The following is a 112265-nucleotide window of genomic DNA, read 5'->3' as shown; positions in this document are numbered from 1 at the left end:
CAGCCGCGTGCGCCGCTGTCGCCAAGCCCGTGGTCAGAAGCACACCGGCCGTGGCCAGGAAGGTCAATACGGTCCGTCTGGCGCACGCAGCGCTCGTTTTTTGCATCGTTGTCTCCGTTATGGTGGAACGCAGCCGGTCACTACCCCCCGGGCTGCGCACGTCGTCTATGCAACGCGATACACGAGTCGAATCCGGCATGCGGCGCCCGTCTTCCTGTGCCGGTGATCCGTGGTGAGCCATGGTATGGACAGCCTGACATGACCGTCTAATGTTTTTTTGGGGGCTGACTGATATCGGTTTTGATATCAGACACAGCGTTTGCGCATCGTGCAGCGCACCAACATCGCGCAAGGCGATGCCAGCTGTGCAGACCGCTCAGCCAGAGCTGTGGCGGCGGCGTGTGCCAAAAACCGAGCATGCATATCGAAAAAGCTTCGTTCCGCTGCATACGTCAGCTTTTTACACTGGGCGAACTTGTTATGACGAGTTGCGCCCATCGATGACCACCTCAAATTTGCACCGCCAACCTGCCCCGCCGCTCTATGAGCGCATCAAGGGCACGCTGCGCGAGGGCATTCTCAGCGGCCACTATGCGCCCGCCTCGCTGCTGCCTTCGGAAGCGGCGCTGGGCGAGCAGTTCAACGCCAGCCGCATCACCGTGCGTCAGGCACTGGCCGATTTGCAGAACGAAGGGCTGATCTTCCGCCGCCACGGCAAAGGCACCTTTGTGAGCCAGCCGAAGGCCTTCCAGAACGTGACCGCGCTGCAGGGCTTTGCTGAGGCGATGTCGGCACAAGGTCACGCCATCCGCAACCGCGTGCTGAAGCTGCGCACGCTGCCCGCGCCGATCGACGTGGCACAGGCGCTGCAACTGGCACCCGGCACGGCCGTCACGGAATTGCATCGCGTGCGGTTGCTCGATCAGGTGCCGGTTTCCCTTGAGGTGACGTGGCTGCCGGAGCCGCTGGGCAGCAGCGTCGCGCGGGCGGACCTCGTCACGCGCGATGTTTTCCTCGTGCTGGAGCAGGACGCAGGGGTGGCGCTCGGTCATGCGACGCTGGCCATCGATGCGGTGCTGGCCGACCACGCCACCGCAACCGCACTCGAGACGGGCGCAGGCGCGGCACTGTTGCGCGTGGAGCGTCTGACGCACGACGCACAGGGCACGCCCATCGATTTTGAACGCCTGTATTTTCGCGGCGACGCCTTCCAGTACCGGCTTCGGCTGGATCGGCAGGTGGCGGCGCATGCGCAATCCATCCTTCCTTTGCAAGGCACCAAATGAACACGTTGGAACTGGAGTACGACCTCGTCGTCGTGGGCGGCGGCACGGCCGGCCCGATGGCGGCCATCAAGGCAAAAGAACGCAACCCTGCGCTGCGTGTGCTGCTGATCGACAAGGCGCACGTGAAGCGCAGCGGCGCCATCTCGATGGGTATGGACGGGCTGAACAACGCGGTCATTCCGGGGCATGCCACGCCTGAGCAATACACGCGCGAAATCACCTTGGCCAACGATGGCATCGTCGATCAATCGGGCGTGTATGCCTATGCGCAGCACAGCTTTGCCACCATCGAGCAGCTTGACCGCTGGGGCGTGAAGTTCGAGAAGGACGAAACCGGCGACTATGCCGTCAAGAAGGTCCACCACATGGGCAGCTACGTGCTGCCGATGCCGGAGGGGCACGACATCAAGAAGGTGCTGTATCGCCAGCTCAAGCGTGCGCGGGTGGAGATCACGAACCGCATTGTCGTCACGCGCGTGCTGACGGATGCCGATGGCGCCGCTTGCGGCGTGCTCGGCTTCGATTGCCGCACGGCGGATTTCCTCGTGGTGCGCGCAAAGGCCGTGGTGCTGAGTTGCGGTGCGGCGGGGCGCCTTGGCCTGCCGGCCTCCGGCTACCTGATGGGCACATACGAAAACCCCACCAACGCAGGCGATGGCTACGCGATGGCGTATCACGCCGGCGCAGAGCTTTCCAACCTGGAATGCTTCCAGATCAACCCGCTCATCAAGGATTACAACGGCCCCGCCTGCGCGTATGTGACCGGCCCGTTGGGCGGCTACACAGCCAACGCGCGCGGCGAGCGCTTCATCCAGTGCGACTACTGGAGCGGCCAGATGATGTGGGAGTTCTACCAGGAACTGCAGGGCGGCAAGGGCCCGGTGTTTCTCAAGCTCGACCACCTTGCCGAAGAAACCATCCAGACCATCGAGACCATCCTGCACACCAACGAGCGCCCGAGCCGCGGCCGCTTCCACGCGGGGCGCGGCACCGATTACCGCACGCAGATGGTGGAGATGCACATCTCGGAAATCGGCTTCTGCAGCGGGCACAGCGCGTCTGGCGTGTATGTGAATGCACGCGCGGAAACCACCGTGCCGGGCCTTTACGCGGCGGGCGACATGGCGGCCGTGCCGCACAACTACATGCTCGGCGCGTTTACGTATGGCTGGTTTGCGGGGCAGAACGCGGCGGACCACATCGCCGGCCGGCAAGGCGACGCCCGCGTCGACGACGCGCAGATCGAACGCGAGCGCGCGCGCATCTTTGCGCCGCTGCAACGCGACCACGGACTGCCCCCCGCACAAGTGGAATACAAGCTGCGCCGCATGGTGAACGATTACCTGCAGCCGCCCAAGGTCACACGCAAGATGGAAATCGGCCTGCGGAGGTTCGACGAGATTGCCGAAGACATCACCCACCTGCACGCCCGCAACCCGCACGAGCTGATGCGCGCGATGGAAGTCAGCTTCATCCGCGATTGCGCCGAGATGGCCGCGCGCGCCTCGCTCTTCCGTACCGAGAGCCGCTGGGGCCTGTACCACCACCGCGTGGATTACCCCGAACGCGACGACGCCAACTGGTTCTGCCACACGCGCTTGTACAAGGACGCACACGGTGCCATGGCCAGCCGCAAGCAGGCCATCGAGCCGTACGTCATCCCTGTCGATGTGCTCGGCACCGATTCCTACGCGCACATGCGCATTCCGAAGGCTGCATGACCATGCAACAGACGACCGTTCATTCCACCCACACGCCGCACGACATCACCTCGCGCAGCAGCGCGCCCGTCACCATCGACGAAGCCAAGTGCATTGCCGACAAGGGCTGCACCGTGTGCGTCGACGTCTGCCCGCTCGACCTGCTCGCCATCGACCTGACCAAAGGCAAGGCCTTCATGCAGTTCGACGAATGCTGGTACTGCATGCCCTGCGAGCAGGACTGCCCGACCGGCGCGGTGAAGGTCGACATCCCGTACCTGTTGCGTTGAGGCGGCGATGACGACAACACCCCTGGCGCGTCTGCACGACGCGGATGCCGCCACCCGCCGCGTTGCCCTGCTGCAGATCGCCGATGAAGAAAACGCCGATGCGCTGCCAAACGTGATTGCGCTGCTTGAGCAAGACCCTGCCCCCGAAGTTCGGCTGGAAGCTGCGCGCATCCTGGCAACGTGGGAACAGCCGGATACCGTGGCCGCGCTCGCCCGTGCGCTGGAAGACGCCGATGGCACCGTGCGTGACGCAGCCGCAATCGGCCTGGCGGATTTGAAGTCGCCCGAGTCTGCGCCCGCGCTGTTGCCTTACGTCGACCATGCCAATGCCTTTGTGCGCGCCGCCGCATTGCGTGGGCTGCGTGAACTGCGCGTGCCCGAGAGCGAAGCACCCGCGCTGCACGCCTTGCAAGACGCCGACGCCGCCGTGCGTCGCGAGGCCGTTGCGGTGCTCGGCTGGCGCAAGCATGTGGGCGCATTGCCGGCGCTGGCGGAACGCGCGCGTCATGACGCAGATGTCGACGTGCGCCGCGCCGCAGTGGGCGCGCTCGGCCTTGCCACCGCGGCCGCCGTGCTGCCCGCGTTGCTCGATGCGCTGCAAGACACCGCCTGGCGCGTGCGTGAGGAAAGCGCAAGCACGCTCGGCAAACTGCGGGCGTTGGCTCCGGACCCACATGTCACGCAGGCGTTGGTGAATGCGCTGGCCGATGCGTATTGGCAGGTCAGTCTACAGGCGGCCCGCGCGCTTGGCCGGTGGCGCGCCGCGCATGCCGTCGATGCACTCGCCGCGTTGCTCACCCACCCAATCAGCAACCTGCGCAAGGAGGCGGCACTCGCACTGGGAGAGATCGGCGAAGCCTCTGCCCTGCCCGCCCTGCGCAGCGCACAAACCGATGGCGACCCGGAAGTCGTCAAGGCCGTGCGGATCGCCTTGGCACAAATCGAGCGCGCCCGTGCATCCGCCTGAGCGTATCGAAAACGACGTCGCCCAAGGCCGGCTGCGGTTGCACTGGGCAGACGCCGTTGTCGTACTTGACCACGCGGCATTGCGCGAGGCGTGCCGCTGTGCGGAGTGCCAGTTCAAGCGCCATCACGGCACGCCGATCAACGTGCCGGCCGCCGTGCGCGTCACCACCATCGCGCCTGCGGGTTACGGTGTGCAACTGGTTTTCAGTGATGGACATGCGCGCGGCATCTATCCGTGGGCGTACCTGGCGGAGCTTGCCGCCACTGCAGCGGCGGGCTGACGTTGGCGGCGTCTATCCACATGCAATCTTGTTCGTTCCTTCGTGCGTGCGCTGTCCGTAGCATCAGTTGCACAACACAGACGACGCAGGAGGAACCATGCAAAGCCATTCGCCCCACACCGCCCCATCTGGCCGCCGACGCTGGCTGGCCGCATTGCTTGGCGCCGGCATGACGCTGTGCGCAGGCCTGACGCAGGCCGCCGAGCCAACCACGGTGCGCATCGGCTTTCAAAAAGCGGGGCTGCTTGCCGTGCTCAAAGCGCAAGGCGCACTCGACAAACCGCTGGGCGACCTCGGCTACAAGGTCGAGTGGAAGGAATTCCCTGCCGGGCCGCAACTGCTCGAGGCGCTCAACACGGGCAGCATTGACTTTGGCTACACCGGCGCGCCGCCGGCCGTGTTTGCGCAGGCCGCAGGCGCGCGCCTTGTCTATGTGGGGGCCGAGCCGGGCGGCAAGACCAACGAGGCGCTGTTCGTGCTCGACAGCTCACCCGCGCACAGCGTGGCCGACCTGAAAGGCAAGCGCATCGCGCTGCAGAAGGGCTCCAGCTCCAACTACCTGCTGGTGCAGCTGCTCCGTCGCGCCAACCTCACGGTGCAGGACATTCAGCCGATCTACCTGCCACCGGCTGAAGCGCGCGCAGCCTTCGAGAGCGGCGCGGTCGATGCGTGGGTCGTGTGGGATCCGTATCACGCGCTGGCACAAAAGGCGTTGAAGACACGCACGCTGGGCGATTTCAGCGAGCTGCCGGTGTTCAACTTCTACGAAGCCACCCCGGGATTCGTGAACACGCATCCGCGCGCGGTCAACGCCATCCTGGCCCAGCTGCGCACGGCGGGGCTGTGGGTGAATCAGCATCCGCAGGAAACCGCCGCCCTGCTTGCGCCCAAGCTCGGCATCGAGCAGCCCGTTGTGGAGACCTGGTTGCGGCGCGTGCCCTACGGCGTCACGCCGGTCACGCCGCAGATCGTGGCCTCGCAGCAGCAGATTGCAGACCTGTTCCTGCAGCAGAAGCTGATTCCGAAACCGGTCAACGTGCAAAGCGCTGTCTGGCAGGCGAATTTTCCGGTAGCGGGATTGTGAGCCGCCGCCGGCCGCGCGCAGCGCGGACCCGTGAACGGCCTCGCATCCGTCAAAAGTTGCCGAATCGGCCGATCCAGGCTGCGGCGCCTTTGCTATGCCCTTTGATGGCCGCATCCAGTTCAGCGCGGGTCAGCCCATTGGGCAGCGCATCCGGCGCCAGATCCGTGGCGATCAACAAAAATACGTAGTGATGCATGCCCGTGCCCTTGGGCGGACACGGCCCGAGATACGCCGGCTTGCCGATGGAGTTTTGGCCCATGCGCAGCGCCGGTCCGGTGCCGGCGCCTTCCGGCAGGCTCGTCTGCGTGGCCGGGATACCGTAGGCCATCCAGTGGTTCACGCCCAGGCCGCCCGCGCCCTGCGGGTCGGAGACGATCAGCACAAGGCTGTTGGTGCCCGCGGGCACGTTCGACCAGTGCAGCGGCGGCGAGACGTTGTCGCCCGTGCAATTGGCGTTGGCGGGGTTCTTGCCGGCGTACTTGCGGTCCATGACCCCGTTGTCGGCAAAGGCACTTGATTCGACGGTGAACGTGGTATCGGCCTGCGCATGCACTTGCGGCACAGCAGACAGGCACGCCAACGACAACAACGCGCGGAACAGGATTGGTTTCAAGGCAGGTCTCCTGGCAGGAAAGGCGGCGAACGGGCACCACAATACGCGAATGTGCTCCCCCTTGTGCAGGGGCATCACCGCACAGATCGTCGTCAGATTGCCGTGCGACAATACCCCGCCTCAGCGCGCCGTGTTTGCCGCGCGCTTCTGCCCGACCTGACCATAGGAGAACCGGACGCATGTTCGGCGATATCACGCGTTTTCTGCTCGACACGATCTTCTCGCTCTTCGGCGCGGCGCTGCTGCTGCGCGCCTGGACGCAAGCGGTGCGGCTGTCACCGCGCAATCCGCTGTCGCAGGCCATCTTCCAGCTGACCGGCTGGCTGGTGCACCCGCTGCGCCGGGTGATTCCGGCCACGGGCTATATCGACTGGTCGTCGCTGGTGGCCGCCTATGTCACGGCGCTTGTCTATCTGTTCCTGCTGGTGGCGTCGGTGGGCGTGAGCCCGATGGCACTCGTGCCCATGGGCTTTGTGGCTGCGCTCTTCACCGTGCTCAAGTGGGCGTTCAACGTGCTGGTATGGGTGACCATTGCGTCAGCTGTCCTGTCGTGGATGGGGCCGGCATCGCCCATGGGCGCAGTGCTCAACACGCTGGTCGACCCGCTGTTGCGCCCGATCCGCCGCGTGGTGCCCCCGCTGGGCGGGCGGCTCGATCTGTCACCGCTGATCCTGCTGGTGATTGCACAGGTGATCGTGATCGCGCTGTCGCATCTGTCGCTGTCGCCATTGTTCATGTGAGCGCGGCACGCGCTTTGCTCGACTGAGAGACATGCTGGCCGCTGCATCTGGCCGGCCACTCAGGAGGACATCATGAATGCATGGAAAACAGCGCTGGTATGCGCGCTTGCCGTGTTGGCTCCCACCCTCACGGCGTGTACGGCGGGCGGTGCTGTGGCGGGCGGTGTGGCCGGCCACGAAATCACGCATAGCACAGCCGGGACGATCGGGGGTGCCGCAACAGGCGCCGTCATCGGCCACGAGCTGAGCAAGTAAACAACACACCACAGCGGCTGACCAGCCGCTTTTTTCTTTTCAGGCTTGCGCAAACAAGGCGCGGTAAGCGCTGGGCGACGTGTGATACGTCCGGCTGAAATGCTGGCGCAGCGATACGGCGCTGCCGAATCCCGCCAGTTGCGCAATCGCTTCGACCGGCTGACGCGTGGTTTCCAGCATGCGTTGCGCATAGGCCAGACGCTGCCCGAGCAACCATTGGCTGACAGTGGTTCCTGTCAGTTCACGAAAGCGCCGCGTGAAATTGCGCCGGCTCATGGCCGCGCGTTCGGCCAGCGAGTCGAGTGAATGCGGCTCCGCCAAGTTGGCCACTGCCCAGTTCAGCAAATCGGACAGTCGATCACCGCCCGGCGCATCGTGCAGCGGTTGCTCGATGTATTGCGCCTGGCCGCCCTGCCTGTGCGGCGCAACCACCAGCCGCCGTGCAATGCGGTTGGCCACCTCAGCGCCATGCCAACGGCGCACGAGGTGCAGGCAGCAGTCCAACCCGGCGGCCGTGCCTGCGGATGTCACCAGACGGCCGCCGCCAGCGTCCAGATAGAGCACATCGGGCACAAGCTTCACACGCGGGTAGCGCTGCGAGAACGCATCGGCGGCGCTCCAATGCGTCGTCGCCTCATGGCCGTCGAGCACGCCTGCTTCGGCCAGCACAAACGCGCCCAGGCACAGGCCGACCACCGTTGCGCCGCGTTCGTAAGCATCCCGTACCGCATTCACCATGGCCGCCGGCGGGCGCTCCTGTGTATCCCGCCAGGACGGCACGATCAGTACGTCGGCGCGGGCGGCATCTTCGAGTGTGAGATCGGTCTGCACGGCAAACCCGGCCGTGGTGCGCAGACCGCCCTTCCTGGCGGGCTCCCCGGCACAGATCCGCAGATTGTAGGACGGCAGCCCGGCCCAGACGCGATCTTCAAACACAAGACACGGCACGGACAGGTGAAATGGGCTGATGTCGTTGAAGGCCAGAACGGCGATTTCCTGGGGATGCTGAGGTTGCTGGGGATGCTGAGGTTGCATACGGGCTCCGCGCTTTGGCCCGATTCTTTCGATAAACGTCTTTCGGGCCACTGTCGGGAAGGATAGTCATCGGCGAAGATGCTGTCCACGGGCCCACGCAAATGCCCGATCCAACCCACCTTGAGGAGTCAGCCATGACCACGAACAATGCCCCGAAGCGCGCCCTGATCGTCATTGATGTGCAGAACGAATACTTCACGGGCGGCCTGCCGATCGAGTATCCGGACCCGCAGCAGACGGTCGCAAACATCGGTGCCGCCATGGATGCGGCACGCGAGGCGGGCATTCCGGTGATCGTCGTGCAGCAGACCTCGCCGGCCAGCTCGCCGCTGTTTGCCATCGACACCGACGGCTGGCAACTGCACCCCGTGGTGGCGTCGCGTCCGCATGACCACTATCTGCGCAAGCTGCTGCCCAGCGCCTATCCCGAGACGGACCTGGCGCAATGGTTGGCTGCTCGCGGCATCGATACGCTGACCGTGGTCGGCTACATGACGCACAACTGCGATGCGTCCACCATCAATCACGCCCTGCACAACGGCACGGCGGTGGAGTTTCTGCATGACGCGTCGGGCGCGGTGCCGTATCAAAACCAGGCCGGCTTTGCGAGTGCGGAAGAGATCCACCGCGTGTTCAGCGTGGTGCTGCAATCGCGCTTCGCGGCGGTGATGTCGACCCAGGAATGGGTGCACAGCGTGAAGACCGGCGCGGTGCCGGTGCGTGACAACATCTACAAGTCGAATCAGCGGGCGCGCGGGCTGCTCCAGGACGAGGTGGCGCAGCAGGCTGCCTGATCGGTCAGCCGGCCACGCTGTCTTCGGCCGGCAGAAACCCGCGGAAGGACACTTCTACCTGCTCCACCATCGACGCCGATGTGGCTTCGCGCAGGGCCGCCAGCAATGCATCGAACGCGCCCTCCACCGAGGCGCGGTCGGTGGCCTCGACAAGGCGCTGGCGGATCGGGTGCTCGGCCGAGCTGAATGTGCGCGCCGCAATATCCATGAGGTACATGCGCGCCGCCGCCAGCGAACGCTTGCGCGCCGGTGCGGCAGGTGCAGCGGGCTTGGGCGCCTCGGGTTGCGGCTCGGCCACCTGAACGAAGACGGGCTCGCTGGCAACATCGGTTGCGCGTTGGATGAAACCGGCCTGCACCAGATCGAATACGGCCTGCGCTTCCAGTCCGAGCTGGCCGGCACGCACGGCAAGGTCCTCGCCCGTGACTTGCCCATCCACCATGATGAGAAGCGCGCGGCTTGAGCGACTGAGCGCGCCGCCGCGCGTAGCGATTTCACGTCGCCCCGCGTCGGTTTTTTCGAATCGTGCAGATAACCCTAACCCCTGCATGGCAGCCCCCTATCCTCCCCCGAAGATCGGTCCAACATAGGGCGGGTTGTTTGCAGAATCGTGAAATCGCAACCCTCCCCCACCAGCCGGGGGGCGGCAAACGCTTGCGCTCTGGCAGGTGTCGGCAAATCCAAACACCCTCCCCCGAAGTGGGGCTGACAACACGCGCTATTGCCTGCGCCTTGTTCCGGCTCTACCATGCGTTGTTACCGGTACCAAAATTGCGTCACAGGCTTCCGGAAAGCGCCACGCCAATTCCCCGCAGAGGGAATCCCAGTTGCATATAACGACCGAGACACCATGCCCGCCCAACCTCCCCGCAGACTGCGCAGCCAGCTTTGGTTCGACGACCCAAGCCACGCCGACATGACTGCCCTCTATGTAGAACGCTTCATGAATTACGGCCTGACGCGCGAAGAGCTGCAGTCGGGGCGGCCTATCATCGGCATTGCGCAAACGGGTAACGATTTGGCGCCGTGCAATCGGCACCATCTTGAATTGGCGCAGCGTGTGAAGGCCGGCATACGCGACGCGGGTGGCATTCCGATGGAGTTTCCGGTTCATCCGCTGGCCGAGCAGAGCCGCCGCCCGACCGCGGCGCTCGATCGCAATCTGGCCTATCTCGGCCTGGTCGAGATCCTCCACGGCTTCCCGCTCGACGGCGTTGTGCTGACGACCGGGTGCGACAAGACCACGCCCGCCTGCCTGATGGCCGCCGCCACGGTGGACCTGCCGGCCATCGTTCTCTCTGGCGGGCCGATGCTGGACGGCTGGCACGATGGCAAACGGGTCGGCTCCGGCACCGTCATCTGGCATGCGCGCAACCGGCTGGCTGCAGGCGACATCGACTACGAAGGCTTCATGGAGCTGACCACCGCGTCGTCGCCGTCGATCGGCCACTGCAACACGATGGGCACGGCGCTGTCGATGAACAGCCTGGCCGAAGCACTGGGCATGTCGCTGCCCGGGTGCGCCAGCATTCCGGCGGCGTATCGGGAGCGTGGGCAGATGGCCTATGCCACCGGCAAGCGCATCGTCGACCTCGTGCGTGAAGACGTCCGCCCTTCGACGATCATGACGCGCTTGGCGTTCGAGAACGCCATCATGGTGGCTTCCGCGCTTGGCGCGTCGACCAACTGCCCGCCGCACCTCATCGCGATCGCGCGCCACATGGGCGTGGAATTGAGCCTCGAAGACTGGCAGCGCCACGGAGAGTCGGTTCCACTGCTCGTGAACTGCATGCCGGCCGGGGAATACCTGGGTGAGAGCTTCCATCGCTCGGGCGGCGTGCCCGCCGTATTACGCCAGCTTGACGCGGGCGGCTTGCTGCGCCGCGATTGCCCCACCGTATCGGGCCGGACGATCGGTGCAATTGCCGACGCCGCCCCCGCCGCCGACCGCGAGGTGATCTTTCCTGTGGACGCACCGCTCAAGCACCGCGCCGGCTTCATCGTGCTGTCTGGCAATTTCTTTGACAGCGCGATCATGAAGATGTCGGTGGTGGGCGAGGCATTCCGGCAGACCTACCTGAGCGAACCCGGCGCGGAAAACGTCTTCGAGACGCGCGCGATTGTCTTTGATGGCCCCGAGGACTATCACGCCCGCATCAACGATCCGGCGCTGGCGATTGACGAGCGCTGCATCCTCGTCATCCGTGGCTGCGGCACGGTCGGCTATCCGGGCAGTGCCGAGGTCGTCAACATGGCGCCGCCGGCGGCACTGGTCAAGCAAGGGATCGAATCGCTGCCGTGCATGGGCGATGGCCGGCAAAGCGGCACCTCGGCGAGCCCGTCCATTTTGAACATGTCGCCCGAGGCGGCGGCGGGTGGCGGCCTGGCGCTGCTGCGCACGGGCGATCGCATCCGCGTGGACCTCAATGCACGCAGGGTCGATGTCTTGGTCGATGCGGAAGAGCTGGAACGCCGCCGTGAAAGCGCGACCTTCAGCGTGCCGCAGTCGCAAACGCCCTGGCAGGAAATCTATCGGCAGTTTGTCGGGCAGCTTTCGACGGGCGGATGCCTGGAGCCGGCAACGCTGTACCTGAACGTCATCGAGACGCGCGGCAATCCACGGCACTCGCATTGACGCTGCGCATGAAGCCGCCGGCTATGCGCTCTCGCGCTCGACAACGCTGAAGTCGATGCGTGAGAGCTTGCGCGTGCTCGTGGCCTCGCCAACGCCGAGCGCATCGAGCAAGACCTCGCCCGTGCGCAGGCCGATGCCATACGCGTCGACGGAAATCGTCGTGATGGTCGGATGGCAGCACCACGCGACCTCAAAATTGCCGAAGCCCGCAACAGCAATGTCACCGGGCACGGACAAGCCGCGCCGGTGGCATTCCATGATGGCGCCAAATGCGGACATGTCGCTCACGCACATCACGGCATCAGTGTCGGGCCAGGCATCGAGCAGCGCGGCCATCGCCGGGCCGCCGTGGCTCATGGTGATGGGCGATTCGCCCAGGCGGATCACACGCGGCTCGCCCAGGCCAAGCGCCTTGATCCCGCTCATGTACCCGCGCATGCGGTCGGTGCCGCGCCGGTCCAGTTCGCTTGCCCCGCACAGGAAACCAATGCGCCGGTAGCCCCGCTGATGCAGGTGATGCAGCATCGCGAGCGAGGCCTTGGCGTTCGAGAACCCGACCGCCCTGTCGATCGGGCGTTCAGGCAGATCCCACATCTCGACGATGGGGATGCCGGCGCGCTCCAGCAACGCACGCGTGCCTGGACTGTGATGGCGCCCGGTCAAGGCAATACCACGCGGCTGATGGCGCAGCAGCGACCGCACCAGCGCCTCCTCCTGATCGAGGTGGTAGTCGGTATCCCCCAGCAGCAGTTGCAGACCATGCGGCGCCAGCGCATCGCTCAGCCCGCGTACAGTATCGGCAAAGTTGGAACTGGCCAGCGAAGGCACCAGCGCGGCGACGAATTCCGATCGGCCGCTGGACAGCATCCCAGCCGCAGCCGTAGCAACGTAGCCGAGTGCATCGATGGCCTCTTGCACGCGCGCCCGGGTCTCGGGCGACACGCTGCCGCCTGCCAGCACCCGAGACACGGTCATCTTCGACACGCCGGCAACGCGCGCAACATCGGCCATGCGAGGAGGAGTGGTGCCGGTGGTCATGAGAAACGCCTACGCGCCAAGGGGAGAAAAAAGGAAAGAAAAAAGAGGTGTGGCGATCATAGCGGAACCGGCCACGAAGCAGCCCGCCACTATGCCTGCGCGAGCGCGCGGCCGATGCGGTCCGCCATCCCCGCAACACCGACGACGAGGCGCTTCTCCCGGCGGGCGTCCAGTCGGCTGACCGGCACGCTGGAACTCACCGCAACGCGCTTGCCGAGCGGCGTGATGCCCACAAACGCCGCGAAGCAGGCGAGCCCCGCCACCACCTCCTCACGCTCTGTCGCAAGGCCCCGCACGCGAATGCGCTCAAGCTCGTCGAGCAAATCGGCACGGCGCGTGGTGGTGTGCTCCGTCATGGCGGCAAGACGCGCCGGCAGCAGCGCACACACCGCTTCGTCATCGAGGCTCGCCAGCAGCGCCTTGCCCAGCGCGCAGCAATGTGCCGGCAGGCGCAGGCCGACATCCGAGACCAGGCGCACCGGCCGCGGCGCATCTTCCCGCGCGATGTAGACGACTTCCGTGCCGTCGAGCACAGCAAGCTGCACGACTTCGTTGTGCATGGCCACGAAGGCGGCGGATTCGCGCCGGAACGCTGTCAGCAAGCTGTCGTGGCGGAAATAGGCGTTGCCCAGCTCGAACAACGTCAAGCCGATCAGGTAGCCGTCGGCCCGCTTTTCAATCCAGCGGCGCTTTTCGAGCGACTCCAGCAGCAGGTACAACGTGCTTCTGGACATGCCCGTCGCCTGCGCCAACGCAGCCGGCCGCACAGGAGACGTCGCCGCGCAAAGTATCTCCAGCACGTCATGAATGCGCTTGAGCGCTGGCACCTCATAGTCTGTCTTCACTGGAAACCTGCCCTCTTCATGATTGATTCGATTGTCCAACAGGTTGGAAATTGCGTCACGCTGTTGGACACCCTGCATCGCCGTCTCTACGATCACGCGGGTTCCCCGGCAACAGGGTGTCTACTCACGGAGCGCACATGACCGACATCGCCAACTACTTGCCGCACGATCTTGAGCATGCAGCGCTCGTCGGTCGGGTGTGGCGTACAACGGCCAACGGCGAGGGGCCATCCGTCGTGGTGGTACGCAACGGTGTCGTTTTCGATATCACGGAAGCCGTGCCGACGGTGGCGGACCTGTTCGAGCATCCTGACGTACTGGCCGTCGCCCGGCAGGCACGCGGGGAAGACCTCGGTCGCGTCGAAGCGCTTGTCGAGCGTTCCATGGCCACCGGTCGCGCAAGCAATGCGCCCACCCTGCTCGCTCCGAATGATCTGCAGGCGATCAAGGCCTGCGGCGTGACGTTCGCCGTCAGCCTGATCGAGCGGGTGATTGAAGAACAGGCGGGCGGCGACCCAGCCAAGGCGCGCGACGTGCGCGCGTCCATTGTCGGCGTGGTGGGCTCGGACCTCTCCAAGATCAAGCCCGGCTCCGACGCAGCCATGCGGCTCAAGGAAGAACTGCAGCGCCGGGGCGCGTGGTCGCAATACATGGAAGTCGGCATCGGCCCCGATGCGGAAGTGTTTTCCAAATCGCAGCCGATGTCGGCAGTCGGGTTCGGCGCCGATGTGGGCCTGCATCCGGCCTCGCGGTGGAACAACCCCGAGCCGGAAATCGTGCTCGCGGTCAGCAGCGCCGGGCATGTCGTGGGAGCGGCGCTGGGCAACGACGTGAACCTGCGCGACATCGAGGGGCGCTCCGCGCTGCTGCTGGGCAAATGCAAGGACAACAACGGCTCCTGCGCCATCGGCCCGTTCGTGCGCTTGTTTGACGAGCGCTTCACGATCGACACGATCCGCGCGACGCAGGTCTCGCTCCGTGTTGAAGGCGCCGACGACGGCTTCGTGCTCGACGGCGTGAGCCACATGAGCGAGATTAGCCGCGACCCGCTCGACCTCGTGGCTCAGACCTGCGGGCCGCACCATCAATACCCGGACGGCTTCATGCTGTTTCTCGGCACGATGTTCTCGCCGATCAAGGACCGTGACGCACCTGGCGCCGGCTTTACGCACCACCTGGGAGACCGCGTGACGATCAGCGCCCCGCCCCTCGGCGCGCTGGTCAACACAGTCCGCCTGTCGACGGAGATCGCGCCGTGGACGTTCGGTGTCCGCGCCCTGTATCGCAACCTCGCGGCACGCGGGCTCGTCCGTCAGGATTGATCGATCATCGCGGCTGAAAAATTCACGGCACATTCCGCGGAAGGCAGACCCTTGACCGGCGCGCGAAACGCAAACAATCCGCCGGCAAGCGGCTCCCTCAGCAACGCCTCGTCCGTCAGGCCCTTTCGGGCGGTGGTTGCATAGACCGTCTGCAGGTCATCGCCGCCGAACGCAAGCTTGGTGATGTTGGAACACGGAAAGTCGACACGCCCGATGCATCGGCCGTCGGGCGAGAACCGTTCGATCCGCCCTCCGCCGAACAGCGCGACCCACACGCATCCTTCCTCGTCGACAGCCATGCCGTCTGGGCAGCCGGAGCCGTCGATGTTGGCGAAGACGCGCTTGCGTTCCAGGCTGCCGTCGTCGCCAAGGTCGAGGGCATAGACCACTCGCTGCAAGGTATCGGTGTGATAGAGCGTGCGGCCGTCCGGGCTCGCGGTCGGGCCATTCGTGATGACGTAGCCAGAATCGCGCACGTTGAGCCGGCCATCCCGACCGACGCGGTAGAGCTGCCCGCTCGCCTCGCGCTCCGCATCGTCCATCGAGCCGAACCACAGCGCGCCGGTGCGGTCGACATAACCATCGTTCAGACGGTTTCCCGGCCGACCGGTCTCGACGGGCAGCGTGCGGCTGAAGATACCGCTTGCGAAATCGAACCGGTAGAGACCGCCCTGCACGCCGCAGACCCAGCTGCCGTCAACATTGGGCAGCGCAAAGCCGATCTGGCCGGGTGCGGCCCAACTGCGGCGCACATCGGTATGCGGGTCATAGCGGTAGAGCCGCCTGCCCTTGATATCGACAAAGACGACGCAGCGCGATGCAGCGTGCCACACCGCGCCTTCCCCGAGCGTGGCCCCGACGCGCCAGACGCATTCCGGATGGATGGGCGCCATCATCCGCCGTACCACCCGGCATCGACAAAGTACTCGCGCGCTGTGCAACGCGCGGCGTCGTCTGACGCAAGAAACAGCGCCATGCGCGCCACGTGTTCCGGCTCGACGCGTTCATGCAGGCATTGCTCGCCCAGCAGCTTGGCTTCGCTCTCGGGCGATTGCCAGAGCGCCATCTGCCGCGGCGTGCGCACCGCGCCGGGCACGATGCAATTGACGCGAATGCCGAATCCGCCAAGGTCACGCGCAAGGCCGCGCGTCAGGCCCTCGATGCCGGCCTTGGCCGTCATGTAGATGGCGAGGTCCGCCTGGGCAAGGTGCCACGAGATGGACCCAAGGTTCAGGATCACGCCGCGCCCCAGCTTCTTCATGCTGGGCAGCACGGCCTGCGCGCAGAAGAACTGATGGCGCAGGTTCACCTCGATGCGGTTGTCCCAATAGGCCTGGGTCACGGTTCCGATCTGATGGCGGTCATCATTCGCGGCGTTGTTGACCAGCACTTCGATGGGGCCGGCGTCGGCCTCAATGTCCGAGAACGTGGCGTTCAGCGCATCGATATCCCGCAAGTCGCAGTGGCGGAAGACCGGCGGATGCACGCACTCGCCAAGCGACGCCGCCAGCGCTTCTGACTCCGCACGCGCAATATCCAAAAACGTGACACGCGCGCCCTGTTTGGCAAAGCCTTCGACGATGGCAGCGCCAATGCCGCTACCGCCGCCGGTAATCACAACGTTCTTGTTAACAAGGCTCGGATAAATCGCATAAGACATAAGAGATTCCAGTGACAGCAAAAGAGATAAAGCCTGTAGCGCAGCCTCAGCGGCGGCCCGAGCGCGAGATGACATCCACCCAGACGGCCAGCACGAGGATGCTGCCCTTGACGATCATCTGCCAGTACGCGTCCACGTCGAGCATGGACATGCCGTTGTCGAGGCTCGCCATGACCAGCGCACCGGCCAGCGCTCCGTAGACCGTACCCGCACCGCCGCGCATGGACGTGCCGCCGATGAAGCAGGCCGCAATGGCATCCAGTTCGCCCATGGTTCCGGCGGAGGGCGAACCGGCAGCAAGACGCGCCGTATTGACGATGCCGGCAAACGCGCACATCAGGCCCATGAGCCCGAAGATGGCAAGCTTCACGCGATCGGTGTTGATGCCGGACAGGCGCGTGGCCTCGAGGTTTGAACCCACGGAATAGATACGGCGGCCGAAAACCGTCTGGCTGGCGATCCAAGAAAAAATACCGAGCAGCGCCAGCACGAGCAGCACGGGCACCGGGATGCCGCCATAGCTGTTGAGCGTGGCGACAAACGCGACGATGACCGCACCCGCCACGACAAGCTTGGCGACGTCTTGCCAGAGCGGCGCAACGTCGAGCTCATAACGGCGATGCTCACGCCGCTGCCGGATCACCACGAAGATCAACAGACAGAAGATCAGCACCGCCATCAGGTCGCCCACGTGGCGCGGCAGGTAACCCTGGCCGATCAGCACGAAACTGTCCGATACCGGCGCAATCGTCGACCCATGCGTGAGACCCAGCAGAATGCCGCGATACGCCAGCATGCCGCCCAGGCCGACGATGAAGGACGGCACGCCCCGGTAGGTCGACCACCATCCGTTGAACAGGCCCATGGCCACCCCGAGCAGCAGCACCACGGGCACCGTCGCCGTGATCGGCCAGCCCAGCCCTTGGTCCAGGATGGCAGCCACGCCACCAAGCAAACCAAGCAGCGAACCGACCGACAGATCGATCTCGCCCGCGATGATCACGAAGACCATGCCGCAGGCCAGCATCCCCGTGATCGACATCTGGCGCAGCAGGTTGGACAGATTGCGCGGCGAGGTAAAGGCGCCGTTGGTCAGCATCGAAAAGAACAGCCAGATCGCGGCCACGGCGATCAGCAACGCCAGGATCTTGTAGCGTGCGAACAGTTGCCTCAGGCGCTGGCTTGCCTTGAACGTATTGCGCGAATCGGCGACCCCGCCGGCGGCTTGTGGGCTGGTTTGAGAAGTCATGCGTGACCTGCCTGATGGAAAGTGGCTGCGTGCCTGGGTGGGTTCCGGACTGGCTGAATGGCGGCGGTCAGAATGTGTTCCTGCGTCAGTCCGTCGTTCACGAAGTCGCCACGCAGTTGGCCCTCCCCGATCACAAGCACGCGATCCGAGATGCCAAGCACTTCGGGCAACTCCGACGAGATCACGATGATGGCCATGCCGCGCTTGGCGAGATCACCGATCAGCTTGTAGATCTCGTACTTGGCGCCGACGTCCACGCCGCGGGTCGGCTCATCCAGAATCAGGACGCGCGGCTCCGTGAGCAACATTCGGGTGAGGACCGCCTTCTGCTGATTGCCGCCCGACAGGCTGGCAATGGGTAGCATCGGATGCGCCGCACGCACGGCAAGCCGCCGCATCTCTTTGCGGATCGTGTCGAGTTCGGCCGCGCCGTCAATGCGCCCAAGACGCGCGAAACGCTGCAGGACGGCCAACGTGATGTTGTGCCCCACGCTCATCAGCGAGACGATACCGTGACGCTTGCGGTCTTCCGGCACCATCGCAATGCCCGCACGAATGGCGTCTAGCGGCGCGCGGACCTTCAACGGTTTTCCGTCCAGTACCAGCTCCACCTCGCTGGCACCTTCGTACGCGCCAAACACCGCCTGCATCAGCTCGGTGCGCCCTGCCCCGACCAATCCCGCCACGCCGAGAATTTCGCCACGCCGCACCGAAAAGGACACATCGTCGACCCGCTTGCGAGTCGGGTTGTTGGCGTCGTAGCAAGTCACATTGCGAGCTTCGAATACAACTTCCCCGATGGGATGGGGCTCGCGCGGAAACAGTTGCGTGATCTCGCGCCCGACCATTTGCGCGATGATGCGGTCGGTGGTGAGGGCATCCATCGGCGCGGTGGCCACATGGCGGCCATCGCGGATGACGGTGACCGTGTCGCACACCGCCTCCACCTCATCGAGCTTGTGCGAGATGTAGACGCACGCAATGCCGCGCGCTTTCAGGTCGCGCACGATGTCGAGCAGGATGCGCGTCTCCGCCGCCGTGAGCGATGACGACGGCTCATCCAGGATCAGCAGCTTGGCGCGCTTGTTCAGCGCCTTGGCAATTTCAATCAGCTGCTGATGGCCGCCGCCGTAGTGCATCACGGGCAACGCGACGTTGATACCCTGGATGTTCAGGTCGCGCAGCAGCTTGTCTGCGCCCTGGTACATGGCCGCATAGTTCATCCGGCCGCCCGGCAGCGTGATTTCGTTGCCCAGGTAGATGTTTTCGGCCACTGACAATTCCGGCACCAGCATCAGCTCCTGATGGATGATGACAATGCCCGCGCGCTCGGTGTCGCGAATACCGCCGGCGCGCAGTGGCTGCCCCTCCCAGAGGATTTCGCCATCCCAGGTGCCGCTCGGGTACACACCGGAAAGCACCTTCATGAGCGTGGACTTTCCGGCGCCGTTCTCGCCGCACAGGCCAACACACTCGCCTGGCCTCACGACCAGGTTGATACCATCTAGCGCCTTCACACCGTCGAACGTCTTGACGATGCCGCGCATCTGCAACAGAGGTTCAGACATGCCCCGTCCCTGGGTTACGAACGCGGCCGGCGACGAACAGTGGCCTCATCGCCGGCACAAAGCGACCCTGACTGTGCGACCTTACTGGCCGCCGATCTGAGCCTGCGTGTAGAAGCCGTCTTTCACCACCAGATTGACGTTGTCCTTCGTGAGTTGGGTGGGTTGCAGCAGCACCGTGTCGACCTTCTTCTTGCCGTTGTCGTACTGGGCGTTGTATTTGGGCTTGTCACCCTTGGCGAGGGCCACCGAAAGCTGCGCAGCCTCCGTTGCAATCAGCTTGAGCGGCTTGTAGACCGTCATCGTCTGCGTGCCGGCAATCACGCGCTTGACGGCAGCAAGGTCGGCATCCTGGCCCGACACCGGCACCTTGCCGGCCAGCTTCTGCGCAGCCAGCGCCTGGATCGCGCCACCGGCCGTGCCGTCGTTGGATGCGACCACGGCATCGATCTTGTTGTTGTTCGCGGTCAGCGCGTTTTCAACGATACCCAGCGCCGCAGAGGCGCTCCACTCGGGCACCCATTGCGAGCCAACAACTTTGATGTCGCCGCGGTCGATGGCCGGCTGCAGCACCTTCAACTGGCCCTGCCGCAGCATCTTCGCGTTGTTGTCCGTCGGCGCGCCGCCCAGCAGGAAGTAGTTGCCCTTCGGGCGCACGTTGAAGACGCCCTGCGCTTGCAGTTCACCCACCTTCTCGTTATCGAACGAAATGTAGGCATCAACGTCGGCGTCGAGAATCAGGCGGTCATACGACACCACCTTGATGCCCGCCTTCTTGGCTTCGGCCACCACGTTGGTCAGCGCCTTGGAGTTGAACGGCACGATGACGATCACGTCGACACCGCGCGAGATCAGGTTCTCGATCTGCGAGATCTGGCGTTGCTCGCTGGCGTCCGCCGATTGCACCGACACCTTGGCACCCAGTTTTTCTGCAGCGGCGACAAAGTAATCGCGGTCGCGCGACCAGCGCTCTACGCGCAGATCGTCGATACAGAAGCCGATTTCCGGATGCGCCTTGCTCGCGTGTGCCAGCGGCGCGGTCATCGACAGGCTGGCGAGCACTGCACCGCAAAAGGCGGCCCTCAGAACACAACGGCGTTGGTTCGATTTCATGTCTCACTCCATCTTCTTTTGTTGGTGGATACCCTAGGCCGACGGAACGCGTGGTGCGCCGCAATAGTGATCTCGCCCGGCTCGACGGCCATCGCATGGTGATGCGGCCGCCCAGCACGGGCAATTACGAAATTGCCCAACCGAACTAACATTTCTTGCCACCCGGCACCGATCGTCTGACAGCGCTCCATGTAGCCAATAGAATGTGCGGGCGAGCGGCACGCCCCTGCGCTGCAGCCGTTTGGCAACCCCTGCCACCGCGAGCGGCCCGAGCCACCATGCACCGTCAATCGTCCGATCCATCGCAGCACGCGCGCATTCATCGCATTGCGCTGCTGTTCAATGCCAACAAGGTGTATGACCGCGAAATCATCGCGGGCATTGGCGACTACATGCGCTCCACCCGCGTGACGTGGGACTTGTTTCTCGAAGAAGATTTCCGCTGCCGCCTGCCCGGCATCGAGCGCTTTGACGGCGACGGCATCATTGCGGATTTCGACGACCCAGCAGTCGCCGAAGCGCTGCGCGGTTGCCCGTTGCCCGTGGTAGCCGTCGGCTCATCGTATGAAGATGCGGCGCACTACCCGGCAAAGGAGCCGTATGTGGCGACCGACAACGGCAAGCTGGTAGCGCTCGCCTACCGGCACCTGATCGAAGCCGGACTTCAGCACTTTGCGCTGTACAGCCTGCCCCAGGCACCTGAGAACCGCTGGGCACAGGAGCGCGAACTGGCCTTTACGCGTTTGCGCCGGCAAGACAATCCCGCCGCCCCCGTAGAGCAGGAGATTTATCGAGGCCTTTCGACCAGCGCGCCGACCTGGCATCAGGCGATCAGCCGGTTGATCGAATGGCTGCGCGGCTTGCCCAAGCCCATCGGCATCATTGCCGTGACGGATGCGCGGGCGCGCCATCTGCTGCAGGCCTGCATGACGGCGGGGTTCGCCGTACCGGAAGAAATCGCCATCATCGGTATCGACAACGATCCGCTCACGCGCACGCTGAGCCGCATCCCGTTGTCGTCGGTCATTCAGGGCACCGTGGAGATGGGTCGCACCGCCGCACATCTGCTGCATCAGATGCTGGGCGGCGCCCGCCTGGCAGGCCGGCAGATTCTCGTGCCACCCGTGGGCATCAATGTGCTGGCGTCGTCCCGGCACCAGCCGCTTGCCAGCCCGTACGTCATGCGGGCGCGGCACTTCATTCGGCAATACGCCTGCCAAGGGATCAAGACCGAGCAGGTCGCGGACTACGTCGGTATCTCGCGGTCATCGCTCGAAGAACACTTTCGTCGTGAATTGAATTGCACCGTGCATCAGGAAATCCTTCGCCATAAGCTCGACGCCGCCAAGCACATGCTGGCCAGCCGTGATGTCGCAACCGCCGAGGTGGCGGTGCGCTGCGGCTTTACCTCCCCGCAATACATGCATGCCGTATTCCGCCGTGAGCTGGATTGCACGCCGCGCGAATACCAGGAACGCGCCACCACGGAGAGCCAATCATGAGCATCGCGCCCGCGCTCTCCGCACATGCGCCGCTCGACGGCGCCATCTCGTCAGCAACGTGGGGGCACTTGCCGGACGGTGAACCGGTTCGGCTGTTCACGCTGCGCAATGCCTTGGGCATGCGCGTTTCGATCAGCGACCTCGGGGCGACGCTCGTCTCCTGGCAGGCGCCGGACCGCGGCGGGCGTCTGGGCGAAATTCTTCTGAACCACGCGGCGCCTGCGGCCTATCTTCAATCGGGGGGCTACCTTGGGGGCTTGATCGGTCGCTGGGCCAACCGGATTGCCGGCGCGCGCTTTACGCTCGACGGCATCGACTACGCGCTTGACCGCAATGAGGGCAGCAATCTGCTGCACGGGGGAGCGAGCGGGTTTCATCGGGCACGATGGGACGCCGACGATCAGGACGGCGCTTTGGTCCTGCGGCTCACGTCTGCGGAAGGCGATGCGGGATTCCCGGGCAATGTCGCCGTGCAGGTTCGCTATGCGCTTGCCGACGATGGCACGCTGTCGATCGACTACGAAGCGCGGACCGATGCGCCCACGCCGATCAACCTGACCAGCCACGGGTATTTCAACCTGAGCGGCAAACCCGGCACCGACATCAGGGGCCACATCCTCTCGATCGATGCCGATGCCTATCTGGAAGTCGATGCCAAGCTGATCCCGACACGGGCAGTGAGTGTCGCCGGCACGGCATTCGATTTTCGGCAGGCGGCGCCCATCGGGGCACGGCTGGACTGGCCTAACGCACAGTTGGCGCAGGCCGGCGGATTCGACCACTGCTTCGTGCTGCGCAATTCGGCCTCGGACGGTCGTCCGCATGTGCGTCCGGTCGCGCGTTTGTATGAACCCGGCAGCGGCCGCGAGCTGACGGTGCTCACAGACCAACGCGGGCTTCAGTTCTACTCGGGCCACAAGCTGGCGGGCACGCACGCGCAGCGCAGCGGCTTATGCCTGGAAGCGAGTGCGTTCCCGAACCAGGTCAACATGCCCGATGCCGAAACAGTCATGCTGCGCCCGGGCCAGGTCTATCGGCAGCACACCGCATACCGCGTCTCCGTTGCCGGAGAAACCTGAGCCGCGTTGCAGCACGGGCGTTGGATGATCAATGCGCGGCTGCGGCTGCACCGTGCATCACTTCGTGCGAGCCGCGGATGCCGTTGAACCAGGCGTTCAACACCACGGCCACCAGCGTGCCCATCACGATGCCGCTGTGGGTGATCGGGCGCGTCCAGTCCGGGAAGTGATGGAAGAAGGCCGGCGCCAGCGTGGGCATCATGCCAAAGCCCACCGATACCGCGATGATCAGCAGGTTGTGGCGCTGCTGTTGGAAATCGACCATGCCCAGCATGCGGATGCCGGCAGCGGCCACCATGCCGAACATCACGATGCCTGCGCCACCCAGCACGTATTGCGGCACCGATGCCACCACGTACGACAGCTTCGGAAACAGCCCCAGCACGATCAGCAACACCCCGCCGGCGGCCGCCACATAGCGCGAACGCACGCCCGTGATCGACACCAGCCCGATGTTCTGCGAGAACGACGTATGCGGGAACGTGTTGAACACCCCGGCCACCACCGTCGCCAGGCCGTCAGCGCGCAGGCCGTTGGTCAGTTCATTGCGCGAAATCGGCTTGCCGACCACGTGCGCCAGCGCGAGGAACATGCCAGTCGATTCCACCAGCGTGATCACGATCACGATGCACATCGAGATGATGGCCGACAGCTCGAACTTCGGCATGCCGAAGTAGAACGGCGTCACCAGCGTCACCAGGGGTGCGGCGCTCGCGTCGGCGAGCGACACCTTGCCGAACGCCGCCGCCACCAGCGTGCCCGTCACGATACCCAGCAGCACCGCGATATTGCACAGCAGCGCGTTACCGAACTTGGTCAGCAGCAGGATCGTCACCAGCACGAGCGCCGCAATGGCGAGGCCGAACGGATCGCCAAACGCCGGGTTCGGCACCATGTGGCGCACGCCGTCCACCACCTGCGGAATCATCTGCTGGCCGCCCGCAGCCCAGTTGATCCCCACGCTCAGCAGCGAAAAACCGATCAGCATGATGACCGTGCCCGTCACCACGCGCGGGAAGAGGCCGAGCAGCCGCCCCATCAGCGGTGCAACGGCAATGCCGAACACGCCGGAAACGATCGACGCCCCGAAGATGCCGGGCAGCCCCATGCCGGGCTCCACACCGATGGCGATCATCGGGGCAACCGCGGCAAACGTGACGCCCATCATGACCGGCAGGCGGATCCCGAACATCAGGAAACCGAGCGATTGGATCAGCGTGCCGATCCCAGCCGCAAACAGGTCGCAATTGACGAGATAGGAGAGATCGCTCTTTGACAGGCCGAGCGCATTGCCGACAATCAGCGGCACGGCGATCGCCCCGGCGTACATCACCAGCAGGTGTTGCAGCCCCAGCGCGAACAGGCGCGGCAGCGGCAGAAATTCGTTGACGGGATCGGCAGCGGCGCCGGTGATCGTCGACGAAGAGGGCGAGGGTTGCCCGGGGGATTGGCGCATTGTCTGTCTCCTGGGGCCGCCCCCGTGTCAATGCCGGGAGCGTGCTTTAGGCGGATGGGGCGGGTTCCATCCGCCGGCATTCATGCGGCGTGATGCCGCGTATTTGCCGGAATCTTGGAGGGGCGCCATTTTTCTGTCAACAATTACATACGTTTTTTGTGTACATATTTTGCGTTCTGAAACGCATGTGCGCCGTGATCTACCTGTTTCACGCCTCCAAGCGCGCCTCGTGACCGAGGCCCCAAAGAAAAAACGCGGCCGCGACATGAGTCGCTGACCGCGCAGTAGAAATACCTGGCAGGTAAAGCTGGGACCAAGAGCCGCCATCCAACCCAGTGAAGCAGAGGGTTTTGTTAGCAGCTCTCAGCCGACCTCATATCAGGTCGGCGTCGGCAGCCATGCGCGATCGCGCAGGCGCGAACGGATGCGGGCAATCGCCTGGCTGTGGATCTGGCACACGCGCGATTCCGACACGCCCATCACGGCGCCGATTTCACGCAGGTTCAGATCCTGCTCGTAGTAGAGGCTCATCATGAGCTTTTCGCGCTCGGGCAGTCCCTCGATGGCAGCGACCACCGATTCGCGCAGGTCGTGGTCCAGCAGCTGGTCCAGCGGCGTGGCGTCGTTCTCGGGTGCGCGGTTCTCGATGAAGGCGTCGGCGTCTTCACGGTCGAAATCTTCGTAATACAGCAACTGGCTGCCTTGCAGGTCGACCAGTTGCTTCTGGTATTCGGCCAGCGACATGCCCAGCGCTACGGCAATCTCGGTTTCGGTGGGCGCGCGGCCCTTCTGCTGCTGCAGCTTCTGGATTGCCTGCTCGATCGTGCGCGCGTTGCGGCGCAGGCCGCGCGGCAGCCAATCCGAGCCGCGCAGTTCGTCCAGGATCGCGCCGCGGATACGCTGGGCCGCGTAGAACTCGAACTGCACACCCTGCGTTTCCTCATAGCGCGACAGCGCATCGAGCAAACCCATCATGCCGGCCTGGATCAGGTCGTCCAGCTCAACGCTGGCCGGCAGCTTGACCATCATCTGGTTGGCAATGCGACGCACGAGCGGTGCGTACGTGGCCATCTCGTCGGACTTGGTCTTGCGACCGGTTGCGGTGTACATATCCATGCCTGCCTTTGACGCTTCGTTCATGCTGCGCCTCAATAAACCAATTCGGCCGCGCGTGCGGTGGCGCCGGGTGTCGCTGTCGATGCCGACATTGACGTTGCCTGCGCCGATTCATCTGCCGGCTGTGCCGGTGCCCGCGCCGACATGACCACCCGCGACGGCGCACTGCCATCACCGGCTTGGGCCTCGGCGCTGGCCCAGCTCAACATTTCTTCGGCAAGCTGGCGGAAGGCCATGGCCGAAGGCGATGCGGGAAACGCACTCGCCACGGGCTTGCCGAGCGAGAGCGCGAGTTCTACGTGCCGGTCCTCGGGGAGGTAGCCGGCGAAATCGATCCGGGTGTTCAAGTACTGGCCCACGGTGTTGGCCAGGTTGCCGAACACGCGCACGGCGGAATCCACCGAATGCGCGCCGCACACCACGGTGCGGATGCCGGCGCCGCCTTGCAGCACGGCGGTTTTCTTGAGCAGCGTGTAAGCGCTCTTGATGCCTTCCGGACCATCCGAGAAGGTCAGCAGCACGTCGTCGCACGCTTCGGCCACGGTGCCGAGCGCCCGCGTGCCGAAATGCGCGGCCACCAGCGTCACATCCGCCGTCTCGTCGTGCTGCTCGAGCACACCGGCCATGGCCAGCACGGTCTGCGCGCTCACCACAGCGGTATCGCGGCCCATGCCGGACAGCGCGATGCGCAGGTTGTCGACAAAGTCATCGACCTGCTCTTCCGCGCCGATCACGAGCACGCGGCGGGCAGCGGCATGACCCAGCATGCGCCGCAGCCCTGCGGCTTGATCCTTGGCGAATGGCGTCGTCATGGTCGCCCCCTTGTCAGGCGAAATCGAAAGCGGCCAGGCCGGGTTCGCGGTTGCCTGCGTTGCGTGACACCGCACCCTGGGCCACGAGCAGCGATTCGTCCGAATCCAGCGTGAACGACGACTGCTCCGCACCGGCCCGGAACGAGCGGTGGATCAGCAGCTTCTTGTTCGGCACCGCAATGTCTTCCGGCACTCGCTGGCCGTACGAGACGTAGTGCAGCGGCAGGCGGCGGCGGATCATCACGTCCATCGCGTGGCCCACGGAGGCAGCCTCGTCGATCTTGGTGAGGATGCAGCCGGCCAGGTTGGCGTCGCGGTAGGCACCCACGACTTCATCGAGCGTCTTGCCGTTGCTGGCAGCGTTGAGCAGCAGCAGGCGCTTGATCGACGGGCCCACGGCATGCAGCATCGCCATCTGTTCGGACACGGCGCGGTCGCGCTGGCTCATGCCGATGGTGTCGATCAGCACCACGTGCTTCTCGCGCAGGTCGTTCAGCGCCAGGCTCAGGTCCTGCGCGTCTTTCACGGCATGCACCGAGACGCCCAGAATCTTGCCGTAGATGCGCAGCTGTTCGTGGCCGCCGATCCGGTAGCTGTCGGTTGAGAGCAGTGCCACACGCGATGCGCCATGGCGCAGCACGAAGCGTGCGGCCAGCTTGGCGGTCGTGGTGGTCTTGCCCACGCCGGTCGGGCCCATCAGGGCAAACACGCCGCCCTGGTCGAGCAGGCTGTTCTCGTCCGACACGGTGCTCAGGTTCTTTTCAATCGCACGCTGCACAAAATCCAGCGCGCCTTCGTACGTGTCGTGCTGCGGCATGTTCTCCAGCACGTAGCGCGTGAGCTGTGCCGAGAACCCTGCGTTGAGCATGGTCTGGAACAGGCGCGTACGCACCGGGTCGCCCAGCTTCACGCCCAGCGAGGCCAGGCTCGACATGGCGTCGTTCAGCGTGCTCTTGAGCGTTTCGATCTCGCCGACCATGCGGCGGGTCATCACGTCGGTCTCGGCACGGATGCTTTCCTTCACGTCGGCCTGGAAGGCCGAACGCTGCAGGCTCACGTCATCACGCGGGGCTTCGGGCTTGGCCATCGTGTCCTCCACGCGGACGAAAATGTCGGACGCCTTGCCTGCGTCGGCTTGCGCGTCGATGCGGGCCTTTACAGGCGCTTCGGCCTTCTGCTGTTCTGCACGGAGGTTGCGGGCCTGGGCTTCCACGCGCTCGGCAAAGCTGCGCAGCGAAACCGGGCGCTCTTCCTGTTCATGTGCCTGCTCGCGTGGCTGCTCACGGCGTGCGGCAAAGCGGGCGGTCGATTCCATCTCCGGCTCGTCGTCTTCCACCGCTGTGCGGCGGGCGATGAACTGGGCGGTGCTGGCCAGGGCCTGCGCCGCGGACTGGGCAACCTCGGCATTGGCGCGGTCGAGCGACAGGCCCGCCAGCATGCGGGTGGACGCGGCCAGCGCATCTTCTTCGCCAAACGCCACGTCGTCGTCCACGCGCGTTTGCAGCGTGCGGCCGGCCGGCTTGGCGGCCTGAGTGACCGGGGCAACCGACGCTGCCGGTGCGTCTTCCTGTGCCGGCGTGCGGCGCGAAGCAATAAAGCGGTTGCGCAGACGGGCCAGCGCGTTGGGTGCAGGGGTCTCGGTTTGCGAGGCTTCTTCAGCAGGTGCCTGAGCGGCCGCCACGGCTGCGGTTGCAGCGGCAATCGGTGCGGGCTCGGGAATCGGAGCCGGAGCCATCGGGCGGCGCTGTGCCGTCTTGGGTGCCGACGACTGCGTATCGACCAGCGCATCCACGTGCGAATCGGATGCCGCGATGATCTCGATGCCGCCGGGAATGGCGCGGTTCGACAGGATCAGAGCGCCATCGCCCAGTTGGTCGCGGACCTTGCGCAACACGTCACGCGACGTCAGTCCGGTAAATCGATGCATTTTCATGCGCGGCCTCCAAGCATGGCGACAACCTTAATCGTTCGGTGATCCGGAATTTCTGCGTGCGACAGCACGCGCAGGCTCGGTGCGGCACGCTTGAACAGGCGGGCGAGCATCGGGCGCAGTGCGGGCGGCACGAGCAGGACGCCGGTCTGACCCATCTGTTCGTGCTGCCGCGACGAGTCCGCTGCCGCCTGCATGAGCGAGTCAGCCAGTTGCGGTTCGATCGGGCCGGCGTTAGAGCCAACGACGCTTTGCAGCAAGATGTTCTCCAGATTCGGGTCAAGCGTGACGACCTGCATTTCGGTCTTGTTCGGGAAGAGCTGCTGGGCAATCGCCCGGCCCAGCGCCACACGCACGGCGGCGGTGAGTTCGGCGGGGTCTTGCGTCCTGCCTCCGTGCTCCGCCAGCGTCTCGACGATGGTCCGGATATCGCGGATGTGCAGGCCTTCGTCCAGCAGGTTCTGCAGCACCTTCTGCACGGTCGCGACGGGCAACAGCTTCGGCACAACGTCTTCGACCAGCTTCGGTGCTTCCTTGCCCAAATGATCGAGCAATTGCTGGACTTCCAAACGGCCGAGAAGCTCGGTGCTATGGGTGTAAATCAACTGATTGACGTGCGTGGCGATGACCGTGCTGCAGTCGACCACGGTGTAGCCCTCGGCCTGCGCGCGATCGCGCACATCGGCGGTGATCCACATGGCAGGCAGACCAAAGGTCGGGTCCACGGTCGGGGTGCCGGGCAGTTGCGTGCCCAGTCGACCACCGAGGCCACCCATGCCGCCATGACCACCCATGCCGTCCTGGCCGCCCGGGTTGATGGCGAGGAACTTGCCCTGCTGCACCTCGCCGTGGCCGATTTCCACGCCCTTGAGCGTGATGCGGTACGACGACGGGCCCAGTTCTAGGTTGTCGCGGATGTGTACCACCGGCGCCAGGAAACCCATGTCCTGCGTGAACTTCTTGCGGATGCCCTTGATGCGGCGCAGCAGCTCGCCGTCCTGGCTCTTGTCGACCAGCGGGATCAGGCGGTAGCCGATTTCCAGGCCCAGCACGTCGACCCACGCAACGTCGTCCCAGCTCGCTTCGGGCGTATCCACCGGGGCAATGGCCTGCAGCACGGGCTCGATCTCGGGCACTTCGCGCTTCTTCTTCAGGTACCAGCCCAGATAGCCCAGGCCGCCCCCAAACAGGATGAACGGGAAGTGCGGCATGCCCGGCACCAGGCCCAGCAGGCCCAGCACGCCGGCGGTGGTCATCAGCACCGTCGGCATGGCAAACAGCTCGCTCGACAGTTGCTGGCCGACGTCCTTGTCGGTGGAGACGCGGCTGACCATGATGCCCGCCGCGGTGGAGATCACCAGCGCGGGAATCTGCGCGACCAGGCCATCGCCGATGGTCAGCAGCGTGTAGTTGGTGGCCGCGTGGCCCACGTCCATGCCGTGCTGGAGCACGCCCACCGCCAGGCCGCCGACGATGTTGATCAGCAGGATGGCGATACCCGCCACCGAATCGCCGCGCACGAACTTGCTGGCACCGTCCATGGAGCCGAAGAATTCGGCTTCCTGGGCGATCTCCGTGCGGCGCTTGCGGGCTTCGTCTTCACGGATGAGGCCGGCGTTCAGGTCGGCGTCGATCGCCATCTGCTTGCCGGGCATCGCATCGAGCGTGAAGCGCGCGCTGACCTCGGCGATGCGGCCCGCGCCCTTGCTGATCACCATGAAGTTGATGATCACCAGGATGACGAACAGCACGATGCCGACGGTGTAGTTGCCGCCCACGAGGAAGTGGCCGAACGCCTCGATCACCTTGCCGGCGGCGTCGGGGCCGGTGTGGCCTTCCATCAGCACCACGCGCGTGGACGCCACGTTCAGCGACAGCCGCATCAGCGTGGTGATCAGCAGGATGCTCGGGAACGACGAGAAATCCAGCGGCTTGAGCGTGTGCATGCTGATCAGCAGCACGATGATCGACAGCGCGATGTTGAAGGTGAACAGCAGGTCCAGGATGAACGGCGGCAATGGCAGCACCATCATCGCCAGGATCAGGATGATGAGCACCGGGCCCGCGGCGGAGCGGTAGTCGCCCTTGCGCAGGATGTCGGTGACTCGGAGCAGTGCGGCGTTCATTGGAGGGCGTGCAGCGGGGGGGCATTTCGATGGATGCCATCTTGCAGGCGGCATCGCCAAATCGAAGAAGCGAGAAAGCCGCCCAAAAGGCGGCTTTTCGTTGAAATACCCTCCCACCGGGGGGTGCGGAAGCGGCCAGTGGCGCCGTTGGGGCGAAATTGCACGCCAAGCGAGACATGCGCGAGCCTCAAACAGCCGTTCGCCGTGCAAAAAGTGTCGAGGGCGAGGCTTTTTGCTCGGCGATCCGAGCTCGGAGCTCGGCGCGTGGAGCTCCTTACTCGGCGGGCGGCACTTTATGCGTCTTCGGGCTCGTCGTCCGGGCCGGGCTGTGGCCCCGGGTCCAACTCGGCAGGCACCGGCAGGTCGGTCGGGCGCACCGGCACTCGGCCGCCTACCTGATGCAGGCGGCGCAACTGGTAGACATAGGCGAGCACTTCGGCCACGGCGGCGTAAAGCGCCTCGGGAATCTGGTGGCCGATCTCGGTGTGGCGGTACAGCGCCCGGGCCAGCGGGGGCGCTTCCAGAATGGGAATCTTGTGCTCCGTGCCCAGCTCGCGGATCTTGGCCGCCACCATGTCGGCGCCCTTGGCCAGCACGCGCGGCGCGCCGCCTTCCTTCTCGGAATAGCGCAGCGCGACGGCGTAGTGCGTCGGGTTGGTGACGATCACGTCGGCTTTAGGCACGTCGGCCATCATCCGGCGCTGGGCCGCCTGGCGCTGCAGGTTGCGGATGCGGCCCTTGACGTGCGGATCGCCTTCGGACTCGCGGTGCTCCTTGCGCACTTCTTCCTTGGTCATGCGGTGCTTGCGCGCGTATTGCCACAACGACAGCGGCACATCCACGGCCGCCACCAGCATCATCACCGCTGCCATGCAGAGGAAGGCCACGCCGGCCACGTGCAGGGTGTCGCGCATGGCAACGCCCAGGTCCTGCTGCGGGAGTTCGATCAGATCACCGCGGTAATACCGGACCAGCAGCCAGCCCACACCGGCAATCAGGAACAGCTTGATCAGCAGGCGGGGCAGCTCCATCAGCCCCTCCAGCGAGAACATGCGCGTCAGCCCCTGCAGCTTGAACAGGCGCGAAATGTCGGGGGACAGCGGCTTGAACGAGATGGCCCCGCGCGTGAGCGCCAACGGCGACAGCGCGGCAATCACCAGCATCAGCATCAGCCCGCCCAGGGCCATGGCCAGCGGCATGAACTGGCCGGTCACGTAGTTCCACTGGTCCTGCCCGCTGGTGTAGTTGTAGCGGTGGAACTCCAGGCAGCGCGCCAGAAACGCCGATGCGGCGCGCACGATCGAGTCGCCCATCACCCACAAACCGCCCGCGGACACTGCCGTGAGGGCGAACGAAGCCAGTTCCCGTGATCTGGGAACGTCGCCTTCCTCGCGCGCCTGCTCGAGGCGCCTCGGAGAGGCTGGTTCGGTTTTTTCGAGATCGCTTTCTTCGGACATGCCGGCAGGTTGGCCGGCCGTCGCATTATCCAAGGCCGCACCTCCTGTCGAAGCGCAGAAAAACCAGCTTCCGGGCCGGCTTATCGACAGATGGCCGCCAAGCACCACGCCAGCATGGCCCGCACGGTGCAATCTGCGTCGCCCCACAACCAGACGGGAACGCGCTAGGTGTGCCGACCTGCCGGATGGGGCTGCGAGGGTTCCAACGCCCGGAGGCGTTCTGCGGTAATGCCGGCGGAGCCCGTGACTGATCCGCCGTGGCGCGTAATGAAATCGCGCGCATCCGTGTGATTCCGGAAGGCAGGGAGATTGCCCCTGCGCATTGGCCCCGGCACGTCAGACCCCCACACGTAGACGGCCTGCAGCGCGGCAATCCAGCGCCCGTCGCCAACTGCACGCACGTAGGCGGCGGCAATGTCGGCCGATTTCCGGCCGGCGGCGTAGCGCGGCAGGTTGCGCAAGTAAATGAACAGGCTCAATGGCGAGTCGAAGAAGTACGCGTCGCCGTCGGCAAAGATGACCTGGGCTGCCCAATCCGGCGCGCGCGACGGAAACGCGCCGCAGACCGGGCAGCGTGCGTTGGGCGGGATGGCGCGCGGCGCATCGGGCGCCGTGCCCGAGCGCGGGTCATAGGGCGTTGGCGCCGCAACGAAGCAGATTTCGGTGGGAATCTCGGGCTCCACCCGGCGGCTCGCATACACGCCATACCACCAGAGCGAGGCCGCCAGCAAAGCGACTGTCATCCAGCCCGATCGACGCAGCCGCATGGCTACATCCGCCCGTCGTGCAGCGCGCCACCGCTGAGATCCACCATGTCTGGCGTCACTTCGGCGTAGCGCAGCAGCTTGCCACCGTCGCGGGCAATGAACGCGCGGGCATCGGCTTCCAGCCGGAAGCTCGCGACCGTCGGCCCCATCGAGCCGCGGCGCCGGCTGCCGAACACGTAATAGCCGGTCTTGGCGTCAAACCAGTGGCCACGAGGATGCTCCCAGTCGGCCTGGCCCATGTCCTGCACGAGCGCCGCCCGGATTTCCCGCGCCTGCTCCGGCTTGAGCAGTGTGTTGAACATTTCCACCGTATCGCAGCACCAGTGCGGCGTCGCGTCGCCCTGGTAATAGAGCTGCGCCTTGGGCCCTGGATAATCCGCCACCAGCATGCCGTCCAGATCGCAGGTGGTCGCCGCGTCGGCTTCAGCGGGGACAAGGGTGGCTTCGGCCTGCCGGCCACAGGCAGCCAGACCAATCAGGGCGGCCGATCCGGCCAGGGCAGCCGCCAGCAGGCGGCGACGATCCGGGTTCATGCGCGGAATCTCCAGGCGGCCAGTGCCAGCGGCGCGGCAATCCAAGCCAGCATCGCCGCGCCCATCGCCCACGGGTTGCCCAGGGCAGGCGGCACGATGCTGACGAGGCCATGCAAGCCCCGCAGCTGGTCCAGCGAAAACACGTTGAGGATGCGAAAAATATCGGTGGGATTGAGCAGCAGCAGATACGCCAGCGCCTGGCCGCCAAAGCTGCCGCCGGTGGCGACGAGTAGGCCGAGCAGCAACAGGTCGAATATCAGCACGAAGCCAAACCACAGCGCGATGGCGGCGCCCGAAGCACGCGTGCGCTCACGGCTGACGACAGAGACGAACAGCGCCAGGCTCAGAAAGACCAGCCCCAGCAGCACCGAACTCAGCACGAAGCCAGCCGCCTGATACAGCCCCGCCGAGCCGAACTGGTGCCACAGGAGCACGGCCATCAGCGCGAAGCCACCCAACGTCGACAGGGTGAGCGCTGCGGCGAGCCCGAGGTATTTGCCCAGCAGCAGTTCCACGCGCGTCAGCGGGAGGGCCAGCAGCAGATCGAGCGAGCCGCGCTCGCGCTCGCCGACAACGGCGTCGAACCCAAGCAACAGCGCAATCAGCGGGATCAGGTAGATGACGAGGCCGACCAAGCTGGTAATGACGAACTCGATGGAACGCGGCCCGAGCGTGCCCTGCTCTGCGCCGCCAAAGTAGCTGATCACGAGCGAGAACACGGCGAAGACGACGGCCACCGCGAGCACCCATCGGTTGCGCAGGCGATCACGCAGTTCTTTGGCCGCGACGGCGGCCACTTGCCGATATTCGATGCCGATCATGCGGCCTCCGTTTGCCTGAGGCCAAAGAACACGTCTTCGAGCGACGGTTCGTGGATCTGCAGATCGAGCAGGCGCCCGCCCAGCGGCTGCAGTGCCTGAAGTGCGTCCATCTTGAGCGAGCGGCTGCAGCGCAGCATCACCTCGTGCTCGGCCTGCCCGTCGACGATCTCTGCGCCGTGTGCGCGCAAGGGCGCGAGTTGCGCCCACAGTGCGCCGCGCGCGCCGGCCTCGACCCGCAAGGCCAGCGTCAGGGGCAGATCGGCCTGTGCGCGAAGTGCAGCGACACTGCCAAGCGCAAGGACACGGCCGTCGGCCAGGATGGCAAGGCGGTCGATGCGCTGCTGCAGCTCGGCCAGGATGTGCGACGTGATCAGGATCGTGACGCCCTGCTCGCGCAGTGCCTGCAGCGTGGCGTAGAAGTCGTGGATTGCCGCCGGATCGAGGCCGTTGGTCGGCTCATCCAGAAAAAGCACGCGTGGCGCACCCAACAGCGCCTGCGCAAACCCGAGGCGCTGCCGCATCCCCTTTGAATACGCCCGCACGGGTTGGTCGACCGCACCCGCCAGCCCGACGCGGGCAAGCAGCGACGCGCAATCGGCTGCCGGTGCGCCCTTGAGCTTGGCGAAAAACCGCAAGGTCTCCAACCCGCTCAGGTTGTCGTACAGAACGAGGTTCTCGGGCAGGTAGCCGATCTGCCTGCGCGCGGCGCGGAATGCAGCCCCACGCACCGATGCCCCGGCCACGCGGATGCTGCCGGCGGTTGCCGGAATCAGCCCAAGCATCATCTTGAACAGCGTGCTCTTGCCGGCACCGTTGTGCCCGATCAGGCCGAACAGTTCGCCGTAGCCGACGTCCAGGTCAACGCCGTCGACGGCGCGCACGGCACCATAGTGTTTGCAGACGCCGCGCAGCGAAATGGCGGCAGTCTCGTCAACGTGAAGGGGATCTGTCACGCCAGGTGCTCCAATGTGGGTTCGCGGGTTGCATGCGCGGATACGCGTCCACCACGCTCGGCACACGCAGGATCGGAAACTGCCGGCTGACGAATCTAAGTGCCTGCACTGCCGGGCTCGCCAACAGCAGTTGCACGCCAGGGTGGCGCCAGATCAGCCGGTCGACAACGTCGTTGGCCTCGTAGGGCACATCGCCGATGCCATCGCCATCGCGGTCCCAGCCCAGGTAGTCGCTCCAGAAGTTGCCCTGCGCGCGCTCGGCAGCCGTGCGTGCCCCCCATGCCTCGTCACGCGCGCCCACGTAGCGGACTTGCTCTCGGTTGCCGATGAAGTCGTTGCCTTGCACGACGTTGCGTGTCGAACCTGCCGACAGGTGCACGCCCACCTGGTTGCCGACGATGAGGTTGCCGCGCAGTTGCGTGTATTCCACGTCGTAGATGAAGAAGCCGCGGTCGTTGTCGGCCACCACGTTGTTCTCCACCACCGAGTCCTGCAACGTGCGCAGCATGATCCCGTGGTCGGCATTGCCCCAGGTGCGGTTGTTGCGCACGATCTGGTCGCGCACCTCCATCAAGGCCAGGCCGCCCCGGTTGGCATAGCTGTCGTTGTCCTCCCACAGGTTGTAGTAGGAGTTCATGTAGTGCGTGCCATAGCGGCTGTGGTGGAGCCGATTGCCTTTGAAAACGGCGTGGTGCGACACGTCCACGTAAAGCGCATCCCGTACGAAGCTGATGTTGTTGCCGATGATGCGCGCGCCTTGTGTGTTGTACAGCTCCACGCCATTGCCGCGCTGCGCCGAGTTGTAGTCACGCTTGCCGGTGATGGTGTTGGCCTCGATGCGCACGTCGTTGGCTTTCTCGATCCACAGGCCGAACAGGTTGTAGGTCAGCTCACACTGGCGCACTACGGCGCGATGCGCGCCGGGCAGGATGTTGATGCCTGCGTTCTGCTCTTTCAGGCTGTCGCCCGAATCGCGAACGATCAGGCCCTCGATCACGACGTCCGGTGCGCCGATGCGGATCGTGTCGCCGCGCTGGCCGCCGCTGAGCGTGGGACGATCGAGTCCGCGCAGCGTCAGAGGCTTGTTGACGATGAGGTTGCCGGTATACATGCCGCGCTCGATCTCAAGCACATCGCCCGGATGTGCTGCGTCGATGGCTGCTTGCAGCGACTGCCCCGCCGCAACGCGCACCGTGGTGGCCGCCGATGCGTGAGCGCCCTGCACAGCCGCAAGCGAGCCGCAGACAACGAGCAACACCGGCAGCCACCTCATACCTGCAGCCACCCCAGCGCTTTCAGGGTCAGGAACAGCATGGCGCCAATCAGCAGATTCTTGAAGCCGACGTAGCTCAGCATGTCCATGACGGTTGCGCGCCGATAATTGGCTTGCCACCACGGGCCATCCTTGACGTAGCGACGGCAGGCAAGGCGGATCAGCACTTCATACAGGCTCCAGCCGAACCACCATGCGATGACCGCGCCCGACGACAGGTGGCCCGTCGCCGCCAGGATCCATGCCACGCTCGCTGCCAGCGCAAGCGAAGCCCCCGCGATCTGCAGGCCGCGCGCCGACCTCCACCCGTTGCTGCTCCACGGCCAGAGGTGATCGCGCAATTCCAACATCAGCCAGCGCAGGCCACGCGCACCTTCGCGTCCGGTCGGCACCACGCGGTCGGTCGGCATGCGCGGGTCGGGGCCTTGCGCCACCCGCGGGTTCATGGGCACCGGCACCGGCTGGATGGGAATGAAGTAGCCGTCCTTGCCGATGGGCGTGATCTCCAGCCCATCGCGCTCGCGCCGCTTGCGCTCCTTGGCCAGCGGCGGGCAGCCCTTGACGTCGGTGTACAGCACCATGCAATCGAGGCAGTGCAGGCATTCGCGATGGTCGATACGGCCGTCCGCGTCGATCGCCAAAGACCCGCAACCGACGGCGCAGGCCTTGCAACTGTTGCAGTCTTGCTTGCGGCGCAGGCCAAACCAGCGGAACGTGCTCGGCATGGCAAGCGCGGCACCCAACGGGCAGATGTACTTGCAGTACGGGCGCTCGACAAACAGCGAGATCCCGAGCAGCGTGCAGACGAACAGCCCGTAGGGCCACGCGCGGTGGCTGATGCCGACCAGGAATGTCGTCTTGAACGGTTCCACCTCGGCAAGCTTTTCTGCCAGCCCCATCGAGAACACCGACACCGTCAACAACCCGAAGAAGATCGCGTACTTGAGCCACTTCAGCTTGTCGTGCCAGGCACGCGGCAGATGACGCTGCCAGCGTTTGAGGCCGAGCCGTCCGCCAATCTTGTAGAGCGCTTCCGACAGCGAGCCGAACGGGCACAGCCATCCGCAGAACAGCCCTCGCCCAAAGAGGAACACCGTCAGGATGATGAAGATCCAGAAGCAGAAGATGAACGGATCCGTCAGGAACAGGGACCACGTCCACTGGAACAGCAGCGAGTGGAACCATGTCAGCACTTGCGTGATCGACGGCTGCGCCATCGCACCAAAACCAACGAAGCCGATGCTCAGTGCCCAGGCGGTGTACTTGAAGGCGTTCACCGGCCACTTGTTCTTGTGCGTCGAACGGCGCGTCAGACGCTCACGCAGCGCATACACCACGCCCACCGAAACGAGCAGCACGATGAAGAGCGCGATCTGCGGCGCGCGCGTACGCCAGACCCGCCGCCAAGGGGCCTCCGGCTCGTCGATATGCGGGTGCCCGCCCTGCAGCAGCGTTTCGGGCAACCAGTACGGGGCATCGAACGTAACGAAGCTGCGCGTGCCGGTCGCCCGATCGACGCGGTTGCCCAGGAAGGACAGCTTCCACGGATACGCCGCCGAAAACGCTGGCGAGCGCACCACGAAGATGGCCGATTCCGTGTAGGCCGGCGCGCTAGGGGCTGCCAGGCCATAGAGGTTCAGGTAGTCCGAATCGCGGAAGGTAAAGGACTCCGCGCCTTGCTTGATCTGGATGCGGTCATAGATGCCGCCGCGCACGAAGCCCGACCCCTTGAACGACGCCGCGCCCGCGGTGCGGATGACGAAGATCGCATGCTCGTTCTGCTTGAGTTGAGCGTGCAGGTCGTTCCAGACGGATTGGCCGAGCAGGCTCGCACCCAGGTCGGGATGATTGAGATCACCGAACCACAGTTCAATGAACGGTTCCGGCGCGCGTTCGAGCCCAAGCTGTTCGGGGCGGATCAGCAAGCGCTGCACGCTGCCCTGCTTGACGAGTTCTGCCCAGCTTGCACGCTGCCCGGTCTGCGCATAGCGCGCAGGCTCATGGCGCGTTGGCGCCAGAATGCCGACCTGACGCGCCACGGAAGATGTGGCTGTGGCCAGCACCTGGTTCTGCGCAATCACGGTCACGGTGGCGCCCGAGATCGCATCGACGCCAAGCACGCCCTCGTCCGGCCGTGACTGACCGACTTCGATCTTGTCCTTGACCGACTTGCCGATGTACTGCTTGTTGAAGTTCAGCAGCGCAGATTCGGGAATCCCCAGCAGCAGGATCGGCTCGGAATGCTTCAGGACCTTGATGCCGACATAGCGACCTTGCCGGTCCATGCCGATCAGCGTGACCACGGGCTTGCCCGAATAGGCCGGGATGTCCGTGATGTCGGTGGACAGCATCACGTAGCCCAGCAGCGCCGCCTTACCGCCTTGCGCTGCGCCATAGGCTTCCACATAAGGCGGTTGCCCCATGCGTTCGGAAAAACGCACCGCGCCGGGAAACACGTCGGCGCAGGGTACGAGCGCACACAGGTCCTTGGCCTCGGCCAGATTGGCGGGCAACTCGGCTTCGTAAGCGCCGCGACCGGCCTGCGCCGGTTGCACGCCCACCAACAGCATCAGGAGGAACGCGGCGACCCACGCCGCGAACCCTTGTTTTCGGGATGGCATCTTGGAGTTCATCGGCACGCGCGGGCCCGCACGGGGCACGCGCGCTTCTCCTCGGAATCAGGCCTCAACGATCATGCGACTGCGCATTTCAAGGTGCAGTGCATGACAGAAATGCGTGCAGTAGCACCAGAACACGCCGGGCTTATCGGCAATGAACGTGACCGACGCGGTTTCCTGCGGATTGACGATGAAGTTGATGTTGTATTTCGGAATCGCGAAGCCGTGCGTCAGATCCTCGACCTTGTCCAGATTGGTGAGGATCAGCGTGACCTCGTCGCCCTTCTTCAGCTTGAACTCGCGCAGGCTGTACGCCGGGGCCTGCGAGGTGAGCCGCACCGTCACCTTCTTGCCATTGCGCACCACGCCGGACTGCTTCGGGTCCTTGGTGGCCAGCGGGAAATCGTCCAGCGAATAGACCTGCTTCGGGTGCAGCAGCTCGCGCTTGAAGATGATGAAGTCGTGCGGCTCGCTGCGGATCGGGTGGTCCTGCAGCAGCACCATCTTGTCGCCGGAGATGTCGATGAACTGTTCGTTTTCGGGGTGCAGCGGGCCAACGGGCAGGAAGCGGTCCTTGGAGAACTTGCAGCCCACGGCGAGGAACTTGCCGTCGGCGGCCATGGTTTCGGATTGCGATGCGCTCAGGTGGCCCGGCTGGTAATGCACGTCAAGGCGGTCGACCACGTACTTCGCGTTCTTGTCACCGTTGTGGAACTTGATGGCGGCATCAATGTTCCACTTCACGATCTGGCTGTCGAGGAACAGCGTCGTGTATGCGTTGCCGCGCCCGTCGAACGCAGTGTGCAGTGGCCCCAGGCCAAGTTCGACCTCCGCCACGATGGCGTCGTCGATCTTGGCGAGCTTGCCGTCGAACCAGTCGAGCACGCGAGACAGCTCGATGACCGTACCGGTGGGCGAGAGCTTGCCAGCACAGATGAAGTACTTCTGGTCGGGGCTCGCATTGACGCCGTGCGGATTCTTCGGCACCGACACATAAGCGGTCAGTGCTGTCTTCGGATCTTGGTTGGCCGCGTGCGTGCCGTCCACCACCGGCACCTTGGAGTCGCCGATGGTCTTGAACTTGCCGGCCTTGACCGCCGCCTCGATGCGCGCAACGTTGAAGAACAGACAGGCATCGCGCTCCGCAGACATCATGTCTTCGTAGTGCACGCCCATCTCGGTGTTGTACTGGTTGGTCGCGGCCAGCTTGCCGTCGTACGACGTTGCGACGAGGTCGCAATTGCCGTCGATCAGCACCTGCCAGCGCACCTCCATGGTTTCGGCGTCCACGCACATGAACAGCGAACGGTACTTGGACGGATCATCGATGCCGGCGGTGTTGGGCAGCGGGATGGCAAACTCGCCGCCGCAGAACACGCGCGTCGTGTAGTTGATCTTCGGTTCGAGCGGATCGCGCTTGTCCGGGAAGATGCCGTGGAAGCCCTGCACGTTCGGCAGTTCGGTGATCTTGTCGCAGATGAAGTAGTCGAGCCGCACGCGCCCCAGGCGCGAGTTGATCTTGTCGTTGATCCACGCATAGCGGCCGTCGTAATTCCCGTCCTTGTACGACGCGTGCACGTGGTGGGTATCGCCCACCGTGTACCTGAGAGTGCCGTCGGGCTTCGTGCCCATCACCTTCTTCGATTCGTTCGTGATGCCCCAGCCGACCAGTGCATCGGGCACGAACATCGGAATGCGATGGATCTCGCGCCCCGAGGGCATGCCCATGACACGCATGTCGCCGGTATGTCCGCCGCTCCACAGGCCGTAGTAGGTATCGAGTTCACCCGGCTTCGGATGCAAGCCCGCGATGACGTGTTCCCCTGCGGCCGTGGCCGCGGGCGCGCTGGCAGATGCGGCGGGTGCGGCAGCGGGTGTGCCCTTGTCAGTGCATGCCACGACCGTTGCCAACCCGGCAAGCGCTGCGCTGTTCATGAAGCGACGCCGCCCCGGTACGCTCAGCGCTTCTTCCTGCTGAGTGGATGGCGATTGTTGGTGCTTGGTCATCATCGATCCCTGTATCGATTTCTCTATCGGTTTTCACAAAGCCGGGCGGAAAGATGCCGGCTCACATCCGCGCTCTGACCTTCTCGGCAAGTCGCATCTTCGGCTCGCAGCCAGCCGAAGCAATTGACTTTCGTCACACATTCTTGAAAAACGTATTTTTTATGCATCTTTATGGCAAAGGAGCGTACAGAATGCGATTCGTGTTCATTTGCGGACCCCGCGCCGACTCAAGGAGATTTCCATGCGCACGAAAACCACCCTAGGGCTGATGTTGATTTGCGGTGCCGTTCTTGCGGCCTGTGGCCAGAAGGAACCCGCCGCGCCCGCGGCCTCCACCGCTGCGGCACCCGCGCCGGTACAAACCAGCACACCCCCCGCCGCAACGACGGTGGCCGCAGCAGCGGAACCGGAGAATGCGCTGGGTAAGCGCACCTTCGCCAACGTCTGCTCGATGTGCCACGCCGCAGGGGTTGCCGGGGCACCAAAGCCGGGCGACAAGGCCGACTGGGGGCCTCGCATCGCACAAGGTAAGGGCACCCTTTACAAGCACGCACTGGAGGGCTTCAACGGCAACAAGGGGGCCATGCCCGCACGCGGTGGATCGACCTTGCCGGACGACGCCATCAAGGCTGCGGTTGACTACATGGTGGCGAAGTCGCAGTAGCGCCATGCATCCGCTGCCCCCTTCCAACCTGGGCCGCCGGCGCTGCCTGGCGGGGGTGCCCCTGCTGGCCGTCGGCATGTTCGTACGGCCGGCCCTGGCAGACCCCACTGTGGAGCGCGCATCCACTCAATTGCTGGGCACTCAAATCGACATCATTGCGCAAGACGCGAGACCGGGCGCCGCCGGTGCGGCCATGCGCGCTGCCTTTGTGGAGATGGCGCGACTCGAATGCTTGATGAGCCGCTACCGGCCCGACAGCCAGGTCAGCGCACTGGCACGCGCGGCGGGGCGGAACCCCGTGCCGGTGGCACCTGAAGTCATGGCGGTGTTCAAGCTTGCCCGACAGGTCTCGGAGCAAAGCCGCGGCGCCTTCGATATCACCGTCGGCGCGTACTCCGGCTGGAATTTTGATCCGGAGCACAGCCGCATTCCGAGCAGCAGCGAACTGGCGCGTGAGCGCCGCTTCGTCAACTATCGAGACGTCGTTCTGGAAGAGCGCCACTGCAGCGTCTACTTGCGACGCCCGGGGATGAGGCTGGATCTTGGCGGCATTGCCAAGCTGCCGATCCTGGAGGCAGGCATGCGCGTGCTACGGCAACACGGCATACGCGATGCCATGATCAACGGTGGAGGCGATGTGGTGGCCAGCGGGAAGCTGCAAGGTCACGAATGGCGCGTCGGACTGCGCGATCCGCTTGCGCCGGAGCGACTGCTGGGCGTGGTCACGCTCAGTGACGGGGTTGTGGCGTCATCCGGAGACTACGAGCGTTACTTTATGCACAACGGTCAGCGCTTTCATCACGTTCTCGATCCGGAAACGGGTCTGCCTGCGCATGGGCCCCATGGCGTAACCCTGATCGGTCGCGACGTTGACGACGTCAACGGCCTTGGCGCGGCAATCATGGCAGCGGGCACCGCCACCGGGCAGCGGATGCTTGCACCGATGCTCGCACGCGTGGATGCCCTGATCGTAGGTTCTGGAGTTCGGCCATGGATGTCGGCCGGAATGGCAACGCGCTTGCGGCAGTTCTCTGCAAGCAGTTGACGTTGATGCCGCCCGCTCAGGGTTCGGCAGAAGGAGTACCGGCCCTCGCGACTGCGAGGGCCAGGCAACGCAGGTTCAGAACCCGAGGCTTTCCAGCAGGTCGTCCACCTGTTCCTGGTTGGCAACCACGTCCGGATGGTCCGGATTGATCTGCGGACCGTTGAGCAGCGACGTCGCAACCTGCGCGGCTTCCACGCGCAGGTGTTCCGGCGCGTTGTCGAGCAGGATGCCGACCAGCTGGCTTTCGATGAGCTGGACGACATCCAGCACCTTCTTGATCACCTGACCGGTCAAGTCCTGGAAGTCCTGGGCCATCAGGATTTCCATGAGTTGCTGGTTCGTGTCGCGCGTTTTTTCAGGAACGCTGCGCAGGAAGCCGTTGGTCTGGCCCACCAGCTCGCGGATCTCGTCGTCGCCCAGTTGGCGGTCCATCCACGACTGCCAGCGGTTGACCAGCGCCTGGGAGTCGGACTCCAGCGCGTCCTGCACGGGCCGCGCTGCGTCGATGGCGTTGAGCACGCGGGTGGCCGCCTGCTCGGTCATGTTGGCGATGTAATTCAGGCGGTCGCGTGCGTCGGGGATGGCCGATGCAGCCTTCTCGACACCCTTGTCCAGGCCCAGCTCGCGCATGCTTTCACGCAGCATGCGCGTGAGGTGGCCGATGCGCTGGAGCATTTCGGGCATGTCGCCGTGGTCTGCACCTTCGGCGGCGGGCGCCTGGGCGCCATCGTGCATCTCGCTCATCACGCCCCCTTTTCGAGTTTCTCGAAAATCTTGCCCAGCTTTTCGTCCAGCGTGGCAGCCGTAAAGGGCTTGACCACGTAGCCGTTGGCTCCTGCCTGGGCGGCGGCGATGATGTTTTCCTTCTTGGCTTCGGCCGTCACCATCAGCACCGGCATCTTGCTGATGACGGGGTTGGCGTCGCCACGGATGCTCTGCAGCATCTGCAGGCCATCCATGTTGGGCATGTTCCAGTCCGAGATCACGAAATCAAACCGGCCTTCCTTGACCTTGGCCAGGCCGGCGGCGCCGTCTTCGGCCTCGTCGACGTTGGAAAAACCAAGTTCCTTGAGCAGGTTACGCACGATCCGGCGCATCGTCGGGAAATCGTCGACGACGAGGAATCGGTACTGGCTCTTGTCCATGGACACAATCTCCGCAAACTAACTGAATTGGGGGGTTTCGGGCTTCCTTGGCAATCTTATCGGCGCCTGGGGCCGATTCTTGAGCGCCGGAATGGTGCGGGGCGCCTGACTGCTGCGCCCCGCAACCAATGTACCCGCAAAATCGGGCGTTAAACCCGCGTCACGCGGCCGTGGGCCGACAGCTTGGCCAGCACGTGCGGGCCGATCTGCGACAGCGGCAGGACTTCGTGCACGCCGCCGTGGGCCACCGCCTCCTTGGGCATGCCGTACACCACACAGGACGCCTCGTCCTGCGCGACGTTGTAGGCACCGGCGTTGCGCATCTCCAGCATGCCCACCGCGCCGTCCTTGCCCATGCCGGTGAGGATGACGCCCAGGGCGTTGGCCCCGGCGTTGCGCGCGGCGGAGCGGAACAGCACGTCCACCGCCGGGCGATGGCGGTTGACCGGCGGGCCCTGGTCCAGCTCGGTGACGTAGTTGGCGCCGCTGCGGCCCAGTGAGAGGTGCATGTCGCCCGGGGCAATGTAGGCGTGACCCGGCAGCACACGTTCACCGTGCGCGGCTTCCTTCACGCGGATACGGCACAGGCCGTCCAGCCGCTTGGCGAACGAGGTGGTGAAACCTGCCGGCATGTGCTGCACGATCAGGATGCCGGGGCAGTCGGGCGGCATTTCCATCAGGAAATCCTTGATCGCCTCGGTGCCGCCGGTGGAAGCGCCCACGATGATCAGCTTTTCCGTCGACGAGAAATGGGTACGCGCAGTTGCCGGCGTTGCCGCAGCGTGGTCGGCGCGAACGTGTGCGCCGGGTGCCGACGCTGTGGCCGCGCCCGCCACGGGAACCGGAGCGGGGGTACGCGGACGCAGCTTTGCGCGAGCCGCCGCGCGGATCTTGTCGGCGATCTGGTCGGCGTATTCGTTCATGCCGTCGCGCATACCCAGCTTGGGCTTGGCGACAAAATCCACCGCGCCCAGCTCCAGCGCGCGCAGCGTGGCTTCAGAACCGCGCTCCGTCAGCGACGAGATCATGACCACCGGCGTCGGGCGCAGGCGCATGAGCTTTTCCAGGAAGTCGAGGCCGTCCATCTTCGGCATTTCGACGTCCAGCGTGAGCACGTCCGGATTGGTCTGCTTGATGAGGTCGCGCGCGATGATCGGGTCGGGCGCCACACCCACCACTTCCATATCCGGCTGGCTGTTGATGATCTCCTTCAGGATGCTGCGGATCAGTGCGGAATCGTCGATGCACAGCACCTGAATCTTGCGTTTGTCGTTCATGTTTGGGAGCAAGTCTTCTGAATGTTGAGACCGTTGCAAAACGAAGCGAAGCGGTTCTGATGGATCAGCGCCGACGCAGGCAGTACAAGTCGTACGGCAAGGCGGCGTTGGGCCGTCAGAATCGTTTTTCAGCGGTCTCCTAAGTGAATAGTTGCAGGCGCGAGGCGGGCTTTGTCGTGATGGACTTCGACAGCTTGCTGGCGTATTGCGCCTCGCTGTCCAGCTCGGCCGCCGTGTTCTGCGAGCGCAGCTTGCGCACCATGATCTGGCCGGTGGACGGTACGAAATACACCTTGCGCGGGTGTACGTCAAAGAGGTCTTTGGCGGCCACGGTCAGGCCTTCGTTGCGCAGGAATTCGAGCACGAACTTGCCGTTGCGCTCGCCCACGTCGAGCGTGCTCATGCCGGCCAAGACTGCGGCGCCGCCAAATACCTTGATCTCCAGGCGCTCGCGCTTGGCGCCCGCCTTGTAGAGCTGGTTGAGCAGCACTTCCATGGCATGCGTGCCGTAGCGCATGGAGGGCGACAGGATCGATTCCCCTTCGTTGCGCGAAGGCAGCATGAAATGGTTCATGCCGCCAATGCCGAGGGTCTTGTCGCGCACGCAGGCGGACACGCACGAGCCGAGCACCGTGACCAGCATCAGGTCTTCGGTGGTGACGGAATACTCGCCGGGCAGCACTTTCATGGCGCGCCGGCTGAAGGTGGTGTCGTAGTAGGCGTGGGTGCTGGCCGCCGATTGCGCGAGCGTGGCCATGGCGCCAGCGCTCATGCCGCTGGCCATGCCGCTGTCGCCGCGCACGGCATCGGCGGCCGATTGCGGCGTCGCGCGTTTGCAGAATTCGATCATCGTGCCCCCATCCTGGCGCGCAGTTCGGGCGCGACTTCGTACACGGTCTTGCCGCGCAGCGACCACGCCTTGGTGACCTGCAGGAAGCTCTCCGAATGGCCGGCAAACAGCAGGCCATCGGGTTTCATCACGTCGATGAAATGCTCAAGAATCTTGGCCTGCGTGGGCTTGTCGAAATAGATCATCACGTTGCGGCAGAAGATCACGTCGAACTTCTGCTGCAACGGCCAATCGCGTTCGAGCAGGTTGATCTGGCGAAAGTCGATCATGGCCTGCAGTTCGGGCCGCACCCGGGCATAGCCCTCCTGCTTGCCGGTACCGCGCAGGAAGTACTTCTTCAGGCGCTCGGGCGACAGGGCCGCGACGCGCTCCATCGGATAGATGCCGGCGCGGGCGCGGGCCAGCGCGTTGGTATCCACATCCGAGGCGATCACGCTCACCTGGCTGGGCGACATCGAGCCAAAGGCTTCGGCCAGCGTGATGGCGATCGAGTACGGCTCTTCGCCCGTCGACGACGCCGAACACCACACGGTGAACGGCGTGCGCTTGGCCTTGGCGTGCTCGTGCAGGATCGGGAAGTGATGCTGCTCGCGGAAGAACGCGGTGAGGTTGGTGGTCAGCGCGTTGGTAAAGGCCTCCCACTCGTCGGGCAGGTGGCCTTTTTCCAGTGCATCGAGGTAGTCGCGGAACGAGCCGAAGTTGACCACACGCAGGCGGCGGGCCAGCCGGCTGTAGACCATTTCACTCTTGCGGTCGGACAGCGAGATGCCGACGCGCCGGTAGATCAGGTCGCGGATGCGGCCGAAATCTTCGGCGGTGAATGAAAACTCGCGCGACGCGAGCGTCGGCGAAACTGGCGCCAAGTTTTGTGCTGCCATGGATAACTAACCCCGTGTTTGGCGAGTCTTGATGCCCGCTCTCAGTCGTTGGCGGGCACCGTTACCGCAGGCCGCGCCAAGTTTGCTGTGGGCGAGGCTGGCGTCAGAAGGTGCTCCAATCATCTTCATCGGCAGAACCGGTGGTCAGCTTGAGGGCCGGGGCGACGACGGCCTCCGAAGCGGCTGCCGAAACGACGGCGGCAGCCACCGGCACAATCGGTGCATGTGCATCGTGAGGCGCTTTTTCTCCTTGCTCGGCAGCCGGGCCGGCAACCTGCTCGGGGGCAGCCTCCGGTAACACAGCCGGCTTGGCGGCTTTGCGCGACGCCAAGGCGCGCGCAACAGAGGGCACCACTTCGGTCTTCTGGGGGCGGGCTTCGCTGCGCACGGCTGGCGCTGCAACGGCAATCGGCGCCGCCACGGCCAACTCGGCCGAGGCATCGGTGCGGAACGTCGCCACGGCATTGCGCAGCAGTTGCGCCTGCTCTTCCAGCGACAGGGCGGCGGCGGCGGCTTGCTCCACCAGCGCGGCGTTCTGCTGCGTGACCTCGTCCATCTGGTTCACGGCCTGGTTGACCTGTTCGATGCCGGAGCTTTGCTCGTCCGACGCGGCGGAAATCTCGCCCATGATGTCGGTCACCCGGCGCACGGCCACTACCACCTCCTCGATCACCGTGCCGGCTTCGGCCACCAGGGCCGACCCGTTGCGCACACGGCCCACCGAATCGCCGATCAGCTCCTTGATCTCCTTGGCCGCCGTGGCCGAGCGCTGCGCGAGGCTGCGCACCTCGCCGGCCACCACTGCAAAACCGCGTCCCTGCTCGCCCGCGCGCGCCGCTTCCACGGCGGCATTCAGCGCCAGGATGTTGGTCTGGAACGCAATGCCCTCGATCACGCCGATGATGTCGGCGATCTTCTTGCTGCTGGCGTTGATGCCGGCCATGGTTTCGACCACGCGGCCCACCACTTCGCCGCCCTTGACGGCGATGTCCGACGCGCTGCCGGCCAGTTGGCTGGCTTGGCGCGCGTTGTCGGCGTTCTGCTTCACGATGCTGGTCAGCTCTTCCATGCTGGAAGCGGTTTCCTCCAGCGACGAGGCCTGCTCTTCCGTGCGCTGCGACAAGTCTGCGTTGCCGGCCGCGATCTGCTTGGTGGCGCTGGCAATGGAATCGGCAGAACTCTTGATGTTGGTGATCGTGCCGGTCAGTTGCTGCTGCATCTGCGCCATGGCGAACAGCATGCTGTCATGGTCGCCGGGGCGGGTCTGCACGTGCACGGCCAGATCGCCGGCGGCAATTCGGCGCGCGATCTCGGCCGCGTACGAAGGCTCACCGCCCAACTGGCGCGACAGCCGGCGCGCAATGACCAGGCCCAGCACGATGCCGAGCAGCGCACCTGCACAGGCCATCACCATCATCATCAGGCGCGAGCGGTGTGCATCGTCGCGGGCCTTGACGGTGGACGCGGCGGAGACCTCTTCCACACGCTTGACCATCTTGTCGAGCGTCTTTTCAAACGCGGCGGTGTCGTCCAGCAGGCCGACGTTCTCGGCCGTGACGCGACTGTCGAACTGGGTCGGGTCCAGGCCCTGCTTGTCCATCAGTGCAACGAAATCGGTCATGCGCTTGCCCCAGACGGGGTAGATCGCATCGACCTCGCGGATCATCTTCTTGCCTTCGTCCGACGTGAACAGCGGGCGCACGTTCTCCACCCCGTCTTTCAGGTGCTGCATGCTGTCGGCGATCTGCGTGCTGAGCGTCTTGCGCTCGGTGAGCGTGGTGGCAATCAGCAATGCGGTCTGCGCACGGCTGGCATGCGCCAGGCTGTTGGCCGCGCTGCCCATCTGCGTGATGGCGCGCATCTGCTTTTGCGCCAGCTCTTCGCTGGCCTTTGTCAACTGCGTGATCGTATAGATGCCCAACCCGCCGATGGCCGCGCCCATGGCCGCCACGATCAGGAAACCACCGGTGAGTACCGTGGACACCGGCAAACGCTTGATCCAACCCATGTTGTCTACCTCTTCCTGTTTTTATATGCCCCCTACCGCTATCGGCCTGCGGGGGACGGCTCTTTAGAACCGCCGTGGGGTCATGCCACTTCAGTGGGGGGTCACCCCGGCTTCAGTGGGCACTAGCCCAGGCAAAAAAAACCTGCCCCGGAGGGCAGGCTGCACACCACAAACACACACGAGAGAGCTTTCGCGAGCAGCGAAGATCCCGTGCATACATGGTCAAAAGGTCTCCCAGTCGCTATCGTCGCCGCCTGCGGCAACGAGCTTGGGTACGGGCAACTTGGGCGCTGACGCAGCCGCTTTGGTCTCGGCAGCGGCGGCGGTGCGCTCGCGTTGTTGTTCCTTGGCGGAGGCCGGCGCTGCAGTTGCAGCCCCGGTCTGCGCGATGGGTTCAGCGGCATTTCGGCCTGCGGCCTTCGGCTTGGCGGCACGGCGGGGCACGGCCTTGGCTTTCAATGCCGGCTTGGCTGCCACGCGCGCGGCCACCGACACTGCGGGTACCACGTTGGCCTGCGCGCCCGCTTGCGTGCGGAACGCCTCCACAGCCTGGCGCAGCCCGCTGGCCTGCTCCTGCAGCGACATCGCCGCGGCAGCAGCCTGCTCCACCAGCGCGGCGTTCTGCTGCGTGCCTTCGTCCATCTGCGTGACGGCCCGGTTGACTTGCTCGATACCCGCGCTCTGTTCGTCCGATGCGGAGCTGATCTCGCCCATGATGTCCGTCACGCGCTTGACGGCGACCACCACTTCGTCGATCACGCTGCCCGCTTCCGCCACCAGCGTCGTGCCGTTTTCAACGCGGCCAACCGAATCGCTGATGAGTTCCTTGATTTCCTTCGCAGCCGTGGCCGAGCGCTGGGCCAGGCTGCGCACTTCGCCTGCCACCACCGCAAAGCCGCGGCCCTGCTCGCCTGCGCGGGCGGCTTCGACCGCCGCATTCAGGGCCAGGATGTTCGTCTGAAAGGCAATGCCTTCAATCACGCCGATGATGTCGGCGATCTTCTTGCTGCTGGCGTTGATGCCGGCCATGGTGTCCACCACCCGGCCAACCACTTCACCGCCCTTGACGGCGATGTCCGATGCATTGCCGGCCAGCGTGCTGGCCTGACGCGCGTTGTCGGCGTTCTGACGCACGATGCTCGTCAGTTCTTCCATGCTCGATGCGGTTTCTTCCAGCGCCGAAGCCTGCTGCTCGGTGCGCTGCGAGAGGTCCGCATTGCCGGCAGCAATCTGCTGCGTGGCGCTGGCGATCGAGTCGGAACCCGAGCGCACCTGCCCCACCATCTTCTGCAGGCTGTCCTGCATGCGTTGCAGTGCGCGCAGCAGGCGGCCGGTTTCATCGGCGCGATCCACCTGGATGGTGTGCGTAAGGTCGCCCTGCGTAATGTGCTCGGCCGTTTCGATGGCGCGCATCAACGGCAGCGTGATCGAACGGCGTAGCGCCCACGTCAGCAGCCCGCCCACCAGAATGCCGCCCAGCAGCAGGCCTGTGGTGAGGGCGCTGAGATTGTGCTGTTCTGCCTGGCTGGCTTCGTAGCTGGTTTTGGCCACGTCCATCTGCAATCGGTTGAGCGCCGCGACCTTGTCGCCAAGGGGGCGGTACAGCGCCGGCATGACGTCCATGACCGTCTTGTTGATGCGCGCTTCATCGTGCGCTTGCACGGCTTGCATCAACACCTGTGCGCCATCACGCAGAAACGCTTCACGCAGGCCCTGGGCCTCGTCGGCCAGCTTGCGTTCGTCTGCCGGGGTGGGCAGCGCACGGTAGCGCTTCCAGGCGGCGTCGGACTTGTCGAGGAACATCTGGGCGCGCTCGATCGTCTTTTCCATGCCGGGCGCATTGGGCGCCATGGCTGCACGATCCAGCACGATGCGGAAGCTCAGGAGATTGGAATCGGATTCGGCCAATGCCACGGTGCCCGCCAACTGCACGGCATAGCCGTCCTGAACGCGGGTATTGGCGTGCCGCATGCCGATCAGGCCCGTCACGCCCACGATGACGGCGAGCACACCGATGCCCGCCATCATCAGCCCCAAGCGGAGCCGGATGGTCATTTTGCTGAACATGCTTCCCTCCCCTTACGGCGCCGCACCTGTTCTTACGGTGTCTTGTCGCCCGCTGGGCCCAGTTGGCCCAGCCTTCATATGCCGTGAGCACGTCGCCCGTGCCCCGGCTGGATTCATGTTGCGATCAGGCGGCTTCTGCTTCGTCGCACAGCGCCATGTCGGCCGACATCAGCAGGCGCTCGATGTCCACCAGGATCAGCATGCGCTCGTCGATCGAGCCCAGGCCACGGATGTATTCCGTGTCCAGCGCGCCCGAAAACTCCGGCGCCGGCTTGATCTGCTGGCTTTGCAGCGTCAGCACGTCCGACACGCCATCCACCACGATGCCGACCACACGGTCCTTCAGGTTCAGGATGATGACGACGGTGTACTGGTTGTATTCGACACGATCGAGCTGGAACTTGATGCGCAGATCAACGATCGGCACGATGATGCCGCGCAGGTTGATCACACCCTTGATGAAGTCGGGTGCATTGGCGATGCGCGTGACGGTCTCGTAGCCGCGGATTTCCTGCACCTTCAGGATGTCGATGCCGTATTCCTCGCGGCCCAGCGTGAAGGCCAGGTATTCCTCCCCGCCGGTGTCTTCGCCGATCGCGTGTTCCTTGACTTCCATTGCGGCTCCCCTCGGCCCGTTGGGCCACTAGATTGAATTCGTTGCCGGGTGGCCGATCCCACCCTGTCAGACGTGGACGCTTATGCTGCGGCCATCGCCTCGGTCGAGAAACGACCGCCCTGTGCTTCGCCCATCTCGTGCTTCTCGGCAGTAACGGCACGCATCGCGTTTTCTGAATGGCCCGAGCGGGTCTCGCGCATCAGTGCCGACACATCGACGATCAGGGCCACGCTGCCGTCGCCCAGGATGGTCGCGCCCGAAATGCCGGGCACGCGGCGGTAGTTGGTCTCGAGGTTCTTGACCACCACCTGCTGCTGGCCGACCAGTTCGTCCACCTGCAGCGCAATCTTCTTGCCTTCCGAATCCAGAATCACGACGATGCCTTCCGACGGATTGGGCAGCGACGGCGTGATGCGGAAGCGTTCGTACATCGGCACCAGCGTCAGGTATTCGTTGCGCACCTTCAGCAGGCGACCGCCGCCCGGCACGGCCTTGATGTCTTCCGGACGCGGCTGCAGGGATTCGGCCACGCACGACAGCGGGAGGATGAACACTTCGTCGCCGGTCTTGACCGACATGCCGTCCAGGATCGCCAGCGTGAGCGGCAGCACGATGCGGATCGTGGTGCCCTTGCCCTTTTGCGACTGGATCTCGACGTAGCCGCCCATCGACTGGATGTTCTGCTTGACCACGTCCATGCCGACGCCGCGGCCGGACACATCCGTCACCTGGTCAGCCGTGGAGAAGCCCGGCGCGAAGATCAGCTGGTTGATCTCGTCGTCGGTCATGTTGTCCGACACGGGCAGACCGCGCTCGCGCGCCTTCTTGAGGATCTTGTCGCGGTTCAGGCCCTGGCCGTCGTCGCTCACCTCGATGACGATGTTGCCGCCCTGGTGGGCAGCAGACAGCAGCAGTTGGCCGGTGGCGTCCTTGCCGGCGGCCACGCGGGCCTCAGGCAGTTCGATGCCGTGGTCCAGGCTGTTGCGCACCAGGTGCGTGAGCGGATCGATGATCCGTTCGATCAGGCCCTTGTCCAGTTCGGTCGACTTGCCGAACGTCGACAGCTCGACCTGCTTGCCCAGCTTGTGCGCCAGGTCGCGCACCAGACGCGGGAAGCGGTTGAACACATAGTCCATCGGCATCATGCGGATGGACATGGCGGCCTCTTGGAGGTCGCGCGCGTTGCGCGTGAGCTGCGACAGGCCGGCAAACAGGCGCTCGTTGAGCACCGGGTCGAAGGCCTGCGCGGTTTGCGCCAGCATGGCCTGCGTGATGACGAGTTCGCCTACCAGGTTGATCAGCTGGTCGACCTTTTCCACGCCCACGCGGATCGACGTTTCGGCAGCCACGGCCGGCTTGTGATCGGCGGCAGCCGGACGGGCCGGCATCGGGGCGGCAGCAGCGGCAACGGCAGCCGCCTGCACGGGCGCAGCTTCATTGGCAGCCGGAGCGTGGACTTCCGTCTGTGCGGCGGCGGGCGTCGGTGCAGCCACCACCTGCGCAGCGGCCTCAGCGGCCGGCGCCGCGCCACCGACGTGCGGTGTGATGACGATCTGGTCGGCATCGATGATGAAGCAGCTCACCGCGATGATGTCGTCGGCGGTGCAGGTGCTCTGCAGCACGATGTCGCTGTTGCGGCCGGTGCGCGCGTGGCGCAGCACGGTGCCCAGGTGCTTGAGTTCGGTGACGATCAGCTCGCAGTCTTCGTTCGAGACGTCGATGAGCTTGATGTCCAGACCGCCTTCGATGTCGCCCACGGCTTCGGCCGCAGCCGCCTCGACCACCATCGGCTCAGGCTGGGGCGCAGCCACCGGTTCGGGCGTCGCCGCGGGCGTCGCAGCTGCCGGCGCGGCGGCAACAGGGGCGCCTTCGTCGGCGGTCAGGCTGTTGAGCTTGGCCACCATGTATTCGAGCGTGGCCGTATCGATAGGGTGCTCTTGCCGGTAGGCATCAAGTTGGCTTTTCAACACGTCTTTCGTTTCCAGGAAGGCATCCACCATGTTTTCGCGCAGCTGCAGGGTACCGGTGCGGGCGCGGTCCAGAATCGATTCGGCCACATGCGTGAGTTCCGTCATGTGTGTGAAACCGAACGTTGCAGCACCACCCTTGATGGAGTGCGCGCAGCGGAAGATGGCGTTCAGATCATCAGAAGAAGGATTGGCGACATCGAGGTTGAGCAGCAGCCGCTCCATGTCGACGAGCAGCTCTTCCGCCTCTTCGAAAAAGGCGCCGAAAAACTGGCTAAGGTCGAGGTTCATATCTGTCGTCTCGGTCGTTTAATGCGTCGATGCAGACCCGTGGGTCTGCGCATGCCATTCGAGCAACTGCATCACCGAATCCGTCAGCCCATCCGGGTCGAACGGCTTGGGCAGAAAGCCCGTCGCGCCGGCAGCGCGTGCCTGGTCGCGGATGGTGCTGTCTGCCTCAGTGGTCAGCATGAGGATCGGGGTGTCGGCGTAGGCCGGCAACGTGCGCAGGGCGCGGATGAGGGTCAGGCCGTCCATCGACGGCATCACCTGGTCGGTAATCACAAGGTGGTGGCTGCCCTGGGCCAGTGCGCGCGCGGCTTCCAGCGCGGCGGTGCCGTCCCCGGCTTCCGTCACGGCAAAGCCGCACTCGCGCAGGCACGCGGCAATCATGCGGCGGATCGACGTGGAATCGTCCACCACCAGGATGTGTTTCTCGCTCATTGACTGTTTCCCCCTCGGCGCTCGTTATGGCTTGGCCGCGCTTACCGCATCGGCCACACCTGTGGCACGTGCAGCGGCGTCGGTCAGCGTGTCTTTGCCGTCATTGCGCAGGTCGGCCACCGGCTCGACCCCACCCGAGCGCACGGCTTCAGCGGCGCGCGCGTTGAGCACGACGATGCTGATGCGGCGATTGATCGGGTTGTAGATGTTGGCCTTGTCCAGCGGCACCGATGCTTCCAGGCCCACCACGCGGCTGACCTTCTCGGGCTTCATGCCGCCCGCCACCAGCTCGCGTCGCGATGCGTTGGCACGGTCGGCCGAGAGTTCCCAGTTGCTGTAGCCATGCTGCGTGGCGTACTGCGTGGCATCGGTGTGGCCCGACAGGCTGATCGGGTTGGGCACGTCGTTCAGTGCCGAACCGAGCTCGCGCAGGATCGTGCGCATGTACGGCTGCACCTCTGCGCTGGCGTTGGCAAACATCGGACGATTCTGCTGGTCGACGATCTGGATGCGCAGGCCTTCGGTGGTCATGTCGATCAGCAACTGGTGCTTGAACTGGCTCATGACCGGGTTCGTCTCGACCATCTCGGCAATCTTCTGCTTGAGCTTGTTCAGCGCCGCATCGTCCGATTCATCGCGGATGTTGCGCTGGCGCTGGACGGTCGGGCTCGGGCTCGGGTTCGGCTGCGGCATGTTCTGCTTGAGCGCCGGGCTGCCCTGCAGGATGCTCGACTGGTCGCCCGAACCGGCGCCACCGAACAGCGCCACCTTCAGCGGCGTGCGGAAATACGTTTCGACCGACGACAGCTCAGCCTTCGTCACCGAGCTGAGCAGCCACATCAGCAGGAAGAACGCCATCATGGCGGTCACGAAATCGGCGTAGGCGATCTTCCACGCGCCACCGTGGTGGCCGTGTCCGCCTTTCTTGTTGCGCCGAATGACAATGAAGGTCGGCGTGCTGGACTTGCTCATGGTCCGTTCCCGTCGGTGTGTACTGTGGTTAGTGGCGCAGCTCGGTGGCTATGCTCTTGTGGTTGTCGTTTTCGTTTTGAACCCGCTCAGGATCCGTAGCGAGCAGGCCCGAGGTTGGCGCGAGGAGCGCAGCCGTACACGGGTACGGCGAGCATCGCAGGGCCAAGATCGGGACGCGCAGTAGGATCATGAGTGGGTTCAGGCTGTCTTGGCGCCGCGTACGTGGTCTTCCAGCTCGGCAAAGGACGGGCGCTCGGTCGAGAACAGCACCTTGCGGCCGAACTCCACGGCAATTGCCGGGGCGTAGCCGTTCATGCTGGCCAGCAGCGTCACCTTCATGCACTGGAACAACTTGGTCGATTCTTCGGCGCGCTGCTCCAGCAACGAACCCAGCGGCCCGATAAAGCCGTACGCCAGCAAGATCCCGAGGAACGTGCCGACCAGCGCCGAGGCGATCAGCTTGCCCAGCTCTGCCGGCGGCAGGCCGACCGAGCCCATGGTGTGCACCACGCCCATCACGGCGGCCACGATGCCGAAGGCCGGCATGGCGTCGCCCACTTTGGTGATGATGCGGGCCGGTTGTTCGGCTTCGTGGTGGTGGGTGTCGATTTCCTGATCCATCAGCGCTTCGATCTGGAACGGATTCAGGTTGCCGCCGACCATCAGGCGGAGGTAATCGCAGATGAAATCCAGTGCGTGGTGATCGGCCTGGATGGCGGGGTAATTGGCGAACAGCGCGCTTTCATGCGGGTTCTCGATGTCGGCTTCGATCGACATCATCCCTTCGCGGCGGATCTTGGACAGCACCACATACAGCAGCGCCATCACTTCCATATAGAGGGCCTTGGTGTACTTCGAGCCCTTGAACAGGCCCGGCAGCGCCTTGACGGTGGCGTTGATGGCCTTCTTGTCGTTGCCGACCACGAACGCGCCAATGCCGGCGCCGAAGATGATCAGCAGCTCGGTCGGCTGGAACAAGGGCCCGAGGTGTCCTCCGGCCAGCATGTAGCCGCCGAACACCGACGCGAGAATCACGATGTAACCGATGGCAACTAACACGGGGCGAACTCCTGAATGGGCGATCCTTCGATCAATACAAGGGGAATATCGGCATTCCCCCGGTTAACTGAAGGCTTGAGCGCCGGCTTTTGCTGCTGCGCGGTGCTCGAAAAACCCTGCCGCCGCGCCCTTCTTCCCCAAGAACGGCAACAAATCGGGGGGCTTGAGCGCCACCCGGCTCAGAGAAGGCTTGCCCCTAGGCAAACTCAAAGAAAAAGGGGACGGAAATCGCTTTCCGTCCCCACTTTTCGCCCTTCTTCTACGCGCGGCGGCAAAAAAATGCCGGTCCGCAGTTTCCCGCGACCGGCCTACCCCCTTCCCCTTTTGTCCTGCCTGAGCCCCTGTGCTTTTCCTGCTCTGTGTTCTTTGCTTTTCTGTTCTTTGTATTGTTATGTGCCGATCTGCGCGGCTATTCCCGTATTTCCCGTACTGCTACCCGCTTTTCCCGTCCGCCCTTTTTTGTCCATCCCCCGGCGGTTCTGCAAGTCCCGTGTTCCCGTGTTCCCGTACCCTGCAATGCCGTTATCAGGCGTCGATCGTCTTTTCTGCGATCGCATCAACCGGAGCAGCGACGCGCTTTTTCTTCCCTGCGCGTGACGGCGGCTGGCACACACCGCACACGAAATCATGGTGCAGGTCGTCTGCGTGGGCCACGAAATGGCCGGTGCAGCGCTTGCACTTCACGGTGTGCAGCATCTTCCCCTCGAAGAACTTCAGCATCATCCACGCGCGGGTGATCGAGAGCACCTCTTCCTGTTCGTGGACGTGAATATGTTCCTGGTACAGCTTGTAGGCCGAGATCAGGCGGCGCACACCGGTGCTGCGGCTGTTCTCGCCCAGAAAACGGTAGATGTTCAGAAAGATCGACGAATGGATGTTCGGCGACCACGTCAGGAACCAGTCTGCCGAAAAGGGCAGCATGCCCTTGGGCGGCGATTCCCCACGAATTTCCTTGTACAGCTTGACCAGACGCTCACGGCTGAGCGTGGTTTCCTGTTCCAGCAATTGCAGACGGGCACCGAGCGAAATCAATTCCGCTGCAAGGTGGATCTGCTCAACTTCGTTCATGACGCTGGTGTGACGCATGGCACTGCTCCCGCTTTCGCTTGCTGCTCATCCAAAGTGCAATCTCTGAACCCGGCGGAACACCCGCCGCAAACGGTTCAGCTGATCTGCTCAACCGCCTGACGTGCCAGCAGAATCGACATTTGCGATTGCTGCAGGCCCTTGTCACGGTGCGGCTGGGTCACCAGACCCAGGATGGCGTGATCGTCGAAGCGGAAGCGGCACAGCATCATGTTCGTGCTGGCCAGCTTGACGATCTGCGCGGGCGACATCGTCAGCAGGATGTCAGCCAGTTCTTCGGAGATGCCGAGGCGAAACAGTGCGGCATCACGATCCTTGGCCAGCATCTGCTGGGCAAGCATCAAATAGGTGAGATTCAGTTCGCTGATCTCGGAAACAATGTCTTGCGTGTCCATGTATGTCCCGTCGTGTGCAGTAAAAGTACAACTTGCATCCGGTCTCGCATGGTGATGTCCGGTTGGCGCTATTTTTTTGCGCCTACCCTCGCCGGGCTGTTCACCAATCCCCACAGATCGGATGTTTCCTGCAGTCGGCACCGTTGCCGGCACTTCCTGCCCCTTCTTACTCACGTCGCTAAAGACATGGCGAAGTTGTTTTCTGTTGAACACATTGTGGGTTTACGTCCGGGGTAAGTAAAGAAGGGGGGACCCCTACGTCGGAGGGGTGAGGTAGTCCATTTTTTTGTAGGCAATTTTCCTACAAATCTGTTAATAAACGCGGCAGACGAAGCCTTTGCCGACGCAACGGTCCAGGGTGGACGATGCGCTAAAGCGGGCGTTTGACACGTATTTACCCCAATGAACGCCGAAAGATAGCAATTAAATTGCCTAAAGTCGCCATAAATCGACAGTGAAGGCGTCGCACTTCTGCGACTCTGAGCATCGGATGCTGGGTTAACCGCTTGTAGGACACTTCTGACCCACTCCTACACGCCGTGTAGGACAGTTCCGACCGGTTTGGGGCTCGTTTTGTAGGACGGTTCCTACAGTCAAATGGCGGTTTTGTAGGACGACTCCTACCCTTTTGTCTCTCTAAAAGATACCTGTACCTCTAATCGATACGAAAATCGCGCGAGGAACGAGCTTGCTCGGGCTGAAAAAGACGCATGCCGCACTTCCTTTGGTGCAGCGCGGCAAAAAGTGCCGCATCGCCGTCTCGGGAAGGGAAAAACGTCGGAATTTTGACGATCTGACGGCCGCCCCGTTTGTAGGACAGCTGTGGGACAACGCGGGTACCCGGGGGCTGCCCCGCGTCTGGGCTCAGCCGTGGCGGGGTGGGGTCCAGCGGGCGCGCAGTACGGTGCCCGTGGCAGATTCGGTAATGACGAGCGATTGCCCGTCCGGCGTGAGAGCAACGTTGGTGGTGGTGCGCCCACGACATGACGCGATACGCGCCAGTGGTTCGCCATGCGGCGAGACAACAAACACCGCGCCCAGCGAGGCATGCGCGACGAACAGGTGCCCGGCAGCATCCATCGCCATGCCGTCGGGGCCGCTGGTGCCGTAGAACTGCGCGAAGCGGCCCACCTTGCTTGTGCTGCCATCGGCAAGCAGGGGCAAACGCCAGACGGCGTTGTCGCGCGTCATGGCAACGAACAGCGCGGATTCGTCAGGAGTGAGCACCAGACCGTTGGGGCTCGGGCCATTGGCGAGCAGGCAATCGAGCCGGCCATCCGTGCGCAGGCGATATACGCGGCCGGTGGGGTCGTGCAGGCCAGTCTGGCCTTGGTCGGTGAAATAGACATCGCCGTTACGAGCGACGATCAGATCGTTGGGGCCCTTGAAGCGTTCGCTGTTGCGGCGGGTCAGGAACGGCGTGACCGCGCCCGTCGCGGGATCCAGCGACAGCAACCCATTCTTATAGTCCGCGATCAGCAGCGTGCCGTCGTGGCGCAGCGCCAGGCCATTCGGTTCGCCGTCGTATTCCGCCACCACATCCCAATCGCCCTGCGAAGAGACGCGCAGGATGCGGCCATGCGGAATGTCGACCAGCCAGAGATTGCCGTGCGCGTCCCAGCACGGGCCTTCCAGAAAGCAATCGACCGGCGCGCCGCCTTTATTGGCGCGGGACCATTCGGTCGGCACCGGGCGACGCAACGCGACCGGCATCTCCGCAAAGACGGTGGTTTCGATGACGGGCCAGTTGAAATACGTCATGGCGCGGGGGCGGGCTCGGCTTGCGCCAGATGCCGCGTGGCATGCCCGGTATAGCGGTACGGTAGCTGGCGCGGCATCGGGCCTTTGTTGCGCTCGCCGCGGCCGCTTTGCTCCCAGGCGTGCGCCAGGATGCCAACGGCACGCGAGAGACAGAACACACCGCGCGCAAGCGGCGCCGCAAAATCCAGTTCCGCATAGATCACGGCCGTGGCGCCGTCGATGTTCATCGGAATCGGCTTGCCCTTGCGGCTGGAGAGCAGTGCTTCGATGGCGCGGCCGATGGCGGCATACCGCCCGCCGACCACACCGTCCTGCGCAGCCTCGTCCACCAGCGCAAGCAGGCGCCCCGCTCGCGGGTCGACCGGGTGGAAGCGATGTCCGAAGCCCGGCAAGTATTTGCCATGCGCAGCGATAAACGCGTCGACACCCGCCGCCGTTGCCGCCTCCAGCGAGGCGCCGTCGAACATGCGCGCCTCGATATCGTGGAACAGCTCGACCGCCTGCTGCCCCGCCCCGCCGTGTACGTCGTCCAGCGCGTTCAACGCAGACGCCATCGCGCCGTTGAGCGGCAGGCCACAGCTCGTCGCCATCTTGGCAATCGCAATGGATGGCGCATGCGGGCCGTGGTCAACCGACGCCACCAGCGCCGCTTCCAGCAAGACCGCCTGCCGCTTGGCCGGCAATTCGCCGCGCAGCATCAGCCAGATCATTTCGGCAAAGCCGATCTGGCCGATCAGCTCCTGGATCGGGTAGCCGCGTACGTGGATGCGGCCGGGTTCGATGTCGATGATGTCGGTGCGCCAGTAATCGGCAGCGAGGCCGGCGGCGTCCTGTGTCGGTGCGGTCGTCATGATCAGATGGCGCCTTCAGCGCGCAAGGCTTCGATTTGGTCGTGGCGGTAGCCGAGCCTGGTGAGCCAGTCGTCGGTATGGGCGGAGAGCATTGGCGCGGGGGTCTGCGGGCACGGGTCTTCGCCCGAGAGGCGGAACCCCGCGCGCGTCACGTGCTGCCCCGCTTCCGGGAACGCGGTGACAAAGCCGCGGCCCGTCACTTGTTCGTGCGCCAGCACACCAGGCACGTCGAGCACCAGCCCGGCGGGAACGCCAGCCTCGATCAGCAGCGGTTCCCATTCGGCAGCCGAGCGCGCCGCCAGAGCGGCCTCCAATGCGTCATTGAGTTGCTGGCGATGTTCCTTGCGTGCATGGCGTTCGGCAAAGCGCGCATCGGCGGCAAGTTCCGGATGCCCCACCACGCGACACAGCGCGGCAAACTGCTTGTCTTCGTTGGCCGCGATGTTGATCAGCCCATCGCCCGTGCGGAACGTGCCGGAGGGTGCCGCCGTGAAGTTCTGATTGCCCATCGGGTGCGGCGTCACACCGGCATTCAGGTAGTTGGAGACGACCCAGCCCATGGTGGCGAGCGTCGATTCCAGCATCGATACATCCACCATGCAGCCCTGCCCCGTGCGTTGCGTGCCGAGCAGGCAGGCGGTGACGGCCAGCGCCGCCGTGATGCCGCCCACCGTATCGCTGATCGGGTAACCCACGCGCAGCGGCGCGGATGCGTCATCGCCCGTGACGCTCATCACGCCGGAAATGCCCTGGATGATCTGGTCGTATGCGGGTCTGCCGCTGAGCGGGCCGTCCTTGCCGAAGCCCGAGATGGCGCAGTAGACGAGACGCGGATTGACCTCGCGCAGCACGTCGTAGCCGAGTTCCAGGCGGTCCATCACGCCGGGGCGATAGTTTTCGATCAGCGCATCGGCCTGCGCCACCAGCTTGAGCAGGATCGCGCGCCCTTCCGGGTGCTTCAGGTTAACGGTGACGGACTGCTTGCCCGCATTGACGGCGACGAACGAGGCGCCCATCTTGCGGCGCGCCTGCTCGGGATCGGCCCCCAGACGGCGGGCGAGATCGCCATTGCCCGGCACCTCAATCTTGATGACTTCAGCGCCGAGCAAACCCAGCTGATAGCCGCAGAACGGCCCGGCCAGCACGTTCGACAAGTCGAGCACGCGCAAACCCGCGAGAGGCAAAGCCATGAAAACAACTCCTGCTACACAGTCGGCTCCGCCCCTCGCCCCGCTCAGGAGGTTGGGCGTCTTGGCGGAGCCTAGGTTTTAGAGATCAGTTGGGCAGCGAGACGCAGCGGCGCGGGGTCGCCACCCAGCGTGGACGTGATTTGCGCGGCGTGCTCCAGCACCGGCACGCGCCACGATTGCAGCAGCGCCCCGTCGATGCGCGAGGCCGGACCGGCAAGGCACAGCGCACCCCGCAGCGCCTGCTGCACGCCAAACACCGGCACCGACAGGCCCACCGTTTCCCGATCGCGCTCGCCGATCGACACGTAGTAGTGATCGCGCCGGATCGCGTCGTACGTGGCGCCCTGCATGCCCGAGAACGCGCACAGCACGCGCCCGCCCGAACCGCGCTCCAGCGGCAGCACGTCGCCCTCGCGCACGTGATCGCGGATCGAATGGTTCGAATCCACGCGGTGCAGGCACACACGCACATCGCGCTCGCGGATGTAGAGCGACACCGCCTCGCCCGTGGCCTCGGCCAGGGCGCGCATGTGCGGCAGCACCACGTCGCCCAGACGCATGCTGCGCTGGTAAAGCGCGCCGAGCATCAACGGCGCGGCGCCGATCTGGTAGCGGCCGTCTTCCAGGCGAAACAGCATGCGGTGCTGGATGAGCGAACCGGCCAGCCGCAGAATCGTGCTCTTGTAAAGCCCGGTGCGCGCAGCCAGCTCGGCCAGCGTCAGCGCGTAATCGCCGGGGCGGAACGCAAACAGGATCGAGAACGCGCGGTCCAGCGCAGCCACGCCCGACTGCCCCGGCGTGGCGGCATCGCCCTCGTTGGCGGCGGGCGTGATCTCGTTCTGGGTGGTTTGGCGCTCTGCGGTCATGGCGGGTTGGGCGAGACGGTTCACTTGACCGTCTTCAGGGCTTGGTCGACGAAGCGGTTAGTGTACGTTTTACTCAGCTCGATCTTGGCGTTGCGGATCTTTTCGTCGTAGCTGGAAAGCACCGTCAGGGCCACCTTGGCATCGGCATCGGTCATCAGGCCGTCCTTCGAAAAAATCGGCTTGGAGTGGCGCAACGCATCGACAAAGACATCACGGCCGCCCACCTGCTGCTCCTTGGGCATCTTGTCGGCAATGGTCTCGGGCGTGCTGACGTCGATCCACTTGAGCGTGCGGATGAAGGCGTTCACCAGACGCTGCACCGTCTCGGGATTCTTCGTCATGAAGTCGCGCGTGACATACAGCGTGGCGGTCGGGTAGCGGCCGCCGAACACGGCGTTGGAGCCGGCATCGGTGCGCGTATCGACGAGGAACTTGGCGGCGCGGCGCTTCTCCAGCAGGCTCGCCACGGGGTCGAAGTTCACCAGCGCATCGATCTCCTTGCGATCGAGCGCCAGCATGCCCGGCGCACCAGACCCCACGGCGATGTACGACACGTCGTTCACTTGCAGGCCGCTCTTGATGGCGTAATAGCGGGCGAACAGATCGGTGGACGAACCCGGCGCGGTGATGCCGATCTTCTTGCCCTTCAGATCCTTGCCGTTCTTGATATCCAGGTCGGGCCGCACGGCCAGCACGATGCCTGGCGTAACGTTGAGCAGCGCCACAGACACAATGTCCTTGCCCTGCGCCTGAATGTGGATGGTGTGGTCATAGAAGCCCACCACCGCATCGGTCGAGCCGGCAATCAGCGCCTGCAGCGCCTTGCTGCCGCCGGCCTGGAAGTTCTCCACCTTCACGTTGAGCCCTTCCTTCTGAAAGTTGCCCAGCGACTGCGTAAGCGGCACCGGCATGTAGTTCAGGATCATCGAGCCGACCGACAGGCTCACGTCCTTCTTTTCCGGCTCGGCGGCGTTGGCTGCCGTACAGACGACCGCACACAGCAGGGCCGAAATCCATCGCTTCATGGTTGTCTCCATCATCGTTATTGGTATCGGGGGTCAGGCGCTGGTCTCGGGATCAGCCTTCGGGCGCCACACCAGCAACTTGCCCTCGAGCGCGTCGACGCTGCGGTCCAGCGCAATCACGAAGGCCGACAGCACGACGATCCCCGAGAACACGCCGGTGGCATCGAACACGCCTTCGGCCTGCGCGATCAGGTGGCCGAGGCCGGCCGATGAACCGAGGTACTCCGCCACGATCGCGCCCATCACGGCCATGCCGACGGAGGCACGCAGGCTGGAGAGAATCCAGCTCGTGGCGGACGGCACATACACATGGCGCAGCAGGCTGATGCGGCTGGCCTTGAGCAGGCGCGCGTTGGCCAGGATGACGGGGTTGACCTCGCGCACGCCCTGATACGTATTGAAGAACGTGATGAACAGCACCATCGTCGCGCCCAGCGCTACCTTGGAGGTGAGCCCCAGCCCGAACCACATCACGAAGATGGGCGCGAGCAGGATGCGCGGGATCGCGTTGAATACCTTGATGAACGGGTCCAGCACCTCGGCGGCCAGCTTGGACAAGCCGAGCCACAACCCGAGGCTGATGCCGAGCAGCGTGCCGATCCCGAACGAGAGAATCGTCTCGGCCAGGGTGATGGCGAGGTGCGTGTAGATGTCGCCGCCGGTAAACCACTCCCAGATGCGCGCGACGATCGACGACGGCATCGAGAAATAGAACGGGTCGACCACGCCAGAGCGGCCAAAGCCTTCCCACGCGCCGAACATCACCACCACCACGGCCAGCTGGAACAGGCGGATCTTGGTCTTGTGCGCGAGACCGGCGCGCTGCGGGCCCACGGCAGGCATCGTGTTAGTGCTGGACGGCATGGCTCTTCTCCACTTCGGTGCCGAGGATCGACCAGATCTCGCGATACAGGCGGATGAACGCGTCGGACATGTTGATTTCAGAGACGTTACGCGGGCGCGGCAGCGTGATTTCCACATCGCCAACCGGATGGCTCGCAGGCCCGGCGGACATGACGACCACGCGGTCGGCCAGGGCAATGGCCTCCTCCAGGTCGTGCGTGATGAACAGCAACGATTTGCGGTCTTCCTGCCAGAGGCGCAGCAACTCGCTCTGCATGAGGTGGCGCGTGTGCACATCCAGCGCCGAGAACGGCTCGTCCATCAGCACGATCTTGGGCGAGAGGATCAGCGTCTGCGCCATGCTGATGCGCTTCTTCTGACCGCCCGAGAGCTGATGCGGATAACGCGCTTCGAAGCCCGCCAAACCGACCTTCTTCATCCACGGACGGGCGCGCTCGCGGGCCTCATCCACCGGCATGCCCTGGAACACCAGGCCCAGCGCGACGTTGTCGAGCGCCGTCTTCCAGGGCAGCAGCGAGTCCTGCTGCATCATGAAACCGGCATTGCCATTGAGCCCGGTCAACGGCTCGCCAAACACGCTGACCGTGCCACCAGCGGGCTTGAGCAGCCCCGTCACGGCGTTCAGCAACGTGCTCTTGCCGCAACCCGTCGGGCCCACAACGGCCACGAATTCGCCTTCGCCAATCGACAGGTCAACGCCTTGCACCGCCGTGAAGCTGCCGAACCGCACCGAAACCTGATTGAGCTGAACCGCCGGCAACCCGGCGTGGAGTCGGCCGCTGGCGGCCGGAGGGGAAGAAAGCATGGGCGTCTCCTTGAACGCGCCTGATTCGATGCGTTCTGTCTGTTGAAATGTAATTCTATTTTATACGCCATAAACCACGCCGTTAACGAGCGTAAACCCGTAACCTCCCGAAAATCCACTGGAGCCCTGACAAAAGCACGCACAATTTCTCGCATCATGTTCTTTTAGAAGAAATGATGTTCTGTTTGTCAGAATTTAGACGGACACCACTTACGAGATTTATTGACCCGAACGCTAAAGTTTTCTGCCTGCCATCCGATGAAGGGCGTACTGATCAGCGAGATGGCCATGCAACTTTCTTCCCCTTCCGTTTCTACTGCGACCGCCGGCGCATCGGGCAGCGGGACCAGCTCGGCCCCTGACATCGAGCGCCTGCAGCGCCAGCTCAAGAACCTGCAGAAGTCGATGCAGGATCTTCCCGCGCAGAATCTGCCGCCCGATCAAGCACGCGAGCAGGCACAGTTGCTCAGCCAGCAGATCCAGATCGTGCAGGCGCAGATCGCGCGCCTTCAGGCGCAGAACGGCCTGGAGCAAGCGGAAACCCGCTTGGAAAATCGCCACAACGCCTCCAAGAGTGCATCGGGCACCAGCACGACCGATGCGACGACCCAGGCGCGCACGACAGCCAAGGTCACTGGCTCCTCCACGCTGAGTGATGCCCGGCTGCAAGCCCGCCACGCAACACAGGCGCAAGCGGCACAGGCGGCCCACCCGGCCAGCGCTGAAGCCATCACACCGGCAGAGCCCCCGCTGGTTTCCGTCAAGGCCTGACCGGCGGCAGCGCGGCGCCGGCCTTGTCTTGCGGGCACCCAGTTGCCGATGCCCGACGCTCTCTTTCCTCACCCCCTCCCTTCGGGGGGACGCCAGCTTGCGGTGCCGACAGCGACAATCGCCGCGCCGCCATCCTGTGTGCGGCATCGAGAACACGCATGACCTCCGCCGCCAGCGACGCCGCCCTGCCTCCGACCGCCCCCACCGATCCGCATCCGGAACGCACGCCATCGCGTAATTTCTTTGCGCGTCACTGGCGCGGCGATTACAGCCTCGCCCGCTCGTATTGGCTGCATACCGCGCTGATGCAATTTGGCGTGGTGGCGCTCAGCGCCGGCGTCACGCACGCGCTGGCGCATAACGCGCCCGCGCGCGCTGCGTCCTCCGCGCTGCTCGTGATTTACGTGATGGGATTGGCGCTCTGGATCTGGGCGGTGGTCGGCACCTGGCGCGCGGCCGACCGGGAGCAAGCGCGCAACCGGCTTGCCGGCCTGTCGAACCCATGGCCGCTGATCGCCAAGGGGATGATCGTGCTGGGCGCTGTCGGCACCAGCTCGCGCGTCGTCAACGATGGGCCCCGCCTGGGCGCGCATCTGCGCACCGCACTGGGTGAACAAGCCGCGTCGCCATTTGCGGTGATACCGCAACGGGATGGCCGCGCCATCCTGTTCAGCGGCGGCATCAACGATGGCGCGGCCGATGCGCTGGAGGCCGCGCTGCGCAAGGCGCCAAACGCCACCGCCGTGGTGCTCCGCTCCGAAGGCGGCTGGCTGCGCGAAGGGACGCTGGTGGCAGACGTCATCCGCCGACATCATCTGCGCACGTATGTTGAGCGGGCCTGCGCCTCGGCCTGCACGATCGCCTTCCTGGCAGGCGAAGACCGCGCCGCCGCACCTGGCGCGCGACTCGGCTTCCACCGCCCGCGCGCGGTTGGCGCCGAGCACGACCAGAGCCCCGGCGCCACCGACAGCGAACTTTGGCGTGCCTATTCAGATGCCGGGTTGCCCGATGCCTTTGTGCGCCGCGTCCAGGACACACCGTTCGACCAGATGTGGTTTCCCACCGCGCAGGAACTGCTGGCCGACCATGTCGTCACGCGCGCGTCGCCCGGTGGCGAATACGCAACCATGGCCACGCAGTTGAATACCCGCGAAGCGCTGGCCGCAGAGCTGCGCAGCGCGCCGCTGTACGCAGCGTTGGAGCGTAAATACCCGGCGCACTTCAGCCGGTTGATCGACACGCTGTGGCCAGAGCTGCAGCGCAACGTGACCGATGCGCAGGCCATGACGCTGCTACGCGAGCAGACAGGCAAGCTGTATCGCGCACTGATTCCGACTGCGCCAAATGCATTGCTCTTTGCCAACGCCCAACTCACGCTTGAGCAGGCGCAGGCCCTGCAGCGGGTGAGCCCTGAAGCCTGCGTCGCTTATCTGGATGGCACGCCTGGGGCAAGCGCCGCTGCCGCGCGTCTGCCGCGCACGCTCGTCACGCGCGAGCAGACGTTGTTCTCCGACCTGATGCAGGCTGCCGACCCGGACCACGCGCCGGTTGTCACGCGCGCGCAAAGCCTGCCGGTGCTGCAACTGGCCGTGGCTGCGCTTCCGCCGGCTCAACAGCGCGTGCTGACCGTCCCCGCGCTGCGGCACTCCACGCCGCCGGCCGAGCGCTGCCAGGCGCTGATCGGCTTTTCCCGCTCCATCCTGGCGCTGCCGGAAGCCGAACGCGCGCTGGCGCTGCGCGGCATGTACGCCGATACGTCCGCGCCCGGTTCCTAGCAAGGCCCTTCAGGCTGAACGCAACGCAGCCAGCGACGCGCGCTGGCGCCCATCTTCATCAAAGTTCTCAGGCGACAGCCATTGCTCGAATGCGGCCCGAGCCTGCGGCCAATCGGCATCGATGATGGAAAACCACGCGGTATCGCGGCTGCGGCCCTTGTAGACCACCGCCTGCCGGAAGATACCTTCGAACTGAAAGCCCAGCCGCTGCGCAGTCTGCCGCGACGGCGCGTTCAGGCTGTCGCACTTCCACTCGTAGCGCCGGTAGCCGAGGTCTTCAAAGACGTGCTTCATCAGCAGGAATTGCGCTTCCGTCGATGCCGGCGTGCGTTGCAGCAGCGGCGAGAACGTAACCGCCCCTACTTCCACCACGCCGTGTTCTGGCGTGATGCGCATCAGCGCCAGCGTGCCGACCGGCCGATCGTTGCGCGCGTCGATCACCGCGTACTGCAGCGGATCTCGCTTCGCCGCAATGCGCTCGATATAGGCGCGGTGTGCGGCGATATCGGTAAACGGGCCTTCCACCATGTACGTCCAGACGCGATCGTCCTGCGCCTCATTGAACGCAGCGAACAGCGCGTCGGCGTGACGTGCAGCGTCAAGCGGCTCCAACCGGCAGTAAAGGCCGGCGAGCGGCGTATGCGGCGGCAGCGGCCGGGCCGACCAGCCGGACATCGGCGCGCCGATGGGTTGCTGATAAGCGTTGAGCGTAGTCATGCGTGGAACCCGCACCGAAAGCAACAAGGACCTCTCACCCTACCTAACTTTCTGGCCCTATGAAAAGAGCCATGGATGGGCATGCCGATAGAGCCACATCAACACACCTCCGGCCGGATTAAACCGTTCGATGCCCCGCCACACGCCGCTAGCGCACCTGCATGCGAATCGATATGTTGGTGGCGGGGGAAGACAGCGCCACGTAGAGGCGCGGGCATACGTATTGCTGTGCAGGGGTATGCACACGCCCACGGAATCGTCCGCCATCTTTTCTGCCAGGAGCCCGCGAGTGGCGCCGTTTATTACAGCGTGGTATCGCCGCTGGGGCCGCTGCGTCCGATACATATGCGCAGCCGTATGGATCACCTTTGCCGGCATGGCTCCGTGGAGCCTGACCGGGGCGGCGCCGAAATTCGCCTACCCGGTCACGCAGCGCGTCGACGCCAGTGCGAGCCTCGCATTGCCGCGCACGTGGGGCCCATTGCGGCTGACCAGCGAAACGCCCATTCCGTCCATTGCGGCGACCATCAACTCGCCGTTCGGTCCGTCACGGCTCGTGTTTGCACAGCAAACCGTGGCGCCGGAGAGCTTCGCGCTGGTCACGGTGCGCAAATCCGATTTCGACAAAGGCACGCCCGGTTACCTCGAAACCCTGCGGCCACGGGATCTGGCCATCCTGCTCAACCACATGGAATCACGCGTGCATGGCGATCGCCCGGCCTGGGCCGCCCGCCTCGTGCGCGGCAAGGCCCCGGCATTGCAGGTGCTTGCCGGGCGCCGGGTCCTCTACTGGGAAGGCGAATGGAGCACGTCCGCCGCCCGGACGGTCGTCGTGCGCGGGTATGCTTTCTTTGGTAACGGTGCGGTTTATCTCCTGCGCATATTCGGCACCGCAAGCGGCAGCGAACCGGTGGAATTTGCCGAAGAAGCGCGCTTTGCCGACCTGGTCGCCGCTACCTTCCACACGAAATAGCCGCCGAGCCTCTGCTGTAATTGTTGCAACGCAACAACAAGAGTAGCGCTGGCAACGGCGCCCGCTCCCAAGCGCAGGCCAGTCCACGCAAGGACTGAAATCTGTTGTTACTCTTGGAACAGTCTGTTCACGCGACGCCGTATTGTTCTTCCGCATTGCAACACCTACACTTCGTGACAGTTGTTCAGACATCGATTGCCTGAACAAGCAATGCAAGTGTTGTAAGGAGAACAATGATGAAATGGTTGGATATTGGCGCCGTCATGGCCGCCTGGATCGCGAGCTGCGTGGCAGCAGGCTGGCTCATCAGCGCCGCCGCTTTCCTGGCTTAACGCCCTGCCCTAAGGCATCGGGCAAAACGGCCGAGCGGGAACCCCTTCCCCGCGCGGCCCTGAACACCCCAGTTGATCGATTCGTCAGGCCGGCTTCTGCCCCGCCCACTCGACGAATCGGTCAACAAACCCCTGCAAGAACTGGCGCGTACGCGCATCCGTCACCCCGCCCTGGGCATCAAAGGGCTCCCCCGCAAAGTGGAAGAACACCTCCGGCAACGGTAGGACCTTCACGCCGACCGCCGCGAGCACATTGCGCAATTGCGCCTGCGACAATGCCGTGCCAATTGCGCCTGGCGATGCACCCGCAATGCCTGCCGGCTTGCCGCCCCACACACTCTGGCCGTACGGCCGAGAACCCCAGTCAATCGCGTTCTTCAGCACGCCCGGCATGCCGCGGTTGTATTCCGGCGTGACGAATAACAGGGCATCCACGCCTGCCACCGCCGCCTTGAAGCGCTGCACCGGCTCGGGCAGGCTGGCATCCAGATCCTGGTTGTAGAGCGGCAGCTCCCCAATTTCGATGAACTGCGCCGTCGCGCCGGAAGGCAGCAAGCCTGCCAGCGCCTGCGCGAGCTGGCGATTGAACGACGCCTTGCGCAGGCTCCCGACAATGACTCCGATGGTCAGATTGCTCATGAACGCTCCTTAGGGGCAAAACGGTTCAGGACAGCCCTGATGCTCAATCCGCCGTTGCCGGCTCGGGGGCCACCTCGCGCTTGAGGCGGTTGATCAGGGCAAACATCAGCGGGTTCAGCAGGATCGACAAAATCGCCGCCGCCAACAGCAGCCCCCGTGCACGGTCAGGCAGGATTTCCAAGCTGATCCCCAGCCCAATCAGAATGAACGAAAACTCGCCGATCTGCGCAAGGCTGGCAGAAATCGTGAGCGCCGTGCGGTTGCCGTGACCAAACGCACGCACCACCGCAAACGCGGCCAGCGACTTGCCGACCACCACGATCAGCACCGTGCCGAGCACCGCCCAGGGGTCTTCAATCAGCACGCTGGGGTCGAACAGCATGCCCACCGACACGAAGAACAGCACCGCAAATGCGTCGCGCAAGGGCAGCGATTCTTCCGCCGCGCGCTGGCTGAATTCGGACTCGGCCAGCACCATGCCCGCAAAGAACGCGCCGAGCGCGAACGACACGCCAAACAGCACCGTCGCCCCATAAGCGACGCCCAGCGCCGTGGCCAGCACACCGAGGCGGAACAGCTCCCGGCTGCCCGTCATGACAATGCGTTCCAGCATCCAGGGGATCACGCGGCGGCCCACCACCAGCATGAGCGCGGCAAACGCCACCACCTTCGAAAGCGTGACGGCCAGCACCTTGACGATGTCCCACGTACTGACCGCAGCGCTGCCGGCGCCCCCCAGCGCCCCGGCCAGGGCCGGCAGCAGCACGAGCGTCACCACCATCACGAGGTCTTCCACGATCAGCCAGCCGACGGCGATGTGGCCTTCGTGCGAGGTGTCGATACCGCGATCTTCCAGCGCCTTGAGCAGCACCACCGTGCTCGCCACCGAGAGCGCCAGGCCGAATACCAGCCCCGGGCCCCAATCCCACCCGAGCAGCCACGCCAGGCCCATGCCCATGAGCGTGGCGAGCGCAATCTGGCCGATGGCGCCCGGAATGGCGATGGCCTTGACCGCGAGCAATTCCTTCATCGAGAAGTGCAGCCCCACGCCGAACATCAGGAGGATCACGCCCAGCTCGGCCAGTTGCGGTGCGAGGCTTTGATCGGCCACGAAACCGGGCGTGAACGGCCCCGCCACCACACCCGCCATCAGATAGCCGACCAGCGGCGGCAGGCGCAGGCGCTGCGCGATGGTGCCGAAGATGAAGGCCAGCACGATGCCACCGATGATGGTGGAGATGAGCGGGGTGTCTACGTGCATGCGTTCGTGGAAAGGGACGGGTTCAGAGACGGAAGAGCGGGAAAGGGAAAGGGGCCGGGCCGGGCCGGGCCGGCCCTGGTGCGACAACAGCGGCGCCCATTTGTTCACATTGCGTCACAACTATAAGGATTGCCCTTTGCGAAACCTTACGGAGCAAATGTCATGCAGAAGACATCGCGCCGCAAACCCCGCTCCTACACTGCGCCGCAGACCCGCTCGCCCCGGGCGGCCCCAAGGAGACGACACATGCGCTACGCCAACAAAGTCCTTTCCGTGGACGAGGCCATCGCCCACGTCCGCAGCGGCAGCCGCCTGATGCTGGGCGAATTCGTGGGCGCCGGTGAGCCAGCCTGCTGCATCGAGGCGCTGCTCGCCAGCGGCATCGGGCAACTGACGCTTATCACCAACACGCCGGGCCTGCGCGGCGGTTTTCTCAAAGCCCGACTGTTCAGTTCGGGCCAACTGGCTGAGTTCATCGGCACGCACGTCGGCACGACCGATGAATCGACGCAGGCTTACCTGACCGACTCCGTGCGCGTGGCCGAGTTCTTTCCGATGGGCACCTGGGCCGAGAAAGTGCGTGCGGGAGCGCTGGGCCTGGGCGGCGCCCTCGTGCCGGTGGGCGTGGGCATCCTCGACCAGCCCGGGATGTTTCCCAAGCGCGGCGCGCCCAAGCAGACGCTCACCGTCGACGGCACGACCTGCTTCGTCGAGCCGCCCCTGCGCGCCGACGTGTCGATCATCAAGGGCTGGCGCGCCGATACCTTCGGCAACGTGGAGTTTCGCGGCACGGCGCTGCAGAACCAGCGCGACATCGCCATGGCCGGCGACTACACCATCGTCGAGGTGAACGAGATCGTCGAGGTGGGCACGATTCCGCCCGAGCGCGTCGGCTGCCCGGGTGTGTTCGTCAATGCGGTGGTGCAAGGGCTGTCGCTGGATGACCAGCATGCGCTTTACAGGCACCACTGGACGAAGCTCGGCCGTCTGCCCGCCGCTGAAGCGTGATCGTCAGACCCACAACGAGGAGACCGCCATGCAAGCCCTGCCCGAAACGCCCAAGCAACGCATTGCCGCCCGCTGCGCGCTGGAACTGCGCGCCGGCGAAGTCGTCAACCTGGGCCTGGGGATCCCCACGCTCACGGCCAACTACCTGGACGCCGATGCCGGCGTCATCTTCCATACCGAAAACGGCGCCTTCGGCTTTGGCGGACGCCCGCCGCTGGAAGCCATCGACAGCGACTTCACCAACGCCGGTTGCGAACCCATCACCCTGATGCCCGGCGCGGCGCTCATGGACCTTGCCACGTCGCTCGGTGCGATGCGCAATGGCTACATCGACGTGACGATCCTCGGCGCGTTGCAAGTGGATGCGCTGGGCAACCTCGCCAACTGGGCATGCGATCGCAACGGCAAATGGTGGCCCGGCATTGGCGGGGCGATGGACCTCTGCTACGGCACACGCAAGGTGATTGCCGCGCTGGCGCACACCGACAAACACGGCAACTCCAAGATCCTGCCGCGCTGCACGCTGCCGCTCACAGGCCGGCGCTGCGTGAAAGTCATCGTCACGGAGCACGCCGTATTCGACGTGACCGACGCGGGGCTGGTGCTGCGTGAAATCCTCTCGCGTGCGACACTCGATGACATTCGCGCGATGACAGCAGCGCCCTTTACGCTTGCGCCGCTGCTGCAGATGCGCGCCGCCTGAGGAGACTGCATGCCCGCCACCGTCGATTGGTTCTTCGATGTCATCTCGCCGTTTGCCTATCTGCAGCTCGAACAGTTCGACGCGCTGCAGCAGGCCAACGACATCGTCATCCGCCCCCGGCCGCTCGTGCTTGGCGCGATCCTGCATCACTGGGGGCAGAAAGGCCCGGCGGAGATCGGAGCCAAGCGCGTGTTCACGTACCGGCATGCGCTGTTTCGCGCGCAGCAGCTCGGCATTCCGTTTCGCATGCCGCCCGCCCACCCGTTCAACCCGATCAAGGCGCTGCGGCTGACGATTGCAATGGGCGGCTCGCTCGATGCCGTGCGGGCGGTGTTCCGGCATATCTGGCGCGACTGCAACGATGTGGCATCGCCAGAAGGTTTTGCCGCGCTGTGCGAGGCGGTGGGCTTTGCAGAGGGCGCGGCCGCCGTCGAACAACCCGCCGTGAAAGATGCGCTGCGTGCGCACACCGATGCGGCCATCGCCCTCGGCGTGTTCGGGGTGCCCACCCTGGTACACGAAGGCGAGCTGTTCTGGGGTGAAGATGCGACCGCCATGTTCCTGCAAAGCTTGCGCGCCGACTGGCTCTCCACGCCCGAAGTGCAGCGCGTGAGCACGTTGCCGGTGGGCATTCAACGTGGCTGAGCACGAGCCCAGCTCGCGCCCCGGCATCAGCCGCGCGCGGCTGGCGCATATCGCGGCGTGGTCGATCGATCTGCACCCGGACGAAGCGGACCGCGCGTGCGCCGGCATCGTTGAGAAAACCTACGCACGCGGCGCCTGCATCTGCCCGAAAAACACGTTGCTGGAGAGCTGGACGGGCGTGGTGACGGGCCTTATCAAAATCGGCACGGTATCGCCCGAGGGGCGCAGCGTCACATTTACGGGCGTGCCGGCCGGCGGCTGGTTTGGCGAAGGTACGGTGCTCAAGAACGAGCCGCGCCGCTACGACATCGTTGCGCTGCGCGACACGCGCATGGCCTTCATGGACCGCGCCACTTTCATGTGGCTGGTGGAAAACAGCGTGGCGTTCAACCGCTTCCTGGTCAAGCAGCTCAACGAGCGGCTTGGGCACTTCATGGCGCTGCTGGAATACGACCGCCTGCTTGATGTGACGCCGCGCCTGGCGCGTTGCATTGCGTCGCTGTTCAACCCCGTGCTCTACCCGGGCGCGGGCGATCACCTGGAGATCACGCAGGAAGAACTCGGCCTGCTTTCCGGCATGACGCGCCAAGTTGCCAACCAATCGCTCAAGGCCCTGGAGAAGGACGGTGTGGTCCGGCTCGAATACGGCGGCGTGACGGTCGTCGACCTCGATCGGCTGCGCAGCTACGGCGCCTGAAGACGCCACCTTTATTAACGAATCTTCATCCGGCGGAGCAGACCAGACCCGCTGGAATCGCGGCACAACAAGACAGGATCATTACGCTGCGGCATGCATCACCTCTTCCCGACGTATAGCCATTGGCGCTATCCAGCGCTGGCAGTGCGTGTGGCGGAGGTGGCGCGCGACCATGGGCCTGCCTCAAGAATCACCTTGGCCACATCCCGTGGCCGCGACTGCTACGGCACATGGCTTGTCGGCAGCGTCGTCACCTTGGCGCTAATCTTCCTGGCCATGGCGCGCTCCAGATCCGGCTGGGCACCGCAGGCGTTTGTGCAGGCGATGCTGGTTATGGTGCGCCTCTGAGCCATCGAGCCCACGACGCTTCCGGCTTACAGCGCCGAAGCAACCCTTGAGGTCATCCGCGCGTCAGGGCCAGCAGCGTCACCACGGCCGGCATGGCCGCTGCGGTAATGCCGGCCATGAGCGGGGCGCACCCCTCACCACAGCCCGGAGCGCCTCAGTTACAGCGCCCGCCCTTCGTACCGGCCAGACACGCCGCCTAGGCCAGCATGGCAGCCAGCGCAGGAGGCAACCCGCGGTTTGGCTTGTGCGGCGGACGCGCAAAGCTGCCTTCCGCTGCACCGTTTGGCGCAAGCGCAATCAGGCTCTCGCAGTGGCGGATGGCGCTGGAGACGCCGTCCACGACCGGCACCGGAATGCGGTCCTTGAGTGTACGGGCCAGACCGGCGAGCGGCGCGCCGGCCACGATGATCACGTCCGCGCCATCTTCACGCACCGCTTGCACGCTGAGTTCCTCAAGACGTGCCGCGTGGTCTTCCTGCACGCTGCCGATGTCGCGTAGCGGCTGCTGCAAGGAGCGCACGCTCGCCAGCCGCGACGACAGCCCATTGGCGGCCACGCACTCGCGGTACCACGCCTGGATGCGATTCGAAATGGCGATGATGGAAAAGCGCTGACCCAGCAGGCAGGCGCTGGCCAGTGCCGCCTCGGTCATGCCCACCACCGGCACATTGCAGAGCTCCTTGATGCCGGCCAGGCCGGGGTCCCCAAACGCCGCCACCACCACGCCGTCGAACTGGCCGGCGTGTTCGGCAACGACGCACGCGGTGGCATAGCCGCCCACCAGTGCTTCGAAGCGCGTTTCGATATAGGCCACGCCAAATGGCGCTGTCGCCATCGTGAGCGTGGTGCCGGGTGAAACGGAGCGACGCGCCTCCGCATGGATCAACTCCGTCACGCTCTCGGAGATGTTGGGATTGACGACCAGAATACGCATGATGAAACCCTGAGAATCAAACCAGAAACGTCAGACCAGCGACGGCGCGCCCGCCGGCAGGAACTGCCCCCGCCCGGGTGCCGGTTCGAGGTACTTTCCGTTTTCGACCAGCATCTCGCCGCGCGAGAAGCAATGCACTGGCCAGCCCGTCACTTCAATGCCTTCATAGGGCGTGTAGTCGACCGCGTGATGCAACGCATCGTTGGTGATGCGCACGTGGCGCTCCGGATCCCACAGCGTGATGTCGGCATCGGCACCCACGGCAATCGTGCCCTTGCGCGGGTACAGACCGTACAGCCGTGCCGGGCGATACGACGTCAGTTCCACAAACTGATGCAGCGACAGCTTGCCGCGCGCGATGCCATCGAACAGCAACGGCAACCGCGTCTCGATGCCCGGCACGCCGTTCGGAATATGGTCGAACGGTTGCGCTAGACCGCCGAGCTTCTTGCCCTGCGCATCGTCATAGTTGAACGGTGCATGGTCTGAAGAAAACACGCTGAATACGCCCCCTGCCAGCGCGCGCCATACAGCCGCCTGGTTTTCCGGATCGCGCGGCGGCGGGCTGCAGACGCACTTGGCACCTTCGTAGCCATCGTCACCGTGCAGGCCCATGTCTTCAGCGGTCAGGTAGAGGTACTGCGGGCACGTCTCGGCCAAAATCTGCAGGCCGCGGCTTTGCGCCCAGCGAATCTGCTCGATGGCTTCCTTGCCGGAGACATGCACGATCAGGATCGGCACGTCCACCAGCTCGGCAAAGGTGATGGCGCGGTGCGTGGCTTCACGCTCGACGGCAGCCGGGCGCGACAGGCCGTGGAAGCGCGGCGAGATGCGGCCTTCGCCCACCAGCTTCTCCGTCAGCCACGAAATGCAGTCGGCGTTTTCCGCATGCACCATCACCAGCGCGTTGTTTTGCTTGGCCACGTCAAGCACGTCCAGCATTTCGCGGTCGGACAGCTTCAGGTCGTCATACGTCATGTAGACCTTGAACGAGGTGTAGCCCTGGTGGATCAGCTCCGGCAGTTCGTGCTTGAGCACCTCGGGCGTGGGGTCGGCCACGATCAGATGGAAGCCATAGTCGGCTACCGCCCGGCCCTCGGCACGGCGGTGGTAGTCGGCCACCGCCGCTTTCAGCGAGCCGCCCTTCTCCTGCGCCGCAAACGGGATCACCGTTGTCGTGCCGCCGCAGATGGCCGCGCGCGTGCCAGTGAAGAAGTCGTCGGCCATGCGCATGCCGTCAGGCATGGGCTGATCGAGGTGGCAATGACCATCGACGCCGCCGGGCAGCGCCAGCAGGCCGCTGGCATCCAGCTCCCGCCCGCCGCGCGGCAAGCCGTGACCGAGCACGGCGATGCGGCCATCGCGCACCCCGATGTCGCAGGTAAAGCGGTCGGATGCGGTGACCACATCCGCGTTGCGAATCACCAGGTCGAGTTCCGTGGACATGCTTCGCGCTCCCTCATTCCGTTAAGCAACGTCCGCGAACAGGCGGCCCCAGCCGTGCAGCTCGCGCGTGTCGACACCCGCCAGCCGCAGCGATTTCCACACGACGGTCGAGATGGTGTCGTACACCGGGATGCCCGTTTCCGCTTCCAGCGCTTCAACCAGATGCGCGGCTCGCAGGTTCGTGCAGAACGTGGTGATGGCGGCCGGCTTTTGCTGGGCCACTTCGCGCACCAGGGTACGGATCGTGACTTCTTCCACGTCGGCAAAGCTGTGGTTGACGTGCAAGTCCAGATGACGCTCGGCCACGCACTTGAAACCGTGGCGCGCGTAGTTCTGCACGATGCGCTGCTGCACGTCATCCAGGTACGGCGTCACGAGGGCGAAATCGCGTGCGCCGGTCTTGGCCAGAATCTCGTTGAGCGCCAGCACCGAGGTGGTGGCCGGAATGCCGGTGGCTTCCGTGATCTGGCGGCACAGCGCCTCGTCCTTCTCAAAGCCGAGCCAGCCGGACGACGTGCCGTTCCAGGCGATCACGTCGACGTGCGCATCGGCCAGCAGCTTGGCGGCGTTTAGGATATTTTCCAGGTCGAACTGCCCCAGCGCCTGGTCGCGCAGCGAGATTTCCGTCACGGTAAAGCGCGAGAAATGCGCGCTGACGTTGGGCAGGCCGCTCACCATGGCGCTGGTAATGGGTTCCAGCGCCGTGTTGGATGATGGCGTGAGCATGCCGAGCTTGATGCGTTTTGTCATGGGAATCTTCTTCGTGGTTTGTAGGCCCCGGCACGCGCAGCAGCGGGCATCGGGGCTTGCTTGTTATGTTGATGAGTCGGGTCTCAGCTTGTCGCCGGAAGTCAGAAGCAAACGCCGCGCCGCAGGCGTAGATGGCATCGGCCTACGTGAGTGCATCGCACCTTAGACCGGCAGCTTCTTGCTGTAGTCGATCAGCAGCGTCGAACAGATGAACAGACCCGCACCGGCGGCTGCAAACAGCATCAGCGCCATGTCGTACGAACCGGTCGCCTGCACGATCAGGCCGACGATGATCGGCATGCCGACCCCTGCGAAGTTGCCGCCCAGGTTCATCGTGCCGCCCAGGAAACCGACACGCTTGCGCGTACCCAGGATCGACGGAATGCACCAGAACAGACCGCACCAGCGCAGGAAGAACAGCGTGGTCGACAACAGTGCCACCACCACAACCGGATCCTTGAAGCGCGCCACCGTGTAGATGGCGATCGTGGCCAATACCGAAGCGATGCCGAACAGGGTGCGCAGCACGCGGGCGCGCGATGCCCCGGTGGCCATCCACTTGTCGGCAATCCATCCACCGACCATCTCGCCCACAAAACCGGAGAAGAACATCGTGAAGACGGCACCGCCCATCTCCTTGATGTCCAGCCCGTGCACCTTCGACAGATAGGTCGGCATCCAGGTCAGCAGACCGTAGAACAATGCGTTGAAGCACATCCAGCCGAAGAACATGCCCCACACTGAGCGGTACTTGAAGAAGTCCAGCACGTTGCCGCTCAAGGCGGCGGGCTCGGCAGCCTGGTCGGCTGCGTGTGCCTCTTCAATGTAGGAGGCTTCAGCATCATTGACGGACGGATGCTCGCGGGGGTGGTTGCGGATGTACCACCACGCGAAGAGGCCTGCCACCATCGTGCCGATACCGGCCACCACGAACGACGTGCGCCACGAATTGAACTCGGCGATCAGCCCGGCGATGATGAGCGCGCCCAGTGCCGCGCCCAGCGGCGCACCTCCGTCGAGCAGCGTGGCACCGCGGCCGCGTTCGTTCTGTGTCATCCAGATGGCGTTGAGCTTGCCCCCGGCGGGGTAGATGGGTGCCTCAGCCGCACCCAGGCCAAGACGCGTGACCAGCAGCGGCACCCAACCGGTACACAGGGCCGCGATGGATTGGAAGAAGCCCCAGCCCAGCGTGGCACCGGCAATCACCACACGCGGGCCGAACCGGTCGGCCAGCATGCCGCCTGGGATCTGCATGAGCGCGTACGTCAGAAAAAACGAACTCAGCAGTAAGCCTTGCACCGCGGGGCCGATGTTGAATTCCTTCGCGATCAGCGGCATCGCGACTGACAACGATGCGCGGTCGACGTAGTTGATGGAAATCAGCATCAACATCATCAAGAAAATCTTCCAGCGCACAGAGCTCTTCGTCTCCGTTAGCGCCATGGCCGGGGCCTGGCTTGCGGTTTCCATTACGCGTGTCTCCTGGTAGCTCGGAAAGCCCTTTCGAGAAGCGGGCTGGGAGGCCGGTCTTGACGCCGATCCTCCCGCCTTCGCCCACCGAAACGACCTCCTGAGTCGATTTGATTGGTTTGTGTTGCGCAACGTGGCTGAGTATAGGATACGTAATCTGTAATTACAACATCTGTAAGTTATTGATTTTATTGAAAACAAAAAGCACAATATCGGTGTGTGATAGCCTTTTGTGGTGCATCTTCCCCATTCTGGTGACGTCTGTGACCCAACCGCTGCTCCAATCCCCTCGCCTGCGCACGCTCGGCATGTCGGCCGAAATCGCCTCGCGTCTGCGCACCCTCATCGAAGAAGGCGAATTGCCGCCCGGCGCCCGTATCGACGAGCGTGCATTCTGTGAAATGTTCGATGTCTCCAAGACGCCGCTGCGCGAGGCGCTCAAGGTGTTGGTGGCCGAGGGTCTGGTGCTGCATCGTCAGTACATCGGCTACCGCGTTGCGCCGCTCGATCTCGATGAACTGCGCGCGACCTTCGAAACGCTGCATGGGCTGGAATTCACGGCAGGAGAACTGGCGGCGGCCCGTCTGTCCGAGGTGGCTCTGGCGCGCCTGGAACGCAGGCACCAGGCGATGCTCGACGCGCACGCAGCAGGCCGGCGCACCGAGTACTTCCGCATCAACCAGGAAATTCATCAACTCATCATCGACGGCACAGCCAACCCCGTACTGGCCGGCATTTATGCGGCGTTGATGAGCAAGGTGCACCGCGCGCGCGGCGCAGCCAACGCGGACATGCTGCGCTGGCAGGAATCGCACGAAGAACACGAAGCCATCATGGCCGCCCTTCGCGAGCCAGGGCGCCCGCGCCTTGCACAAGTGCTGCGGCACCACTCCGAGAACACCGCCAAGGAAGTGCTGAGCGTCGTGGCAAACAGCCTCGCCGAGGCCAGCCGCACAACCCGATCAACCAAGGAATCCCCCAAGAAAGGAGCGCAATGAAACTCGTACGCGTAGGCGCACCCGGCGCAGAACGTCCGGGCCTGATCGATACGCAAGGCCGCGTGCGCGACCTGTCAGGCGTGGTCAGCGAGCTGGGGCCGCAGCAGTTGTCTGATGCCGCCCTCGCGCGACTCGCAGGCGTCGACATGGCGAGCTTACCGGTGCTGCCGGATGCCCGTTTTGGTGTGCCATGGACGGGCATCGGCAAAATCATCGCGATCGGCCTGAACTATGCCGATCACGCAGCCGAGGCCGGCTTGCCGCCACCCGCTGAACCCATCATCTTTCTCAAGGCCAACAGCGCACTGAACGGCCCCAACGATGCCGTCATGCTGCCGCGCGGCTCGGAAAAGACCGACTGGGAGGTCGAGCTCGGTGTGGTGATCGGCAAGACGGCGAGCGATGTTTCCCGCGAAGCAGCGCTCTCACATGTGGCCGGCTACTGCGTGGTGAACGATGTATCCGAGCGCGAGTTTCAGCTTGAGCGCGGCGGCACGTGGGACAAGGGCAAGGGCTGCGACACCTTCTGCCCCGTCGGGCCGTGGCTGGTCACGCGTGACGAAGTGCCCGACCCGCAAGCGCTTGGCCTGTGGCTCGACGTCAATGATGAACGTGCGCAGCGGGGCAACACCGCCACCATGGTATTTGGCGTGGCGCATCTGGTGAGCTACGTCAGCCGTTTCATGACGCTGCACCCGGGCGACCTCATTTGCACCGGCACGCCGCCCGGTGTCGGCATGGGAGCGAAGCCCCCGCGCTATCTCAAGGCCGGCGATACCATGCGCCTGGGCATCGACGGCCTTGGCGAGCAGATGCAGACGGTCGTCGCCTACACCAAAGCCTAAGCATGCGGCGCGGCGCGCTTAGCGCTGCGCCGCCACCAGCTTGCGCATCGCATCCACCAGTTTCGGATCGACCGCGCCCAGCGTATTGGTGCGCGCGTTGATGCGCCCTTCTGCGTCCAGCAGCAGGATCGTGCTCGAATGGTTGAAATCGCCATCTGCCAAGCGTCGGTACTGTACGCCCAGCAGCGCCGCCACCTCGCGCGTGCCGCTGGCGTTTGCGCGGGCGACTTGCCAGCGGTCGTCGGCGCCATGCGCGCTGGCCGTCTTCTTGAGCGCCGCAACGGAATCACGTTCGGGGTCGACCGTCACCATCAGCACCCGCACACCATCGTGCGCGGGCTTGCCGCCCTTGGCCAGGGTCGCGCGAATGGTCTCGAAGATCATCGGGCAGACCATCTGGCACGACGCATAGAACATGCTCACCAGCACCGGCTCGCCGCGCAGATCCGCCAGGTGAAAGACGCGGCCGTTCTGGTCGGTCAGCGCCACATCGGATTGATACAGCGAGGCCGAGGGCGCTGGCCCCGCAGCATGGGCACCGGCTGTTGCGCCGGCCAGCAGGAGCACCACAAAGGCGCGCCGGATAAAAGTCGTGAACATCATGGATGATCTCCATTGAGGGATCGGGCGCAGCGAAAGCCGAGGCTGCCTGTGGCGTCTGCGCCTTCAAGGGAAGACAGCAACGCCACGCGCATCAGCACGGCGTAGCTGTCGCGGCGGACGATGCTGATGGCACCGGCGCCGCAGAATTTCTGCTTGTCGGGGTCGCCCTGGGTGCGGCTGTCTCCGGCAATGAACAGTGCGTTGAAATCGTCGACCCATTCCCAGATCAGACCGTGCATATCGCGCACGCCATGGACATCCGCTGGACCGCCCACTGGTGGCAACACACGCGTGGCGGGCCGCTCGTACCAGCCGAGAATGCGTTGTGCCCATTGCGGGTCGTCGCGGGCGTCTGTGCGTGTGGCGTCGGCCGCGGCGGCGGATTCCCATTCCAGCCATGTCGGCAGCCGAGCGCCTTCGTTTTCGCAATAGGCACGGGCGGCAAACCAGCTCACGCCGGTCACCGGCGCTTGCGGCGACGCCTGCGCATCGGCGTGCGTCGCATCGGCCCAGTCGGCAAGGTAGGCCTTACCGGCAAAGACTTGCGGCACACGGCCACGCTGCCAGGCCTCGTGGCGTTGCACGAAGGCCTGGAACTCGCCGATGGTGACGGGCGTGGAGCGCAGCTCAAACGGCTCGATGCGCACCCGCTGCGGCTGCCCCGGCGCGTTCTGAGGCAGCACGCTGTCGAAGTCGCCGCCGGGCAACCGCACATAGGTGGCCCCGTGTACGGTTGCACTGGCCAGCGCCATCAACATGGCAGCAATGTGCGAGGTCAGGCGGGACATGGTTGTGCGGATCCGCTCAATGTTCGGCCACGGCCTTGGCGGGCGCCGGCTGGGCACGCACCTTCTTGACGTCTTCTGCGCTCACGCGGCCGCCGGGGTTGTCCCAGCTGTTGAGCACGTAGGTCAGGATGTTGGCGACCTCGTCGTCATTGAGTTGTGTCATCGGCGGCATGACGGAGTCGTATTCCTGGCCATTGACCTTGATCTTGCCGTTCAGGCCATGCAGCACGATGTTCATCGCACGCTTGGGGTCAGCTGCCAGGAAATCCGACTTGGCAAGCGGCGGAAACACGCCCGGCAGCCCGGCGCCATTGCCCTGATGGCATACCGAACAGGTACCCGCAAACAGCGCGCGGCCGGCCTGCACCTGATCCTGCACCGTCAGCGTACCGCTCACCGACGCCTGGGTCGCCTTGGTGACGGCGCTCATGTTGGGCGCGGCACGATCGCCCAGGTACACCGAATCCAGTTCCTTGCCGGAATAGACCAGCTTGTTCTCCGCCCCATCGATCTTGAGGATGGCCATGGCGCCCTTGTTGAAGGCACGGAAGATCGAGTGGTCGACCAGCACATAGCTGCCAGGCACGCGCGCGGTGAACTTCACAACAGCCGCGCCACCCGCCGGGATCAACGTGGTCTGCACGTTCTTCTGCACGTTGGTGCCGCCCTCGTAGCGCACCTGATCGAAGATGGCGCCGATCACGTGGAAGCTGGAGACCAGGTTGGGCCCGCCGTTACCCACGAAGATGCGCACCGTTTCGCCCACCTTGGCGTGCAGCGCCTTGTCACCGGTGAGCGCGCCTTCCGCACCGTTGAACAGCACGTAGCTCGGGCGTTCGTCGATGGCCTTTTCCATGTCGAACGGCTGCAGGCCCTTCTCGCGGTACTTGCCGGCGGTGTAGAAATCGCCCTGCATGACGTAGTACTCGTGATCAACCTTGGGCAGGCCTTCGGGCGGTTCGACCAGGATCAGGCCATACATGCCGTTGGCGATATGCATGCCCACGGGTGCGGTGGCGCAGTGGTAAACGTAAATGCCCTCGTTCAGCGCCTTGAAGGTGAACTGCGATTCATGGCCCGGGGCGGTAAAGCTCGATGCTGCGCCGCCGCCCGGCCCGGTCACGCCGTGCAGGTCGATGTTGTGCGGCATCTTGCTGCTCGGGTGGTTCTTGAGGTGGAACTCCACCGTGTCGCCCTGCCGCACGCGGATGAAACTGCCAGGAACGGTGCCGCCGAACGTCCAGAAGGTGTAGCTGACCCCTTCCGAGATCTGCATTTCCTTCTCGACCACTTCCAGCTCCACGATGACCTTGGCTGGATAGGTCCGGTTGACCGGCGGCGGCACAAGCGGTGGACTCGTCAGGACGGCGTGGATCGGCTCCCCGCGTGGCGGCCCGAAGTCACCCGGTAACTTGGCGCTGGCGGCGCGGGCCGCAGTGCCTGCAAGCAGTGCGCCCAGCACCACAGAAATCAAGCCCGCGCGCATCAGGCTGCGGACGGTGTGAAGACGGCTCATTTTTTCCCCCGTGTATCGGTCTGGTGTCGTCCGCTCCACGTTAGGCCGCGGCGGCCATTAGGGCTTTGATACAGCGCAAACGAAAACCCGCCCCGACCGGCACATCCACCCCACCGCGTGGCACGCAAGCCCAGCCGTGGCCTGATTTGCGACTCAAGATACCCATAAAACAAGCATCTGACATACATCAATAACACCGGGGATTTCACTCACTAATATAGTTGCATCCTTAATGCATCTTTTTGATGCGACACCCACAGAGGGAATCCCCATGACACAGTCCGCCTCCACCATCCAGCTCGACCTCCGCGTGCTGGCGCCGCGCGAGCGCCATCCGCTGATCTTCTCCGCCTTTGGGGAACTCGGCATCGGGCAGAGCCTGGAGCTGATCAACGATCACGATCCGCGCCCCCTGCAGTCGCAGTTTCAAGTCGAGCGCCCGGGGCAGTTTTCCTGGGACTACCTTGAGCGCGGCCCAGGCACGTGGCGCGTTGCCATCACCAAGGTGGCGTCTGCCGCCAGTGCCGGCCACTGCTGCGGTGGTTGCGGTGGTGGCGCCTGAATTTCCGATTGCATCCTGCAAGGAACCTTGTCATGAAAACCAATCAAAGGCTGTGGCGGTGGCTCGGCCTGATCTTCATCCTGTCGTTCGGGGCATTGGGCTATCTGGGCCGGCAGATCTATCTGGCAGCGCCGCCGATTCCGCATGCCGTCGTCACCTCTGTGGGCGAGGTGCTCTTTACCGGTGAGCAGATCCAGCGCGGCCAGGAAGCCTGGCTGGCAGCCGGCGGCCAGCAGCTCGGCACCGTCTGGGGCCACGGCAGCTACGTTGCACCTGACTGGTCTGCCGATTGGCTGCACCGTGAAGCCACAGCGCTGCAAGCCATCCGCGCGCATCAGCAGTTCGATACCGATGCGCCGTTGACGACCGTGCAGCAAGCCGCCGTCGACGCCAGCGTGAAGGAGGAAATGCGCCGCAATACGTACGACGCAAATCACGACATCCTGACCGTGTCGCGTGAGCGCGCAGAGGCCATCCGCGGTGTGGCCCAGCACTTCGAGGCCCTGTTCGGCACCGATCCGTCGCTGGCAACGCTGCGCGATCAATACGCCATGGCCACCGGCGTGCTGCCGGAGGCGGCCGATCGTGAAGCCCTGGCGGCGTTCTTCTTCTGGACGTCGTGGGCCGCCGCTGCCGACCGCCCAGGCGAGACCGACATCTCGTATACGAGCAACTGGCCGCATGAACCGCTGGTGGGCAACACCATGACCGGAGGTGCCGCAGTGTGGTCGATGGTCAGCATCGTGCTGCTGCTGGGCGGTATTGCCGCCATGCTGTGGCTGCACGGCAGCAGCAAGCATGAAGAGGAGTCTGCGCCGCTGCCGGCCGATCCGTTCCTCAACGTGGTGGCCACGCCGTCGATGAAGGCCACGCGCAAGTACTTCTTTGCCGTGATCGGCCTGATGCTGGTGCAGATCGGCATGGGCGCCATCACCGCGCACTATGCGGTGGAAGGTGAATCGTTCTTCGGGATTCCGCTGGCGCAGGTGCTGCCGTACGTGATCAGCCGCACCGTGCACACGCAGCTTGGCGTGCTGTGGATTGCCACGGCGTGGCTGGCCACGGGCCTGTACATTGCGCCGCTGCTGTCGGGGCGTGAACCGAAGTTCCAGAAGCTGGGCGTTGACCTGCTGTTCTGGGCGCTGATCTTTATCGTGGTGGGGTCCATCGCCACCGGCTGGCTCGGCACGCTGCAACATCGCGGTGCAGACTTCGGCTTCTGGGTCGGTAACCAGGGGCTGGAATACACCAGCATGGGCCGCGTGTGGCAAATCTTGCTGTTTGTCGGCCTGCTGTTCTGGGTCGTGCTGCTGGGCCGTGCCCTGTGGCCGGCACTGAAGACGCCGTCGGAATCGCGCGGCCTGATCGCCATGGTGTTCCTGTCGGCCACCTGCATCGGCGGGTTCTATTCGACTTCGCTGGTGTGGGGCCAACACACGCACTATTCGATGATCGAGTACTGGCGCTGGTGGCTCGTCCACCTATGGGTCGAGGGCTTCTTTGAAGTGTTCGCCACCGCCGTCATCGCGCTCATCTTCACGCGCCTGGGCCTGATTCGCGCCAGCAGCGCCAACCGCGCCATCGTGGCCGAGACGATCGTGTTCCTGTCCGGCGGCATTCTGGGCACGCTGCATCACCTGTACTTCACGGGGACACCGACCTCGATCATCTCGGTGGGTGCAGTGTTCTCTGCGCTGGAAGTGGTGCCGCTTTCGCTGATCGGGCTCGAAGCGCTGCAGAACTATCGCCGCACGCAAGGCACACCGTGGCTCAATGCATACAAGTGGCCCGTGCTGTGCTTCGTGGCCGTGGGCTTCTGGAACACCGTCGGCGCCGGCCTGCTCGGCTTTGCCATCAACCCGCCCGCTTCGCTGTACTACGTGCAAGGTCTGAACATGACGGCCGCACACGGGCACGCTGCACTGTTCGGGGTGTACGGCATGCTCGGTATCGGTCTGATGCTGTTCTGCCTGCGCGGCCTGTATGCGCGCAGCCTGCATGCCGATCGCCTGCTCAAGCCCGCGTTCTGGGGCCTGAACATCGGCTTGGCGATGATGGTATTCATGTCGCTGCTGCCGGCCGGCATCTATCAGGCCTGGGCGAGTGTCACCAAGGGCATGTGGTACGCCCGCTCGCCGGAAGTGGTGCACTCGAAAGTGATGGAAACGCTGGTCTGGCTGCGCGTGCCGGGTGACATCGTGTTCGCCATCGGTGCACTTGTGCTGGCCTGGTATGCGCTGCGGCTGCTGCGCCGTCCGAAGGCCCAACAGATGGAGCCATTGCCGGCTTCGGCTCGCGCGACGCGTTAATTCCTCATCCAGCAGTCCTCCCAAAAACCCGCAGGGCCCGTGTCGATCTGACCGGGCCCTGCGGGTTTTCCTGTAATGCCCTCCGCCCCCCAACCTCCCTACAATGTCGAGTCATATAGATGAATAGTTGACCACGTTCGATATCCCATGCCCGCCGATCTCCGCCTGCCCCGCTACCAGCAATTGCGCGACGATCTGGCCGCGCAGATCGCCCAACAGCACTGGCGCCCGGGCGACGCCATCCCGACCGAAGCCGAGCTTGCCAAGACGTACAACGTGGCGGTCGGCACCGTCCGCAAAGCCGTCGATGTCTTGGTCGCCGAGGGCCTGCTCGAACGCTTCCAGGGCCGCGGCACGTTCGTGCGACGCGCCAGCTTTGCCAGTTCCCTGTTCCGCTTCTTCCGCTTCCAGAGTGAAAGCGGCGAGCGGCGCATTCCTGAGAGCCGCATCCTCAAGCTGGACGTGCTGGATGCCCCGTCGGCACCGGCTGCAGGCCTGCAGATTGAAACCGGCGCACCGGTCATTCGCCTGACCCGGCTGCGCCTGCTGGATGGCGCACCCATGCTGGCCGAAGAAATCTGGTTGCCGTACGACCGCTTTGCGTCGCTCGCCACGCTGGAACTCGACGCGTTTGGCGACCTGCTGTATCCGCTGTACGAATCGCACTGCGGCCAGATCATTGCCAGCGCCGAGGAAACGCTCACCGCCGAAGCCGTCAACGCAACGTATGCGCGCCTGTTGCGCATCCAGCCCGGCGATCCGGTGATGGTCATCGAACGCGTTGCGCGCGGCTACGACCGGGTGCCGCTCGAATGGCGGCGCTCGCGCGGCGCGGCGGCGCACTTCCGGTACCACGTGGATATCCGGTAGCGCCGCCTACGCTGCAACCCAATCCGACAAAAGCACACACAGGAGACAACATCATGCAGGCCAACGCATCGACGGCCCCACCGCTGCTGGACGTGCGAGGCGTCACGCTGCAGTACAAGACACGCCAGCATCTGGTGACGGCCACTTACCGCGTCGACTTCCAGGTCTATCCCGGCGAGCGCTACATCCTGCTCGGGCCGTCGGGCTGCGGTAAATCGACACTGCTCAAGGCCATCGGCGGCTACCTCACACCCACCGAGGGCGAGATCCGTCTCAAGGGCCAGCCCGTGACGAAGCCGGGGCCGGATCGCATGATGGTGTTCCAGGAATTCGACCAGCTCCTGCCGTGGAAGACCGTGAAAGAAAACGTGCTGTTCCCGCTGCTCTCCACGGGCAAGCTGGGCGCGCGTGAAGCCGAGGAACGCGCGCTGCACTACATCAACAAGGTCAACCTCACCAAGTTTGCCGACCATCACCCGCACATGCTGTCGGGCGGGATGAAGCAACGCGTGGCGATTGCGCGCGGCATGGCGATGGAGCCCGACGTGCTGCTGATGGACGAGCCCTTCGCCGCTCTCGACGCGCTCACGCGTCGCAAGATGCAGGACGAGTTGCTGCAGCTGTGGGACGAAACGCGCTTCACCGTGCTGTTCGTCACGCACTCGATTCCGGAGGCGATCCGCTGCGGCAGCCGCATCCTGATCCTTTCTCCGCATCCCGGCCAGGTACGCGCCGAACTGCCGAGCCTCGCGCGCGGCGATGATGACCCGGAGCGCTTCAAAGCCCTCGAAGCCGAGATCCACGACATGCTGTTCGCCCGCGCAGTGGAGGAAACCCATGCAGACTGAAACGCTTTCCATGCCGGCCACCGCCGACATCAGCAACCGTGCGCCCGTCTACAGCACGCCCGTGGCGTTCGAGCGCATCGGCGTGGTCGAAAAACCGCTCTCCATTGCCGAGCGTTTGTACGAACAGGCATGGCTGCGCAAGCTCGTCATCCTCATCGTTCTGGCACTCGTGTGGGAAGGCGGCGCACGCTGGCTCGACAACCCACTCTTGCTGCCGACTTTTTCCGACACCGTGCAGGCGCTGTGGGCTGGGCTAGCCAGCGGCACGCTGTTTGCTCGCATCGGCACGTCGATGCAAACGCTGCTGGCAGGCTACGCGCTCGGCTTGGCGTTGTCCTGCGCGCTGGTCGTGCTCGGCATCAGCAACCGGCTCGGGCAGGACTTCCTGGAAACGCTCACCGCCATGTTCAACCCGCTGCCCGCCATTGCGCTGCTGCCGATCGCCCTCGTGTGGTTCGGCCTGGGCAACGGCAGCCTGATCTTCGTGATCGTGCATTCGGTGGTGTGGGCGGTGTCGCTCAACACGCATGCCGGTTTCCTGTCGGTATCGAACACGCTGCGCATGGTGGGCCGCAACTACGGGCTCTCCGGCATGGGATACCTGACGAAGATCCTGATCCCCGCCGCATTCCCGTCCATCCTCACTGGCCTGAAGATCGGTTGGGCCTTCGCATGGCGCACGTTGATCGCCTCGGAACTGGTGTTTGGCGTCAGCTCCGGCCAGGGCGGCCTCGGCTGGTACATCTACGAGAACAAGAACCAACTGCAAATTCCCGAAGTGTTCGCCGGCCTGCTGACGGTGATCATCATCGGCCTGCTGGTAGAGAACCTGGTATTCCGCACGCTGGAAGCCCGCACCGTCAAACGCTGGGGCATGCAGAACTAAGCCAGACAACCTGGCGCCAACCCAAGCACACCAACGGTTTGGCCGTACCCTGCCCTAGATGGCGCCTTGGATTTTTGTCACGGGGAGGAAAAAGAGGGGAGGCTGTCTGAGCGCAGCGAGTTTGCCTCTCCTCCCTCCCCGTGACACAAATCCAAGGGGAAGTCGCCATCTCGGGCGCGCCTTTCTTTGCTTACTTTCTTTGGCAAGACAAAGAAAGTAAGTCGCCCCCGGCAGGGGGTGAAACAAGAAACGCACCACCAACAAACATAAAGCCCAACAGAGCAACAAGGAGACAACACATGCAGCACCCCCGCCGCACCATCCTCCGCCTGACAATCGCCGCCACGCTGGCCACATCGCTCCTGGCCGGCACCATCACCACCGCCCACGCAGAAGCCACCGAAGTCCGCATCTCCCACGGCTACGGCATCCTCTACCTCCCCATCATGGTCATGGCCAGCGAACACCTGCTCGAGAAGCAAGCCAAGGCCGCCGGCCTGGGCGACGTGAAGGCCAGCTACCGCGTGCTCGACGGCGGCAACGTCATCAACGACGCCATGCTCTCCGGCGCGCTCGACATTGCCTCGCTGGGCGTGCCGGGCTTCCTCACGCTGTGGGACAAGACGCGCGGCAGCGCGATGGAAGTGCGCGGGCTGTCGTCGCTCAGCTCATCGTCGATGTACCTGATGACGCGTAACCCGAACGTGAAGACGCTGGCGGATTTCTCCGACAAGGACCGCATCGCCGTGCCGGGCATCAAGACCTCGCTGCCAGCCGTGGTGCTGCAAATGGCCGCCGCCAAAACCTTCGGCGACAAGCAGTTCAACAAGCTCGACCCGATCACGGTGCCGCTGCCGCACCCTGACGCCACCGCCGTCATGCTGGCCGGCGGCAGCCAGATCAACAGCCACATGGCGTCGCCGCCGTTCTCGTACACCGAGGCCGCGGCCCCCGGCCTGCACCGCGTGTTCAACACGGTCGACGTGCTCGGCAACATCACGCTGGACATGACCTACACCAGCAAGAAGTTCTACGAGGCCAACCCGAAGCTGTCGGCGGCATTTGTGGCCGCGCTCGATGAAGCCAATGCCCTCATCGCCAAGGACAAGACCAAAGCCGCGCAGATCTACATCGCCCAATCGAAGGTGAAGAGTTCGCCTGAAGAGGTGAAGAAGATTCTGGACGATCCGGATTCGCGCTTCACGACCACGCCGGTGGGCGTCGCACACTATGCTGAGTTCATGCAGCGCGTGGGCACGCTCAAGAACAAGCCGGCGTCGTGGAAGGATCTGTTTTTTCCGACTGTGCAGAGCCGACAGGGCTCGTAAGCAGGCCGCACGCAGCATCCACACGGAGACGTTCCATGGCACTACGCATCGTCCGGCTCGGCGAGCCGCGTCACCCCGATGAAGGCTTGCGCATCGGCACCGTGCGGCGCCCACCGCGCGGCGTGCCCAAGGAAGAATTCGCCAGCCGCGATTTCTACGACGTGTGGATGCCCTTGCTCTCCCCCACGCCGGAACTCGTCAAGCAGGCCCTGGCCGCACAGAGCGCGCACGACGAGAAAGGCTGGAACACCTTCGTGCGTCACTTCCGCACCGAAATGCGCGACGGTGATGCGGCACGATTGCTCGACATGCTGGCCGCACTCTCGCACCAGACCAACCTGTCGGTCGGGTGCTATTGCGAGGACGAGGCGCATTGTCATCGGTCGGTGCTGCGCGCGTTGTTGAAGGAACGTGGGGCGAAGCTGGCTCCGTGAACGATGTTTCCACCTGCACAAGGAAAACCATGCCGACCCTGCCCCGCACACCGCGCTGCGCAGCCTCATCTGCCCTCTTGCTCGCGCTGGCCATGACGGTCGCGCAGACGGTGACGGCGCAAACCGCCCCCGCCGCACTGCAACCGGCCGAGTCTCACCACACCGTCGCCACGCTATCGGCCACGGGGGTGCAGATCTACGTTTGCAAGCGCGACGGCGACAAGCCTTTGGCGTGGGTCTTCAAGGCGCCGCTGGCGGAGCTTTACGATGCGAGCGGCAAGCTCATCGTCAAACACGGTACGGGCCCAAGCTGGGAGGCCTCCGACGGCAGCAAGATCACAGGCAAAGTCTTGCAGCAGGCGCCCAACACCGCGGAAGCCGGTGCCATTCCGCTGCTGCTGTTGCAAGCCACGCATGCTGGCGGCGCGGGCGTGTTGGGCGGTGTGCGCTACGTGCAACGGCTGCAGACCCACGGCGGCATCGCGCCCGCACAGCCCTGCACGGAGGAAGGCCAGGAAGGCCGCAGCCCGTACCTGGCACAGTACGTTTTCCTTGACTGACGCAGCGTCGCACATACAGCGCCCTACCCCATACAGGGGACGCCGCTCTCCCCTGGCACCCCTATAACGAAGACACACGCGACCGGTTGTTCACCGCGTCGCGCCGTCGTCATTCGTCATTCCAGGAGGACCGCCATGGGCCGCCGCTACATCGATTGCCGCGCCTTCCCCAGCGAGACCAACTGCTCGGTCGCCATCAGCGCCGACAGCGATGCCGAGTTGCTGGAGGCGGCGGTACAGCATGCCGTTTCCGTGCACAAGCACACCGATTCGCCCGAACTGCGGGCGCAACTGCAAACCCTTTTTCAGGACGGCACCCCCGCCGTGGCGCCACCCAAGACGGCCACCGCCTGATCGGCGCCTAGCGACGCGCCGATAACGCGAGCATCAGCCGCACGACATCGCACTGGCTGTGGGTGTTGGTCTTGCGATAGACGTGCTTGAGATGCGTGCGCACCGTATCGAGTGAAATGCCCAGCGTGCGGGCAATGCATGCCGGGTCGGAGCCGCTTGCGAGCAGACCGGCCACATCGGCTTCGCGGCGTGTCAGGTGGAATGCGTCGGTCAGCCAAAGGCTGGCCGGCTGCGCAGGCGAAATGCCAGAGCGCGCGGCAACGCGTTGCCAGCACAACGGCAGCGCTTGCGCAAAGTGCGGCAGCAACGCTTGTGGCGTCGCACCATGCTGCATGGGTTGCGGCACGCCCGCCTTGCGGTAATCGAGCCACACTGCGCCGCACACTTCGGCATCAGCCACGGGCCAGCCGTCGACGCCATCACCGCGTACCGCATGCAGCAGCACGTCGGCCGAGCGAGCGCCGCGCGATGCCGCCCAGTGCCACCTCCCATCGACGCGCCACCGGATCATGGCCGCAGCATGGTGCGCGCCGCACGCATCGCGCAGCACGTTCATCACGCCCACGGCGTCGCCCGCGCAGGCCGCCACGTAGCATTGGCGCAGCACGGTTGCCGAGGCATGAGGTGACGTGACAGAAAGATGCGGCATGAAGGCAATACGGGCGCAGCGGCTTGCGACCGCTGCGCCCGTTTCGAAAGGGACTTCATTATAGGAAGCGCGTCACCTCCCGCACTGCTCCTTTTGCCCTAAGCCCATCGCGTGGATCAGGCCAGCGCGCGGCGCGACATCCAGCGTGCACGCAGATGGTCGTACGCAAAGTTGAAGAAGAACGTGTACGGCAGGAACAGCAGCATGATGCCGATGTCGAGTACGAACGCTTCCCACAGCCCCACGTCGAGCCACCAGGCGGCCAGTGGCACCAGCATCAAGACCAGCCCAGCCTCGAACAGACAGGCATGGATCACCCGCAGGACCACGGTGCGCGGGAGCCTGTAGCGACGCTCCACGCGCTCGAAGATGGCGTTGAACACCATGTTCCACACCATCGCCACCGCCGCAAACATGAGCGTCATCACGCCCATTTCGGCCAACGGCAAATCCATCAGCCAGCTAAACAGCGGGGCGCAGATCAGCATGGCAACCAACTCGAACGTCAGCGCATGCACGAGGCGCTCGGCTGGCGTTTTTTGTATGACTTGCATTGCAATTACCTCCAAAAAACGAGGATTATTTTCATCGGAATTATCCGTATGATCCAGTTCATTAGTATCGATTTTTCCGATATATTGGCGGTGCACCACCATCCGGAGTGCTGAATGCGTCATTCACCCGAAGCCTTACTGGCCTTTGCCGAGGCCGCTACGCTGGGTTCCTTTTCCGCCGCAGCCCGAAAATTGGGCAAGCGGCAATCCACGATCAGCGAGGCGATCGCCAATCTTGAAATCGACCTCGGTCTGACGCTGTTCGACCGCAGCACGCGCCAGCCCACGTTGACCGAAGCGGGCCACGCGATGCTCACTCAGGTGCGCCGCGTGCTCGACGCCAGCGCACAGATGGACCGCCTGGCCGCACAGATGGCCGGCGGTCTGGAGGCGCGCCTGACCCTCGTCATGTCTGACACCTACCAATCCGATCGCTATGAGCAAACGCTGGCCACACTCGAGCAGCGCTACCCCGATCTTGAACTCGAATGCCTGATCGCCGAACACGAAGACGTGGTCGACATCATCCAACTGGGCCGTGCCCAGATCGGTTTGGTGGCCGCGCAGCCGGCATATCCGGCCGATATCGGCTGGGCGACCATTGCAGAGCAATCGGAGATCGGACTGTTCGTGGGGCTGCAGCACCCACTAGCCCGATACGGCGACGAGGAAGTGCCGCACGCCATCCTGCGCGAGGCGCGCGAGCTACGGCTGAACACCTTCGTCGACCCAACGGGGCCACGCACCGACGCGGTGCCCGTGCGCAGCCTGCGCCGCTGGTCTGCACCGAGCTACCTAATGCTGCTGGAAATGGCCGTGCTGGGCTTCGGATGGACGGAGTTGCCGCGCTGGCTGGTGGACCACTTCGCGGCAGACCGGTTGCATGAAGTGCGTGCGCGGGGCTGGCCCCGCCTCGTGCCGGTGGACGCCGTATGGTCACGCAATCGCACACTTGGGCAGGCCGGCGCCTGGCTGCTCGAAACGATGCTGGCGGGCTAGGCGCTCACGCGTTTTCGTCCAGCCGTTCGATGATCAGATGCGAGAGTTGGGCGGTCTGCTCTTTCGTCAGCGTAAATTCCACGCCAAACGAAGGAAACGCAGACGCGGTTGTGCCCAGCGCAGGCGACCCACTTGCCACCCGGCCGGTCAGGGAAAACGTCTCCAACTGACCGTCCACGTAGGCATTGAAATCGAGGGCGAGTCCGTCACCGGGTTGGAACGCGGGGTTGGCGCTCTGCACCAGCGCACCGTTCAGGCAGATGTCGCGGATCACGGCCACGCGGTCCGCTGCCGACGCGGCCTGCCCCTGCGCGCGCACGCGCGCACCGATGCGAACCTGCACGCGCTTGGCACGGCGCAGCGGCATCTTCTGCATCTTGAGTGGCGCCGACAAGACCAGATACGGCGAGGGAAACTGTCCCACCGACACCACGCTGCACATCATGGTGAACACCGAGCGGCCGGAAAAACCGCGCAGTATCAGCACGTCTCGCGGCTCGGGCCGCAGCGTGCGCTTGGCGTCGGCTGGCTGCGTGACAAACAGCGCCTCTCCTTCGATATAACCGATCAGGCGGCACGGGAGCAGGCCACGTAGCGGTGCGGACTTCTCCTGCACCTGCAAGACGGTGCCCACCGTCAGGCCGGCCGACCCGAGCCGGGGCGGCGCTTCCGCGGGCGCGGCGGCAGGCGCTGCCGCAACGTCATCGCCTTCTGCCAGCGCCAGCACCGGGCCGTGATGGAACAGCAGGCGGACGTCTTCGGCATCGGGCACGACGGCACCGGCAGGCAACAGAAGCCGACCCACGCTGTCCGCTAGCGGAAACGGCAGCGGTTGACCGACCGGAACGTCTTCCTGCGTGAGTTGCCGCGTTTTCTGAAGGATCATGGGTGGCAAAGGATCGCGTCTGTCATGGGCGGGCCAAGGCAAATGCCTTGGCAGGTACGCCCGCCATCTTGTAACAATGGCCGGCAAATCGCCGGAGAGCAACTCGCATCAACCCTCCCCGCCTGACCTGCATCAACGGCAAGCGTTTTCGTCACCCAGCAACTGCAGTGGCCTCAATCTCGACAGCCAGCCCGTAGTGCAGCGTCGGTACCGGCACGACAGCGCGCGCCGGACGCAACTCGCCGATCCACGCGCTATAGAGCGCATCGAACGCGGGCCAGTGCGATTCCATGTCAGTCACGTACACGCGCACCTGCACCAGACGCGAGCGGTCTGTGCCGGCAGCGGCAAGCACAGCGTCGAGGTTCGACAGCACCTGCCGCACCTGCGTCTCGAACGGCGCGTCAACGAGCTTTTCGCCGGTGGGCGTCACGGGAATCTGTCCGGCGACGAACACGAAGCCATTGGCGCAGACCGCGTGCGAGTAATGCCCCGCAGGCGGGCGCAGTTGCGGCGCGTTCAGGTAGCGTGCATCGCTCATTTCGCTGCCTCCGCGCCCAGCACAAGCTTGGCGAAGAGTTGCAGATCCACATTGCCGCCCGACAGGATCACGCCAACGCGCTTGCCTCGCACATCGACCTTGCCGTTCAGCACCGCAGCTGCAGCCAGGCAGCCGGTGGGCTCGACCACCGCCTTCATACGCGAGGCGAAAAACTGCATGGCGCTGACGAGTTCTGCATCGCTCACGGTCACGATGTCGTCAACCAGTTCGCGAATCACGGCAAACGTGTAGTTGCCCAGGTGTTGCGTCTGCGCGCCGTCGGCCAGCGTCTTGGGTGTATCGATGTGGACGATCTCCCCCTTGCGAAAGCTCTGCTGGCCGTCGTTACCAGCCTCGGGCTCCACGCCGAAGATCTTGCACGCCGGGTTCAGTGCGCGCGCCGCCGTGGCGCAGCCGGAGAGCAGACCGCCACCGCCCAGCGGAGCGAGCAGCACGTCAAGCTGGCCGACCTCTTCGATCAGTTCCTTCGCCGCCGTGCCCTGCCCGGCCATCACGTGCGGATGGTCGTACGGCGGGATCAGCGTGAGGCCATGTTCTTCGGCCAGCTTGCGGCCGATGGCTTCGCGGTCTTCGGTGTAGCGGTCGAAGAACACCACCTCGCCGCCGTAGCCACGCGTGGCTTCCACTTTCACGACGGGCGCGTCCTTCGGCATGACGATGACGGCGCGCATGCCAAGCAGCCTGGCCGACAGCGCAATCGCCTGAGCGTGGTTGCCCGACGAAAACGTGATCACGCCGGCCTTGCGCTGCTCCGGCGTGAATTGCGACAGCGCGTTGTACGCCCCACGAAACTTGAACGCGCCCATGCGCTGAAAGCTCTCGGCCTTGAAGAACAGCTCGGCGCCGGTCATGGCGTTGGCGGTGGCAGAGGTCAGCACCGGCGTCTTGTGGGCCACACCCTGCAGGCGGGCGTGGGCGGCAACGACGTCGTCGTAGGAAATGGGCAGGCTCATGCGAGATCCTCGGGAAGGTAGGTGTAGACGGTGGAGCGCGCCACGCCCAGCGTTTGCGCGACTTCAGTCAGCGCGCGGCGCAAGTTCAGCAAGCCGCTGGCGGCCAGCTCGCGCATGGCTTCGCGGCGCTGGTCGAGCGTCATGGCCATGGGCGTGGTGTTGCGTGCGGCGGCAAATTGTTCGAGCGCGATGCGCACGTCTTCCACGCGGCGGGAGCCGAGCGACTCGGGCACCGGCGGCGCAGCCACATCGACGCGCATCAGTTGCGTGAGGCCGGTGGTCACGGCATGCAGCATGGAGACATCCATGTTCAGGCAGATGGCCGCCACGTAATCGCCGCGACTGTTCTTCAGCCCGATCGACGTGCTCTTGGCCGGGCGCCCGTCGGGAAACCGGTTGGCGTAGTTCTCGATGACTTCCGGGAAGTCGGGGTCGGCCAGGCGCGCGAGTCCCAGTTCCGTCACGGCGTCGCCGACCTGGCGGCCGGACAGGTTGTTGGCGATGGCGACGACGGCATGATCGGGATCGGTCAGGTCGTGCAGGACGACTTCCACCAGCGGCGCCAGCGTCTTGCCCAGCGCCTCGATGATCTTGCGGCCTTCGCGCAGCAGAAGGCGGTTTTCTTCGATGGGCTTCATAGCACTGACGATACGTCAATTACTGACATTTTGTCAATGTCTGCCTCGATCTCTTCGCGCGCAACGTCTTCAATATCCGGGCGTACGGCAACGCACAGTCCTGCAACTTCATTCCCATTCAGCCCGGCCGCACACTGGCATTGCGCGTGGCACACAACTTCTGAACTTGGTTGGTCCAACAGAAGGCGCTTGTGTGGGCGCCCCCGTTTGTTCGCCGAAAATGCTGCCCGCGACGGGACGGCGAGCGGGCTTGTGAAACCCGCCCGCTCATGCCGGTGAGAGCGGCCAGCGGATGGGCTTAAGGCTGGCTCATGCCGCCGTCGGCAATGATTTCCGTGCCGACAATGAAGGCCGATCCGGGCGCCGACCGATGCAGCACCGTCGACGCAATCTCTTGCGGCCGGCCAAAATGGCCCAGCGGCTGGCCCTGGATCTGTGCGGCGGCCGAGCCGATCTCGTCATTGGTGCGACGAACGAGCCGCCGTCCATTCCCAACCTCGTGTGGTTCGAGCTGGGCGTGGTGGAATGGGTGTTTGCCGTGTCGCCCCGGCATCCGCTGGCAGCCATCGACGCGCCCCTCACGCGTGAGGAAATCGCCCGGCATCGCGCCGTGGTGGTGGCCGATTCCGCGCGCACCACTGCCGGCCGCGCCTACGGCATGCTCAGCGGGCAGCCCACGCTCGCCGTGCCCAGCATGCGCGCCAAGACACTGGCCCAGCGCGACGGCCTGGGCGTCGGCTGGCTGCCGAGACACCGTGTCGCATCCCTGCTTGCGCGCGGCGATCTGATTGAAAAGCGCACTACCGATCCACGCGAGCCGAACCTGCTCTACGTCGGCTGGCGCAGCGGCGTTGGCGACGGTGAAGGCCGCGCACTCCAATGGTGGCTGGAACAACTACGGCAGCCCCGTCTGGCCAGGCGGCTGGTGCAGGGCACCGACACATTCGCCTGAAACTTCGCCGGGGCATCTGATGTTGCCTATGCTGGGATGGCGCCGGCGCCGCATTGGCCGTCTGCGCCTCCAGGCGTCGCCGACTGTTGCGGAATGATCAAAGTTGCAGCGTTTGTCTTCTGACAAACCCTCGGGTTGGTCAACGCCCGCTGTCGGCCAGCGTTAATCGGTCACGCACGTATATTCGTGCCTCGTTGAGGGTCTCGCTATGAAACTGTCTGCGTTGATGTTTTCCATGGGTGCGCTGGTGATGGGCTCCGCCTTTGCCCAGGGCACCGCCGCACCTGCCACCGCTGCGGCAGCAGCCCCTGCGGCCGTTCATGCGGTCTGCAAGGACGGCACGCCCTACAGCGGCGCGACGCTCAAGGGCGCTTGCCGCGGCCATGGTGGAGTCGACAAGAAAGCCAGCGCAGGCGGTGCCCCAGCCGCCGCGCCGGCCGCCCCCGCAGCAACGCCTGCGGCGCCGGCCCCGGCCAAACCTGCCGCAGCGGCTCCAGCTGCGCCTGCCGCCGCGCCCGCCCCTGCACCCGCAGCCAAGCCCGCCGCCGCCACGCCCGCCAAGCCTGCCGCGGCCGCCGCAGGCACCGTTGCTCCCGGCGGCGGCCCGGACAAGGTGTGGGCCAATGCCAGCACCAAGGTCTACCACTGCCCGGGCGATCGCTACTACGGCAAGACCAAGCAGGGCGAATACATGACCGAAGCCGATGCCAAGGCCGCCGGCATGCGCCCGAGCCGCAACAAGGCCTGTACCAAATAAGACGCGCCTGTAGCAAAACCGTACGCCGCGGCCCACCGGGGTCGCGGCGTTGTCTATTTCAGCCGGACCACCGCGCCGCATGCCCCCAAGCAACGAACATCCCGCCACCGCCCTGCAACATCCGGAGAGTTTCGCCCCGCTGGATGCGCCGCCCCAGCCGCCACAGCAGCGGGTGGTGCGCGACGTCATCGCCGGGTTCTCGATTGCAGGTCTGTTGCTGCCCGAAGCCGTTGCCTATGCGGGCATCGCAAGCCTGCCGCCGCAAGCCGGGCTGATCGCGCTGATGTGCGGCCTGGTGGTCTATTCGCTGCTCGGCACGAGCCGCTTTGCCATTGTCTCGGCCACGTCATCGTCGGCCGCCGTGCTGTTTGCGACGGCGCTCTCGGAGCCCGGCGCCAGCAGTGCGACGGCACTCACGATGGCGGCGGCGCTCATCATCGCGACGGGTGTGCTGTTCATCCTGGCGGGCGCGGCGCGGCTGGGCGGTATGTCGGATTTCATCGCGCGGCCGGTGCTGCGCGGTTTCACGTTTGGGCTGGCGCTGACGATTGCCATCAAGCAGTTGCCCAAGATCCTCGACGTGGCCGTTCATCACAGCGACACGCCCCGCGTGGCGCTCGACCTGATTGCCGGCGCGGCTGGCGCCAACCAGTACAGCACGGCATTGGGCGCCGTCGCACTCGCGCTGCTCTTCGGCCTCGGGCGCTGGGGGCGCATTCCGGCCACGCTGGTCGTCATCGTGCTGGCCATCGCAGCCGGCTACTGGATCGACTGGCATGCTCACGGCATTGCCGTGGTCGGCCATATCGACCTGCAAAACATCAGCTTCGGCGTACCCGACCTGGGCCGCGCGCAATGGATGCAGAGCGCCGAACTCGGTTTCGCGCTCATGCTGATCCTCTATGCCGAGTCCTACGGCTCGATCCGCAATTTCGCGCTCAAGCACGGCGACAGTATCTCCGCCAACCGTGACCTCGTCGCACTGGGCTGTGCGAATCTGCTCTCGGGCCTGCTGCACGGCATGCCCGTCGGCGCCGGGTATTCCGCTACGTCTGCCAACGAAGCCGCGGGTGCGCAATCGCGGTTCTCGGGGCTGTGCGCGGCGGCCGTGGTGGCGCTGATCGTGTGGCTGTTCCTGCCGCAGCTCGCGCGTATTCCCGAGCCGGTGCTGGCGGCCATCGTGATCTTTGCGGTGAGCCACTCGCTGCATCCGGCGGTGTTCAGACCTTACTGGGCCTGGCACCGCGATCGGCTCGTGGTGATTGCCGCATTGCTGGCCGTGCTGGTGCTGGGGGTGCTGCACGGGTTGCTCGCCGCAATCGGCGTGAGCTTGCTGCTCACCCTGCGCAAGCTTTCCGAGCCCAACGTAAGCGTGCTCGGCCGCCTGCGCGAGAGCCACGATTTCGTCGATGTGTCTCTGCACCCGGAGGCCAAGCCCGAGCCCGGTGTGCTGATCGTCCGGCCCGAAGTGCCGCTGTTCTTCGCCAACACCGAACGTGTGCTCGGCAAGGTTCGTGCGATGCTCCAACAACCGCACGAGCCCGTGCTGCGCGCCATCATGCTGAGCCTGGAAGAAACGCCGGACGTGGACGGCTCGGCCATCGAAGCGCTGCGCGTCTTTGCCGCCGAATGTGCGGCGCGCGGCCTGCAACTGATGCTGGTGCGGCTCAAGCCGCGTGCGCTGACCGTCCTGCAGCGCGCCACCGACGACACGCTGCGCCCCGAGATGCTGCACGAGTTGAGCGTGGACGAATGTGTGCAGTCGCTGGCGACAGCGCCCAGCACACCTGCTGGCGCCCAAGTCGACAACGCCAAGGCATAGGATGGTGCGCGAGGCGCGTCTGCCCCGGGACCGGCGTATCAGCGCGAGGCGTTGCCCGGTGCACGCGCGCCTTCAAGAATGATGCGCGCGAGCTTGGCGTAATCGCCATCAAAGTGATGGCCGCCCGGCAGCTTCACGAGCTGCACCTGCTTCGGGTCCAGGCCCGGGCAGTTGGTGTCCTTCTCTTCCTTGCCGTAGATGCACATGCCCAGGCCCGCCGGCAGCTTCTGGACCTCGGGCAGGATTGGCAGGCCGGATGCGCTGCTCGACACCCAGTTGGTCATGTGGAACTCAAAATCGGCACGCTTGCCCAGGCCCATCATGACCGCCAGCGCGACATGCTCGCGCGACGCCGCCGGCAACCGGTTGACGATGAAGGGCAGCACGTCTGCGCCCTGCGAATAGCCGATCAGCAACGCCTTCTGCTTCTTCCAGCGCGCAGCGTAAAAGCGCACGAGGCGGTCCATGTCTGCGGCGGCGGAGGCTGGCGTGCGCGGCGTCCAGAAATAGCGCAGCGAATCGATACCGACCACCGACACGCCGGACTTGGAGAGCGCCGCGGCGACCTCCTTGTCCAGCCCTGCCCAACCGCCATCCCCCGAGAGCAGCACCGCGAACAGTTCGGACGACGTACCGGGCTGCGCGGGCACCTCGATGATCGGCAAGTCGGAAACCGCCGCAGGCGGGGGCGGGGGCGGTGCTTTGCGCTGCGCGACAAGCTTGGCGAAGGCGGTTTTGAATGGCTCGGTGGCGGTCACGGGCGGCGCATTGGCAGCCGACGCGGCGGCCGGCAACGCCACCGATTGCGCCCCCGAAATCGTATCGATGAAGGCTTGCGTGGCACGCGCTTCGCACAGCGGACCGGAGCGCCGCGCAAACGACGTCGGTGCGGACGATTGCAGCGCCACCCACGGCGCAGACAGCTTCGTGGCGGGCAGCAGGACCACGCCCGCGTTTTCTGGCGGCTTGACGCGCTTGGCCGTGGTGCGGCTCTCGCTCATGCGGCGGCTGAAGTGCACACCCTCGCCTTTGCACAGCGGCTTGTGCAGTTCCAGCACCGGGCAGAACTCCATCGACATGGCCCCGGCAAAGATGTTCGGGCGCGCCTGGGCAATCATGGCGTAGGCCAGCGCACCGCCTTCGTTGTCGCCAACGAGGATGGGCGGGTAGTAGCCGGGTACCTTTTCGTAGGCCTGCAGGAAGCGGCTGAAGTTTTCGAGATCGCCATCGGGGAAAGCGCAATCGCCCGGATCTGCCTCCAGGCTGGCGAACAGCGCAGGCGTCGACAGGCCTGCCACCAATGCGCCCTGCTGGGCGAGGCTTTCTGCCATGCGCGATGCGGCGGGCGCCCAGCCCAGATCGCCCGACAGCATCAGCACGACGGAGCGGATTTCGCCCTTCGGCTTGTAGACCGGCACATCGCGAAAACGCCCGTGCGTGACGAACTCGACCGCGCCCGGTGCGGCGGCGGGCGTAGCGGGCGCCACCACCGGCAGCGACAGCACGCCGCCGTTGGCAGCCTTGTTGGCCGTCACGGCCGGCCCGCTCATTTGCAGCCGAGGCGGCATGTCACCGCGCGGCGGCACTGCCACGACACCACTGGCGCCCGTCATGCCCACGGGAGGAATCAGCACCGCGCCCTGCACGGGCGTCGGTTTGGATGTAGGCGCAGGAGCGTCGGCGGCGATGGCCCAGGACGCTGCCAGCACCATGCCGACCGCACCCACATGCCCGGCCAAACGCAAGCCTTTGCGTAGCACTCCCCGATGCCGCGCCTCTTGCGTGCGCGGTGCTTGCCAACTCATTTGGAGATCACTCCCTTCAAGCCGCCGCCGATCAGCGCAGCGACGTCCGTCAATGTGAACAGCGGCGCGATACCGCCACGTGCGAGCAGGTAGCGGGCTTCCCACACGGGCTCGAATTTGTCCTTGAAATTGCGCAGCCCCCTGAAATTGTAGAAGCGCGCACCATGCCGGAACATCATCCGTCCGAAGCGGTGCCAGCGCGGCGCAAGCTGATGCTCAACCATGCCGGACATCGGCGCCATGCCCAGCCCGAAACGCTGATACCCCTGCGCCTGGAAGTGGAGGATGACCTTGCCGAACAGGAAATCCATCGTGCCGGGCGGCACGTCGCTGCGATAGCGCATCAGGTCCACGCTCGCCTCGATGCGCAGCACGTCGGGGCACATCAGCGTGGCAAACGCCACGATGACGCCCTCGCGGCGCACCACGGCCACGGGCTGGCTGCGGATGTAGCGGTCGTCAAATGCGCCGAGCGAGAAGCCTTTCTCGCGCGCGTTCTGATTGCGCAGCCATTCATCGGAGATGGCCCGCAATTCGTCCAGGACGGTCGGCACGTCTGCCGTCGGGATGATCTCGAACGACAGCCCTTCGCGCTCGCCGCGCGTCACGCCATGGCGCAGATTGGCGCGGCGCGAGCCCTTGAGGCTGAAGTCGGGCAGCGACACATACGCCTCTTCGCCCAGCTTGTAGGCACGCAGGCCGGCATCGAGATACAGCGGCAGCGTCTGTGGCCGCGTCTTGTAGAACGCGGCGCGCCCGCCATGCGCGTCGGCCATTTCGATAAAGCGCCAGATCAGCTCGGGCCACTCCTGCTGCGCGCCCACGGGGTCCGACAGCGCCACCCACGAGCGCCCCTGCTTGGCGTACATGATGAATGCATTGCCCGACGGCGAGAACAGCAGGCTTTTGTCGCCCATCAGCGCGAGCGTGGCGTCGGCGGCGGGCTGCCTGCGGACGATCTCGGCCGCGCGGGCGAGTTCTTCGTCGCTCGGGTAGGTGGTAACGCCCGGCTCCTTGCGAAAGAGCTGCCACATGCCGAAGCCGAGCCCCGTCACGGCAACGGCCATCAGCGCGCGGATCGAACGCGGCGCATCCCCGTCGAAGGTGAATTGCCACCAGAGCTGGTTGGCGTAGGCCACCTCGCGGTAGGCGAAGAAGAGAATCCACACACACGCCGCAAACACGCAGACCATGGCGAGCAGCCATCCCGCCTCCAACCGCTGCGAGAACAGCGACGACGGCCGGTCAAACTGCCGGCGCGAGATGACGAGCAGCAGCGCCAGGGTCACCAGCACCGCCATCTCCGACACGGCAATGCCCTTGGGCAGCGCCAGCACGCCGGTGAGCAGCGACAGCACCAGCGCCGCCCACCATGCAGCATCCAGCCGGTGCAGCAGCCCGCGTGCGACAAACAGCATGATGAACCCGGCCACGCTGCCGATCATGTGCGAGGCTTCGACCACGAACAGCGGCACGTGCATGCGCAGGAGGTCTTCCGCTTCGTCGCTGGCAGGGGTGACGCCCGAGACCAGCAGCATTACACCCGCCACCATCGTCAGCGCGGCCAGCAGCCCTGGCGACAGCTTGACCGCAGCGCGGCCGAACGGCGCCCCGGCGCCCGAGCGCAACTCGAACGCGCCGAGCATGGCCGCAGCCACGACAAGCGGCAGCAAGAAATAGATGACGCGGTAGAACAGCAGCGCGGCCAGCACCTCGGCCGGCGGCGCCTGGCCGCTGCAGCCAAGCAGGATGACGGCCTCGAACACACCCAGGCCCCCCGGGCTCTGGCTCAGCACGCCCAGCGTGACCGCCAGCGCATAGAACGCCACAAACGTCGGCAGGTCGACCGCGCCTGCCGGCATCAGCACCCACAGCGCCGCCGCGGCCGCAATCATGTCCGCCGCTGAAATCGCAAACTGACGCGCGGCCAACCCGGGCGGCGGCAGGCGGATCTCCCAGCGGCCGAAGAGCATCACATGGCGCTGGCGCATGCACAGCAGCAGCAACGCAACGACGCCCGCCAGCACCAGCAAGGCCACCACTTCGAGCAATGCCACCGGCAGATGCGTAATGGCGGCGATGTGCGGCGCGCCCCAGAGCAGCCCGACTGCGCCAAAGGCGGTGGTGGGCACGCCGAGCGCCCCGGCATCAAACGCAACCGCCTCCGTCACGCGGGCGGCGTCGACCCCGGCCGCCGCGTACAGGCGCGTGCGCACCGCCCCGGCTGTCAACGAACCGAGGCCGATGGTGTTGCCCAGCGCGTAAGCGATGAACGAAGTGGTGGCGACCGTGGCGGGGGCAACGTGCGCGCCGGCATAGCGCAGGCCGGACGCGTCGTAGCCGGTCAGGGCGACGTAACTCAGCCCCGTGGCCAGCACGGCGAGCAACAGGTGCGAGCGCGGCGTGGCCTGCAGCGCGGCGACCATATCGGCGTAGTGCACGTGATCGAGCAGCGCATACAGGCTGTCGAAAACCAGCGCGCCCAGCACGAGCACCACACCGATCACGATCCAGCCGGCGAGGCCTAGGCCCGATTTGGATCGCACGGGCGTGGCGGGCGCGGCAGGCGGGGGGCGGGCCGAAGATCGGCGCGATGTTGGACTGGCGTCGTTGGACGCGGCGTCAGGCATGGTGAAAAACGAAATCCTGCTGGCTTGGCGGAGTGCCGGGTCGAAGCGATATGCGAATCCGGACCCGAAGAAGTGGGAGAGCGCGGCAAGACAAACCGCCGAAGACCACGCTCCGCACGGTATCGACGTCTTGATTGGAGCCTGGCCTACCGGCACGGGCTTGTCGCGCGCGCCGGTTTTCTCTCGACCCGCGCTTCAGACGGCCCGTGTGCTGGATTCGCACGTTGTTTGCGGCCTACGTAATACGGCTGAAGCAGCCGATTCGTTGACACGCAGTCCGCATTTTACGGTTTGGGCGCGCTCCCCGGCGCCTTGGGCGGCACATCGGGCTTGCCGGCGTCGACGGAAACCGGGTCGCTCGCAGGAAAGGTTTCCTCAAGGCCCTCGTCGAGCAGGGCTTCCTCATGCGTATCGGCCACGGGCGGATGGGGGTTGGCGGGCGCCGGGGTGGGTGAGGCGCGATCGTCTGGCTCTGGCATGGCGTTCTCCAAGGATGCTTACCCAGAATAGGCAAAGCCGGCTTAACAGGATGACATGGAGGACAGCATGGGCATATGTCGGACCGGCGGTGGGTTCGGCGCCACGGGCGCGGCACTCAGCCGATGCTCAGCAAACCGTGCGCCAGCCGCCCCAGAAAGCGTTGCACAAACGGGATCGAATGGATACCCGCAAACGTTTTCTATGCTGACGAAGTCTTAGACAGTATTGCGTAGGAAGGAGGAGTCCGGTACACCATTGAAGCGATCGTTTTCAATATTTTCACAATTCTGCGCATGCCTTTACAGCGCGCCACTGGTGCACTCCTGCGGCGGCCTTCTCTGCTGATCATCGGCGCGTCGGCGCTGTCGCTGGTGCTGGCCGCGCTGACCGCGCTCTCGCTCTGGGAAATGCGCTCGGACGCACTGGCCCGCGCGCGCGATGCCGCCGACAACCTCGCGCTGATCCTGCAGCGCGACATCGCCCGGAACATCGAGGTGTACGACCTCTCGCTGCAGGCCGTGATCGACGGCGTACGCGACCCCGCCATGCTGGCGCTGCCGCCCAACGTTCGCCAGCTCGTGCTGTTCGACCGTTCGACCAATGCGCAGGACCTGGGCTCGCTGCTGGTGACCGACAAGGCCGGCGACGTGGTCATCGATTCGCACTCGGTGCCGCCCCGGCACATTTACCTCGGTGACCGCGATTATTTCCTAGTACATCAAGCCTCCGACGACGTCGGGCTGTATATCAGCGAGCCGTTCATCCCTCGCGCGAACGGCCTCGAGCGATCGCTGGGACTCAGCCGGCGCCTGAACGGCCCGCACGGCGAATTCAACGGCATCGTGGTCGGTACGCTGCGGCTGAACTACTTTCGGCGGCTGTTCGATGGCATCAACCTGGGGCCCCACGCCACCGTCACGCTGATCCGCACCGACGGCACGCTGCTCATGCGGCGCCCGTACAACGAAAAGCTCATCGGCCGCAACCTGGCCGATGCCACCGCGTTCCAGAAGCGGCTGCTCGCACCAGAAGGCTCGTATGTGGACATCGCGGGCATTGACGGTATCGAGAGGCTGTTCAGCTTCCGCCATATCGGCGACCACCCGCTGATCGTCACCGTTGGCCTTGCCACCGAAGACATCTACGCTGAATGGTGGCGGCGCGCGTGGGTGATCAGCGGCATCGTGCTGATGCTTGACGCGGTGTTCATCGTGCTGTCATTCCTCTTTGCGCAGCAGCTGCGCAAGCGGCTCGAGATGGAGCAGCAATTGCATCTGCTGGCCAATACCGACAGCCTGACCGGACTTGGCACGCGCCGCGCCTTGGATTCCGCCCTCGACGTGGAGTGGCGCCGCGCCAATCGGCATCACACCCCGATGGCGGTGCTGATGATCGACGTTGACGACTTCAAACCCTACAACGACAGGTACGGCCACGCCGCCGGCGACACCGCCCTGCGCACGGTGGCACGCTGCATCAACGACAGCATCAAGCGCCCCGGCGACTTTGCCGGCCGCTACGGCGGCGAGGAGTTCTGCGCCGTGCTCCCCAATACGGACCTCAGCGGCGCCGTGCGCGTGGCTGAAGCCATTCGGGCCGCTGTCTTGGCCGCTGACGAGCCCAACGCGGGAAGCGCATACGGCAAGCTGACGGTGAGCATCGGCGTGGCCGTGCATTCGGGCGTGGCCGCCGAAGACGACACGCTGGAAGACCTCGTTCGGCTGGCCGACGGACGGCTGTATGAAGCCAAGGCCGCCGGCCGCAACGTGGTCCTGCCCAGGCAGGAGCGGCCCAAGCTGGCTGTCGTCTAGCCAACACCCGTCGGGCACCCCACTTTGGGGGCATGCCATCATCGGCCACCGCTTCTGCACAATGCGCGGGGCTTTCAGGAAACCGCCGTGAGCAAACCTCCGCATTCCCACTTCGATACGTCTGCGCTGCCGCGCGAGCATCAATTTGCGGCGTGGCGGGATGCCGTGAACGCGCGTGCGCAACTCAAGAAGACGCTGTCGCAGGCGCGGGTAGACGTTCCGATCCAGTACGCCAAGCCCGTGGCGCGCTGATCAGTACCGCCCCGTTGCACAAGACGCCCCCGCCTCCGCGCGGGGCGTCTTGCATGGAAGGCGTATCATCCCGGCCTTTTCCCAAGCCAGGACAACACCATGACCAAGGCCACCGGCAGCTTCGAAGCGCTGGCCGCACGCGAAGGCGGCCTGCAGCACCGCCTCTCTTCTGCGCAACTCACCATGATCGCCATCGGCAGTGCGATCGGCACCGGCCTGTTCCTGGGCAGCGGGGCGGCCATTCAGTTGGCCGGCCCGGGCGTGATCGCCAGCTACGCCATCGGGGCGTTCATCGCCCTGCTGCTCATGGGGTGCCTGGCCGAGATGGTTGTCGCCCATCCCACTACCGGTTCGTTCGGCGCGTATGCCGAGCACTACGTGAGCCCGCTTGCCGGTTTCCTCGTGCGCTATGCGTACTGGGCGGCAGTGGTCTTCGTGATCGGCGCCGAAGTGACCGCGGTGGCGGTTTACATGGGGTACTGGTTTCCGGGTGTGCCGGCGTGGGTGTGGATCGTCGGGTTTTCGGCCGTGCTGGTGTGGATCAATGCAAGCAGCGTCGAGGTGTTTGGCGTGGCCGAATATTGGTGCTCGATGATCAAGGTGGTGGCCATCGTCGCGTTCCTGGCGGTGGCGAGCTACGCCATCCATCGCGCACCCGATGACGGCCCGATCGGCTTTCACAACTACGTGAGCGCGGGCGGCTTTCTGCCGCACGGATGGAATGGCGTGTGGTTCGGCGCGGTGGTCAGCATCTTCAGCTTCTTCGGCATCGAGCTGATTGCCGTGGCCGCCGGCGAGGCGCGCGAGCCGGAAGCTGCCGCCGCCAGCGCATTCCGTTCAACGCTGTTCCGGCTGGTGTTCTTCTACCTCTGCACGTTGGCACTGATGCTCGCCGTCGTGCCTTGGCAGCAGGCCGGCACGGGCAAGAGCCCCTTCGTGCGGGTGATGGAAATCCTCGGTATCGCCGGTGGCGCGGGCGTGATGAACTTCGTGGTGCTGACGGCCGCGCTGTCGTCGATGAACGCGCAACTGTATGTATCGACGCGCATGCTGTTCAGCCTCGCGCGGGGCGGGCAGGCGCCCAAGGCGTTGGGCGCGGTGAGCCAACGCGGCGTGCCGCTGCGCGCGCTGGCGGTGTCCAGTTCCGGTGCAGCATTGGCGGCCGTGCTGAGCGTGGTGCTGCCCGGGCAATCGTTCCTGTTGATGATGTCGCTAGCGATGTTCGGTGCGCTGTTTACGTGGCTCGTCATCTTTGTCACGCACGCGCGCTTCCGGCGCACGGCGCAGCGCGAAGGCCGCGCACTGCGCTTTCGCATGTGGGGTTTTCCGGTACTGACCACGCTTGGCGCGATCGCCATGGCGGTCATCATCGTCAGCACCGCGTGGATGCCCGATTTTCGGATGACGCTGGTGGTGGGGGTGCCATTTTTGGTGGTGCTGGCGGTGGTGTTTCGGTGGGTGCGCGGCCGGCAGTGAATGCCTGACCGCGCCCCTGGCATCAAGCCTGCGCCAGCGCCTGATCCAGATCGGCCAGCAGATCATCGATGTGCTCGATGCCGATCGACAGCCGGATCGTCTCCTGCCGCACGCCAGCCTTGGCAAGCTCGGCTTCAGACAGCTGCCGATGCGTGGTCGATGCCGGATGGGTTGCGAGCGACTTGGCGTCGCCAATGTTCACCAGCCGCGTGAACAACTGCAGTGCATCCTGAAAACGCGCCCCGGCAGCAAAACCGCCCTTCACCCCAAACGTGAGCAACCCTGGCGCCTTGCCTGACAGATACTTGCGCACGAGCGCGTGGTCGGGGTGATCGTCCAGGCTGGCGTGGCTGACCCACTCCACCTTGGCGTGGCCCCGCAGATGCCGGGCGATCTGCGCGGCGTTCTGCGTGATGCGGTCGATGCGCAGGCCCAGCGTTTCGATGCCCTGCAGGATCAGGAACGCGTTGAACGGCGACAGCGCCGCCCCGGTATTGCGCAGCGGCACCACGCGGGCGCGGCCGATATACGCCGCGTCGCCCAGCGCTTCCGTATAGACGACACCGTGGTAGCTGACGTCCGGCTCGTTCAGCCGCTTGAAGCGCGCCTTGTGCTTGGCCCACGGAAACTTGCCCGAATCGACGATCGCGCCGCCCAGGCTCGTGCCGTGGCCGCCCAGGTACTTCGTCAGCGAATGGACGACGATGTCGGCGCCGTGCTCGAAGGGCCGCGTCAGGTACGGTGTGGGAACGGTGTTATCGACGATGAGCGGCACGCCGTGGCGGTGCGCGATCTCGGCCAGCGCGGCAATGTCGGTGATGTTGCCGAGCGGGTTGCCGACGGTCTCGGCAAAGATGGCCTTGGTGCGATCGTCAATCAGCGCTTCGAATGAAGCGGGGTCGCGCGGATCGGCAAACCGCGTGGTGATGCCCGACAGCGGCAGCGTGTGCGCAAAGAGGTTGTAGGTGCCACCGTACAACGTGCTGGCCGAGACGATGTTGTCGCCCGCTTCCGCAATGGTCTGGATCGCATATGTGACGGCCGCCTGGCCCGACGCCAGCGCCAGCGCGCCGATGCCGCCTTCGAGCGCAGCGATGCGCTTCTCCAGCACATCGTTGGTCGGGTTCATGATGCGGGAGTAGATGTTGCCCGGCACCTTCAGGTCGAACAGATCGGCGCCGTGCTGCGTGTCGTCAAACGCGAACGCGACGGTCTGATAGATCGGCACGGCCACCGCGCGCGTGGTGGGGTCGGCGCTGTAGCCGCCGTGGACGGCTACCGTGTCGAGCTTCCAGGCAGGGGCCGTGGTGAGCGATTGCTGCGTCATCGTCGCGTCTCCGGAGGATTGATCTCCGGCGAGCATAGGGGGTGCCGTTCAGGACGCGAACGACCGTTTTTGTCTTTGGTTATGCGCTCAGGCGCTCTTGCCGGCGCACGCGGCGCGCTCCTTCTGCCAGTGTGTGATCAACTTGCGCAGCGCCGCGTCCCGCACCTCCAGGATGGCAAATACGCCCAGGGCGTCGAGCGCGGCGAGCACCTCGCTGGAATCGCATTGAGTTCTTGTTCTCAAAAGCCGTAAAGCTTGACCGGATTCGTCACAAAGATCATCTGCTGCCAATCCGCACGGTCGATCCACGTGGCAAACGTATCTACCAGCGTGGCATCGTCCGGCTTGTGCGCCTTCTCGGTCGGATGCGGCCAGTCGGTGCCCCACAGCATCCGCTCGGGCGCCATGTCGATGAATGCCTTCGCCACTGGCTCTACGTCTGCATAGGCAGGCGCGCCCGCCTTGGAATCGACATATGGACCGGACAGCGTGATCCACGTGTTCCCCTTGTCGACCAGGCGCTGCGCGGTACGCATAGCGTCGGACTGCATGCCACCGGGCTGCGGAACATGTGCGATGTGGTCGATGACGAGCGGACATGGCAGCGCAAGCAGATGCGACTCCAGTGCGGGCAGCTTGGCGCCTTGCACAACCAGTTCGATGTGCCACCCAAGCGCGCCGATGCGGGACGCCAGCGGCGCGAGCATGTCGACGGTGGTAGCGCCCGGATAGCTCAGGTTGAAGCGGATGGCCCGCACACCGGCCGCGTGCATTTCGGCAAGCTGTGCCTGCGTCACGGACGTATCGACCACCGCAACACCGCGCGCATTCGGCCCGAGACGCTTGAGCGCATCCAGCGTACAACGGTTGTCCGTTCCGTACGTCGACGGCGTGACCACCACGTTGCGCTGCATGCCCAAACGGGCCTGCACCTTGCGGTACTGCTCGATGCTCGCGTTGGGCGGACGCAGCGTGGTGCCTGGGGCGCTGGGGAATCGGTCATCGTAGATGTGCATGTGGCAATCCACGGCGCCGGCCGGCAGCTTGAATGTCGGCGTGGCGCTACCGCTGGACCACAGCTCTTCCGCTTCGGTAAGCCCCGGAACAGCGGCCGCCACGGCACTGGCACCCGCCATCTGCAGGAACCGCCTTCTGCTGAATGCGCGCATGATCAGGCCGTCTCCGTCTTGTTCAGCACCTGCGCTTCCGGCTTCGCGCGACTAAGCAGCAGCAACGTCGTCACGCTCACCAGCGTCAGCAACGCCAGCGGCATCAATGCCAGCGCATAGCTGCCGGTGGCCTGCTTG

Annotated in this window: 108 protein-coding genes and 2 pseudogenes (2 of these 110 only partly in view); 41 read left to right on the top strand and 69 right to left on the bottom strand. The window is 64.8% G+C overall.

What is annotated here, in order from left to right; translation table 11 throughout:
• Positions 1-106, bottom strand: the 5' end (the start) of a protein-coding gene (locus RP6297_RS20090; RefSeq protein ID WP_009240507.1) for an ABC transporter substrate-binding protein. Its footprint begins 881 nt before the window's first position; 106 of the gene's 987 nt are visible here — the first part of the coding sequence; its start codon is at positions 104-106; its stop codon lies off the left edge, out of view.
• Positions 107-500: 394 nt separating this feature from the next.
• Here RP6297_RS20090 and RP6297_RS20085 point away from each other — a divergent pair, with 394 nt between their 5' ends.
• The 6 genes from RP6297_RS20085 to RP6297_RS20060 all read left to right on the top strand — a co-directional run bounded on the left by RP6297_RS20085 (position 501) and on the right by RP6297_RS20060 (position 5607).
• Entirely contained in the window at positions 501-1286 is a 786-nt protein-coding gene (locus RP6297_RS20085) for a GntR family transcriptional regulator (RefSeq protein ID WP_009240506.1), read from the top strand.
• A complete protein-coding gene (locus tag RP6297_RS20080; RefSeq protein WP_009240505.1) occupies positions 1283-3007 on the top strand; it encodes a fumarate reductase/succinate dehydrogenase flavoprotein subunit in 1725 nt (574 codons plus the stop codon). Before RP6297_RS20085 ends, RP6297_RS20080 begins: the two co-directional genes overlap by 4 nt.
• A 2-nt stretch (positions 3008-3009) precedes the next feature.
• Entirely contained in the window at positions 3010-3276 is a 267-nt protein-coding gene (locus RP6297_RS20075; RefSeq protein WP_009240504.1) for a 4Fe-4S dicluster domain-containing protein, read from the top strand.
• A 7-nt stretch (positions 3277-3283) separates the two neighbouring features.
• Positions 3284-4243 carry a HEAT repeat domain-containing protein gene (locus RP6297_RS20070; RefSeq protein ID WP_009240503.1) on the top strand — a complete coding sequence of 320 codons (960 nt, stop codon included), beginning with the start codon at positions 3284-3286 and terminating at the stop codon, positions 4241-4243.
• Complete coding sequence (locus RP6297_RS20065; protein WP_009240502.1) at positions 4230-4523, top strand: DUF971 domain-containing protein; 294 nt, start codon at positions 4230-4232, stop codon at positions 4521-4523. The genes RP6297_RS20070 and RP6297_RS20065 overlap by 14 nt, the downstream gene beginning before the upstream one ends.
• 97 nt (positions 4524-4620) lie before the next feature.
• Positions 4621-5607 (top strand): aliphatic sulfonate ABC transporter substrate-binding protein, encoded by a 987-nt coding sequence (locus tag RP6297_RS20060; RefSeq protein WP_009240501.1) that lies wholly within the window; start codon positions 4621-4623, stop codon positions 5605-5607.
• Positions 5608-5656: 49 nt separating this feature from the next.
• On the opposite strand, the gene RP6297_RS20055 is transcribed toward RP6297_RS20060, so the two are convergent.
• Positions 5657-6220 (bottom strand): YbhB/YbcL family Raf kinase inhibitor-like protein, encoded by a 564-nt coding sequence (locus RP6297_RS20055; protein WP_009240500.1) that lies wholly within the window; start codon positions 6218-6220, stop codon positions 5657-5659.
• Positions 6221-6399: 179 nt separating this feature from the next.
• On the opposite strand from RP6297_RS20055, the gene RP6297_RS20050 reads away from it, so the two are divergent.
• Positions 6400-6960 (top strand): YggT family protein, encoded by a 561-nt coding sequence (locus tag RP6297_RS20050; RefSeq protein WP_009240499.1) that lies wholly within the window; start codon positions 6400-6402, stop codon positions 6958-6960.
• A 72-nt stretch (positions 6961-7032) separates the two neighbouring features.
• Complete coding sequence (locus tag RP6297_RS20045) at positions 7033-7215, top strand: glycine zipper 2TM domain-containing protein (protein WP_009240498.1); 183 nt, start codon at positions 7033-7035, stop codon at positions 7213-7215.
• Positions 7216-7254: 39 nt separating this feature from the next.
• On the opposite strand, the gene RP6297_RS20040 is transcribed toward RP6297_RS20045, so the two are convergent.
• On the bottom strand, positions 7255-8250 hold the full coding sequence (locus RP6297_RS20040) for a GlxA family transcriptional regulator (protein WP_199517407.1): 996 nt from the start codon (positions 8248-8250) through the stop codon (positions 7255-7257).
• 134 nt (positions 8251-8384) lie between these two features.
• Between RP6297_RS20040 and RP6297_RS20035 the strand changes: the two genes are divergently transcribed.
• Entirely contained in the window at positions 8385-9044 is a 660-nt protein-coding gene (locus RP6297_RS20035) for a cysteine hydrolase family protein (RefSeq protein WP_009240496.1), read from the top strand.
• 4 nt (positions 9045-9048) lie between these two features.
• Here RP6297_RS20035 and RP6297_RS20030 read toward each other — a convergent pair whose 3' ends face one another.
• Positions 9049-9486: a hypothetical protein gene (locus RP6297_RS20030; protein ID WP_223293288.1), complete on the bottom strand. Its 438-nt coding sequence runs from the start codon at positions 9484-9486 to the stop codon at positions 9049-9051.
• Positions 9487-9894: 408 nt separating this feature from the next.
• Between RP6297_RS20030 and RP6297_RS20025 the strand changes: the two genes are divergently transcribed.
• Positions 9895-11679, top strand: a complete 1785-nt coding sequence (locus RP6297_RS20025; RefSeq protein WP_009240494.1) for an IlvD/Edd family dehydratase — start codon at positions 9895-9897, stop codon at positions 11677-11679.
• Between the two features lie 21 nt (positions 11680-11700).
• Here the strand turns inward: RP6297_RS20025 and RP6297_RS20020 are convergent, their stop codons facing one another.
• Together RP6297_RS20020 and RP6297_RS20015 are read right to left on the bottom strand one after the other, a co-directional pair.
• Positions 11701-12717, bottom strand: coding sequence for a LacI family DNA-binding transcriptional regulator (locus tag RP6297_RS20020; protein WP_009240493.1), 1017 nt, complete (start codon positions 12715-12717; stop codon positions 11701-11703).
• 89 nt (positions 12718-12806) lie between these two features.
• Positions 12807-13562 carry an IclR family transcriptional regulator gene (locus RP6297_RS20015; RefSeq protein ID WP_009276980.1) on the bottom strand — a complete coding sequence of 252 codons (756 nt, stop codon included), beginning with the start codon at positions 13560-13562 and terminating at the stop codon, positions 12807-12809.
• A gap of 137 nt (positions 13563-13699) precedes the next feature.
• On the opposite strand from RP6297_RS20015, the gene RP6297_RS20010 reads away from it, so the two are divergent.
• A complete protein-coding gene (locus RP6297_RS20010; protein ID WP_009240491.1) occupies positions 13700-14884 on the top strand; it encodes a fumarylacetoacetate hydrolase family protein in 1185 nt (394 codons plus the stop codon).
• Here RP6297_RS20010 and RP6297_RS20005 read toward each other — a convergent pair.
• From RP6297_RS20005 to xylF, 5 genes are all read right to left on the bottom strand, one after another.
• Positions 14875-15780 carry an SMP-30/gluconolactonase/LRE family protein gene (locus RP6297_RS20005; RefSeq protein ID WP_009240490.1) on the bottom strand — a complete coding sequence of 302 codons (906 nt, stop codon included), beginning with the start codon at positions 15778-15780 and terminating at the stop codon, positions 14875-14877. The genes RP6297_RS20010 and RP6297_RS20005 overlap by 10 nt on opposite strands.
• Positions 15777-16544 (bottom strand): SDR family NAD(P)-dependent oxidoreductase, encoded by a 768-nt coding sequence (locus RP6297_RS20000; RefSeq protein WP_009240489.1) that lies wholly within the window; start codon positions 16542-16544, stop codon positions 15777-15779. The genes RP6297_RS20005 and RP6297_RS20000 overlap by 4 nt, the downstream gene beginning before the upstream one ends.
• A gap of 46 nt (positions 16545-16590) precedes the next feature.
• Positions 16591-17793, bottom strand: coding sequence for a sugar ABC transporter permease (locus tag RP6297_RS19995; RefSeq protein ID WP_009240488.1), 1203 nt, complete (start codon positions 17791-17793; stop codon positions 16591-16593).
• On the bottom strand, positions 17790-19361 hold the full coding sequence (gene xylG / locus RP6297_RS19990; RefSeq protein ID WP_009240487.1) for a D-xylose ABC transporter ATP-binding protein: 1572 nt from the start codon (positions 19359-19361) through the stop codon (positions 17790-17792). Before xylG ends, RP6297_RS19995 begins: the two co-directional genes overlap by 4 nt.
• Positions 19362-19442: 81 nt before the next feature.
• Complete coding sequence (xylF, locus tag RP6297_RS19985; RefSeq protein ID WP_009240486.1) at positions 19443-20471, bottom strand: D-xylose ABC transporter substrate-binding protein; 1029 nt, start codon at positions 20469-20471, stop codon at positions 19443-19445.
• Positions 20472-20749: 278 nt separating this feature from the next.
• Between xylF and RP6297_RS19980 the strand changes: the two genes are divergently transcribed.
• Together RP6297_RS19980 and RP6297_RS19975 are read left to right on the top strand one after the other, a co-directional pair.
• A complete protein-coding gene (locus RP6297_RS19980) occupies positions 20750-21973 on the top strand; it encodes a XylR family transcriptional regulator (protein WP_009240485.1) in 1224 nt (407 codons plus the stop codon).
• The gene (locus tag RP6297_RS19975) at positions 21970-23052 is read left to right on the top strand and encodes an aldose epimerase family protein (protein ID WP_009240484.1); all 1083 of its coding nucleotides are present in this window, start codon (positions 21970-21972) and stop codon (positions 23050-23052) included. The genes RP6297_RS19980 and RP6297_RS19975 overlap by 4 nt, the downstream gene beginning before the upstream one ends.
• Positions 23053-23080: 28 nt before the next feature.
• On the opposite strand, the gene RP6297_RS19970 is transcribed toward RP6297_RS19975, so the two are convergent.
• The 13 genes from RP6297_RS19970 to nosZ form a co-directional block, all read right to left on the bottom strand.
• Positions 23081-24508 carry a nucleobase:cation symporter-2 family protein gene (locus RP6297_RS19970; RefSeq protein WP_009240483.1) on the bottom strand — a complete coding sequence of 476 codons (1428 nt, stop codon included), beginning with the start codon at positions 24506-24508 and terminating at the stop codon, positions 23081-23083.
• Positions 24509-24886: 378 nt separating this feature from the next.
• Positions 24887-25648 (bottom strand): RNA polymerase sigma factor FliA, encoded by a 762-nt coding sequence (locus RP6297_RS19965; protein WP_004627728.1) that lies wholly within the window; start codon positions 25646-25648, stop codon positions 24887-24889.
• 8 nt (positions 25649-25656) lie between these two features.
• Positions 25657-26436, bottom strand: a complete 780-nt coding sequence (locus RP6297_RS19960; protein WP_009240482.1) for a MinD/ParA family ATP-binding protein — start codon at positions 26434-26436, stop codon at positions 25657-25659.
• 13 nt (positions 26437-26449) lie between these two features.
• Positions 26450-28369, bottom strand: coding sequence for a flagellar biosynthesis protein FlhF (gene flhF, locus RP6297_RS19955; protein WP_009240481.1), 1920 nt, complete (start codon positions 28367-28369; stop codon positions 26450-26452).
• Positions 28366-30492 carry a flagellar biosynthesis protein FlhA gene (gene flhA / locus RP6297_RS19950; protein ID WP_009240480.1) on the bottom strand — a complete coding sequence of 709 codons (2127 nt, stop codon included), beginning with the start codon at positions 30490-30492 and terminating at the stop codon, positions 28366-28368. Before flhA ends, flhF begins: the two co-directional genes overlap by 4 nt.
• A gap of 293 nt (positions 30493-30785) precedes the next feature.
• Positions 30786-31949, bottom strand: a complete 1164-nt coding sequence (gene flhB / locus RP6297_RS19945; protein WP_004627735.1) for a flagellar biosynthesis protein FlhB — start codon at positions 31947-31949, stop codon at positions 30786-30788.
• A gap of 164 nt (positions 31950-32113) precedes the next feature.
• Positions 32114-32716, bottom strand: coding sequence for a nitrous oxide reductase accessory protein NosL (locus tag RP6297_RS19940; RefSeq protein WP_009240479.1), 603 nt, complete (start codon positions 32714-32716; stop codon positions 32114-32116).
• Positions 32717-32718: 2 nt separating this feature from the next.
• Positions 32719-33249 (bottom strand): nitrous oxide reductase accessory protein NosL, encoded by a 531-nt coding sequence (locus tag RP6297_RS19935; protein WP_009240478.1) that lies wholly within the window; start codon positions 33247-33249, stop codon positions 32719-32721.
• Positions 33246-34070, bottom strand: a complete 825-nt coding sequence (locus RP6297_RS19930) for an ABC transporter permease (RefSeq protein ID WP_009240477.1) — start codon at positions 34068-34070, stop codon at positions 33246-33248. Before RP6297_RS19930 ends, RP6297_RS19935 begins: the two co-directional genes overlap by 4 nt.
• Positions 34067-35023, bottom strand: a complete 957-nt coding sequence (locus tag RP6297_RS19925) for an ABC transporter ATP-binding protein (protein ID WP_009240476.1) — start codon at positions 35021-35023, stop codon at positions 34067-34069. Before RP6297_RS19925 ends, RP6297_RS19930 begins: the two co-directional genes overlap by 4 nt.
• Positions 35001-36296: a nitrous oxide reductase family maturation protein NosD gene (locus tag RP6297_RS19920; RefSeq protein ID WP_009240475.1), complete on the bottom strand. Its 1296-nt coding sequence runs from the start codon at positions 36294-36296 to the stop codon at positions 35001-35003. Before RP6297_RS19920 ends, RP6297_RS19925 begins: the two co-directional genes overlap by 23 nt.
• The gene (locus RP6297_RS19915) at positions 36293-38917 is read right to left on the bottom strand and encodes a NosR/NirI family protein (protein WP_171924790.1); all 2625 of its coding nucleotides are present in this window, start codon (positions 38915-38917) and stop codon (positions 36293-36295) included. Before RP6297_RS19915 ends, RP6297_RS19920 begins: the two co-directional genes overlap by 4 nt.
• A 57-nt stretch (positions 38918-38974) precedes the next feature.
• Positions 38975-40924 (bottom strand): TAT-dependent nitrous-oxide reductase, encoded by a 1950-nt coding sequence (nosZ, locus tag RP6297_RS19910; RefSeq protein WP_009240473.1) that lies wholly within the window; start codon positions 40922-40924, stop codon positions 38975-38977.
• Between the two features lie 238 nt (positions 40925-41162).
• On the opposite strand from nosZ, the gene RP6297_RS19905 reads away from it, so the two are divergent.
• Together RP6297_RS19905 and RP6297_RS19900 are read left to right on the top strand one after the other, a co-directional pair.
• Positions 41163-41585 carry a c-type cytochrome gene (locus RP6297_RS19905; RefSeq protein ID WP_009240472.1) on the top strand — a complete coding sequence of 141 codons (423 nt, stop codon included), beginning with the start codon at positions 41163-41165 and terminating at the stop codon, positions 41583-41585.
• A 4-nt stretch (positions 41586-41589) separates the two neighbouring features.
• The gene (locus RP6297_RS19900) at positions 41590-42630 is read left to right on the top strand and encodes an FAD:protein FMN transferase (RefSeq protein ID WP_009240471.1); all 1041 of its coding nucleotides are present in this window, start codon (positions 41590-41592) and stop codon (positions 42628-42630) included.
• 75 nt (positions 42631-42705) lie between these two features.
• On the opposite strand, the gene cheZ is transcribed toward RP6297_RS19900, so the two are convergent.
• The 21 genes from cheZ to RP6297_RS19795 form a co-directional block, all read right to left on the bottom strand.
• Entirely contained in the window at positions 42706-43374 is a 669-nt protein-coding gene (cheZ, locus tag RP6297_RS19895) for a protein phosphatase CheZ (RefSeq protein WP_009240470.1), read from the bottom strand.
• Positions 43374-43775 (bottom strand): chemotaxis response regulator CheY, encoded by a 402-nt coding sequence (gene cheY / locus RP6297_RS19890; RefSeq protein ID WP_009240469.1) that lies wholly within the window; start codon positions 43773-43775, stop codon positions 43374-43376. The genes cheZ and cheY overlap by 1 nt, the downstream gene beginning before the upstream one ends.
• Positions 43776-43924: 149 nt before the next feature.
• Positions 43925-45052 carry a protein-glutamate methylesterase/protein-glutamine glutaminase gene (locus RP6297_RS19885; RefSeq protein ID WP_009240468.1) on the bottom strand — a complete coding sequence of 376 codons (1128 nt, stop codon included), beginning with the start codon at positions 45050-45052 and terminating at the stop codon, positions 43925-43927.
• Between the two features lie 139 nt (positions 45053-45191).
• The gene (cheD, locus tag RP6297_RS19880) at positions 45192-45809 is read right to left on the bottom strand and encodes a chemoreceptor glutamine deamidase CheD (protein WP_037028864.1); all 618 of its coding nucleotides are present in this window, start codon (positions 45807-45809) and stop codon (positions 45192-45194) included.
• A gap of 89 nt (positions 45810-45898) precedes the next feature.
• Positions 45899-46780 (bottom strand): CheR family methyltransferase, encoded by an 882-nt coding sequence (locus RP6297_RS19875; protein ID WP_009240466.1) that lies wholly within the window; start codon positions 46778-46780, stop codon positions 45899-45901.
• Positions 46781-46883: 103 nt separating this feature from the next.
• Positions 46884-48788 (bottom strand): methyl-accepting chemotaxis protein, encoded by a 1905-nt coding sequence (locus RP6297_RS19870; RefSeq protein WP_009240465.1) that lies wholly within the window; start codon positions 48786-48788, stop codon positions 46884-46886.
• Between the two features lie 222 nt (positions 48789-49010).
• Positions 49011-50855 carry a methyl-accepting chemotaxis protein gene (locus RP6297_RS19865; protein ID WP_009240464.1) on the bottom strand — a complete coding sequence of 615 codons (1845 nt, stop codon included), beginning with the start codon at positions 50853-50855 and terminating at the stop codon, positions 49011-49013.
• 124 nt (positions 50856-50979) lie between these two features.
• On the bottom strand, positions 50980-51471 hold the full coding sequence (locus RP6297_RS19860) for a chemotaxis protein CheW (protein WP_009240463.1): 492 nt from the start codon (positions 51469-51471) through the stop codon (positions 50980-50982).
• A gap of 80 nt (positions 51472-51551) precedes the next feature.
• Positions 51552-53729: a chemotaxis protein CheA gene (gene cheA / locus RP6297_RS19855; RefSeq protein ID WP_009240462.1), complete on the bottom strand. Its 2178-nt coding sequence runs from the start codon at positions 53727-53729 to the stop codon at positions 51552-51554.
• Positions 53730-53747: 18 nt separating this feature from the next.
• Positions 53748-54161, bottom strand: a complete 414-nt coding sequence (locus RP6297_RS19850; RefSeq protein ID WP_009240461.1) for a response regulator — start codon at positions 54159-54161, stop codon at positions 53748-53750.
• A gap of 24 nt (positions 54162-54185) precedes the next feature.
• Complete coding sequence (gene motB / locus RP6297_RS19845; RefSeq protein WP_009240460.1) at positions 54186-55133, bottom strand: flagellar motor protein MotB; 948 nt, start codon at positions 55131-55133, stop codon at positions 54186-54188.
• A 198-nt stretch (positions 55134-55331) separates the two neighbouring features.
• A complete protein-coding gene (gene motA, locus RP6297_RS19840) occupies positions 55332-56192 on the bottom strand; it encodes a flagellar motor stator protein MotA (protein WP_009240459.1) in 861 nt (286 codons plus the stop codon).
• 525 nt (positions 56193-56717) lie between these two features.
• Positions 56718-57278: a flagellar transcriptional regulator FlhC gene (gene flhC, locus RP6297_RS19835; RefSeq protein WP_004627781.1), complete on the bottom strand. Its 561-nt coding sequence runs from the start codon at positions 57276-57278 to the stop codon at positions 56718-56720.
• Between the two features lie 77 nt (positions 57279-57355).
• Entirely contained in the window at positions 57356-57673 is a 318-nt protein-coding gene (gene flhD, locus RP6297_RS19830) for a flagellar transcriptional regulator FlhD (RefSeq protein WP_004627783.1), read from the bottom strand.
• 864 nt (positions 57674-58537) lie between these two features.
• Positions 58538-59434 carry an SMP-30/gluconolactonase/LRE family protein gene (locus RP6297_RS19825; protein WP_009240457.1) on the bottom strand — a complete coding sequence of 299 codons (897 nt, stop codon included), beginning with the start codon at positions 59432-59434 and terminating at the stop codon, positions 58538-58540.
• Positions 59431-60285, bottom strand: coding sequence for a citryl-CoA lyase (locus RP6297_RS19820; protein ID WP_009240456.1), 855 nt, complete (start codon positions 60283-60285; stop codon positions 59431-59433). The genes RP6297_RS19825 and RP6297_RS19820 overlap by 4 nt, the downstream gene beginning before the upstream one ends.
• A 2-nt stretch (positions 60286-60287) precedes the next feature.
• Positions 60288-61475: a CaiB/BaiF CoA transferase family protein gene (locus RP6297_RS19815; RefSeq protein ID WP_009240455.1), complete on the bottom strand. Its 1188-nt coding sequence runs from the start codon at positions 61473-61475 to the stop codon at positions 60288-60290.
• 71 nt (positions 61476-61546) lie between these two features.
• Positions 61547-62341: an IclR family transcriptional regulator gene (locus RP6297_RS19810; RefSeq protein WP_009240454.1), complete on the bottom strand. Its 795-nt coding sequence runs from the start codon at positions 62339-62341 to the stop codon at positions 61547-61549.
• A gap of 20 nt (positions 62342-62361) precedes the next feature.
• Positions 62362-63366 (bottom strand): ABC transporter substrate-binding protein, encoded by a 1005-nt coding sequence (locus tag RP6297_RS19805; protein ID WP_009240453.1) that lies wholly within the window; start codon positions 63364-63366, stop codon positions 62362-62364.
• 33 nt (positions 63367-63399) lie between these two features.
• Positions 63400-64230 carry an ABC transporter permease gene (locus tag RP6297_RS19800; RefSeq protein ID WP_009240452.1) on the bottom strand — a complete coding sequence of 277 codons (831 nt, stop codon included), beginning with the start codon at positions 64228-64230 and terminating at the stop codon, positions 63400-63402.
• Entirely contained in the window at positions 64214-65035 is an 822-nt protein-coding gene (locus tag RP6297_RS19795) for an ABC transporter ATP-binding protein (RefSeq protein WP_009240451.1), read from the bottom strand. The genes RP6297_RS19800 and RP6297_RS19795 overlap by 17 nt, the downstream gene beginning before the upstream one ends.
• A gap of 258 nt (positions 65036-65293) precedes the next feature.
• On the opposite strand from RP6297_RS19795, the gene RP6297_RS19790 reads away from it, so the two are divergent.
• Positions 65294-65806 (top strand): FlxA-like family protein, encoded by a 513-nt coding sequence (locus tag RP6297_RS19790; RefSeq protein WP_009240450.1) that lies wholly within the window; start codon positions 65294-65296, stop codon positions 65804-65806.
• Between the two features lie 158 nt (positions 65807-65964).
• A complete protein-coding gene (locus RP6297_RS19785; RefSeq protein WP_009240449.1) occupies positions 65965-67581 on the top strand; it encodes a COG3904 family protein in 1617 nt (538 codons plus the stop codon).
• Positions 67582-67590: 9 nt separating this feature from the next.
• On the opposite strand, the gene RP6297_RS19780 is transcribed toward RP6297_RS19785, so the two are convergent.
• Complete coding sequence (locus RP6297_RS19780) at positions 67591-68298, bottom strand: GNAT family N-acetyltransferase (RefSeq protein ID WP_009240448.1); 708 nt, start codon at positions 68296-68298, stop codon at positions 67591-67593.
• Positions 68299-68674: 376 nt separating this feature from the next.
• On the opposite strand from RP6297_RS19780, the gene RP6297_RS19775 reads away from it, so the two are divergent.
• On the top strand, positions 68675-69271 hold the full coding sequence (locus RP6297_RS19775) for a hypothetical protein (RefSeq protein ID WP_223293286.1): 597 nt from the start codon (positions 68675-68677) through the stop codon (positions 69269-69271).
• A 416-nt stretch (positions 69272-69687) separates the two neighbouring features.
• Here RP6297_RS19775 and RP6297_RS19770 read toward each other — a convergent pair whose 3' ends face one another.
• Both RP6297_RS19770 and RP6297_RS19765 read right to left on the bottom strand, forming a co-directional pair.
• Complete coding sequence (locus RP6297_RS19770) at positions 69688-70242, bottom strand: NADPH-dependent FMN reductase (RefSeq protein ID WP_009240445.1); 555 nt, start codon at positions 70240-70242, stop codon at positions 69688-69690.
• A 43-nt stretch (positions 70243-70285) separates the two neighbouring features.
• Positions 70286-71503 (bottom strand): cation:proton antiporter domain-containing protein, encoded by a 1218-nt coding sequence (locus RP6297_RS19765; RefSeq protein ID WP_009240444.1) that lies wholly within the window; start codon positions 71501-71503, stop codon positions 70286-70288.
• 246 nt (positions 71504-71749) lie between these two features.
• Here RP6297_RS19765 and RP6297_RS19760 point away from each other — a divergent pair, with 246 nt between their 5' ends.
• The 5 genes from RP6297_RS19760 (at position 71750) to RP6297_RS19740 (ending at position 74904) form a co-directional block, all read left to right on the top strand.
• Complete coding sequence (locus RP6297_RS19760) at positions 71750-72511, top strand: CoA transferase subunit A (RefSeq protein ID WP_009240443.1); 762 nt, start codon at positions 71750-71752, stop codon at positions 72509-72511.
• A gap of 28 nt (positions 72512-72539) precedes the next feature.
• Positions 72540-73214: a 3-oxoacid CoA-transferase subunit B gene (locus tag RP6297_RS19755; protein WP_009240442.1), complete on the top strand. Its 675-nt coding sequence runs from the start codon at positions 72540-72542 to the stop codon at positions 73212-73214.
• 9 nt (positions 73215-73223) lie between these two features.
• Positions 73224-73859, top strand: coding sequence for a 2-hydroxychromene-2-carboxylate isomerase (locus RP6297_RS19750; protein WP_009240441.1), 636 nt, complete (start codon positions 73224-73226; stop codon positions 73857-73859).
• The gene (locus RP6297_RS19745) at positions 73852-74556 is read left to right on the top strand and encodes a Crp/Fnr family transcriptional regulator (RefSeq protein ID WP_009240440.1); all 705 of its coding nucleotides are present in this window, start codon (positions 73852-73854) and stop codon (positions 74554-74556) included. Before RP6297_RS19750 ends, RP6297_RS19745 begins: the two co-directional genes overlap by 8 nt.
• 93 nt (positions 74557-74649) lie before the next feature.
• Entirely contained in the window at positions 74650-74904 is a 255-nt protein-coding gene (locus RP6297_RS19740) for a hypothetical protein (protein WP_009240439.1), read from the top strand.
• Between the two features lie 196 nt (positions 74905-75100).
• Here RP6297_RS19740 and RP6297_RS19735 read toward each other — a convergent pair whose 3' ends face one another.
• The 4 genes from RP6297_RS19735 to RP6297_RS19720 form a co-directional block, all read right to left on the bottom strand.
• On the bottom strand, positions 75101-75838 hold the full coding sequence (locus RP6297_RS19735) for an aspartate/glutamate racemase family protein (RefSeq protein ID WP_009240438.1): 738 nt from the start codon (positions 75836-75838) through the stop codon (positions 75101-75103).
• Between the two features lie 30 nt (positions 75839-75868).
• On the bottom strand, positions 75869-77284 hold the full coding sequence (gene hydA, locus RP6297_RS19730; protein WP_009240437.1) for a dihydropyrimidinase: 1416 nt from the start codon (positions 77282-77284) through the stop codon (positions 75869-75871).
• A 21-nt stretch (positions 77285-77305) separates the two neighbouring features.
• Complete coding sequence (locus RP6297_RS19725; protein ID WP_009240436.1) at positions 77306-78034, bottom strand: maleate cis-trans isomerase family protein; 729 nt, start codon at positions 78032-78034, stop codon at positions 77306-77308.
• A 162-nt stretch (positions 78035-78196) separates the two neighbouring features.
• Entirely contained in the window at positions 78197-79504 is a 1308-nt protein-coding gene (locus RP6297_RS19720) for an MFS transporter (protein ID WP_009240435.1), read from the bottom strand.
• 215 nt (positions 79505-79719) lie between these two features.
• On the opposite strand from RP6297_RS19720, the gene RP6297_RS19715 reads away from it, so the two are divergent.
• Positions 79720-80502, top strand: coding sequence for a GntR family transcriptional regulator (locus RP6297_RS19715; RefSeq protein ID WP_009240434.1), 783 nt, complete (start codon positions 79720-79722; stop codon positions 80500-80502).
• Positions 80499-81347 (top strand): fumarylacetoacetate hydrolase family protein, encoded by an 849-nt coding sequence (locus RP6297_RS19710; protein ID WP_004627818.1) that lies wholly within the window; start codon positions 80499-80501, stop codon positions 81345-81347. Before RP6297_RS19715 ends, RP6297_RS19710 begins: the two co-directional genes overlap by 4 nt.
• An 18-nt stretch (positions 81348-81365) precedes the next feature.
• Here the strand turns inward: RP6297_RS19710 and RP6297_RS19705 are convergent, their stop codons facing one another.
• From RP6297_RS19705 to nirK, 3 genes are read right to left on the bottom strand one after another with little or no spacing between them, the layout of a single operon-like run.
• Positions 81366-81950 carry an SCO family protein gene (locus tag RP6297_RS19705; RefSeq protein WP_004627821.1) on the bottom strand — a complete coding sequence of 195 codons (585 nt, stop codon included), beginning with the start codon at positions 81948-81950 and terminating at the stop codon, positions 81366-81368.
• On the bottom strand, positions 81947-82738 hold the full coding sequence (locus RP6297_RS19700; RefSeq protein WP_009240433.1) for a formylglycine-generating enzyme family protein: 792 nt from the start codon (positions 82736-82738) through the stop codon (positions 81947-81949). Before RP6297_RS19700 ends, RP6297_RS19705 begins: the two co-directional genes overlap by 4 nt.
• A gap of 16 nt (positions 82739-82754) precedes the next feature.
• Positions 82755-84254 carry a copper-containing nitrite reductase gene (nirK, locus tag RP6297_RS19695; protein ID WP_009240432.1) on the bottom strand — a complete coding sequence of 500 codons (1500 nt, stop codon included), beginning with the start codon at positions 84252-84254 and terminating at the stop codon, positions 82755-82757.
• A 271-nt stretch (positions 84255-84525) separates the two neighbouring features.
• Between nirK and RP6297_RS19690 the strand changes: the two genes are divergently transcribed.
• The 9 genes from RP6297_RS19690 (at position 84526) to RP6297_RS19650 (ending at position 92405) form a co-directional block, all read left to right on the top strand.
• A complete protein-coding gene (locus RP6297_RS19690) occupies positions 84526-84816 on the top strand; it encodes a DUF2249 domain-containing protein (protein WP_004627827.1) in 291 nt (96 codons plus the stop codon).
• Between the two features lie 32 nt (positions 84817-84848).
• The gene (locus RP6297_RS19685) at positions 84849-87125 is read left to right on the top strand and encodes a nitric-oxide reductase large subunit (RefSeq protein WP_009240431.1); all 2277 of its coding nucleotides are present in this window, start codon (positions 84849-84851) and stop codon (positions 87123-87125) included.
• A gap of 147 nt (positions 87126-87272) precedes the next feature.
• Positions 87273-87995 carry a GntR family transcriptional regulator gene (locus RP6297_RS19680; RefSeq protein WP_009240430.1) on the top strand — a complete coding sequence of 241 codons (723 nt, stop codon included), beginning with the start codon at positions 87273-87275 and terminating at the stop codon, positions 87993-87995.
• Positions 87996-88048: 53 nt separating this feature from the next.
• The gene (locus RP6297_RS19675) at positions 88049-88843 is read left to right on the top strand and encodes an ABC transporter ATP-binding protein (protein ID WP_009240429.1); all 795 of its coding nucleotides are present in this window, start codon (positions 88049-88051) and stop codon (positions 88841-88843) included.
• Entirely contained in the window at positions 88833-89729 is an 897-nt protein-coding gene (locus RP6297_RS19670; protein WP_009240428.1) for an ABC transporter permease, read from the top strand. Before RP6297_RS19675 ends, RP6297_RS19670 begins: the two co-directional genes overlap by 11 nt.
• A 299-nt stretch (positions 89730-90028) precedes the next feature.
• Positions 90029-91057 (top strand): ABC transporter substrate-binding protein, encoded by a 1029-nt coding sequence (locus tag RP6297_RS19665; protein WP_009240427.1) that lies wholly within the window; start codon positions 90029-90031, stop codon positions 91055-91057.
• A gap of 35 nt (positions 91058-91092) precedes the next feature.
• Positions 91093-91491, top strand: a complete 399-nt coding sequence (locus tag RP6297_RS19660) for a DUF488 domain-containing protein (RefSeq protein ID WP_009240426.1) — start codon at positions 91093-91095, stop codon at positions 91489-91491.
• 29 nt (positions 91492-91520) lie between these two features.
• Positions 91521-92051, top strand: coding sequence for a DUF3455 domain-containing protein (locus RP6297_RS19655; RefSeq protein WP_009240425.1), 531 nt, complete (start codon positions 91521-91523; stop codon positions 92049-92051).
• A gap of 135 nt (positions 92052-92186) precedes the next feature.
• Positions 92187-92405 carry a DUF1059 domain-containing protein gene (locus tag RP6297_RS19650; protein ID WP_009240424.1) on the top strand — a complete coding sequence of 73 codons (219 nt, stop codon included), beginning with the start codon at positions 92187-92189 and terminating at the stop codon, positions 92403-92405.
• Positions 92406-92412: 7 nt separating this feature from the next.
• Here the strand turns inward: RP6297_RS19650 and RP6297_RS19645 are convergent, their stop codons facing one another.
• Positions 92413-93054, bottom strand: coding sequence for a helix-turn-helix transcriptional regulator (locus RP6297_RS19645; protein WP_009240423.1), 642 nt, complete (start codon positions 93052-93054; stop codon positions 92413-92415).
• Positions 93055-93170: 116 nt separating this feature from the next.
• The gene (locus tag RP6297_RS19640) at positions 93171-93608 is read right to left on the bottom strand and encodes a multidrug/biocide efflux PACE transporter (protein WP_009240422.1); all 438 of its coding nucleotides are present in this window, start codon (positions 93606-93608) and stop codon (positions 93171-93173) included.
• Between the two features lie 114 nt (positions 93609-93722).
• On the opposite strand from RP6297_RS19640, the gene RP6297_RS19635 reads away from it, so the two are divergent.
• Positions 93723-94607: a LysR family transcriptional regulator gene (locus tag RP6297_RS19635; RefSeq protein ID WP_009240421.1), complete on the top strand. Its 885-nt coding sequence runs from the start codon at positions 93723-93725 to the stop codon at positions 94605-94607.
• A 4-nt stretch (positions 94608-94611) separates the two neighbouring features.
• Here the strand turns inward: RP6297_RS19635 and RP6297_RS19630 are convergent, their stop codons facing one another.
• The 5 genes and pseudogenes from RP6297_RS19630 to RP6297_RS19610 all read right to left on the bottom strand — a co-directional run.
• Positions 94612-95493: a flagellar brake protein gene (locus RP6297_RS19630; protein WP_009240420.1), complete on the bottom strand. Its 882-nt coding sequence runs from the start codon at positions 95491-95493 to the stop codon at positions 94612-94614.
• 151 nt (positions 95494-95644) lie between these two features.
• Entirely contained in the window at positions 95645-96034 is a 390-nt protein-coding gene (locus RP6297_RS19625; RefSeq protein ID WP_004627844.1) for a RidA family protein, read from the bottom strand.
• Positions 96031-97008 (bottom strand): threo-3-hydroxy-L-aspartate ammonia-lyase, encoded by a 978-nt coding sequence (locus tag RP6297_RS19620; RefSeq protein WP_009240419.1) that lies wholly within the window; start codon positions 97006-97008, stop codon positions 96031-96033. Before RP6297_RS19620 ends, RP6297_RS19625 begins: the two co-directional genes overlap by 4 nt.
• A complete protein-coding gene (locus RP6297_RS19615; RefSeq protein WP_009240418.1) occupies positions 97005-97646 on the bottom strand; it encodes a helix-turn-helix transcriptional regulator in 642 nt (213 codons plus the stop codon). The genes RP6297_RS19620 and RP6297_RS19615 overlap by 4 nt, the downstream gene beginning before the upstream one ends.
• Positions 97647-97944: 298 nt before the next feature.
• Positions 97945-98091: pseudogene (locus RP6297_RS19610) on the bottom strand (short-chain dehydrogenase); the annotation flags it as partial.
• Here RP6297_RS19610 and RP6297_RS19605 point away from each other — a divergent pair.
• The 3 genes and pseudogenes from RP6297_RS19605 to RP6297_RS19595 form a co-directional block, all read left to right on the top strand.
• Positions 98089-98598: pseudogene (locus tag RP6297_RS19605) on the top strand (LysR substrate-binding domain-containing protein); the annotation flags it as partial. The pseudogenes RP6297_RS19610 and RP6297_RS19605 overlap by 3 nt on opposite strands.
• Before the next feature lie 208 nt (positions 98599-98806).
• Complete coding sequence (locus RP6297_RS19600) at positions 98807-99355, top strand: sunset domain-containing protein (protein ID WP_009240416.1); 549 nt, start codon at positions 98807-98809, stop codon at positions 99353-99355.
• A 79-nt stretch (positions 99356-99434) separates the two neighbouring features.
• Positions 99435-101177: a SulP family inorganic anion transporter gene (locus RP6297_RS19595; RefSeq protein WP_009240415.1), complete on the top strand. Its 1743-nt coding sequence runs from the start codon at positions 99435-99437 to the stop codon at positions 101175-101177.
• A gap of 38 nt (positions 101178-101215) precedes the next feature.
• On the opposite strand, the gene RP6297_RS19590 is transcribed toward RP6297_RS19595, so the two are convergent.
• The 3 genes from RP6297_RS19590 to RP6297_RS19580 all read right to left on the bottom strand — a co-directional run bounded on the left by RP6297_RS19590 (position 101216) and on the right by RP6297_RS19580 (position 106091).
• Positions 101216-102982 (bottom strand): virulence factor, encoded by a 1767-nt coding sequence (locus tag RP6297_RS19590; protein ID WP_009240414.1) that lies wholly within the window; start codon positions 102980-102982, stop codon positions 101216-101218.
• Entirely contained in the window at positions 102979-105612 is a 2634-nt protein-coding gene (mprF, locus tag RP6297_RS19585) for a bifunctional lysylphosphatidylglycerol flippase/synthetase MprF (RefSeq protein ID WP_009240413.1), read from the bottom strand. Before mprF ends, RP6297_RS19590 begins: the two co-directional genes overlap by 4 nt.
• Positions 105613-105896: 284 nt before the next feature.
• The gene (locus RP6297_RS19580) at positions 105897-106091 is read right to left on the bottom strand and encodes a hypothetical protein (protein WP_009240412.1); all 195 of its coding nucleotides are present in this window, start codon (positions 106089-106091) and stop codon (positions 105897-105899) included.
• 294 nt (positions 106092-106385) lie between these two features.
• Here RP6297_RS19580 and RP6297_RS19575 point away from each other — a divergent pair, with 294 nt between their 5' ends.
• The 3 genes from RP6297_RS19575 (at position 106386) to RP6297_RS19565 (ending at position 109631) form a co-directional block, all read left to right on the top strand.
• Complete coding sequence (locus RP6297_RS19575) at positions 106386-107903, top strand: sensor domain-containing diguanylate cyclase (protein ID WP_009240411.1); 1518 nt, start codon at positions 106386-106388, stop codon at positions 107901-107903.
• An 87-nt stretch (positions 107904-107990) separates the two neighbouring features.
• Complete coding sequence (locus RP6297_RS19570; RefSeq protein ID WP_009276996.1) at positions 107991-108155, top strand: hypothetical protein; 165 nt, start codon at positions 107991-107993, stop codon at positions 108153-108155.
• Positions 108156-108254: 99 nt separating this feature from the next.
• A complete protein-coding gene (locus RP6297_RS19565) occupies positions 108255-109631 on the top strand; it encodes an amino acid permease (protein WP_009240410.1) in 1377 nt (458 codons plus the stop codon).
• 22 nt (positions 109632-109653) lie between these two features.
• Here RP6297_RS19565 and RP6297_RS19560 read toward each other — a convergent pair whose 3' ends face one another.
• The 4 genes from RP6297_RS19560 to RP6297_RS19550 form a co-directional block, all read right to left on the bottom strand.
• On the bottom strand, positions 109654-110958 hold the full coding sequence (locus tag RP6297_RS19560; RefSeq protein ID WP_009240409.1) for an O-acetylhomoserine aminocarboxypropyltransferase/cysteine synthase family protein: 1305 nt from the start codon (positions 110956-110958) through the stop codon (positions 109654-109656).
• Between the two features lie 87 nt (positions 110959-111045).
• Positions 111046-111168: a hypothetical protein gene (locus tag RP6297_RS22730; RefSeq protein WP_255211629.1), complete on the bottom strand. Its 123-nt coding sequence runs from the start codon at positions 111166-111168 to the stop codon at positions 111046-111048.
• 29 nt (positions 111169-111197) lie between these two features.
• A complete protein-coding gene (locus RP6297_RS19555; RefSeq protein ID WP_009276997.1) occupies positions 111198-112127 on the bottom strand; it encodes an amidohydrolase family protein in 930 nt (309 codons plus the stop codon).
• 2 nt (positions 112128-112129) lie between these two features.
• Positions 112130-112265, bottom strand: the end of a protein-coding gene (locus RP6297_RS19550) for an MFS transporter (protein WP_009240407.1). The gene runs 1190 nt beyond the window's last position; 136 of the gene's 1326 nt are visible here — the last part of the coding sequence; the start codon falls outside the window, past its right edge — the gene reads right to left on this strand; its stop codon occupies positions 112130-112132.

This window comes from Ralstonia pickettii (assembly GCF_016466415.2).
GTDB classification, from domain to species: Bacteria; Pseudomonadota; Gammaproteobacteria; order Burkholderiales; family Burkholderiaceae; genus Ralstonia; species Ralstonia pickettii.
The sequence above is the reverse complement of the archived record's forward strand: the minus strand, read 5'-3'. Positions and strand labels throughout refer to the sequence as shown.

What these genes read in the sequence shown, in the direction of transcription:
- RP6297_RS19810 (WP_009240454.1), bottom strand. Translation starts at nt 62,341, where the DNA reads ATGACCGCAGAGCGCCAAACCACCCAGAACGAGATCACGCCCGCCGCC.
- RP6297_RS19875 (WP_009240466.1), bottom strand. Translation starts at nt 46,780, where the DNA reads ATGGCAGCACAAAACTTGGCGCCAGTTTCGCCGACGCTCGCGTCGCGC.
- RP6297_RS19595 (WP_009240415.1), top strand. Translation starts at nt 99,435, where the DNA reads ATGCCCCCAAGCAACGAACATCCCGCCACCGCCCTGCAACATCCGGAG.
- RP6297_RS19980 (WP_009240485.1), top strand. Translation starts at nt 20,750, where the DNA reads ATGCACCGTCAATCGTCCGATCCATCGCAGCACGCGCGCATTCATCGC.
- RP6297_RS20045 (WP_009240498.1), top strand. Translation starts at nt 7,033, where the DNA reads ATGAATGCATGGAAAACAGCGCTGGTATGCGCGCTTGCCGTGTTGGCT.
- RP6297_RS20085 (WP_009240506.1), top strand. Translation starts at nt 501, where the DNA reads ATGACCACCTCAAATTTGCACCGCCAACCTGCCCCGCCGCTCTATGAG.
- RP6297_RS19770 (WP_009240445.1), bottom strand. Translation starts at nt 70,242, where the DNA reads ATGAGCAATCTGACCATCGGAGTCATTGTCGGGAGCCTGCGCAAGGCG.
- RP6297_RS19965 (WP_004627728.1), bottom strand. Translation starts at nt 25,648, where the DNA reads ATGAACGAAGCGTCAAAGGCAGGCATGGATATGTACACCGCAACCGGT.
- RP6297_RS20025 (WP_009240494.1), top strand. Translation starts at nt 9,895, where the DNA reads ATGCCCGCCCAACCTCCCCGCAGACTGCGCAGCCAGCTTTGGTTCGAC.
- RP6297_RS19675 (WP_009240429.1), top strand. Translation starts at nt 88,049, where the DNA reads ATGCAGGCCAACGCATCGACGGCCCCACCGCTGCTGGACGTGCGAGGC.
- RP6297_RS19800 (WP_009240452.1), bottom strand. Translation starts at nt 64,230, where the DNA reads ATGCCGTCCAGCACTAACACGATGCCTGCCGTGGGCCCGCAGCGCGCC.
- RP6297_RS20040 (WP_199517407.1), bottom strand. Translation starts at nt 8,250, where the DNA reads ATGCAACCTCAGCATCCCCAGCAACCTCAGCATCCCCAGGAAATCGCC.
- cheY (WP_009240469.1), bottom strand. Translation starts at nt 43,775, where the DNA reads ATGGACAAGAGCCAGTACCGATTCCTCGTCGTCGACGATTTCCCGACG.
- RP6297_RS19615 (WP_009240418.1), bottom strand. Translation starts at nt 97,646, where the DNA reads ATGAAGCCCATCGAAGAAAACCGCCTTCTGCTGCGCGAAGGCCGCAAG.
- RP6297_RS19705 (WP_004627821.1), bottom strand. Translation starts at nt 81,950, where the DNA reads ATGATGTTCACGACTTTTATCCGGCGCGCCTTTGTGGTGCTCCTGCTG.
- RP6297_RS19805 (WP_009240453.1), bottom strand. Translation starts at nt 63,366, where the DNA reads ATGAAGCGATGGATTTCGGCCCTGCTGTGTGCGGTCGTCTGTACGGCA.
- RP6297_RS19740 (WP_009240439.1), top strand. Translation starts at nt 74,650, where the DNA reads ATGCATCACCTCTTCCCGACGTATAGCCATTGGCGCTATCCAGCGCTG.
- RP6297_RS19975 (WP_009240484.1), top strand. Translation starts at nt 21,970, where the DNA reads ATGAGCATCGCGCCCGCGCTCTCCGCACATGCGCCGCTCGACGGCGCC.
- RP6297_RS19790 (WP_009240450.1), top strand. Translation starts at nt 65,294, where the DNA reads ATGAAGGGCGTACTGATCAGCGAGATGGCCATGCAACTTTCTTCCCCT.
- xylF (WP_009240486.1), bottom strand. Translation starts at nt 20,471, where the DNA reads ATGAAATCGAACCAACGCCGTTGTGTTCTGAGGGCCGCCTTTTGCGGT.
- RP6297_RS20020 (WP_009240493.1), bottom strand. Translation starts at nt 12,717, where the DNA reads ATGACCACCGGCACCACTCCTCCTCGCATGGCCGATGTTGCGCGCGTT.
- RP6297_RS19560 (WP_009240409.1), bottom strand. Translation starts at nt 110,958, where the DNA reads ATGACGCAGCAATCGCTCACCACGGCCCCTGCCTGGAAGCTCGACACG.
- RP6297_RS19575 (WP_009240411.1), top strand. Translation starts at nt 106,386, where the DNA reads ATGCCTTTACAGCGCGCCACTGGTGCACTCCTGCGGCGGCCTTCTCTG.
- RP6297_RS20075 (WP_009240504.1), top strand. Translation starts at nt 3,010, where the DNA reads ATGCAACAGACGACCGTTCATTCCACCCACACGCCGCACGACATCACC.
- RP6297_RS19580 (WP_009240412.1), bottom strand. Translation starts at nt 106,091, where the DNA reads ATGCCAGAGCCAGACGATCGCGCCTCACCCACCCCGGCGCCCGCCAAC.
- RP6297_RS19625 (WP_004627844.1), bottom strand. Translation starts at nt 96,034, where the DNA reads ATGAGCGATGCACGCTACCTGAACGCGCCGCAACTGCGCCCGCCTGCG.
- RP6297_RS20035 (WP_009240496.1), top strand. Translation starts at nt 8,385, where the DNA reads ATGACCACGAACAATGCCCCGAAGCGCGCCCTGATCGTCATTGATGTG.
- RP6297_RS19935 (WP_009240478.1), bottom strand. Translation starts at nt 33,249, where the DNA reads ATGAACCCGGATCGTCGCCGCCTGCTGGCGGCTGCCCTGGCCGGATCG.
- flhA (WP_009240480.1), bottom strand. Translation starts at nt 30,492, where the DNA reads ATGAACGCCGCACTGCTCCGAGTCACCGACATCCTGCGCAAGGGCGAC.
- RP6297_RS19660 (WP_009240426.1), top strand. Translation starts at nt 91,093, where the DNA reads ATGGCACTACGCATCGTCCGGCTCGGCGAGCCGCGTCACCCCGATGAA.
- RP6297_RS20010 (WP_009240491.1), top strand. Translation starts at nt 13,700, where the DNA reads ATGACCGACATCGCCAACTACTTGCCGCACGATCTTGAGCATGCAGCG.
- RP6297_RS19670 (WP_009240428.1), top strand. Translation starts at nt 88,833, where the DNA reads ATGCAGACTGAAACGCTTTCCATGCCGGCCACCGCCGACATCAGCAAC.
- RP6297_RS19760 (WP_009240443.1), top strand. Translation starts at nt 71,750, where the DNA reads ATGCGCTACGCCAACAAAGTCCTTTCCGTGGACGAGGCCATCGCCCAC.
- RP6297_RS19750 (WP_009240441.1), top strand. Translation starts at nt 73,224, where the DNA reads ATGCCCGCCACCGTCGATTGGTTCTTCGATGTCATCTCGCCGTTTGCC.
- RP6297_RS19650 (WP_009240424.1), top strand. Translation starts at nt 92,187, where the DNA reads ATGGGCCGCCGCTACATCGATTGCCGCGCCTTCCCCAGCGAGACCAAC.
- RP6297_RS19555 (WP_009276997.1), bottom strand. Translation starts at nt 112,127, where the DNA reads ATGCGCGCATTCAGCAGAAGGCGGTTCCTGCAGATGGCGGGTGCCAGT.
- RP6297_RS19825 (WP_009240457.1), bottom strand. Translation starts at nt 59,434, where the DNA reads ATGACGTATTTCAACTGGCCCGTCATCGAAACCACCGTCTTTGCGGAG.
- RP6297_RS19590 (WP_009240414.1), bottom strand. Translation starts at nt 102,982, where the DNA reads ATGAGTTGGCAAGCACCGCGCACGCAAGAGGCGCGGCATCGGGGAGTG.
- RP6297_RS19870 (WP_009240465.1), bottom strand. Translation starts at nt 48,788, where the DNA reads ATGGGTTGGATCAAGCGTTTGCCGGTGTCCACGGTACTCACCGGTGGT.
- xylG (WP_009240487.1), bottom strand. Translation starts at nt 19,361, where the DNA reads ATGTCTGAACCTCTGTTGCAGATGCGCGGCATCGTCAAGACGTTCGAC.
- RP6297_RS19755 (WP_009240442.1), top strand. Translation starts at nt 72,540, where the DNA reads ATGCAAGCCCTGCCCGAAACGCCCAAGCAACGCATTGCCGCCCGCTGC.
- RP6297_RS19630 (WP_009240420.1), bottom strand. Translation starts at nt 95,493, where the DNA reads ATGATCCTTCAGAAAACGCGGCAACTCACGCAGGAAGACGTTCCGGTC.
- RP6297_RS20030 (WP_223293288.1), bottom strand. Translation starts at nt 9,486, where the DNA reads ATGGTGGATGGGCAAGTCACGGGCGAGGACCTTGCCGTGCGTGCCGGC.
- RP6297_RS19850 (WP_009240461.1), bottom strand. Translation starts at nt 54,161, where the DNA reads ATGAGCGAGAAACACATCCTGGTGGTGGACGATTCCACGTCGATCCGC.
- RP6297_RS19785 (WP_009240449.1), top strand. Translation starts at nt 65,965, where the DNA reads ATGACCTCCGCCGCCAGCGACGCCGCCCTGCCTCCGACCGCCCCCACC.
- RP6297_RS19640 (WP_009240422.1), bottom strand. Translation starts at nt 93,608, where the DNA reads ATGCAAGTCATACAAAAAACGCCAGCCGAGCGCCTCGTGCATGCGCTG.
- RP6297_RS19775 (WP_223293286.1), top strand. Translation starts at nt 68,675, where the DNA reads ATGGCTCCGTGGAGCCTGACCGGGGCGGCGCCGAAATTCGCCTACCCG.
- RP6297_RS19720 (WP_009240435.1), bottom strand. Translation starts at nt 79,504, where the DNA reads ATGGAAACCGCAAGCCAGGCCCCGGCCATGGCGCTAACGGAGACGAAG.
- RP6297_RS19780 (WP_009240448.1), bottom strand. Translation starts at nt 68,298, where the DNA reads ATGACTACGCTCAACGCTTATCAGCAACCCATCGGCGCGCCGATGTCC.
- RP6297_RS19915 (WP_171924790.1), bottom strand. Translation starts at nt 38,917, where the DNA reads ATGCCATCCCGAAAACAAGGGTTCGCGGCGTGGGTCGCCGCGTTCCTC.
- RP6297_RS19765 (WP_009240444.1), bottom strand. Translation starts at nt 71,503, where the DNA reads ATGCACGTAGACACCCCGCTCATCTCCACCATCATCGGTGGCATCGTG.
- RP6297_RS19820 (WP_009240456.1), bottom strand. Translation starts at nt 60,285, where the DNA reads ATGACGACCGCACCGACACAGGACGCCGCCGGCCTCGCTGCCGATTAC.
- nirK (WP_009240432.1), bottom strand. Translation starts at nt 84,254, where the DNA reads ATGAGCCGTCTTCACACCGTCCGCAGCCTGATGCGCGCGGGCTTGATT.
- RP6297_RS19865 (WP_009240464.1), bottom strand. Translation starts at nt 50,855, where the DNA reads ATGTTCAGCAAAATGACCATCCGGCTCCGCTTGGGGCTGATGATGGCG.
- RP6297_RS19920 (WP_009240475.1), bottom strand. Translation starts at nt 36,296, where the DNA reads ATGAGGTGGCTGCCGGTGTTGCTCGTTGTCTGCGGCTCGCTTGCGGCT.
- motB (WP_009240460.1), bottom strand. Translation starts at nt 55,133, where the DNA reads ATGAGCAAGTCCAGCACGCCGACCTTCATTGTCATTCGGCGCAACAAG.
- flhD (WP_004627783.1), bottom strand. Translation starts at nt 57,673, where the DNA reads ATGGACACGCAAGACATTGTTTCCGAGATCAGCGAACTGAATCTCACC.
- cheZ (WP_009240470.1), bottom strand. Translation starts at nt 43,374, where the DNA reads ATGAGCGAGATGCACGATGGCGCCCAGGCGCCCGCCGCCGAAGGTGCA.
- RP6297_RS20080 (WP_009240505.1), top strand. Translation starts at nt 1,283, where the DNA reads ATGAACACGTTGGAACTGGAGTACGACCTCGTCGTCGTGGGCGGCGGC.
- RP6297_RS19645 (WP_009240423.1), bottom strand. Translation starts at nt 93,054, where the DNA reads ATGCCGCATCTTTCTGTCACGTCACCTCATGCCTCGGCAACCGTGCTG.
- mprF (WP_009240413.1), bottom strand. Translation starts at nt 105,612, where the DNA reads ATGCCTGACGCCGCGTCCAACGACGCCAGTCCAACATCGCGCCGATCT.
- RP6297_RS19690 (WP_004627827.1), top strand. Translation starts at nt 84,526, where the DNA reads ATGACACAGTCCGCCTCCACCATCCAGCTCGACCTCCGCGTGCTGGCG.
- RP6297_RS19710 (WP_004627818.1), top strand. Translation starts at nt 80,499, where the DNA reads ATGAAACTCGTACGCGTAGGCGCACCCGGCGCAGAACGTCCGGGCCTG.
- RP6297_RS20070 (WP_009240503.1), top strand. Translation starts at nt 3,284, where the DNA reads ATGACGACAACACCCCTGGCGCGTCTGCACGACGCGGATGCCGCCACC.
- RP6297_RS20060 (WP_009240501.1), top strand. Translation starts at nt 4,621, where the DNA reads ATGCAAAGCCATTCGCCCCACACCGCCCCATCTGGCCGCCGACGCTGG.
- RP6297_RS19905 (WP_009240472.1), top strand. Translation starts at nt 41,163, where the DNA reads ATGCGCACGAAAACCACCCTAGGGCTGATGTTGATTTGCGGTGCCGTT.
- cheD (WP_037028864.1), bottom strand. Translation starts at nt 45,809, where the DNA reads ATGGCCACGCTCGCGCAATCGGCGGCCAGCACCCACGCCTACTACGAC.
- RP6297_RS19600 (WP_009240416.1), top strand. Translation starts at nt 98,807, where the DNA reads ATGAAACTGTCTGCGTTGATGTTTTCCATGGGTGCGCTGGTGATGGGC.
- RP6297_RS19795 (WP_009240451.1), bottom strand. Translation starts at nt 65,035, where the DNA reads ATGCTTTCTTCCCCTCCGGCCGCCAGCGGCCGACTCCACGCCGGGTTG.
- flhB (WP_004627735.1), bottom strand. Translation starts at nt 31,949, where the DNA reads ATGTCCGAAGAAAGCGATCTCGAAAAAACCGAACCAGCCTCTCCGAGG.
- RP6297_RS19735 (WP_009240438.1), bottom strand. Translation starts at nt 75,838, where the DNA reads ATGCGTATTCTGGTCGTCAATCCCAACATCTCCGAGAGCGTGACGGAG.
- RP6297_RS19815 (WP_009240455.1), bottom strand. Translation starts at nt 61,475, where the DNA reads ATGGCTTTGCCTCTCGCGGGTTTGCGCGTGCTCGACTTGTCGAACGTG.
- RP6297_RS19635 (WP_009240421.1), top strand. Translation starts at nt 93,723, where the DNA reads ATGCGTCATTCACCCGAAGCCTTACTGGCCTTTGCCGAGGCCGCTACG.
- flhF (WP_009240481.1), bottom strand. Translation starts at nt 28,369, where the DNA reads ATGAAAATGCATCGATTTACCGGACTGACGTCGCGTGACGTGTTGCGC.
- RP6297_RS20000 (WP_009240489.1), bottom strand. Translation starts at nt 16,544, where the DNA reads ATGTCTTATGCGATTTATCCGAGCCTTGTTAACAAGAACGTTGTGATT.
- RP6297_RS19685 (WP_009240431.1), top strand. Translation starts at nt 84,849, where the DNA reads ATGAAAACCAATCAAAGGCTGTGGCGGTGGCTCGGCCTGATCTTCATC.
- RP6297_RS19885 (WP_009240468.1), bottom strand. Translation starts at nt 45,052, where the DNA reads ATGAACGACAAACGCAAGATTCAGGTGCTGTGCATCGACGATTCCGCA.
- hydA (WP_009240437.1), bottom strand. Translation starts at nt 77,284, where the DNA reads ATGTCCACGGAACTCGACCTGGTGATTCGCAACGCGGATGTGGTCACC.
- RP6297_RS19665 (WP_009240427.1), top strand. Translation starts at nt 90,029, where the DNA reads ATGCAGCACCCCCGCCGCACCATCCTCCGCCTGACAATCGCCGCCACG.
- nosZ (WP_009240473.1), bottom strand. Translation starts at nt 40,924, where the DNA reads ATGATGACCAAGCACCAACAATCGCCATCCACTCAGCAGGAAGAAGCG.
- RP6297_RS19900 (WP_009240471.1), top strand. Translation starts at nt 41,590, where the DNA reads ATGCATCCGCTGCCCCCTTCCAACCTGGGCCGCCGGCGCTGCCTGGCG.
- RP6297_RS19655 (WP_009240425.1), top strand. Translation starts at nt 91,521, where the DNA reads ATGCCGACCCTGCCCCGCACACCGCGCTGCGCAGCCTCATCTGCCCTC.
- RP6297_RS19725 (WP_009240436.1), bottom strand. Translation starts at nt 78,034, where the DNA reads ATGACAAAACGCATCAAGCTCGGCATGCTCACGCCATCATCCAACACG.
- RP6297_RS20050 (WP_009240499.1), top strand. Translation starts at nt 6,400, where the DNA reads ATGTTCGGCGATATCACGCGTTTTCTGCTCGACACGATCTTCTCGCTC.
- RP6297_RS19620 (WP_009240419.1), bottom strand. Translation starts at nt 97,008, where the DNA reads ATGAGCCTGCCCATTTCCTACGACGACGTCGTTGCCGCCCACGCCCGC.
- RP6297_RS19970 (WP_009240483.1), bottom strand. Translation starts at nt 24,508, where the DNA reads ATGCGCCAATCCCCCGGGCAACCCTCGCCCTCTTCGTCGACGATCACC.
- RP6297_RS19940 (WP_009240479.1), bottom strand. Translation starts at nt 32,716, where the DNA reads ATGCGGCTGCGTCGATCGGGCTGGATGACAGTCGCTTTGCTGGCGGCC.
- RP6297_RS20005 (WP_009240490.1), bottom strand. Translation starts at nt 15,780, where the DNA reads ATGATGGCGCCCATCCATCCGGAATGCGTCTGGCGCGTCGGGGCCACG.
- cheA (WP_009240462.1), bottom strand. Translation starts at nt 53,729, where the DNA reads ATGAACCTCGACCTTAGCCAGTTTTTCGGCGCCTTTTTCGAAGAGGCG.
- RP6297_RS19565 (WP_009240410.1), top strand. Translation starts at nt 108,255, where the DNA reads ATGACCAAGGCCACCGGCAGCTTCGAAGCGCTGGCCGCACGCGAAGGC.
- flhC (WP_004627781.1), bottom strand. Translation starts at nt 57,278, where the DNA reads ATGCGTCACACCAGCGTCATGAACGAAGTTGAGCAGATCCACCTTGCA.
- RP6297_RS19960 (WP_009240482.1), bottom strand. Translation starts at nt 26,436, where the DNA reads ATGACGACGCCATTCGCCAAGGATCAAGCCGCAGGGCTGCGGCGCATG.
- RP6297_RS19700 (WP_009240433.1), bottom strand. Translation starts at nt 82,738, where the DNA reads ATGTCCCGCCTGACCTCGCACATTGCTGCCATGTTGATGGCGCTGGCC.
- RP6297_RS19995 (WP_009240488.1), bottom strand. Translation starts at nt 17,793, where the DNA reads ATGACTTCTCAAACCAGCCCACAAGCCGCCGGCGGGGTCGCCGATTCG.
- RP6297_RS19930 (WP_009240477.1), bottom strand. Translation starts at nt 34,070, where the DNA reads ATGATCGGCATCGAATATCGGCAAGTGGCCGCCGTCGCGGCCAAAGAA.
- RP6297_RS19680 (WP_009240430.1), top strand. Translation starts at nt 87,273, where the DNA reads ATGCCCGCCGATCTCCGCCTGCCCCGCTACCAGCAATTGCGCGACGAT.
- RP6297_RS19860 (WP_009240463.1), bottom strand. Translation starts at nt 51,471, where the DNA reads ATGGAAGTCAAGGAACACGCGATCGGCGAAGACACCGGCGGGGAGGAA.